The 109,910-nt window shown below is 71.8% G+C and carries 111 protein-coding genes, 3 tRNA genes and 3 pseudogenes (1 of these 117 running past the window's edge); 62 read left to right on the top strand and 55 right to left on the bottom strand.

Annotation, left to right across the window (positions count from 1 at the left end):
* Positions 1-241, bottom strand: partial view of an MFS transporter gene (locus ACZ52J_RS33105; RefSeq protein WP_465623998.1) — the 5' end (the start) only. It extends 1,208 nt beyond the left edge of the window; the window shows 241 of its 1,449 coding nt (coding positions 1-241); its start codon is at positions 239-241; the stop codon falls past the left edge of the window.
* A 58-nt stretch (positions 242-299) separates the two neighbouring features.
* Here ACZ52J_RS33105 and ACZ52J_RS33100 point away from each other — a divergent pair, with 58 nt between their 5' ends.
* From ACZ52J_RS33100 to ACZ52J_RS33090, 3 genes are all read left to right on the top strand, one after another.
* Positions 300-968, top strand: a complete 669-nt coding sequence (locus ACZ52J_RS33100) for a TetR/AcrR family transcriptional regulator (RefSeq protein ID WP_465623996.1) — start codon at positions 300-302, stop codon at positions 966-968.
* Positions 969-1,124: 156 nt separating this feature from the next.
* Positions 1,125-1,286 carry a hypothetical protein gene (locus ACZ52J_RS33095; protein ID WP_465623994.1) on the top strand — a complete coding sequence of 54 codons (162 nt, stop codon included), beginning with the start codon at positions 1,125-1,127 and terminating at the stop codon, positions 1,284-1,286.
* A 323-nt stretch (positions 1,287-1,609) separates the two neighbouring features.
* Positions 1,610-2,170: a hypothetical protein gene (locus ACZ52J_RS33090; RefSeq protein ID WP_465623992.1), complete on the top strand. Its 561-nt coding sequence runs from the start codon at positions 1,610-1,612 to the stop codon at positions 2,168-2,170.
* Positions 2,171-2,343: 173 nt separating this feature from the next.
* On the opposite strand, the gene ACZ52J_RS33085 is transcribed toward ACZ52J_RS33090, so the two are convergent.
* The 4 genes from ACZ52J_RS33085 to ACZ52J_RS33070 all read right to left on the bottom strand — a co-directional run bounded on the left by ACZ52J_RS33085 (position 2,344) and on the right by ACZ52J_RS33070 (position 6,386).
* On the bottom strand, positions 2,344-3,042 hold the full coding sequence (locus ACZ52J_RS33085; protein ID WP_465623991.1) for a hypothetical protein: 699 nt from the start codon (positions 3,040-3,042) through the stop codon (positions 2,344-2,346).
* A gap of 173 nt (positions 3,043-3,215) precedes the next feature.
* Positions 3,216-4,178, bottom strand: coding sequence for a phosphatidylinositol-specific phospholipase C (locus ACZ52J_RS33080; RefSeq protein ID WP_465623989.1), 963 nt, complete (start codon positions 4,176-4,178; stop codon positions 3,216-3,218).
* A 297-nt stretch (positions 4,179-4,475) separates the two neighbouring features.
* Complete coding sequence (locus tag ACZ52J_RS33075) at positions 4,476-5,777, bottom strand: helix-turn-helix domain-containing protein (RefSeq protein WP_465623987.1); 1,302 nt, start codon at positions 5,775-5,777, stop codon at positions 4,476-4,478.
* A gap of 102 nt (positions 5,778-5,879) precedes the next feature.
* On the bottom strand, positions 5,880-6,386 hold the full coding sequence (locus ACZ52J_RS33070; protein ID WP_465624009.1) for a hypothetical protein: 507 nt from the start codon (positions 6,384-6,386) through the stop codon (positions 5,880-5,882).
* Here ACZ52J_RS33070 and ACZ52J_RS33065 point away from each other — a divergent pair.
* The 3 genes and pseudogenes from ACZ52J_RS33065 to ACZ52J_RS33055 all read left to right on the top strand — a co-directional run bounded on the left by ACZ52J_RS33065 (position 6,352) and on the right by ACZ52J_RS33055 (position 7,995).
* Positions 6,352-6,713: pseudogene (locus ACZ52J_RS33065) on the top strand (DUF4232 domain-containing protein). The gene ACZ52J_RS33070 and the pseudogene ACZ52J_RS33065 sit on opposite strands and share 35 nt — an antisense overlap.
* Positions 6,714-7,269: 556 nt before the next feature.
* Positions 7,270-7,488 (top strand): hypothetical protein, encoded by a 219-nt coding sequence (locus ACZ52J_RS33060; protein ID WP_360502835.1) that lies wholly within the window; start codon positions 7,270-7,272, stop codon positions 7,486-7,488.
* 180 nt (positions 7,489-7,668) lie between these two features.
* On the top strand, positions 7,669-7,995 hold the full coding sequence (locus tag ACZ52J_RS33055; protein ID WP_465623985.1) for a hypothetical protein: 327 nt from the start codon (positions 7,669-7,671) through the stop codon (positions 7,993-7,995).
* Positions 7,996-8,495: 500 nt separating this feature from the next.
* On the opposite strand, the gene ACZ52J_RS33050 is transcribed toward ACZ52J_RS33055, so the two are convergent.
* Both ACZ52J_RS33050 and ACZ52J_RS33045 read right to left on the bottom strand, forming a co-directional pair.
* Positions 8,496-8,852 (bottom strand): sulfatase-like hydrolase/transferase, encoded by a 357-nt coding sequence (locus ACZ52J_RS33050; protein ID WP_465623983.1) that lies wholly within the window; start codon positions 8,850-8,852, stop codon positions 8,496-8,498.
* Between the two features lie 191 nt (positions 8,853-9,043).
* A complete protein-coding gene (locus ACZ52J_RS33045; protein ID WP_465623981.1) occupies positions 9,044-9,751 on the bottom strand; it encodes a hypothetical protein in 708 nt (235 codons plus the stop codon).
* A gap of 667 nt (positions 9,752-10,418) precedes the next feature.
* Between ACZ52J_RS33045 and ACZ52J_RS33040 the strand changes: the two genes are divergently transcribed.
* The 3 genes from ACZ52J_RS33040 (at position 10,419) to ACZ52J_RS33030 (ending at position 13,857) form a co-directional block, all read left to right on the top strand.
* A complete protein-coding gene (locus ACZ52J_RS33040; protein ID WP_465623979.1) occupies positions 10,419-13,328 on the top strand; it encodes a hypothetical protein in 2,910 nt (969 codons plus the stop codon).
* Positions 13,329-13,434: 106 nt separating this feature from the next.
* Positions 13,435-13,596 (top strand): hypothetical protein, encoded by a 162-nt coding sequence (locus ACZ52J_RS33035; RefSeq protein WP_465623977.1) that lies wholly within the window; start codon positions 13,435-13,437, stop codon positions 13,594-13,596.
* Positions 13,597-13,668: 72 nt separating this feature from the next.
* Entirely contained in the window at positions 13,669-13,857 is a 189-nt protein-coding gene (locus tag ACZ52J_RS33030) for a hypothetical protein (RefSeq protein ID WP_465623975.1), read from the top strand.
* Between the two features lie 123 nt (positions 13,858-13,980).
* On the opposite strand, the gene ACZ52J_RS33025 is transcribed toward ACZ52J_RS33030, so the two are convergent.
* Positions 13,981-14,592, bottom strand: a complete 612-nt coding sequence (locus ACZ52J_RS33025) for a hypothetical protein (protein WP_465623973.1) — start codon at positions 14,590-14,592, stop codon at positions 13,981-13,983.
* A 289-nt stretch (positions 14,593-14,881) separates the two neighbouring features.
* Here ACZ52J_RS33025 and ACZ52J_RS33020 point away from each other — a divergent pair, with 289 nt between their 5' ends.
* The 10 genes from ACZ52J_RS33020 to ACZ52J_RS32975 all read left to right on the top strand — a co-directional run bounded on the left by ACZ52J_RS33020 (position 14,882) and on the right by ACZ52J_RS32975 (position 19,606).
* Positions 14,882-15,367, top strand: coding sequence for a hypothetical protein (locus ACZ52J_RS33020; protein ID WP_465623972.1), 486 nt, complete (start codon positions 14,882-14,884; stop codon positions 15,365-15,367).
* Between the two features lie 151 nt (positions 15,368-15,518).
* On the top strand, positions 15,519-15,728 hold the full coding sequence (locus tag ACZ52J_RS33015) for a hypothetical protein (RefSeq protein WP_465623970.1): 210 nt from the start codon (positions 15,519-15,521) through the stop codon (positions 15,726-15,728).
* On the top strand, positions 15,721-15,978 hold the full coding sequence (locus ACZ52J_RS33010; RefSeq protein WP_465623968.1) for a hypothetical protein: 258 nt from the start codon (positions 15,721-15,723) through the stop codon (positions 15,976-15,978). The genes ACZ52J_RS33015 and ACZ52J_RS33010 overlap by 8 nt, the downstream gene beginning before the upstream one ends.
* A 253-nt stretch (positions 15,979-16,231) precedes the next feature.
* Positions 16,232-16,303: transfer RNA gene (locus ACZ52J_RS33005), tRNA-Gln, on the top strand.
* A gap of 10 nt (positions 16,304-16,313) precedes the next feature.
* A tRNA-Ser gene (locus ACZ52J_RS33000) sits at positions 16,314-16,398 on the top strand.
* A gap of 19 nt (positions 16,399-16,417) precedes the next feature.
* A tRNA-Ser gene (locus tag ACZ52J_RS32995) sits at positions 16,418-16,512 on the top strand.
* Positions 16,513-17,183: 671 nt separating this feature from the next.
* On the top strand, positions 17,184-17,714 hold the full coding sequence (locus ACZ52J_RS32990) for an LppU/SCO3897 family protein (protein WP_360502804.1): 531 nt from the start codon (positions 17,184-17,186) through the stop codon (positions 17,712-17,714).
* A 25-nt stretch (positions 17,715-17,739) separates the two neighbouring features.
* Positions 17,740-17,940 carry an alpha/beta hydrolase gene (locus tag ACZ52J_RS32985; protein WP_465624005.1) on the top strand — a complete coding sequence of 67 codons (201 nt, stop codon included), beginning with the start codon at positions 17,740-17,742 and terminating at the stop codon, positions 17,938-17,940.
* Positions 17,941-18,153: 213 nt separating this feature from the next.
* Complete coding sequence (locus ACZ52J_RS32980) at positions 18,154-18,717, top strand: papain-like cysteine protease family protein (RefSeq protein WP_465623966.1); 564 nt, start codon at positions 18,154-18,156, stop codon at positions 18,715-18,717.
* 10 nt (positions 18,718-18,727) lie between these two features.
* On the top strand, positions 18,728-19,606 hold the full coding sequence (locus tag ACZ52J_RS32975; RefSeq protein WP_465623964.1) for a hypothetical protein: 879 nt from the start codon (positions 18,728-18,730) through the stop codon (positions 19,604-19,606).
* A 125-nt stretch (positions 19,607-19,731) separates the two neighbouring features.
* Here the strand turns inward: ACZ52J_RS32975 and ACZ52J_RS32970 are convergent, their stop codons facing one another.
* Positions 19,732-20,523: a phytanoyl-CoA dioxygenase family protein gene (locus ACZ52J_RS32970; RefSeq protein WP_465623962.1), complete on the bottom strand. Its 792-nt coding sequence runs from the start codon at positions 20,521-20,523 to the stop codon at positions 19,732-19,734.
* A 368-nt stretch (positions 20,524-20,891) separates the two neighbouring features.
* On the opposite strand from ACZ52J_RS32970, the gene ACZ52J_RS32965 reads away from it, so the two are divergent.
* Together ACZ52J_RS32965 and ACZ52J_RS32960 are read left to right on the top strand one after the other, a co-directional pair.
* Complete coding sequence (locus tag ACZ52J_RS32965) at positions 20,892-21,377, top strand: rhodanese-like domain-containing protein (RefSeq protein WP_465623960.1); 486 nt, start codon at positions 20,892-20,894, stop codon at positions 21,375-21,377.
* Positions 21,371-21,907, top strand: a complete 537-nt coding sequence (locus tag ACZ52J_RS32960) for a GNAT family N-acetyltransferase (protein ID WP_465623958.1) — start codon at positions 21,371-21,373, stop codon at positions 21,905-21,907. The genes ACZ52J_RS32965 and ACZ52J_RS32960 overlap by 7 nt, the downstream gene beginning before the upstream one ends.
* A gap of 476 nt (positions 21,908-22,383) precedes the next feature.
* On the opposite strand, the gene ACZ52J_RS32955 is transcribed toward ACZ52J_RS32960, so the two are convergent.
* From ACZ52J_RS32955 to ACZ52J_RS32940, 4 genes are all read right to left on the bottom strand, one after another.
* Positions 22,384-23,784, bottom strand: coding sequence for an alpha/beta hydrolase family protein (locus tag ACZ52J_RS32955; RefSeq protein WP_465623956.1), 1,401 nt, complete (start codon positions 23,782-23,784; stop codon positions 22,384-22,386).
* 298 nt (positions 23,785-24,082) lie between these two features.
* A complete protein-coding gene (locus ACZ52J_RS32950) occupies positions 24,083-24,880 on the bottom strand; it encodes a DUF8175 domain-containg protein (RefSeq protein ID WP_465623954.1) in 798 nt (265 codons plus the stop codon).
* Between the two features lie 539 nt (positions 24,881-25,419).
* Positions 25,420-26,565 (bottom strand): lactonase family protein, encoded by a 1,146-nt coding sequence (locus tag ACZ52J_RS32945; RefSeq protein ID WP_465623953.1) that lies wholly within the window; start codon positions 26,563-26,565, stop codon positions 25,420-25,422.
* Between the two features lie 807 nt (positions 26,566-27,372).
* Complete coding sequence (locus ACZ52J_RS32940; RefSeq protein ID WP_465623952.1) at positions 27,373-27,927, bottom strand: hypothetical protein; 555 nt, start codon at positions 27,925-27,927, stop codon at positions 27,373-27,375.
* Positions 27,928-28,209: 282 nt separating this feature from the next.
* Between ACZ52J_RS32940 and ACZ52J_RS32935 the strand changes: the two genes are divergently transcribed.
* The 3 genes from ACZ52J_RS32935 (at position 28,210) to ACZ52J_RS32925 (ending at position 30,466) form a co-directional block, all read left to right on the top strand.
* Positions 28,210-28,842 (top strand): DUF6296 family protein, encoded by a 633-nt coding sequence (locus ACZ52J_RS32935; RefSeq protein WP_465623950.1) that lies wholly within the window; start codon positions 28,210-28,212, stop codon positions 28,840-28,842.
* 278 nt (positions 28,843-29,120) lie between these two features.
* Positions 29,121-29,408, top strand: coding sequence for a hemerythrin HHE cation-binding protein (locus tag ACZ52J_RS32930; RefSeq protein WP_465623948.1), 288 nt, complete (start codon positions 29,121-29,123; stop codon positions 29,406-29,408).
* Positions 29,409-29,710: 302 nt separating this feature from the next.
* Positions 29,711-30,466, top strand: a complete 756-nt coding sequence (locus ACZ52J_RS32925; RefSeq protein ID WP_465623946.1) for a ribonuclease BN — start codon at positions 29,711-29,713, stop codon at positions 30,464-30,466.
* 139 nt (positions 30,467-30,605) lie between these two features.
* Here ACZ52J_RS32925 and ACZ52J_RS32920 read toward each other — a convergent pair whose 3' ends face one another.
* The 5 genes from ACZ52J_RS32920 to ACZ52J_RS32900 are packed head-to-tail and all read right to left on the bottom strand — an operon-like array spanning position 30,606 to position 38,148.
* Positions 30,606-33,146 (bottom strand): acyl-CoA reductase, encoded by a 2,541-nt coding sequence (locus tag ACZ52J_RS32920; protein ID WP_465623944.1) that lies wholly within the window; start codon positions 33,144-33,146, stop codon positions 30,606-30,608.
* Positions 33,143-34,309 carry a LuxE/PaaK family acyltransferase gene (locus tag ACZ52J_RS32915; protein WP_465623943.1) on the bottom strand — a complete coding sequence of 389 codons (1,167 nt, stop codon included), beginning with the start codon at positions 34,307-34,309 and terminating at the stop codon, positions 33,143-33,145. The genes ACZ52J_RS32920 and ACZ52J_RS32915 overlap by 4 nt, the downstream gene beginning before the upstream one ends.
* A gap of 19 nt (positions 34,310-34,328) precedes the next feature.
* Positions 34,329-35,480: a GNAT family N-acetyltransferase gene (locus ACZ52J_RS32910; RefSeq protein ID WP_465623942.1), complete on the bottom strand. Its 1,152-nt coding sequence runs from the start codon at positions 35,478-35,480 to the stop codon at positions 34,329-34,331.
* Positions 35,477-36,889 (bottom strand): MFS transporter, encoded by a 1,413-nt coding sequence (locus ACZ52J_RS32905; RefSeq protein WP_465623940.1) that lies wholly within the window; start codon positions 36,887-36,889, stop codon positions 35,477-35,479. The genes ACZ52J_RS32910 and ACZ52J_RS32905 overlap by 4 nt, the downstream gene beginning before the upstream one ends.
* Positions 36,886-38,148, bottom strand: a complete 1,263-nt coding sequence (locus ACZ52J_RS32900) for a phenylacetate--CoA ligase family protein (RefSeq protein WP_465623939.1) — start codon at positions 38,146-38,148, stop codon at positions 36,886-36,888. Before ACZ52J_RS32900 ends, ACZ52J_RS32905 begins: the two co-directional genes overlap by 4 nt.
* 442 nt (positions 38,149-38,590) lie before the next feature.
* Between ACZ52J_RS32900 and ACZ52J_RS32895 the strand changes: the two genes are divergently transcribed.
* A complete protein-coding gene (locus ACZ52J_RS32895) occupies positions 38,591-39,244 on the top strand; it encodes a hypothetical protein (RefSeq protein WP_465623938.1) in 654 nt (217 codons plus the stop codon).
* Positions 39,245-39,281: 37 nt separating this feature from the next.
* Here ACZ52J_RS32895 and ACZ52J_RS32890 read toward each other — a convergent pair whose 3' ends face one another.
* Together ACZ52J_RS32890 and ACZ52J_RS32885 are read right to left on the bottom strand one after the other, a co-directional pair.
* Entirely contained in the window at positions 39,282-40,124 is an 843-nt protein-coding gene (locus tag ACZ52J_RS32890; protein WP_465623936.1) for an IS5 family transposase, read from the bottom strand.
* A gap of 190 nt (positions 40,125-40,314) precedes the next feature.
* On the bottom strand, positions 40,315-41,592 hold the full coding sequence (locus ACZ52J_RS32885) for an aspartate aminotransferase family protein (RefSeq protein ID WP_465623935.1): 1,278 nt from the start codon (positions 41,590-41,592) through the stop codon (positions 40,315-40,317).
* 189 nt (positions 41,593-41,781) lie between these two features.
* Between ACZ52J_RS32885 and ACZ52J_RS32880 the strand changes: the two genes are divergently transcribed.
* Entirely contained in the window at positions 41,782-42,135 is a 354-nt protein-coding gene (locus tag ACZ52J_RS32880) for a VOC family protein (protein WP_465623934.1), read from the top strand.
* 224 nt (positions 42,136-42,359) lie between these two features.
* Here the strand turns inward: ACZ52J_RS32880 and ACZ52J_RS32875 are convergent, their stop codons facing one another.
* The gene (locus ACZ52J_RS32875; protein ID WP_465623932.1) at positions 42,360-43,022 is read right to left on the bottom strand and encodes a response regulator; all 663 of its coding nucleotides are present in this window, start codon (positions 43,020-43,022) and stop codon (positions 42,360-42,362) included.
* The gene (locus ACZ52J_RS32870; protein WP_465623930.1) at positions 43,019-44,356 is read right to left on the bottom strand and encodes a sensor histidine kinase; all 1,338 of its coding nucleotides are present in this window, start codon (positions 44,354-44,356) and stop codon (positions 43,019-43,021) included. The genes ACZ52J_RS32875 and ACZ52J_RS32870 overlap by 4 nt, the downstream gene beginning before the upstream one ends.
* Before the next feature lie 325 nt (positions 44,357-44,681).
* On the opposite strand from ACZ52J_RS32870, the gene ACZ52J_RS32865 reads away from it, so the two are divergent.
* A complete protein-coding gene (locus ACZ52J_RS32865) occupies positions 44,682-46,172 on the top strand; it encodes an alpha/beta hydrolase family protein (protein ID WP_465624004.1) in 1,491 nt (496 codons plus the stop codon).
* Positions 46,173-46,337: 165 nt separating this feature from the next.
* Here the strand turns inward: ACZ52J_RS32865 and ACZ52J_RS32860 are convergent, their stop codons facing one another.
* The gene (locus ACZ52J_RS32860; RefSeq protein WP_465623928.1) at positions 46,338-47,084 is read right to left on the bottom strand and encodes a hypothetical protein; all 747 of its coding nucleotides are present in this window, start codon (positions 47,082-47,084) and stop codon (positions 46,338-46,340) included.
* Positions 47,085-47,538: 454 nt separating this feature from the next.
* Complete coding sequence (locus tag ACZ52J_RS32855) at positions 47,539-47,892, bottom strand: beta/gamma crystallin domain-containing protein (protein ID WP_465623927.1); 354 nt, start codon at positions 47,890-47,892, stop codon at positions 47,539-47,541.
* A gap of 1,039 nt (positions 47,893-48,931) precedes the next feature.
* On the opposite strand from ACZ52J_RS32855, the gene ACZ52J_RS32850 reads away from it, so the two are divergent.
* Entirely contained in the window at positions 48,932-49,864 is a 933-nt protein-coding gene (locus ACZ52J_RS32850; protein ID WP_465623926.1) for an aminoglycoside phosphotransferase family protein, read from the top strand.
* Here ACZ52J_RS32850 and ACZ52J_RS32845 read toward each other — a convergent pair.
* Positions 49,848-49,970 (bottom strand): hypothetical protein, encoded by a 123-nt coding sequence (locus ACZ52J_RS32845; RefSeq protein ID WP_465623924.1) that lies wholly within the window; start codon positions 49,968-49,970, stop codon positions 49,848-49,850. The genes ACZ52J_RS32850 and ACZ52J_RS32845 overlap by 17 nt on opposite strands.
* Before the next feature lie 239 nt (positions 49,971-50,209).
* On the opposite strand from ACZ52J_RS32845, the gene ACZ52J_RS32840 reads away from it, so the two are divergent.
* A complete protein-coding gene (locus tag ACZ52J_RS32840) occupies positions 50,210-50,719 on the top strand; it encodes an allene oxide cyclase barrel-like domain-containing protein (RefSeq protein ID WP_465623923.1) in 510 nt (169 codons plus the stop codon).
* Positions 50,720-51,068: 349 nt separating this feature from the next.
* On the opposite strand, the gene ACZ52J_RS32835 is transcribed toward ACZ52J_RS32840, so the two are convergent.
* Positions 51,069-51,671, bottom strand: coding sequence for a hypothetical protein (locus ACZ52J_RS32835; protein ID WP_465623921.1), 603 nt, complete (start codon positions 51,669-51,671; stop codon positions 51,069-51,071).
* 250 nt (positions 51,672-51,921) lie between these two features.
* On the opposite strand from ACZ52J_RS32835, the gene ACZ52J_RS32830 reads away from it, so the two are divergent.
* Complete coding sequence (locus ACZ52J_RS32830; protein ID WP_465623920.1) at positions 51,922-52,518, top strand: NADPH-dependent FMN reductase; 597 nt, start codon at positions 51,922-51,924, stop codon at positions 52,516-52,518.
* A 14-nt stretch (positions 52,519-52,532) separates the two neighbouring features.
* On the top strand, positions 52,533-53,501 hold the full coding sequence (locus ACZ52J_RS32825; protein WP_465623918.1) for an aldo/keto reductase: 969 nt from the start codon (positions 52,533-52,535) through the stop codon (positions 53,499-53,501).
* Positions 53,502-53,653: 152 nt separating this feature from the next.
* Here the strand turns inward: ACZ52J_RS32825 and ACZ52J_RS32820 are convergent, their stop codons facing one another.
* A complete protein-coding gene (locus tag ACZ52J_RS32820; RefSeq protein WP_465623917.1) occupies positions 53,654-54,571 on the bottom strand; it encodes an undecaprenyl-diphosphate phosphatase in 918 nt (305 codons plus the stop codon).
* Positions 54,572-54,722: 151 nt separating this feature from the next.
* Between ACZ52J_RS32820 and ACZ52J_RS32815 the strand changes: the two genes are divergently transcribed.
* Positions 54,723-55,301, top strand: a complete 579-nt coding sequence (locus tag ACZ52J_RS32815; protein WP_465623916.1) for a suppressor of fused domain protein — start codon at positions 54,723-54,725, stop codon at positions 55,299-55,301.
* Between the two features lie 227 nt (positions 55,302-55,528).
* Positions 55,529-56,224, top strand: a complete 696-nt coding sequence (locus ACZ52J_RS32810; RefSeq protein ID WP_465623915.1) for a glyoxalase — start codon at positions 55,529-55,531, stop codon at positions 56,222-56,224.
* A 44-nt stretch (positions 56,225-56,268) separates the two neighbouring features.
* Here the strand turns inward: ACZ52J_RS32810 and ACZ52J_RS32805 are convergent, their stop codons facing one another.
* Entirely contained in the window at positions 56,269-57,261 is a 993-nt protein-coding gene (locus ACZ52J_RS32805; protein WP_465623913.1) for a helix-turn-helix transcriptional regulator, read from the bottom strand.
* A 94-nt stretch (positions 57,262-57,355) separates the two neighbouring features.
* Between ACZ52J_RS32805 and ACZ52J_RS32800 the strand changes: the two genes are divergently transcribed.
* Complete coding sequence (locus ACZ52J_RS32800; RefSeq protein WP_465623911.1) at positions 57,356-57,754, top strand: VOC family protein; 399 nt, start codon at positions 57,356-57,358, stop codon at positions 57,752-57,754.
* A 45-nt stretch (positions 57,755-57,799) separates the two neighbouring features.
* On the opposite strand, the gene ACZ52J_RS32795 is transcribed toward ACZ52J_RS32800, so the two are convergent.
* Positions 57,800-58,405, bottom strand: a complete 606-nt coding sequence (locus tag ACZ52J_RS32795; protein WP_360502699.1) for a DUF6461 domain-containing protein — start codon at positions 58,403-58,405, stop codon at positions 57,800-57,802.
* Between the two features lie 195 nt (positions 58,406-58,600).
* On the bottom strand, positions 58,601-59,089 hold the full coding sequence (locus ACZ52J_RS32790) for a hypothetical protein (protein WP_465623910.1): 489 nt from the start codon (positions 59,087-59,089) through the stop codon (positions 58,601-58,603).
* A 166-nt stretch (positions 59,090-59,255) separates the two neighbouring features.
* Between ACZ52J_RS32790 and ACZ52J_RS32785 the strand changes: the two genes are divergently transcribed.
* Together ACZ52J_RS32785 and ACZ52J_RS32780 are read left to right on the top strand one after the other, a co-directional pair.
* Positions 59,256-59,633, top strand: coding sequence for a hypothetical protein (locus ACZ52J_RS32785; RefSeq protein WP_465623908.1), 378 nt, complete (start codon positions 59,256-59,258; stop codon positions 59,631-59,633).
* Positions 59,634-59,646: 13 nt separating this feature from the next.
* Entirely contained in the window at positions 59,647-59,883 is a 237-nt protein-coding gene (locus tag ACZ52J_RS32780) for a hypothetical protein (RefSeq protein WP_465623907.1), read from the top strand.
* A gap of 204 nt (positions 59,884-60,087) precedes the next feature.
* Here the strand turns inward: ACZ52J_RS32780 and ACZ52J_RS32775 are convergent, their stop codons facing one another.
* Positions 60,088-61,116 carry a hypothetical protein gene (locus ACZ52J_RS32775; RefSeq protein ID WP_465623905.1) on the bottom strand — a complete coding sequence of 343 codons (1,029 nt, stop codon included), beginning with the start codon at positions 61,114-61,116 and terminating at the stop codon, positions 60,088-60,090.
* Positions 61,117-61,337: 221 nt separating this feature from the next.
* A complete protein-coding gene (locus tag ACZ52J_RS32770; RefSeq protein ID WP_465623903.1) occupies positions 61,338-62,225 on the bottom strand; it encodes a LysR family transcriptional regulator in 888 nt (295 codons plus the stop codon).
* Positions 62,226-62,365: 140 nt separating this feature from the next.
* Between ACZ52J_RS32770 and ACZ52J_RS32765 the strand changes: the two genes are divergently transcribed.
* Both ACZ52J_RS32765 and ACZ52J_RS32760 read left to right on the top strand, forming a co-directional pair.
* Complete coding sequence (locus tag ACZ52J_RS32765; RefSeq protein WP_465623902.1) at positions 62,366-62,767, top strand: nuclear transport factor 2 family protein; 402 nt, start codon at positions 62,366-62,368, stop codon at positions 62,765-62,767.
* Positions 62,768-62,916: 149 nt separating this feature from the next.
* Positions 62,917-63,519, top strand: coding sequence for a hypothetical protein (locus ACZ52J_RS32760; RefSeq protein ID WP_465623901.1), 603 nt, complete (start codon positions 62,917-62,919; stop codon positions 63,517-63,519).
* A 170-nt stretch (positions 63,520-63,689) separates the two neighbouring features.
* On the opposite strand, the gene ACZ52J_RS32755 is transcribed toward ACZ52J_RS32760, so the two are convergent.
* The gene (locus ACZ52J_RS32755; RefSeq protein ID WP_465623899.1) at positions 63,690-64,166 is read right to left on the bottom strand and encodes a DUF6194 family protein; all 477 of its coding nucleotides are present in this window, start codon (positions 64,164-64,166) and stop codon (positions 63,690-63,692) included.
* Here ACZ52J_RS32755 and ACZ52J_RS32750 point away from each other — a divergent pair, their 5' ends adjacent.
* From ACZ52J_RS32750 to ACZ52J_RS32730, 5 genes are all read left to right on the top strand, one after another.
* A complete protein-coding gene (locus ACZ52J_RS32750) occupies positions 64,167-64,967 on the top strand; it encodes a MerR family transcriptional regulator (RefSeq protein WP_465623898.1) in 801 nt (266 codons plus the stop codon). It abuts the gene before it with no gap.
* 462 nt (positions 64,968-65,429) lie between these two features.
* Positions 65,430-66,566 (top strand): nucleotide disphospho-sugar-binding domain-containing protein, encoded by a 1,137-nt coding sequence (locus ACZ52J_RS32745; protein WP_465623896.1) that lies wholly within the window; start codon positions 65,430-65,432, stop codon positions 66,564-66,566.
* A gap of 218 nt (positions 66,567-66,784) precedes the next feature.
* Positions 66,785-67,276 (top strand): hypothetical protein, encoded by a 492-nt coding sequence (locus tag ACZ52J_RS32740; RefSeq protein WP_465623895.1) that lies wholly within the window; start codon positions 66,785-66,787, stop codon positions 67,274-67,276.
* Between the two features lie 220 nt (positions 67,277-67,496).
* Positions 67,497-68,075, top strand: a complete 579-nt coding sequence (locus ACZ52J_RS32735; RefSeq protein ID WP_465623893.1) for a GNAT family N-acetyltransferase — start codon at positions 67,497-67,499, stop codon at positions 68,073-68,075.
* 429 nt (positions 68,076-68,504) lie between these two features.
* Positions 68,505-69,590, top strand: a complete 1,086-nt coding sequence (locus tag ACZ52J_RS32730; RefSeq protein ID WP_465623891.1) for a PLL family lectin — start codon at positions 68,505-68,507, stop codon at positions 69,588-69,590.
* Positions 69,591-69,885: 295 nt separating this feature from the next.
* Here ACZ52J_RS32730 and ACZ52J_RS32725 read toward each other — a convergent pair whose 3' ends face one another.
* Together ACZ52J_RS32725 and ACZ52J_RS32720 are read right to left on the bottom strand one after the other, a co-directional pair.
* Positions 69,886-70,683, bottom strand: coding sequence for a DUF1963 domain-containing protein (locus ACZ52J_RS32725; RefSeq protein ID WP_465623889.1), 798 nt, complete (start codon positions 70,681-70,683; stop codon positions 69,886-69,888).
* A gap of 129 nt (positions 70,684-70,812) precedes the next feature.
* A complete protein-coding gene (locus ACZ52J_RS32720) occupies positions 70,813-72,450 on the bottom strand; it encodes a serine/threonine-protein kinase (RefSeq protein WP_465623888.1) in 1,638 nt (545 codons plus the stop codon).
* Between the two features lie 460 nt (positions 72,451-72,910).
* Between ACZ52J_RS32720 and ACZ52J_RS32715 the strand changes: the two genes are divergently transcribed.
* Positions 72,911-73,303 (top strand): hypothetical protein, encoded by a 393-nt coding sequence (locus ACZ52J_RS32715; RefSeq protein WP_360502650.1) that lies wholly within the window; start codon positions 72,911-72,913, stop codon positions 73,301-73,303.
* Between the two features lie 202 nt (positions 73,304-73,505).
* Here the strand turns inward: ACZ52J_RS32715 and ACZ52J_RS32710 are convergent, their stop codons facing one another.
* Complete coding sequence (locus ACZ52J_RS32710) at positions 73,506-74,510, bottom strand: GlxA family transcriptional regulator (RefSeq protein ID WP_465623886.1); 1,005 nt, start codon at positions 74,508-74,510, stop codon at positions 73,506-73,508.
* A 163-nt stretch (positions 74,511-74,673) separates the two neighbouring features.
* On the opposite strand from ACZ52J_RS32710, the gene ACZ52J_RS32705 reads away from it, so the two are divergent.
* Together ACZ52J_RS32705 and ACZ52J_RS32700 are read left to right on the top strand one after the other, a co-directional pair.
* Positions 74,674-75,468, top strand: coding sequence for a DJ-1/PfpI family protein (locus tag ACZ52J_RS32705; RefSeq protein WP_465623885.1), 795 nt, complete (start codon positions 74,674-74,676; stop codon positions 75,466-75,468).
* A gap of 143 nt (positions 75,469-75,611) precedes the next feature.
* Positions 75,612-76,337, top strand: coding sequence for a hypothetical protein (locus tag ACZ52J_RS32700; RefSeq protein ID WP_465623883.1), 726 nt, complete (start codon positions 75,612-75,614; stop codon positions 76,335-76,337).
* A gap of 272 nt (positions 76,338-76,609) precedes the next feature.
* Here the strand turns inward: ACZ52J_RS32700 and ACZ52J_RS32695 are convergent, their stop codons facing one another.
* Positions 76,610-76,885 (bottom strand): DUF5302 domain-containing protein, encoded by a 276-nt coding sequence (locus tag ACZ52J_RS32695; RefSeq protein ID WP_465623881.1) that lies wholly within the window; start codon positions 76,883-76,885, stop codon positions 76,610-76,612.
* A gap of 309 nt (positions 76,886-77,194) precedes the next feature.
* On the opposite strand from ACZ52J_RS32695, the gene ACZ52J_RS32690 reads away from it, so the two are divergent.
* The 3 genes from ACZ52J_RS32690 to ACZ52J_RS32680 all read left to right on the top strand — a co-directional run bounded on the left by ACZ52J_RS32690 (position 77,195) and on the right by ACZ52J_RS32680 (position 79,844).
* Positions 77,195-77,572, top strand: coding sequence for a peptidoglycan-binding domain-containing protein (locus ACZ52J_RS32690; protein ID WP_360502636.1), 378 nt, complete (start codon positions 77,195-77,197; stop codon positions 77,570-77,572).
* Positions 77,573-77,768: 196 nt separating this feature from the next.
* Positions 77,769-77,987 (top strand): hypothetical protein, encoded by a 219-nt coding sequence (locus ACZ52J_RS32685; RefSeq protein ID WP_465623879.1) that lies wholly within the window; start codon positions 77,769-77,771, stop codon positions 77,985-77,987.
* Positions 77,988-78,044: 57 nt separating this feature from the next.
* Positions 78,045-79,844, top strand: coding sequence for a hypothetical protein (locus tag ACZ52J_RS32680; protein ID WP_465623877.1), 1,800 nt, complete (start codon positions 78,045-78,047; stop codon positions 79,842-79,844).
* 303 nt (positions 79,845-80,147) lie between these two features.
* Here the strand turns inward: ACZ52J_RS32680 and ACZ52J_RS32675 are convergent, their stop codons facing one another.
* A complete protein-coding gene (locus tag ACZ52J_RS32675) occupies positions 80,148-80,384 on the bottom strand; it encodes a winged helix-turn-helix transcriptional regulator (protein WP_465623876.1) in 237 nt (78 codons plus the stop codon).
* Between the two features lie 35 nt (positions 80,385-80,419).
* Between ACZ52J_RS32675 and ACZ52J_RS32670 the strand changes: the two genes are divergently transcribed.
* Entirely contained in the window at positions 80,420-80,590 is a 171-nt protein-coding gene (locus ACZ52J_RS32670) for a zinc-binding dehydrogenase (RefSeq protein WP_465623875.1), read from the top strand.
* 205 nt (positions 80,591-80,795) lie between these two features.
* Here the strand turns inward: ACZ52J_RS32670 and ACZ52J_RS32665 are convergent, their stop codons facing one another.
* Both ACZ52J_RS32665 and ACZ52J_RS32660 read right to left on the bottom strand, forming a co-directional pair.
* Entirely contained in the window at positions 80,796-81,485 is a 690-nt protein-coding gene (locus ACZ52J_RS32665; RefSeq protein WP_465623873.1) for a hypothetical protein, read from the bottom strand.
* Positions 81,486-81,633: 148 nt separating this feature from the next.
* Positions 81,634-82,155 carry an ArsR/SmtB family transcription factor gene (locus ACZ52J_RS32660; RefSeq protein ID WP_465623872.1) on the bottom strand — a complete coding sequence of 174 codons (522 nt, stop codon included), beginning with the start codon at positions 82,153-82,155 and terminating at the stop codon, positions 81,634-81,636.
* Between the two features lie 57 nt (positions 82,156-82,212).
* Here ACZ52J_RS32660 and ACZ52J_RS32655 point away from each other — a divergent pair, with 57 nt between their 5' ends.
* Positions 82,213-83,217 (top strand): S41 family peptidase, encoded by a 1,005-nt coding sequence (locus tag ACZ52J_RS32655; protein WP_465623870.1) that lies wholly within the window; start codon positions 82,213-82,215, stop codon positions 83,215-83,217.
* A gap of 333 nt (positions 83,218-83,550) precedes the next feature.
* Here the strand turns inward: ACZ52J_RS32655 and ACZ52J_RS32650 are convergent, their stop codons facing one another.
* On the bottom strand, positions 83,551-84,594 hold the full coding sequence (locus ACZ52J_RS32650) for an ArsR/SmtB family transcription factor (RefSeq protein ID WP_465623869.1): 1,044 nt from the start codon (positions 84,592-84,594) through the stop codon (positions 83,551-83,553).
* 90 nt (positions 84,595-84,684) lie between these two features.
* On the opposite strand from ACZ52J_RS32650, the gene ACZ52J_RS32645 reads away from it, so the two are divergent.
* The gene (locus tag ACZ52J_RS32645; RefSeq protein ID WP_360502624.1) at positions 84,685-85,050 is read left to right on the top strand and encodes a hypothetical protein; all 366 of its coding nucleotides are present in this window, start codon (positions 84,685-84,687) and stop codon (positions 85,048-85,050) included.
* Positions 85,051-85,239: 189 nt separating this feature from the next.
* Here the strand turns inward: ACZ52J_RS32645 and ACZ52J_RS32640 are convergent, their stop codons facing one another.
* The gene (locus tag ACZ52J_RS32640; protein WP_465623868.1) at positions 85,240-86,526 is read right to left on the bottom strand and encodes a hypothetical protein; all 1,287 of its coding nucleotides are present in this window, start codon (positions 86,524-86,526) and stop codon (positions 85,240-85,242) included.
* A gap of 370 nt (positions 86,527-86,896) precedes the next feature.
* Positions 86,897-87,916: a S66 peptidase family protein gene (locus tag ACZ52J_RS32635; protein ID WP_465623866.1), complete on the bottom strand. Its 1,020-nt coding sequence runs from the start codon at positions 87,914-87,916 to the stop codon at positions 86,897-86,899.
* A gap of 203 nt (positions 87,917-88,119) precedes the next feature.
* Between ACZ52J_RS32635 and ACZ52J_RS32630 the strand changes: the two genes are divergently transcribed.
* The 3 genes from ACZ52J_RS32630 to ACZ52J_RS32620 all read left to right on the top strand — a co-directional run bounded on the left by ACZ52J_RS32630 (position 88,120) and on the right by ACZ52J_RS32620 (position 92,732).
* Positions 88,120-88,482 (top strand): peptidoglycan-binding domain-containing protein, encoded by a 363-nt coding sequence (locus ACZ52J_RS32630; protein ID WP_465623865.1) that lies wholly within the window; start codon positions 88,120-88,122, stop codon positions 88,480-88,482.
* Positions 88,483-88,708: 226 nt separating this feature from the next.
* A complete protein-coding gene (locus tag ACZ52J_RS32625) occupies positions 88,709-89,068 on the top strand; it encodes a hypothetical protein (protein WP_465623864.1) in 360 nt (119 codons plus the stop codon).
* A gap of 361 nt (positions 89,069-89,429) precedes the next feature.
* A complete protein-coding gene (locus ACZ52J_RS32620) occupies positions 89,430-92,732 on the top strand; it encodes an AfsR/SARP family transcriptional regulator (RefSeq protein WP_465623862.1) in 3,303 nt (1,100 codons plus the stop codon).
* Between the two features lie 65 nt (positions 92,733-92,797).
* Here the strand turns inward: ACZ52J_RS32620 and ACZ52J_RS32615 are convergent, their stop codons facing one another.
* The 4 genes from ACZ52J_RS32615 to ACZ52J_RS32600 all read right to left on the bottom strand — a co-directional run bounded on the left by ACZ52J_RS32615 (position 92,798) and on the right by ACZ52J_RS32600 (position 97,922).
* Positions 92,798-94,276: an alpha/beta hydrolase gene (locus tag ACZ52J_RS32615; protein WP_465623860.1), complete on the bottom strand. Its 1,479-nt coding sequence runs from the start codon at positions 94,274-94,276 to the stop codon at positions 92,798-92,800.
* 501 nt (positions 94,277-94,777) lie between these two features.
* Positions 94,778-95,614, bottom strand: a complete 837-nt coding sequence (locus tag ACZ52J_RS32610; protein WP_465623859.1) for a phytanoyl-CoA dioxygenase family protein — start codon at positions 95,612-95,614, stop codon at positions 94,778-94,780.
* 138 nt (positions 95,615-95,752) lie between these two features.
* Positions 95,753-96,925 (bottom strand): serine hydrolase domain-containing protein, encoded by a 1,173-nt coding sequence (locus ACZ52J_RS32605; protein ID WP_465623858.1) that lies wholly within the window; start codon positions 96,923-96,925, stop codon positions 95,753-95,755.
* 157 nt (positions 96,926-97,082) lie between these two features.
* Positions 97,083-97,922 carry a TrmH family RNA methyltransferase gene (locus tag ACZ52J_RS32600; protein WP_465623856.1) on the bottom strand — a complete coding sequence of 280 codons (840 nt, stop codon included), beginning with the start codon at positions 97,920-97,922 and terminating at the stop codon, positions 97,083-97,085.
* Positions 97,923-98,418: 496 nt separating this feature from the next.
* Here ACZ52J_RS32600 and ACZ52J_RS32595 point away from each other — a divergent pair, with 496 nt between their 5' ends.
* From ACZ52J_RS32595 to ACZ52J_RS32585, 3 genes are all read left to right on the top strand, one after another.
* Positions 98,419-99,330: a pirin family protein gene (locus tag ACZ52J_RS32595; protein ID WP_465623855.1), complete on the top strand. Its 912-nt coding sequence runs from the start codon at positions 98,419-98,421 to the stop codon at positions 99,328-99,330.
* Positions 99,327-100,583, top strand: coding sequence for an MFS transporter (locus tag ACZ52J_RS32590; RefSeq protein WP_465623853.1), 1,257 nt, complete (start codon positions 99,327-99,329; stop codon positions 100,581-100,583). Before ACZ52J_RS32595 ends, ACZ52J_RS32590 begins: the two co-directional genes overlap by 4 nt.
* 156 nt (positions 100,584-100,739) lie before the next feature.
* Positions 100,740-101,414, top strand: a complete 675-nt coding sequence (locus ACZ52J_RS32585) for a TetR/AcrR family transcriptional regulator (protein ID WP_465623852.1) — start codon at positions 100,740-100,742, stop codon at positions 101,412-101,414.
* On the opposite strand, the gene ACZ52J_RS32580 is transcribed toward ACZ52J_RS32585, so the two are convergent.
* From ACZ52J_RS32580 to ACZ52J_RS32560, 5 genes and pseudogenes are all read right to left on the bottom strand, one after another.
* Positions 101,365-102,870, bottom strand: a complete 1,506-nt coding sequence (locus ACZ52J_RS32580; RefSeq protein ID WP_465623850.1) for an amino acid permease — start codon at positions 102,868-102,870, stop codon at positions 101,365-101,367. The genes ACZ52J_RS32585 and ACZ52J_RS32580 overlap by 50 nt on opposite strands.
* Before the next feature lie 245 nt (positions 102,871-103,115).
* Entirely contained in the window at positions 103,116-104,012 is an 897-nt protein-coding gene (locus ACZ52J_RS32575) for a polysaccharide deacetylase family protein (RefSeq protein WP_465623849.1), read from the bottom strand.
* 222 nt (positions 104,013-104,234) lie between these two features.
* Positions 104,235-104,723, bottom strand: coding sequence for a hypothetical protein (locus ACZ52J_RS32570; RefSeq protein WP_465623848.1), 489 nt, complete (start codon positions 104,721-104,723; stop codon positions 104,235-104,237).
* 283 nt (positions 104,724-105,006) lie between these two features.
* Positions 105,007-105,147: a hypothetical protein gene (locus ACZ52J_RS32565; protein WP_465624007.1), complete on the bottom strand. Its 141-nt coding sequence runs from the start codon at positions 105,145-105,147 to the stop codon at positions 105,007-105,009.
* 69 nt (positions 105,148-105,216) lie between these two features.
* A pseudogene (locus ACZ52J_RS32560) lies at positions 105,217-105,452 on the bottom strand (NUDIX hydrolase); the annotation flags it as partial.
* A gap of 203 nt (positions 105,453-105,655) precedes the next feature.
* On the opposite strand from ACZ52J_RS32560, the gene ACZ52J_RS32555 reads away from it, so the two are divergent.
* The 4 genes from ACZ52J_RS32555 to ACZ52J_RS32540 all read left to right on the top strand — a co-directional run bounded on the left by ACZ52J_RS32555 (position 105,656) and on the right by ACZ52J_RS32540 (position 107,373).
* Entirely contained in the window at positions 105,656-106,252 is a 597-nt protein-coding gene (locus ACZ52J_RS32555; protein ID WP_360502583.1) for a TetR/AcrR family transcriptional regulator, read from the top strand.
* Positions 106,249-106,596 carry a nuclear transport factor 2 family protein gene (locus ACZ52J_RS32550; protein WP_465623846.1) on the top strand — a complete coding sequence of 116 codons (348 nt, stop codon included), beginning with the start codon at positions 106,249-106,251 and terminating at the stop codon, positions 106,594-106,596. Before ACZ52J_RS32555 ends, ACZ52J_RS32550 begins: the two co-directional genes overlap by 4 nt.
* Positions 106,593-106,904, top strand: a complete 312-nt coding sequence (locus ACZ52J_RS32545; RefSeq protein ID WP_465623845.1) for a TfoX/Sxy family protein — start codon at positions 106,593-106,595, stop codon at positions 106,902-106,904. The genes ACZ52J_RS32550 and ACZ52J_RS32545 overlap by 4 nt, the downstream gene beginning before the upstream one ends.
* A gap of 118 nt (positions 106,905-107,022) precedes the next feature.
* Positions 107,023-107,373, top strand: a complete 351-nt coding sequence (locus ACZ52J_RS32540; protein ID WP_465623843.1) for a hypothetical protein — start codon at positions 107,023-107,025, stop codon at positions 107,371-107,373.
* Between the two features lie 26 nt (positions 107,374-107,399).
* Here ACZ52J_RS32540 and ACZ52J_RS32535 read toward each other — a convergent pair whose 3' ends face one another.
* From ACZ52J_RS32535 to ACZ52J_RS32525, 3 genes and pseudogenes are all read right to left on the bottom strand, one after another.
* Positions 107,400-108,653, bottom strand: a complete 1,254-nt coding sequence (locus ACZ52J_RS32535) for a sensor histidine kinase (RefSeq protein WP_465623842.1) — start codon at positions 108,651-108,653, stop codon at positions 107,400-107,402.
* On the bottom strand, positions 108,650-109,267 hold the full coding sequence (locus ACZ52J_RS32530; protein ID WP_465624002.1) for a winged helix-turn-helix domain-containing protein: 618 nt from the start codon (positions 109,265-109,267) through the stop codon (positions 108,650-108,652). The genes ACZ52J_RS32535 and ACZ52J_RS32530 overlap by 4 nt, the downstream gene beginning before the upstream one ends.
* A 15-nt stretch (positions 109,268-109,282) precedes the next feature.
* A pseudogene (locus ACZ52J_RS32525) lies at positions 109,283-109,816 on the bottom strand (transposase); the annotation flags it as partial.
* Positions 109,817-109,910 lie beyond the last annotated feature (94 nt).

Below are 109,910 nucleotides of genomic sequence, written 5' to 3'. Positions count from 1 at the left end.
GCACGAACAGTCGACGCTGGCCGTACAGATCGCAAGCGCGGCCACCCAGCAGCAGTAACCCGCCGAACGTGAGCGCGTAGAGGTGCACGACCCACGACAGGTCGAGCGGCGCGAATCCCAGCGCTGTGCGGATCGCGGGCAGTGCGACGTTGACCACCGACATGTCCAGGGCGAGGACGAACTGGGCGACGGCTGCTGCCGCCAGCACCGCTCCGGGGCGCCCCCGTAAGTTTTTATACATGTAAGGAAAGTAGCGCGAAGGGATCGCCGCTGTCGACACCTGGGGGATGATGGGAGGCATGCCGCAACCGTCCGCACCGCGTAAAACCCTCGGCCGACCTCCCCGCATCCTCCTTGCGGAGGTCATCGAGACGGCCAACCGGATCGTGACCGAGGAAGGCGTGAACCGGCTGACCATGCGGCGACTGGCCACAGAGATCGGCAGTACGCCGATGGCGCTCTACCACCACGTCCGCAACAAGGAAGACCTGCTCGTCCTGCTACTGGACGACTACGCCACGCGGACACTGCGCCGACCCGAACTGCCTGCCCACCCTCGCGAGCGGATCGTCGCCGCTGCCGCCGCGATCCACGAGGCGCTCGCCGCCTGCCCCTGGATCACTGAGGTGCTGACCGCCGACGACTTGATGTCCACGTCCGCACTGTGGTTCGTCGAGCAGATCGTCGATGGCCTGGTCGAGTGCGGACTGACCCCTGAGCAGGCCGTGCGCGGCTACCGCGCGATCTGGTACTACACCGCCGGTGAAATCATGGTCCGCGCGGCAGCGACCCGGCGGCGCGCAGACGATGACCGTGCGACCTACCGGGAGCAAGTCTTCGCCGATCTCGACCCGGGCGAGCTTCCCCGCTTGGCACAGGTCGCGGACCACTGGGCGTCGCTGACCGCTGAGGACACCTACCTGGACGGGCTCCGAGCCCTGGTGGACGGCCTCCTCACCACCCGCTGACGGACCGCAGCCGCCAATGAACGCGTCAACGTCCTGCACCGCTGACATTCTGCCAACACACCAGCGCGTCTCCTCTGTCGAGCATGGTCGCCTTGAGCTGGGGGCGCAGCCGCCACTCCTCGCGGGTCTGGGTCGCCGAAACGTACGTGACGTTGAGTGGGTATTCGGCAAGATGCCGGCGCCCGGGCTCATGGCAGTGAGTCGGCCTGGGCGTTCACCTGGGACAATGCCCGGATCGTGATCGCCAATGCCATCGTCATCGTCATCGTCATCGGAAATGCGAAAAGTGCGAAAGTGCCTTCCGTGCCGGGAAGATGAGGCCTTGTCGAAGGTCTCTGTCAACCCGGCAGGGAAGGCACTTCTGCGTTCGCACGACGGCCCAACGGGCTCCAGCCGGCCGGACAACACCCGGCCGCACCCTGATCGGCGGCCAGCCGGGCGGCGAGCGGGCCGGCGGGGCGGGGCGGGGCGATGCGGGTCCTGCGCTCTCCGCCGGGCCCGTGCAGCCGCGCGCCGAACCCGCAACGACTGCACCAGGCCGTCCGTTTGGAGTCAGGACCGGTCGTACGGGCAGTCAGGCTCTGTGCTGTACTACGTGCTCTTCCGTGTACACCGTGCCGCACCTTTGGAGCCACCTCTCGATGAGCGTCACCTGCCCGACGTGCGCCGCGGCGGACGAGACCATCGCCGTACGGAAAGCCCTGTTGGATGCTGACCGGCCCCTCGACTCGCCGACGCGGGAGCTGCTGTCGATGCCACCCGAGCCCGGGGGCACGACCGGGGCCGCGATCACCCTCTTCGTCCTGGCCGGCCTCTTCACCCTGCTGGGACTGCGCACGCTGTTCTCCGGAGACGGCGACGCCGGCTCCGACGCCGCCTACCAGGTCGGCTACCACTACGGCGCGTTCCTCGTCGCCGCGATCCTGCTGGGGATCGGGCTCACCATCCATTCCGACCACCGAAGCCGTCGGAATGACACCGCGGGCGAGTGGCCGCGGACCTACGACCAGTGGCAGCAGCTCCAAGGGGTGTGGCGGGCGAGTTGGCTGTGCCGACGATGCCGCGTCGCGTTCCTTCCCGCCGCGTCGCTGCGCCCTGACTTCGTCGCCTCGTCCGCGATACCCGTGGCGCAGTTCCCGCAGTGGACGGCGGCCGTCGCGCGACAGGACGACCACCCCGGCGCCCCGGCCGCTTCGGACTGATCGCCGCCGGCCTTTCCCCGAGATAGCCTCCGGGGGTTCACAGCTGCGCGCGCGTGCCGCGTCCGAGGAGGAGTCAGCCGGACCGCGGTGACAGACGTAGGGGACGCCGCTCGGCACGGCGTCCCCTCTCATGCGCGGGGCGCGGGGCGCGGCGCGCAGGGCGGCGGGCGGGCTCAGGTGGCGGGGAGGCTGCTCGCCAGCTCCCGGAAGCGGGCGGAGGGCCGCATCATGCCGTTGTCCCCGACGTTCAGGTTCTCCAACCAGCCGTCCCGGTACCAGAAGATCGACGAGGTCAGCGGGGCCGGATCGTTGGCCTGGAGCTGCTTCGACAGGTCGATCATGAAGCGGATCGCGTTCAGTGACGCGCCGCTGCGGATCGGCGCTGCGCAGAACGCGTTGTTCGTCGGCAGGGTGACCAGGGCGCCGTGGGGCAGCTCGACCCCGCCGAGGGCGTTCTCCAGGCGCAGGGCCTGGGCGGCGCCGGGCCACACCCCTGTCCCGTTGACGGCGTAGAGGATGTCGCCGTTCGACGCGTTGAAGGACTGCCGGTTGAGCTGCTCGGTGGCCAGGTTGGCGAAGGCCCGCTCCCAGAGCTCGGCCCGGCTGACGCTCCACTGGTCGGCGGCGTGCTCGGCTATCGACAGGGCCTCGGTCGTCCCGCCCCGCTTCCCGCCGTTCACGCACAGGACGACCGACAGCTCGTCGTCGATCTGCCGGGCCATGGGGTCGGGCCCCAGGGTGCGGGTCGGGGTGACCAGGAGCCGCAGCCGGTCCCGGACCTCGAAGACCGAGATCGCGGCCAGCGCTTTGCACGGGCCGTGCTCGTCGCACAGCGGCTTCGGAAGGTTCTTGCGGTTGCCGAACAGCGGCATGGGGGGCTCCCACGGGTCGGTGCGGTGGTCGGACCAAGGTCACAGCATCCCACCGGAGTTCGCTGCCGTCCCATGGATCGTCCGATCCTCGGACTGCGTCCGGACGGTTTGTCAGGGTGAAGGCCCCGAACCCTGGAACCCAAGGTCGGCTTCGGGGCGTTCACCTTGTGCCGTCAGAGCCCGAAGTTCCAGTCGACGATCATCTGCAGCAGGTCCTTGCGCTCGTCCACGAAGTCCATCGCGATCACGCCGTAGTGCGCGCGTTGGGAGATGCGCGGCGTCAGGTAGTCCTGGATGGAGGGGTTGACGACCTTGGCGATCCTGTACGGATCCTCGGGGAAGGCGCTGGCGCTGGCGAAGTGGATGTACAGCTTGCCGTCGTCCTGGTGGTAGAACGCCGTGTCCAGTCCAGCCCTGACCCGCTGGACCTTGCGGCTGGACCCGTCGCCGAACTCGTCCTGCAGCCAGATCCGGTTGCTGTCCCCCCACCGCAGGGGGTCGTAGCGCCCGTCACCCCAGGTGAAGTCCGACATGATGGGGACGATCTTGCCGCGCACCTGGCCCAGGGTGGGCAGCCCGTCGGGCAGCGAACCGGTCTTGGGGAGCCAGAACCACGGCCGGTAGTTGCCCTTCCCGTCCATGCCGTCCATGTAGTAGTTGAAGATCTCGCTGAACCGGTAGTCCTGCCCCTCGGTGTATTCCTTCCTGATCCGCATGATGATCGTCTCGCGGGGGTTCGACTTCAGGAAGTCGATACACAGGTTCAGCACGTCACCGAAGTTGATCTTCTGGTAGATCTTGTCGTGGTGGATGGTGAAGACATCGCCCATCACCTGGCATCGGATGTCGAGGAATCGCACCCCCGCCTGGAGCTGCTGGGGGATCCGCCACTCCTGGCACTGGGCATAGCCGAAGGCGCCGCCGTCGTAGAGCGCACAGGTCTCGTGGGTTCCGGGGATCGTCAGTTGCGACAGCTTCACGTTGTCGCCCAGCAGCGACATCCACTTCTCGGTGGGGCGGCGGACGAGGCGGTCCGGTGCGGCGGAGGCCAACGCGCCCGAACCGGCGACGCCCAGCGCACCGGTCGTGGCCGTGAGCGCGGCGGCTCGGAGAAGGGTCCTACGGTTGATCGGCATACAAGAAACCTCCGGAATCGGAGTCCTGATGGGTGATCGGATGCGAACGTCTCTTCTGTCGACTCCAACGGGCCACCGCCCGGGCCCGGTTCATCGTTCGCGAACCGCCCGGCCGCGTGGCCACCGGCTACCTGCTGATCGACGCCGTTCTGCGCCCCGCGACCCGTCCGGGTGCTTCGACGCGGAGCCGATGTTCGGCGTCGAGTTCAAGCACCCCGAGAAACGCGGCCGCTTCGGTGAGTCCGGCCCGCAGATCGCGCAGGGGTCCGGCCCTTTCGAGCGGCCTTCGCGGGATCCCTAGCCGTCCGTCCGCTTGATCCACTCGCTGCCGCCCAGCGGGTAGTCGTAGCCGGGGCGGTTGACGTCGGCGCTGGTGCGGAAGGGGGTGCCCCCGTTGTCGAGGCGGATGGTGCCGCGGCGGCTGCCGCTGGACCAGTCCAGTGCGAGGTCCCATCGGACGTCATGCGCCTTGGTGTGCGCGGTGACGTAGAAGACCTCGGGGTCGGACTTGCTGACCTTGTACGGGAATTCGCGTTGGCCGCCCTGGACGGTGATCACGGGACTGCCCCGGTCGAGGTCGATGTCGAAGGACTTGGTGTCGACCTCGCCGCCGCAGCCGACGCCCATCGAGTAGTCGTTCCAGGCGAGCGGCGCGCCCTTGGCCGTGACCCGCACGTGCAGTGCCTCCAGGACAACCGTGTCCGCTCCGGTGCCCTGGACGGTGAGGGCGATCTCCTGCTCGCCGGAGGAGACCGCGCCGTAGGCGGCGGACCAGCGCGGGGCGTCGCGCTCGGGGGCGGGCGGCCCGACCTGGGCGGGCGCGCTGTTGACGAGGAAGTGCTGGCTGCACGGATCGGCGTAGACGTACGGGCGGACGCCGACGGTGAGCGGCGCGGGCGCGTCGCCGGGCGGGGTGGGAGTGGCGGTCGGGCTCGCGGGCGCATTCTCGGCGGTGGAGGCGGTGGAGGCGGTGGGGCCGGAGACGGATGGTGCCGGTACGGCCCCCGGGCCCGCCGTCGTGGCACCGGCCGCCGGCCGGCCGACCGTATCGTCGTCGCCGCCCCAGACGGCGGGACGCACGACCACCACGACGGCGGTCACCAGGGCGACGGCCGCGGCGGAGGCGATCAGCGCGCCACGGTGGCGCCGAGGCGGGGCGGGCTCCGCCACCCCGACGACCGGCTCCCCGCCCGTGCCCCCTGCGGAGGGGGGTTCCACCGGGGCGGCCGGGGCCGTCGGTTCAGTCCGGGGCTGCTGCGCGACCGGGGCCTGGGCCTGAACCTGGGCCGGCGTCGGAGTCGGCGTCGGTTCCGGTTCCGGGGCCCGATCCGTCCGGCGCCCCCGCGCCGCGTCCGCCAGGATCCAACTGCGGTGCAGTTCCACGAGCTCGTCCGGAGTCGCCCGGCACACCCGTGCGAAGCGCTCCGCCGACACGTACTCGTTGGGCAGCGCCGTGCCGTTGCAGTAGCGGTGCAGCGTCGAGGTGCTCGTGTGCAGCCGCTTGGCCAGCGTTCCGTAGCTCAAGCCAGAGCGGGTCTTGAGTACGCGCAGCAGCCGCGCGAACTCCTCCGTCGCCGCGGCCCCCATGTCCTCCGCCACCCGTCCCCTCCATTCCCCCCGCGTCCCGTTCCAGCGTTCCAGGCCCGTTCCACCCCTGCTGGTCAGAGCCACAATCGCCGTTCCACCCTACCCATCGGGGCGTCAGACGTGGCGGGTGGGACGGATCACCGCACAAGCTTCGGTCATCCGATCGACCCACCACCCGACCGACTGCCGAAAGGGGCACGACCACATGTCCGTCCGTACCTCCCGCACCCGTCTGATCACCGCCGCCGCGAGCGTCGCGTTCGCCGCCTTCTCGATGACCGCGTGCAACGACAGCGGGGACATCGCGACGGCAACCGGCCCGTCGCTCAGGGCCACCGTGCCCGCCGCGACGCCGGCCTCGCCGACGGCCCCCGCGACATCCGCCGCCCCGTCCGCCGGCACCGCCGTCTCCACCGGCAAGCCCCCGGCCGCCGCGCCCCAGCCCACCGGCCCGAAGCCCGCCACCGGCACCCCCGCGCCGAAGACCCCCGCAGCACCCGCCGCCCCCGCGGCCGCCAACCCGAGCACCTGCGAGGGCTCCAACACCAAGACCACCGCCGCCCCGCTGAACCGCCCCGTGAACCACATGCTGCTCACGGTCACCAACACCGGCTCCGGCATCTGCTACCTCTACGGCTACCCGGCCGTCCGGTTCGGTGAGGCCCAGTCCCTGCCCCGGTCATCACCGACTCGAAGCCGCAGGCCGTCGTCACGCTCAAGCCCGGCGAGTCCGGCTACGCCTCCGTCAACCTGTCCTCCACCGACGGCATCGACGGCTCGAACGGCCACACGGCGCCGTCCCTGGTCGTCTACTTCCAGGGGCGCTCAGGCAACGAGAGCGTCGGCGCGGGAGCCCACCCGTCGCTGCCCGCGAACGGCGTCTACGTGGACGACTCCCTGAAGGTCACCTACTGGCAGCAGTCGCTGGACGACGCCGTCTCCTGGTGACTCCGGCAACACCCGACGAACCGGGAGCAAGCACGAACCGACAGCACCCGACCGGAAAGCAGGCACGCCACCATGCGCCACACGCCCCGCAGAATCGCCCGGCTCCTGGCCGTTTACGCCGGCGCGGCCTTCCAGGTTCTTGTCCTCGGAAGTCCGGACGACCCCGTGCCTCTCGCGGGAAGCCGCCGTCACCCGTCGCTGATGTCTGATGTCTGATGCCTGATGCCTGACGCTCGCGGCGAAGGTCCTGAACCTGCCACTCTTCGCAGCGGACAACGGTCTCGGCCGGTGCTCCTGGATCTCTGGGATACCGACATCGCACCCGAGTTGACCCCGCTCTACAAGCAACACGGGCTCCTGCTAGGCCGACGCCATGAACGCCGCCGGCACCACGCTGTCACAGCTGCCACCGCTCGACATCACGGAACTGTGGGACAGTACGTGATCCAGGAGGCGCTCGGCCACCACCCCGTCACCCCGTCCGTTTCGCCTCCAGGACCTGAGCCCGACGGCGAGACTGTCCCACTCTGCCCCTCCGGGCTGCGAGACTTGGATCATGACTACCGATCGTCCCACCCTTTCGCTGCCCGCCTTCTCCGAGCCCGCCATCGACGCGCCCGTTCCCGCCTGGTCCGACGGGCGTCGGCCGCTGCCGGTCGAGCAGGGCGCCGATTTCCGCCAGCCGCCGGGCGAGACCGTCCCCGTACCCGCCCCGGCCCGGCGCCCGCTCGCGGTCGGCGGACTGACCTTCTCCGACCCGGAGCGGCAGGGCTGACGGTTCCGGCCCGCGCCGCCACAGGTCTCTGAACTGCGGAGATTTCACGAACCGGCCCCTCGGCATCCATCCGTCACGGACCACGACGTACGGCGAAGGGGGCGGGCGGCGAACTGCGAAGATGAGCACATGTCTGTCGTGCCCGTCGAACCTCGTCCGCTGAACGACTCCGAGCGAGCCGTGCTGGACCACCTCCTGACAGTCGACTTCGTCGGCGCCTCGGCGCTGCGCAGCCAACTGGACCGGACCGAGGTCGTGGCCACCTGGGGAGCCCGGTCCGTGAGCGTCGACCTGCGGGTGCGGGGGCTGGAGCCGCATCCCGCACCGGCGTTCACGCTCGTGCCGGTCGGCGCTTTCGTTCACGACCGCTCCGGCGAATACATCGGCGAACTGCTGGTGTGGGTCGAGGGCGGCACGACTTTGTCAGCGCTGGAGTACGCCTGGGTCACCGATGAGATGCCGACCTCCCTGCCGTCCGTGGACCAGATCCGGCTCACGGCCGATTGACCTCGTCGACGCCGGTCAACGAGCGCGTGCGGCAGGGCCCAGTGCGTTGGGGTAGTGCGTCGGGGCAGGTGAATAACGAGGCTGCCGGGCGGAACAGTCGAGATTTCAGACATCTCACTCGACCGCTGGTGGCCAGGACCGTCACGGCAAGAATTACAGACCGTCATCAGGCCCGGAATCCAGGAGGCCGAAGTGTTTCTCCGGGGGCGTCAAGCACTGGCGGAGCAGTAAGGTGCAGGACTACGGTTGTGTCAGACGCCAAAAGCAGATCGATTGCTACGGGTCCGCAGCCTCCGACCCGGTTTCGTCAACGGATCTCGCAGGTGCACGTTTGACGCAGGGCGCCTTCGTCAATTGCGCCGTGCGCGCTTCCTGTGGAATTTCCGCCGGTTTCAGTCGGGAGGCATCGCCGATCCGATAGGTACCACCGGGAGGTACCAATGGTTTTCTTCAATTCTGCGGACTCCACCGGGAGCGGCGAGTTCTGGCAGAACTCCGGATCACCTTCGGTCGACCCCAAGGACGTCCTGACCGGCGCCACCGAACTGGCCGGTGGCGTAGCCCTGCTCCTTCAGGACCCGGGCGATGGTCGGGTCCTGCGGCTGCATGCCCAGCTCCGCCCCCGGCAGCCCCACCTTCGACAGGCCGGTGCGGAACGGGCTCTGGCCGGTGATGAACGCCGAACGCCCCGCCGTACAGGACTGCTCCGCGTAGTAGTCGGTGAACCGCATACCCTCGGCGGCGATCCGGTCGATGTTCGGCGTGCGGTACCCCATCAGGCCGTCGCTGTAGCAGCTCAGGTTCGTGATCCCGATGTCGTCGCCCCAGAGCACCACAATGTTCGGCTTGCCCGCCATCGTCCGCGTCCCTCTCCTCGGCCCCGCCGGTCCTGCCTCGCTCCCACGCTAGGAGTCGGCCGGGGCGCCCGCCGTGCGCAGTGCTGCAAACCGGTGAACCCCCGCACCGCCGGCCGGCCGGCCGGCCGGCCGGCCGACCAGCCGGACGGACGGACGGACGGTGCAGGCCGGTCCCGTTCGGGTGGAGTGGTCTATTGGAGGATGTTGATCGCCCGAGCGATCACCAGGGCCGCCACCACGAGCGAGACGGCACTTTGAGTGATCATCAGCAGCTTGGCCCACGACTTGACCGGCGACGTGTCGGCCGGACCGAACGAACTGGAGGTCCAGAAGGCCAGCGCCAGATAGTCCACGAAGACCGGCACCCACGCGGGGGAGGTGCCCTGCCGGAGCTGCATCTCGGGGAAGACGAACGCGGGGTCCGCGAAGGGGTGGTGCGCCCGCGTGGCGGCGCCGCCCCGGTCCAGATCCCAGTACCACAGCGCGAACGCGATCACGTTGGTCACCCAGACGACCCCGCCCGTCGCCAGCAGGCCCGTCGCGTTGTTGGCGTAGAGCTTGCTGTCGGTCAGGATGTCCGCCACCAGGGACGCGGCAGCGAAGAGGTTCGCCAGCGTGATGAACGCGATCACCAGGTCGGTCACCACCCGTAGCCACCGTGTCTGCCGATCGATCCGGCCGGGGTCGGCTCCGATCAGGACAGCCATCAGCACCACCATGACCACCGGCAGCACCCACGACGGGCTCTCGCGATAGCTGCGCGGGAGCGCGACATGGAGCAGCGCGGCGACCAGGACGGCCGACGCCACCGGCCACCAGTGCTCGCCGCGCGGCTCTGCCGGCTCCATCGACCGACCCGCAGGGGACGGTTCGCCGGGATCATCGAGGCGGGAGCTCATGGCTCATTGTGTTGCCGTCCGGCTCCCGAGAGCCGCACGGCAGGTCGATGGTCACCCCCGGGGAGCAACCGTGCACACGGCGCGCCGTGCGGATCCAGGAGTCAGCCCCCGCTGATCCCCCGTCTCCCAAGGGGCGGGTCGCCGTGCGCCCCGCATCGACGTCGTCACCCTCGACCTGGCGGACGTCCGCAACCGCGTGCTCCGTCGCGGCGAGATGACCGACACCGCCGCCGTCATGCGGCGGCCCCCTGGGGGTGGTGACGGCCCGGTTCTGTCCGGGGCAACGGATGCGGAGGCTTCACGGGTTCAGTATCCCGGGCAGGAATATGCGTGAAAGGAAAGTTCCCAGGTCAAAGGGGTGCGATGAAGCCGAAGTTGTGAAGCGTGCATGGCATTGCAGGGGCTTATTCCCGAGCGGGGAAGCTGCCAATGCAAGGAATTTGCTCATCGCTTACTTGATTCGCGCAAGTCCCTTCCGTTCGCCGATCGAATCTGACAGCATCGTCCGCTATCCGGCGACCGAAGGCCGATGATCACCGCGCCGGTGTGACCGTGTGGTGTCCCTGCTGTTCGCGGCCGCGATCGCGGCCGCCCCGCTGCTGTCGGCGTTCCTCGTCGGACGCCGCCGTCGAGACGTGGCCGGCCGGCTGCGCCACGTGGAGGAGAAGTGACCACCCAGGCCGGCACCCCCGTGCCCACCCCCGACACCGCCCGCCAGAACGCCCACCAGCCTGCCCGCCAGCCCGCCCACCGCCCCGCGCGCTGGGTCCGCACCAGGCTTCGCGCGAACCCGATGGCCGCGCTGCTCATGGCCGCCCTCGCGTTCGTCACCGTCTTCCTGGCGGCGGCCTTCCCCCGCGTCACGGACCGGGGCGCGGACACGGCGCTCCAGGACTTCGTCAGCCAGAAGGGCCTCAACCAGACCAGTCTGCAGACCACCTCCAAGACTCAGGACGACGACAACGGCGCCGAACTCGACCGGGTGCAGCGGCAGCTCACCGAGATGGTCGGCCGGCAGCTGACGCTGGCCCAGCCGGGCCAGGCCCACGGTGCCCGCGCCCTGGCCGACCGCGGCATGGGCAATCCGGACTACGTCCGGATCGCGGAAAAGCGGACCGACCCGGTCCTCGGCCTGCTTTACGTGCCCGACCTGGCCGCACGGGCCACCCTCACCGACGGCACCTGGCCGACCCCCGACACCGTCGGCGGTCCGCTGCCGATCGTGATCAGCAAGCAGGCCGCCGAGACCATCCACATCAAGCTCGGTGACGTCATCGACAACGGCGTCGAGGGCTCCGGCACCAAGCGGACCACCGTGGTGGTCGGCCTCTACCAGGTCAACGACCCCCAGGACCCGTTCTGGGACGACCTCGGCTGCCCGGCCCGCGCCTGCCTGAGGACCGACCCCAGACAAGAGCACTGGATGACCAACGGGTTCGTCGACGGCGGCAGCCTGCCCGCTCTGACCCGCTGGGGTTCGAACGCCGAGAACTTCTGGCGGCTGCCCGTCGACCCCGCCTCGCTGCACGCCGACCGGCTCGACCACACCCGCAGCGTCATCAGCTCCTTCCTGACCGGGCGCGACGCCACCGCCCTGGCCGACGCGACCAGGCGCGCCGACCTGCACACCGCCTCGGGCCTGCCCGACGTGCTCACCCGGGCGGACGAGCGCTACCGGGCCTCGCTGCCGCTCAGCGCGATCGGCCCGGCCGGCGTCGCGGGCGTCGCCACCGTGGTGCTGTTCCTCGCCGCCGCCCTCACCACCGACCGGCGCACCGCCGAGATCCGGCTGCTCCAGGCCCGCGGCGGCTCCCGCACCGGGGTGCTGGGGCGGCTGATCGCCGAGGGCGCCGTCACCGTCCTGCCCGCCGCCGCGCTCGGCACGGCCCTCGCCCTGGTGCTGCTGCCCACCGTCCGGTGGGACCGCTCGGTGCTGGCGGCCCTGGTTGCGACCCTGACCGCGCTGCTGGCCTTCCCGACCCGGGCGGCCCTGCTGTGGTCCCGTCGGCGGCCGTACGGCGGCCGACGCCGACTGGTCGGCGAACTCACCGTCCTGGCCGTCACCGTCGCGGCCGTGGCGGAGGTCCGGCGCCGTGGCGTCGGCCACCCCGGGGCCGGGGTGGACCCGCTGCTGGTCGCCGCGCCGCTGCTGCTCGCCGTCACCGGCGGGCTGCTGCTGGCCCGGATCGAGCCGGTGCTGGTCGGCCGGCTGGCCGCCCTCGTCGGCCGCGGCCGCGGCCTGATCGGCTTCCTCGGCCTGGCCCGGGCGGCGCGCGACACCTCGGGCCGGCGCCGGCCCTCCGTGCTGCCGCTGCTGGCCCTGCTGATCGCCGTCACCACGACCGGCTTCGGTGCCACCGTGCTCGACACCGTCGACCACGTCCGGGCCCGCGCCGCGCGCATCGCGACCGGCGGCGACGTCTCCGTCGTCATCCCGGACTACGCCACCCTGACCGAGTCGTTCACCAAGGCCGCCGCCGCCCTGCCGGGCGTCCGGGCCTCGACCGGGGCCTGGGTCGAACCCAGGGCCCGCTTCTTCGGCGCCGACCAGGACTACACCGAGGCCTACCTGGTGGTGGTCGAGCCGACGGCCTACGCCGAGATCGCCCGTACCCTCGGGGCCGGCGAGTTCGACCCGGCGAAGCTGGCCGGCACGCCTGGCACGCCTGGCACGCCTGGCACGCCTGGCACACCCGGCACGCCTGGCACACCCGGCACGTCCGGCCGCCGGGAGACCCCGGTGCCCGCGCTGTTCAGCCGGGACCTGGCCAAGCGGCTGGCCGCCGGCCCGGCCGAGGTGCGCACGCCCAACGGCAACAGCCTGCGCACCACCGTCGCCGGGATCGTCGACGCCACCCCCGCGCTGCCGGACCCGGGCAAGCCGTTCGTCGTCGTCCCGGCCGGCTCCACCTGGGAACGACTGCCGGACACCAAGCGGGTGAACAAGTGGTTCGCCGTCGGCGACGTCGACCCCGAGCGGGTCAGGACGGCCCTGCGGGACAACAGCGGGGACCGGCCGGTCGGTATGGCCAAGCTGATCGCCGACAGCGCCACGGCCACCGGCAAGGACACCCACGGCCTGCCCGCCGGATACACGGTGCACAGCAGCCGGGAGACCGCCGCCGCGCTCGGCGACGACCCGCTGCAGCACGCCGCCGGGCGGCTGTTCTGGTACGCGGCCGCCGCCGGAGCCGGATTCGCCCTGCTCGCCGTCCTGCTGACGCTGCTGCGGGCCGCGCCCGACCGCACCGCCGTCCTCGCCCGGCTGCGGACCATGGGCCTGCGACCCCGGCAGGGGCTGGCGCTGATCATCGCCGAGGCGCTGCCGCAGACCCTGGCGGCGGCGGTCGGTGGCGGCCTGGTCGCGGTGGCGGCGGTCGGCCTGCTCGGGCCCGCCTTCGACATTTCCACGCTGGTCGGCGCCAAAGTCGGGGAGGCCGTCACCCCCACGCTGCTGCCGGTGCTGCTGCCCACGGTGGGCCTGGCGCTGCTGGTCTGCCTCGGGGTGGTGGCGGAGACGCTGGTCGCCGGCCGGCGCCAGATCGCCACCGAACTGCGCGCGGGGGAGCAGTCGTGACAGCGCGACCGGCGGCACGGGCCGTGACCGTGCGGACCTCCCCGAGCCGGCAGACTGTCGGCCGACAACCGGGACCAGCCGAACCAGCCAGGCCGTCGAGATCGTCGTGACCGTCGTGAACGAGCGCGAGTACGTGATGCCGGCCCGCACCGGGCGGGTGCAGGTGCCGGTTCCGATCCTGGAGGCGCTGGGCATGGAGCACCGGGTGGCGGCCGACCTCGCGGCCGACCACATCGAGGTCCGCCCGGACGACATCGCGGAGAGCTGACACGCCCTCAGCTGTCGCCGCCCGCCCGCCGGACGAGGGCGCTGCCCCCGGCGCCCTCCCGGAGGCCGGGCGGTGCGCGACGCCCTCCTCGCCGCCGCACTCCTCATCCTCAACGGCATCGATCCCGACACCGCCTGGGACTTGATCGAACGGGCTCGCGGGCTCGCCGTCCCGGACACAGCCGAACAGCGAGAGTGGACGATGAAACTGCTCAATACGCGTGAGGTCGATACATCAGATTCCGCCGATTCCACCGAATGATCCGGTTGACGGTGCCCTCGACGGGACCGGAGTCCCCGTGGGCGGTCAGTCCGGCGTGGACCGGGGGTGGACGGCCGACCGCATTGCTGGGCCGCCCGCTCCCTGGGCCGTCAGGTGGGCGGGCTATTCCTCGAACCAGACGATCAGCCGGACGTTCTGTTCGCCGTGCACCTCGGCGAGGGTGCGCATGACGGTCCACACCGGCCGCCAGGGGCCGTCGGCGGGGACAGCGTCGCGGCGGCGGGCGCGTTCTGCGCGGAAGACCGTGGCGCCGGTGTCCCATTCAGTACCCTCAGCCCACAGTTCACCTATGCGGTCGGAATCGACGGTCAGGGTGTTCACGCCGCTTGATCTTGCGAACGCCCGACTCCAGTCCTCCAGGCGTGTCAGTTCCAGCGCGCCGTCCGGAAGCCGCCGGTACCGGGTGATTCTGGTTGCCCGGGGGATCGCCGGCTCGTCCCAATCGATGCCGAGGATCTCGTTCCAGCTCAACCAGGTGGCGCCGAACGCGGTCTCCCCCCATGACGCGTGCTCGGCTCGGGCGTTCTCCGACACGTCGACCGGCAAACCGCGGTCGGCAGCGACCGGCTGCCAGTGGCCACTGATGTCCCGGACGCCGAAGAGGCAGGCGAAGGCGCTGTAGTCCCGGGTCATACCGAGCATGGACAGCTCGATGGCCGAGTACCACGCCGTCTCTTGGATGCCGAGGCCAGGACCCCAGGTGCGGCACTCCACGAATCCTTGAATAGTCGTTCCCACGGCCCGATTGTGCCGTGCCCCTCGCGGCTCCCGGGCCCCCGCACCCCTTGATTGCGTCTTGCGACGATCGGGACCGAGGTGAGCGCGCGGGCCCCACTATTGTGATCATGAAGGCCGGGGCGGGTGTGCGCGTTGTGAGGTTTGTGTCGGGGGTCGGGGCCGCGGTTCTGCTGGTGGGGACTTTGGCAGGCTGCGGAGACGGTTCGCCGCCGCCCGAGGCCGCTCCGGCGGTGGCGGCAGTTCCGCCGGTACGGCGCCGGGCCCGTTGCGGCTGACCGCTCCGGAGTCCCTTCCCGGCGGCTACCGGGCCGAAGGCCCCGCCACGGTCCGCGCCGACCACTCGGCAGGCCCGCAGCCGGCCGGCTACGAAAGCTTCGACGGCAGCCTGGTGGCCACGTACACCGCTGACTCCGGTGGGATCCTGACCATCGGAGGGGCCTGGGGCACCATCACCGATCCCGACGCGGTGGCGACATCCGCGATTGCTGCGATGCGGTCCCCGAAGGCCACCTGGACGGTGCCGCTGCCCGACGTCGACGCCCGCGACCCGCACGACCCGCAGGGCCGACTCAAGTGCGGAGTCTCGACCGAGGCATTGCTCGTCATTTCCATCTGCCTCTGGACCGACCACTACACCGCCGGCTCGGTGAGCTTCCCCGTTGGGATCGAAGGGACTCCGGTCACCTTCCACCAGGCTGCCGCCGCCGACCGCACCCGCCGCATCCGCGAGGCGATGACGGTCTCCAAGTAGCCGCCGCACCATCCACGCACCTCGTCACCTTGAGCCGGCACCCGCCGACACCCGCCGGGCTTTCGCCGGTTTTTGTCGCAGAGCGGGGCGGCCCCGCAGCGCGGCCGGCTGCGCTAGCCTCGATGCATCGCCCAGGCGCTTGGAGGCCGTGATGCGGATGGTGTTCGACCCCGACGAGGCCGAAGCGCTGCGCGCCACGGCCCGTGACGCGGCGCTGGAGGACCCGACCCTGGCGTACGTCCTGCTCGACCTGGCCGACCGCGGCATCGATCTGAACGGTTGCCGCACCTGGGACGACATCAAAGCCGAACGCGGCCTCGTCAACGACACCCAGGCCACCGGGGAGCAGCGCGTTGCCTGACCGTCCGACCCGCCGCGCCACCGTCCTCTTCCACGAGGTTGCCGAGCGACAGATCGCCGACATGGACGACGCCGCCCTCGCCCGCCTGGACCCCCACCTGGACAGCATCGCACTGGCCCCGAAGACCGCCGGCGTCCAGATGCGCGCCGACAGCCCGGTGCGCGAGTACGCCAAGGACGGGGTGCGCGTCGCGTACGTCCCTACGGTCCTGGGCACGATCGTCCTCGTCGCCTATGTCGAGGTCCGCTGACTCCACTCGGGCGGGGGCGCGAAAACCGGTTGTCCCCGCGGGCGGTGGTCCGGCAGAGTGGGCACATCGCGCCACACAGGCCCAGGAAGGAGCGCGACCGTGAACACCGTCACCCGTGTCCAGTCGTATCAGCGCTCCTCAAGTCCCCAGATGAGCAGCGGGACGTCCTCGTAGTGCGCTGACCGGCTTCCTGCCGGGCTGCCCCGGGGACTGTTCCCCGCCCGGGCGACCCTTTCCCGTGTGCCGCCCACCGTGCCGGATGGTGCAACTGGCAGCACGCCTGACTCTGGATCAGGCGATCGGGGTTCGAATCCTCGTCCGGCAGCGCAGCACATGGAGAGTTGGCCGAGTGGTAAGGCAGCGGCTTGCTAAGCCGTCGTCGGGGTCACACCCGCGCGCGTTCGATCCGCGCACTCTCCGCACGACGCGGCAGTGTCATGGAGGAGCCAGCCGACAGGCGGCGCCGGCCTCGGTCTTGAAAACCGTTGGGGTGCGCGAGCACCCGTGTGGGTTCGACCCCCACCTCCTCCGCCACGGGATGGCCCCGGGGCCTGTAACACCCGCGCTTCGGGTGCGACGAGCCACGATGGATTCCGTATCGACGAAACGGGGCCTCCGCTGAAATCGGTGACAGGCGGGGCGAGCGCTCGACGACTGTGACCGCTACTGCGAGCAACGCGGTGACGTTCCTCGCGGCCGCGGCCATCGGGGTCCCCGCTGGTCACAGGCTCGCTCGACTCGCCAGCCGAGGTGCTCGGTCACAGCGCGTTCGCGCGTCCGGCCCGTGTCCGGGGAGTTTCGGTATCGATCGACCGATTTGTGATCACGGTTCGGCGACCTTCTGCCCACCAGGGCTTTTATCAGCGCTCCTGACGTTCGAGCAGCGATAGGTTGCGGAGGCACACATTCTTGATCATCACGGGGGATTCACCATTTCCACTCAGTCTGCCGAGCTGCCCCACGGCGCCGCGCCCACCGAGCCCACCGAGCCCACCGCGCCCACCGAGCCCACCGCGCCCACCTCCGACGCCGCGGACCCGGGCCTGTCCGGCTACGGCGACGGGCAACTCAGCTGCCAGTCCTGCGGCTCCGTCCCGGCCGTGGATGCGACCTTCCGCGGGCACCTGGGCCTCGTCGTGATCTTGAAGTACCTGAAGCGCCGGGGACCGTTCTGCCGTAGCTGCGGCATCGCCACGCACCGCGAGATGACCTCCGACAGCCTCTGGCAGGGCTGGTGGGGCATCCCCTCGATGATCGTCAACCCCATCGTCATGCTGATCAACATCCCGCAGCGCCTGAAGGTCAACAAGCTGCCGGAGCCGGTGCCCGGCGCGCCCCGGGCACCGATGAACCCCGGCAAGCCGGTGTACCTGCGGCCCACGATCCTCGGTGTGCTCATCCCGGTGATCCTGGTCTCGCTGATCGTCTTCATTGAGAAGGGCGACCCCGAGTTCGCCAAGGCCGGCGACTGCATCCACAACAACAATCCGATCGTCCTGTCGGGTGTCGTCGACAGCAACGCCGACGTCGTCGTGGTCCCCTGCTCCGACCCGAGGGCCGAGGCCCGGGTCGTGGGCCGTGTGGAGGACACCAACGACGGTGAGCACGTGTGCCGGAAGTCCTTCCCCGACGCCGACGGCTACTTCACCTACGAGCGGCGCAGCGACAAGTACACCCTCTGCCTGAAGAGCCTGGAGAGCGTGCGGCAGAAGCCGGCCACGATCTTCGCCCCGTAGGGGCGGTTCAAGGGCGGCGGCGCAGCTGCAGCTGGACCAGGCCGTTGCTCGTCGCAGGCCGGCCTCGAATGGGGTCACCGCCGAACTCGGCAACGCCGTCCTGCTCACCCGCGGCGGCGACGGGCACACGGCCAACGCCCGGAGCACCTGCATCCGTGCCGCCGTCGACGCCTTCCTGACGCAGGGCACGCTCCCGGCGCCGGGCACGGGCTGCCCCAGCGACTGACGGGCCGCCGTACCGGCCGGGAACGACGCCTGCTGTCCCGGACGGGAACACCGACGGAAACGCACGGCCGCCCGGGGTCGCAGCTTCGGGGCGTCTCAGTCACCCGTACAGGTAAAGTTCCTTCGCTTACTATCTGTTGCGGCGTCATTTCGTGCTGTCATAGCTCTGCCAGATTCCCCGGCACTCATCGTACTTGCGCGGGAAGGCGGAACAATGGGCAGATCCACGTTCGCGACCACGGCGACGGCCGTCGCACTGACGGCTTCGGCGTTGCTCGCCGCCGCCGAAGGCCAGGCCAATGCCGAGGCCGGGCAGGACACCATCAATATGTACAAGCAGGAGAAATCCCAGTGGTGCTGGGTCGCCTCCGGGCTGACCATCGCCAAGTTCCAGGGCTACGGCAGCACGCAGACGGACTTCTGCACTCGGGCCCAGCCCTACTACGGCTGCAACAACCAACCCGCCACGCTCGACGACATGGCCAGGGGCTGGAGCAGCCTCGGCATGACCCACCCGGGCTCGGGCCTGAGCAGTGCGGCCACGTTCAACCAGGTCTACACCGACGTCAAGGCGGCACGGCCGGTCGCGGCCCGCATCGGATGGACCTCCGGCGGCGGCCACATGAACGTGGTCTACGGCTTCGACACGTCGAACAACACCATCGGTGTCGCCGACCCGTGGCCGGACACCGCCACCTACACGTGGTGGAACTACAACGACTACGTCAGCAACAGCTCGTTCAAGTGGACCCACTCCCGGATCGGCATCTCCCGTTAAGGCAGGCGGCATGCAGGAAACAAGAACGTCCAGCGGGCGGGCGGTCTCCGGCCTGGCCACCGTCCTGGTAGCGGGCGCGTCCGCGCTGCTGTCCCTCGCCGGGCCCGTCCACGCGGCCCCGGCCAAGGACCCGCTGCTGGCGGACATCCCGGACTACCAGGCCGCGCTCGACCTGGTGAAGTCGGCCGACGTCCGCAACACCGTCTGTCGTTTCCTCAGCGTCCCGGTACCTCAGGGCGACGGGGCCGGGACGCCGCAGTCGATCCCTGACAAGGCCGACCCGTGCGAGGGCATCCCGGCGTTCACCGTCAACGACCCCCTGGCCCTGAACGAGATCACCCCCGGCTTCGTCGCGGGGACGGCCCTGCCGATCGCCTCCGAAGCGATCAAGCTGGGTTACCTGGTCTCCGCGCTGAACGCCCCGGTCAACGGGCGCAACGCCACCGTCATGCTCGCTCCCACCCAGGGCGGCGGCTGGCACCTGGCCGCCGTGCGCGACGGCGACAGCGACGCCACGTACGCGGGCAAGGCCACGGTGGGGACCCTGGTGTTCACCGAGCCGCAGATCCGCGGCTGGTACCAGCTCAAGCTCACCACGGTCGAGCCGCTCAACGACCAGGCACGGCAGGGACTGAACGGCCGGGCCTCGCTCTCGCTGTCCGACTACCAGAAGCTGGTCAAGGCCCGTTACGCCGACAAGCTGCCCGGCTCCGGGTACGACACCAGCGGCATGTCCAGCGGCTACGGCATCGCGGAGAGGACGGAGAGGACGGAGAACGCCTCGTCCTCGACGCCCTCGACGGCGGTGCTCGTCGGCGGTTCGAGCGCGGCCCTCGCGCTCGCGGGCGGCGCCTTCGCCGTCCGCCGGCGGCGGCGCACCACCGACTGAACCACCGAACCCGGTTTCCTCCGCCCCGGCTCCCGGCTCCAGGCCGGGAGCCGGGGCGACATCGTGCGGGCATGCGCCGTGACCTTCCGCAGGGAAGGTCGAGCGTTCCTCAGTTGAAGCGTTCCTCAGCGCAGACCGGTGGCCGGGGTGTCCTGTCCCAGGCCCCGGCGGATCGCGATCTCCACGGGTGAGTACGCGCCGTCGGCCCGCTCCAGTTCGTACGGCGCGGCCGGCATCAGCGGCGGCTGGGCCATGAAGCGCGGCCGCACCCCGTGGTGCGGTTGCGCCGCGTGCACCAGGAACGGATGGCACAGGAAGACGTCGCCCGGGGACCCGGTGGCGAGCGCGAGCGGACGGTGGTCGGACGCCGCCACCAGGTCGGGCGCAATGGCGAGCCCGCTGGCGCCGTCCTCCCCGTACTTCTCCAGCACCTTCGGCACGTCGAGGTGGGAGCCGACCCGGATCCGGGTCGGGGCGTCCTCCTCGCCGACCTCGCTGAACAGGAACAGCATCAGCAGCGCCCGCTCCCGGGAGCGCAGATTCGTGAAGTACCAGCTCTCGCCTTCCGGCAGGTAGCTCCCCTCGATGTGCCAGCCCGCGTCGTCCGGCTCCTCCTCGTGCGGGAAGCGCAGCGGGAACGTGCCCAGCGAGTAGCGCGGCTCCCAGCGTCCCGCGCCGACGAGCAGGTCGTACGCGCGGTGCAGGGAGGGGGAGTTGGGCGCGGCGGCGAACGGCCCCTGCGCCATGCCGGCCACCCGGTGCACGGGTTGCGTCCACGTCGACGGATCGTCCGGGTCGCAGCCGGTCTCCCGCCACAGCAGCCGCGCGCAGTCCGCGGCCACCCGCGGCGCGACGGCACCCTCCAGCTTCACGAAGCCGTCGCGCAGGAAGCGGGATACCAAGGTCGTGTCATCCATGCCCTCAGCGTGCAGCGGCACCGGTCCCGATCGCCCGACATTTTCCGCACCGCCTTCGTCGGGTGTGCTCCGGGCCGGCCCTACCTGCCCGCTCCTCCCACCTGTCGCCGCCTCCACCACCGTCCTCCACCACCGTCTTCCATCACCGTCACCTTGAAACGCCGAAGCCGGTCAGGGCCACTCCGCACGCCTGGCGGAATCTTGGTGATCTCAGGCGTTTACGCCACTCGTGGGGCGGGCCCCGGGGATCAGAGGATGGAGCCATCGCCGACCGGGGAATCCCGGCGCCGGACCACCGGCCCACCGGCCCACCGGCCCACCGGCCCCACCGGACCCCGTCCCGACCAGCCAGAACGAGAGGTACCCCCATGTCTGCCACCGCTCCCGCCGAGATTGCCAGTGCCGTCCTGAGCGTGCCCGCCGCCGCCCCGGCCGAGGCCGCCGCCCACTTCGCCGCCCGTCTCGCCTTCGAGGCGGACGTCTCCGATGTCCACGCCGATCTGGCATCCGGCGCACCCGGCGTCGTTGTGGTCGACACCCGCAGCAAGGCCGCCTGGGACCAGGGCCGCATCCCCGGTGCCCTCCACATCCCCACCGCGCGGATCGCCGACCTGGCACCGCAGCTGATCGACCCGGCCTGCACCGTGGTCACCTACTGCTGGGGCCCCGGCTGCAACGGCGCGACCCGCGCGGCGCTGACCTTCGCCCGCCTCGGCTACCAGGTCAAGGAAATGCTCGGCGGCTTCGAGTACTGGGTTCGCGAGGGCTTCGCCTTCGACACCGCCGCCGGCACCGAGCAGCGTCCCATCGACGACCTGACCGCCCCGCGCTCGGGAATCTCCTGCGCATGCTGACGGACACCGCACGGCCGGGCGGCGTGATCCGTCCGGCCACCGCGGCCGACCTGCCGGCGATAGCCCGCCTGTGCGCGGCCCACGCCGCCTTCGAACACGCCGAACCCGTGCCCGCCGACCTCGCCGCCCGCCTGGAACCCGTGCTGTTCTCGGCACACCCGAGAGCCTGGTGCCTCGTCGTCGACCACGGAGGCGAACTGATCGGCTACGCCACCTGCTCCCGGGAGTTCTCCACCTGGCAGGCGGCCGACTACGTCCACCTGGACTGCCTGTTCGTCACCGAACCGCACCGGGGAGAGGGCTGGGGGCACGCCCTGCTCAACGCTGTGAAGGACGCGGCGGCGGCCCGCGGCGCCGCACACATGGAGTGGCAGACGCCCGACTGGAACACCGACGCCATCCGCTTCTACCACCGCGCAGGGGCCCACGCCCGGCCCAAGGTCAGGTTCTCACTCCCCACCTCGCTCCCCGCCCGCCCGGCGGAAGACCCGACCCGAGCGCCTGCGGGCGGTGACGCCGCTCGGCCGTAGCCGTCCGGACGGCCGGACGGTCGGTCGGCCGTTGAGCGTGCGGCACCACGCCGGGTGCGGCACTATCGGCCGTACACGGCGGCCAGGGCGCGGCCGCGTTCGCTCAGTCGGTAGTAGACCCGGTGCTGTTCCCGGGACTTCAGGACGAAGCCGGCCCGGCGAACAGCTCGCTCAGCACCGTCAGCCGCCGCTCCCGCAGGGTCTCCCGAAGCCGCGCGCTCAACTCCCGGGCCTGCGGCTGCACGGGGCACTGGTGGGCCGACGGACCCGGGCATCACATGCAGGCGTGCGTCGAACGCTGGTACAACGGCACCCGCCAGACCCACGACTGCGGTCCGATCAACTGAGTCCGTCCCGCTCTCCTCGGAGTGAACGAAGTGAGGGCACCGGGTTCTCCCGGTGCCCTCTGTTCATCCGCTCATCTGTTCATCCGCTCGTCGGCTCCTCTGCGAGGCGCTCTCTCGCGGCGCGTGCGGTCACGGCAGCAGCAGGCCCCAGAAGAGCGCCCACGGTACGAACACCACGCCTGCCACCAGCAGCCCGCCGAGCCGGACCCGCGCGCCTGCCGATGCCGAACGCCGGCCGCGCCACGCCTGCACCGCCGTCACGCCGGTGGCCACCACCGTGCCGACGGCCAGCAGTTGCAGGACGGACCAGACCACCGGGCGCCCGCCGAGCTGCGGCCCGGTGGCGAGCGTCGTCGTCACGAAGAGGAAGTAGCCGAGGAATCCGAGCGTGGCCGCCAGGCCGGTACCGGCCAGCCATCGCGCGGCCCTGCCGCCCGGTGCCACGGGACGCCGGCGCAGCCGCCGTACCAGGCCCGACAGCAGGTAGCCGGCGAAGGCGAGGGCCATCAGCAGGAAGGCGGCGGCCTGCGCCACCGAGCCCTGATAGGCCGGGACCGCGGCCAGGGCCTGGCTCTGGCGGTCCTGCCGGGGCAGCGGGTCGTTCACCCGGTGGCCCTGGCCGGCCACCCAGGCGGCCACGGTGTCGACGTAGCCCGGCGTCAGCTGCTCGCCCCGCGCGAACCCGTCCGCGGAGACGTGCAGTTTGTGGTCCGCCTGCGGGAAGAAGCGCAGCGTCAGATCGTCGTTGCCGCCCCGGTGCAGTGCGTCGGTGAGGACGGCGGCGCTCTCGGCCGGCGGAACCTGCTTGTCGTTGCCCCACAGGGCGAGCACCGGCTGGTGCAGGTGCTCCAGCACCGGTACCGGGTCGTAGTCCGCCTCGGGGAACAGCCCGGCGTCGCTCAGCAACCGGGTGCCCGTCACCGACACGGTCTCCAGCAGCGAGCCCGAAGCGCCCTCGTGCCGCAGCTTGTTGTCGAGGTGCCACGCCTGCTGCCGGGCCGGGGCCAGCCCGGACGCGCCGACCACGACCACGTACGAGACCTGCTCGGAGCGGCTGGCGGCCAGCGGGGCCACCCAGCCGCCCTCGCTGAACCCCCACAGCCCGATCCGGTGCGGGTCCACGTCCGTCCGCTCCGCCAGGGTGCGGACCCCGGCGAGGGCGTCATCGGCCAGTTGGGAGTACGACCGCTGGGTCATCGAGTAGCCGGTGGTCCGCTTGTCGTAGCTGAGCACCACGAACCCGGCCCGCGCCATCGCCTCGGCCTCGGCCCGGTACCCCGCCCGCTTCTCCGGTCCCGCGCCGTGCACCAGGACGATGCCCGGCCTGGGGCCCGGCGCACCGGCGGCCTCGGTGATCGTGCCGTGCAACGTGACGTCCCCGCTGCGGAAGTCCACATCCTGCACGGCCTGCTGTGCGGCCTGCTGTGCGGCCGGGGCCGCCGTCGCCGTCGCCGTCGCCGTCGCCGTCGACGCTCCCGCGACCAGTGCCACCGCCGCGGCCACCAGCGGCACCATCCATCGAACCCGCATTGCCATTCCCCCCGCGATCTGCGCACCCGACCGGTCGGCCGGCTGCTGATAGAGATCGTGCCAGCCAGGGGAGTCGCCGCAGATCCGGCGAACTCCCCACCTCGAGGTGGGGAAAGCCCCACCTCCTCCGTGCGCGAAGCCCCAGCCGGCCCCCCACACACACCCGAGGCACCCGAACCGCGGCGTCCCCCGAGTCCCGTCCCCACCGACGCGTACGGCCTGCCCGAGCCGTGCCCGGTCGCCGCGGCTCGGTTCTGCCGCGGACAACGCGGGCCCTGCCGCTACCGGCTCTGAGCCGCTACCAGGTGACGAACCCGTTGGTGCCGCTGAGGCCCGGGCCGAGTTTGGGCAGGTGGCCTTCGGCCGACATGTCCAGCCGCCAGTCGCCGTCCGCCCAGCGGAGGTTGGCGGTCGTCGAGTTGTGGCTTCCGGGCCGGGCACCCGGAAGGTCGACGATCAGCATGACCATGGCCCGCTCCGGCGTGTAGGTCATGACGGAGAAGGCGACCACCTTCACCGAGCCGATGCCCTCGGCGTGGAGCGGGTCCTGGAGCCGGTGGTCGGCGTATTCCTTGGCGGCGCTCGGCGGGTAGATCTGGGCCCGGGCGGCCTGCTCCCAGTCGTCGTGGCCGGTGTCGATCGCCGCGAGCACCGCGGCGGCCCTGGAGGCCCCTTCGGGGGTGTGCGCGAAGCAGTGCCAGAAGCCGCCATCGTAGAGGAGCGGGCCCGTGGTGCGGGAGGTGGGGACCAGCAGCGAGCCCAGCGGCTTGAACTCCGTCCCGGGCGGGGTGGCGGTCGGCTTGCTCTGGTCGTGGTCGTCGGTCCGGCAGCCCGGGCCCCGATCGCCGACCGGTGCCGGCTCCGGTGCCGGTGGCGTGGTGGTGGCCGGGGCGGGTGCACTGGTCGCCGCGGTCGAACCCGGAGTGCTCGCAGCACTCGTGGCCGCACTCGTGGGCGCGGTGGCGGTGACGGTGGGGCCGGTCGATGCGGACGTGGATGCGGACGTCGACGTGGGCGTGGACGTGGGCGTGCAGGCGGCGCTCAGGCCGAGCGCGGCGACGGCCGCCAGGGCGGCCCCCCGAGATCTGATGGACATGATGGTGGCGAATCCCCCGGTGATGTCGATTCTGGCGACATGGATCATGCCAGCCCCGGCGGCTCGGTACCGCCATCGATGTCCAAGCGGGCGGCTCTGTTGCAGTCGGTCACGGGACCTTCGCCGGCGCCCTGAGCGCAGTAGGTCAGGTCCGCCCACATCGCCCGGCCCCGCCGGCGTCCTGGCCCCCGCAGTAGCCGGTCCCCGTCGGCCGTGCTCCCCGCTTTCCCCTCGCTCGGTTTTTCGTCAGGGAGACGGCACCGCCGGCAGTCGCACGGCACGGCACGCGCCGCCGGGACGAGAGAACACGGGAAGGGCATACTCCGTTCGCCTGCCCTGGGACGGAAGCCTCGCACAGCGCGGCGGCGGCGGCCGGAGAGAGATCGAGGGCGGCGGAGCGGCGGAACGGGCCTGATCGGGCGGGGCGGTGGATGTACCCGAGCGGCTCCCGGACGGGGCTGACGAATCCCGTTGAGGACCCCAGGTCGGTCAGAGGGTGGTCTGGCCCCGCCGGGAGACGCTCATGAACGTCCTCCCCGTCAGAAGGCGACGATGCCTTCGCCGCCGGCGCCGTCGGGGACGGTCTGGGAGCCGAGCGGGGTGAGGGAGCCGTCGTCGTTGACCGCGAACTCGTCGAGGATGCCGTTGACGCCGGTCTGGGCGTAGAGGTAGTGCCCGTCGGAGGAGACCGCGGCGTCGACGGTGCCGGGGTCGGTGGGCGTGTTGCCCAGGGCGGTCAGCCGGCGGCCTCGGTCGGCGGTGCGGAAGCCGGTGAGGGTCGAGCTGCCCGCGTTGGAGGTGTAGAGCAGGTCGTGGACGGCGACGATCCAGCAGGTGGCCGCCTGGTTCGTGGCCGCGAACGCCTCCTGCGTGGCGGTGCCGTCGGGGTGGATCGTGAAGGTCGCCACGGCGTTCGTGCCGGCCTCGGTGAGGAACAGGCCGTGGCGGCCGTTGGGGACGAACGCGAAGGGGACGGCGCCGGGCAGCAGGGTGGTGACAGGCGTGTCGGCGGGGGCGCCGGAGCGGTCGAGGTTGAACACCAGGAGGCTGTTGCTGTTCGCCTTGGTGGTGACGACGAGCTGGGAGCCTTCGCCGGTGAAGCCGACCTGACCCGGGGTGGTGGTGAACTGGGGCGTGGCGTTCGGGTCGAGGCCGAGGCAGCGGTTGCGTCCCGCCTCCTTGTGGAGGCGTCCATCGCGGACGGTGTAGCCCTGGATCGAGCCGCCGTCCAGGGCATTGAGCACGTAGACGACGTTGTTGTGCACGGCGACGCTCACCGGGAAGCGGCCGCCGGAGCCCACCACCTGCCGCAGCGCGAGCCGGTCGCCGTCCACCGAGAAGACGGAGACGGTATCGCTGCCGGCGTTCACGGCGTACAGCAGGGCGTGGCGCGGGTCGTAGGTGAGGGAACCCTGGGAGGCCAGGTGGTCGGCGACGGATCCGGCCAGCACGCCGCCGAGGCCGTGGGTGTCGTAGGTGCCGGCAGGGGTGAGGTGGCCGTCGTCCGCTCGCCGGTAGGCGATGACCTGGTTGCCCGCAGGGTTGTCGTTCTGGACGAAGACGGCGTGGTCCCCGCCGTGGGGATGGCCCTCGCCGCCGTACGCGGCGGACGCGGCCGGGGCACCAACGGCCGCGGTCGCGAGGGCGGTTGCGACGGCGACGGCGAGTCGAGTGATCTTCTGCACGGTGTGCTGCCTCCTTGAGGGCCGGGGCTTCGCCGAAGCCCGGGCCTTGGGTCGGGCCGGATTCGGCTGCCGCGGCCGGGCGCGCAGTGACGGGGCGAGGGACGCAGGACGCGTCCTCGCTTCTGCTCGCTGGCAAGGTATGTGACGTTTGATCGGAGATGCGGGATATGGGAGGGCTCGGCGGCCCGGGTCACTCGGTGGGCCGGACGGTCTGCTGGCCGGCGACGTCGACGCGAACGGCCGACGGCTGCTCTGATGGTGCCTGGGGAACCGGTCGCACACGGGGGCGCTCATGGCTGCGCAGACCATCATCGGTCTGGTGGGAATCGTCACGCTGGCGGGCGTGGTCGTGGCCGTCGTCGCCGTCTGGCGGACCGGCTCACCCTTCCCACCGCTGAGAGACACCCCACCGCGCGGACCGGACTGTACGAGCTGCGGCCACAGTGATCACGACGGGAGCGGTTCTCTTGCGATCGTCGCGTACCGCCAGGCCGTTGAGGCGTCGATCGTGCCCGGCGACGTGGCGGTGCACATTTCCGAGCTGCCGACTCGGCACGGTCGCGGCGAGGAGGCGAGTGAGGTGATGCGGGCGCCGACCGATGCTGCCGGTGGCGCGTTCATTTCAGGACGCGCTGGACGAGCAGGGCGTGTTCGGGGTGCTGGAGAGCTGCGTAGGAGAACAGGGACCGGATCGCGGTCGGTCGGACGTTGCGGGTTCCGGTGCTGTCGCCGCGCTCGTTCTCCCGGTGGGGGCCTGCGGTCGAGAGCCGGGGATTCCTTCGCTCCTTCCGAATCCCGGCAGGTCGGTCACAGGACTTGCGGTCCTGCGGGCCGGACGGGTTGCGGGCGTTCCGGCATGGGCCGTTTTCGGGCGCGCACCGGCGGCAGCACCTGGGCGGCTTCGGTCTGCCGGGTGTCGAGGATGTCCGCCTGGTGCTGGGCCCGGGTCTCCAGCCGTCGCAGGCGGGCGTCGAGCAGGTCGTCGGTGGTCGCCGCCCGCAGCGCCCGCCAGAGTGCGAGCTTGCCCTGGACCCCCGAGCGCATGGCCTCCAGTTCCAGGAGGTCACTGAGCGGGGACCGGTGGACCAGGCGCCCGTTGAGCTTCAGCCGGCCGGCCTTTTCGGCGGCGGCGCCCATCAGCATCCGGCGCCACCGGGGTCGTGCGCCGAGGGCCCGCATCAGGTGGACGAGCTCGTCGCGGTCCTCGGTGATCTCCTGGGCGAGGGCGCGGAGTTCGGGTGCGGCGGGCTCTGCCTGGTGCTCGCGGGCGATCCGGTGCGCGAGTGCCGCACCGGCGTAGGAGCCGGCCAGGTGGTCGTTGAGGTAGAGCGCGAGGAGGCGCTCGCCGTCCGGGTCCGTCATGTCGTCACTCCTTCGAAGTGTGCGCCGCTCCGGCGGCCGGGGTGGTCGGTCGTGGCAGGACCTTCGTCCCCGGTGCCCGTCCGCCGGCCCTTGGTGAACACCCTTTCCGCTGTGGTCGGCTCGCGATTGTTGTCGGCTCCCGGTTCTCGCGACTGCCCAACGGGACGGGACGGAAACGACGCGGCACAGTCGCCCGGGTCAGTGACGGTCGGAAACGGCCGCGTGGAGCCCGGCGCCCCGGGTACACGCGGGATTCCGACGGCGGCGCAACGGAGGTTACCGATGCAACCTGTGGTCGAGCGAGGGGGCGCCCATCTGGGCCGCAGGACCTCTTTCCCGTCCTGCGGACCGAGGGCGTCACCTCCCGGGGTGACGCCTGCGGACGGGCTCGCGTTGCGGCCCGGTCCGAGGACCTCGACCCTGAAACTGACGAAAGGACGACGCAATGGGCACCTCCCGCAGCGGAAAGAACGACGACACTCGGCCCGACGAGGAGACGCGGGAACGGTCCGTGGAGGAACGGAGCATCGTGGCTCCCACCCCGCGGGACGTACGGGCAAAGGCCGAGGGCGATGCGGAGGAAGACGAGGGCCCGGAGCCGCCGGCCGCCGACAGCCTGGCGCCATGAGTGGCAGCCCTGTCCGAGCGCTCCGCGGGGCTGAGCCCGTGAAGCCGGTCACCACCACCGGGCCGCCCCGCCCGTATGCGACCGGCTATCTCCTGTGGCTACGCGATTCCACCGGCGTCCTCAGGTCCTCGCCGGTCGCGGCCACGAGCCGACTGGGCCCTGCCGGGCATCTCGTCTACACCGACTGTGACGGTCGTCTGCAGGTCGAGATCACCGCAGAGGGGCGCCACCGAGTGCTGACTCGCCCCGCCCGGATCCAGGTGGTGGAAACCGCACCCCTGCCATGACGGTACGGCTTCGTGCCGCCGGGCCGGTCGGCTCCGGGGGCACCCGTCGGCGAACAGAACGAACCCCCCGGTCCTCCCGTGCCGTCCGCGTCGGCGAACCGGCTGCCCCTCGGACGGGGAGACACCCCTCTCGTAGCGCGGGGGCGGCGGGCTTGTCGCCGAGGCCGCTCGGGTCCTGCGGCATGCGAGTGGTCCACTCCGGGTGCCTGTCTGGGGGCTCGCTCGGCGGGTACCTGTGCGACCGACCTTCAGTCCCAGCGACACCGGGAGGCCCCTGCATGGACGCGATCGTGCTGTTGAGGGAAGACCACAAGAGCGTGGAGAAGTTGTTCAAGGCCTTCGAGAAGGCCGGCGATGAGGCGTTCGCGGAGAAGCGCCGGATCGCCGACCAGGTGATCGAGGAACTGACGGTTCACGCCGTCATCGAGGAGGACGAACAGGACTGGTTCCCCGACGTCCGCAAGGCCATGGGCCGCAACCGCCTCCAGGAGCTGGGCGACCGGCTCGAAGAGGCGAAGAGGACCGCCACCCGCGACCCCCTGAAGGTGCCCAGCGCCACCGAGTGAACGGCCCGGGCCACCGACGCCGCCGCCGGGCACGAACCGCGCCGACGCGGGCCTCGTGCCCGAGAGCCGGTTTGACGGCCGGTGCTTCCGGCCACACGTCGGAAAGGAGCGTGCGACCGCACCAGAGATGCAAGGAACCGGTATGCCCGACTGTTGTCAACCGACAAGGCCCCGGGACGGCGATATGACGGGCGGGTCCAGGACCGGGCTCGGGGTGTTCGACAACGGCCCCCGGGTACCGTGACATGCGCCGCAGGGGTTCGTTCACGTCGGCCCACCGCAGCTGGTGGCAGGTCCTCCGGGTGACGGCGGCAGACGTGTGGGAGCGGGGCCGCACCATCGAACTGCTGCAGCGGTCGATGGCCTTCGCGGCGCTGTTCTTCGTGACCCTCGTGCCGCTGTTGATCGTCATCGCCGCCGCCTTCCCGTCGCGGGGCAGTGGCATCACCGAGTGGATCACCGACGGCCTGGGTCTGACCGGCCGGGGCGCCGTCGCCGTGCACGGCCTCTTCGCCTCCCGGGGACAGGTGCTCAGCACCACCACGGGCTTCGGCCTGGCCGCGCTCGCGGTCTTCGGGATCTCCCTGATGGCCGCCGTGCAGGGCGTCTACGAGCGCACCTGGGGGCTGGACCGCGGTCCCTGGCACTCGGTCTGGCGCCAGACGCTCGGCCTGGCCGGACTGATCGGATACATCCTGCTGGCCGCCTCCAGCGGTTCGCCCTGGCGGCACGCGAGCGTCCAACCCGCCTTCCGCATCGCTGTCACGACCCTCGGCGGCGTCCTGTTGTTCTGGTGGCTCCAGCACCTGCTGCTCGCCGGTCGCGTCCCGTACCGGGACCTGCTGCCGGGGGCGGTCGCGGCCATCGTGGCGCTGGCCGGCCTGAGGCTGTTCTCCCGGCTGGTCTTCGCACCGCTGCTGGTGTCCAACGCGACTTCCTACGGGACGGTCGGCACGGTGCTGGTCGTCCAGTCCTGGCTGATCGGCGTGGGCTACACCGTCTACGGCGGCGCACTCGCCGGGCGTGCGCTGGTGCGGGCCTACCGGGAGCCCGACTGACAAGGGAGGTCCGGTTCCCCCGTATCCCGATCCGAGCGCCGACTCCGGCGTCGAACGCGCCGAGCCCGTGCCCGTGCCGGTCTCCGTGCCGGTGCCGGTGCCGGGCCCTGCACCGGGCCCTGCACCGGCACCGACGGGGTCACGCCGTGGGCTGCCGCCGGTCGATCACCGTGCGGAGCTTGCCGCTGGTGGCAGTCCGCTCGAAGGCCCCGCTGTCGGCCGTCTCGACCGTGAAGTCGAGCAGGTCCTCGGTCACGGCGGAGGCGAGTTCGGGGATGGCGGCGGGGAAGGCAGCCGTTGCGGCCGCGGCGTCGGGGGCGTACCTCCGGTCGAGGCGGACGGTGACCCGCTCCCGGCCGGCGCCGGCGTCCAGGACCAGCTGCAGCTCGCCGCGGTAGCCGAGGCTCTCCTCAGCCACCGCGATGAAGCGCCGGACGTTGAAGAAGTACGTGCCGACCCGGACGACGTCCCCGTACCGGCCGAGGAGCTCGATCCGCGGGGTGTGGCTGCCGCACGGGCAGACGCCCTCGACCGAGCGGCCGAGGTCACCGATCTGGTAGCGCTCCAGGCGCTGTCCGGCGCGGGTGCGGCTGGTGAAGACCAGGCGGCCCGGTTGCCCGGCGGGGGCCGGGCGGTCGGCCTGCGGATCCAGGACCTCCAGGGTGTGCAGGTCGGTCAGGACGTGGTGGACCGAGCCCTCGGCGTGGGTGCACTGGTAGCCGAGCGGCCCCAGGTCGGTGCTGCCGTACGCCGCCGAGCGGATCACTTCGACGCCGAACTCCTCGGTGAGCACCCGGCGTTGTTCCGTCGTGAAGTGCTCGCCGCCGTAGAACACCTTGCGGATCCCGCCGTACGCGCGCAGTGCCGCGCCCTCGGAGTGGAACAGCTGCCAGAGGTAGGACGGCATGCCGAACACCGCGTTCGCGCCGTACGTCACCAGCGCCTGGGCGGTGGCGGCGTGGTCGGAGCCGGCGGCGATGGGCAGTTGGGTGGCGTTGAGGCGCTCCAGGATCGAGAAGAAGCTGATGAAGCTCCCGTACATGCCGCCGCAGTAGAAGAGGTTGGCGGCGCGGTCCCGGGCCGGGTCGAACCCGGCGGCGAGCAGGCCGTCGGCGGCGGCCCGCATCTGGGTGTCGTAGTCGGCGTTGGTGAACACCGACAGGGCCGGGGCACCGGTGCTGCCGCCGCTGCGGAAGTACAGGTGGGCGTGGACGGGCGCGAGGGTGCGCAACTGCTCCTGCACGCCGGCCTTGTCCAGCAGCGGGCCGTTCGGAGCGGCCGGGAGGACGGCGGGGGCCGCCAGGTCGTCCAGGCACGCGGTGGTGGCGAAGGCCTCGTCCGCCCGGACGCTGACGCGCCGGCTGTAGCGCTGGAGCGCGTAGACGCCGTCGTGGGGCTCGCCGTGGTAGCCGTCGAGCATCCCGCCGACCGGGGTGACCCGCAGCACGCCCGCGGCGAGTACAGCCTGCGACAGCCGGGCGACGTCGGCGCGGCTGCCGCCGATCGCGGCGGTCTGCAGGTAGCGGCGCATCGGGCGCAGCACGGTCATCACGGAGGTCCGGGGCAGCGGCTTGACCCAGACACTGCGGTTGAGCGGCGAGGCCGCCAGGGCGCGGCGGGTGTCGGCGAGGACGCGCCAGGACCCGTCCTCGGCGGCGACGACCCGGGTGAGGCCGAGGTGCTCCTCCAACCGGGCGATGAGTTCGGTGGTGGTGATCTCGGCGTGCTCCGCCGGATCGAGTTCGGGCCGGGGCAGCTCGGCGGAGGCGTCGGCGAGGTGGGCCGCGAAGCGCTCGGCGAAGGCGAAGACCTCACCGTCGTCCTCGGTGTCGAGGTAGATCACCTGGGGGCTGGAGCAGGCCTGCTGCTCGAAGCGGCAGACGTCGGCGGCGAGCGCGTCCAGCGTCACCCCGTCCGACCAGGCGTCACGGGTCAGGTAGGCGAAGGAGATCCGGTGGCCCCACTCGATCAGCCGGCAGCCGGCTGGAGCCAGCTCGGCGACCGAGCGGACGGCGTCCTCGCCGCCCCAGACCGCCACCGCGTCGGCGGGCGCGCACAGCAGGCGCAGCCACTCGGTGCGGGCGGAGGAGAAGCGCAGCACCACGATGCGGCGGGCCAGGGCGCCGGTCGGGTCGGCGGCGGCCAGCTCGGCGAGCAGGTGCTGGGCGAGCGGGGTGTCGCCGCTGCTGGTCTTCAGCACGTTGAGGTTCCCGGTGAGCAGGCCCTCGATGACGGTCAGCGGTGCGACGGCGGCGGCGTTGCCCGGGGCTATGTGGACCAGCAGCCCGACCGGTGCCCAGGCCTCGAAGGTGGTCTCCCGGGCGTCGGGTCGGGTGAGGCGCTCGGGGTGCAGCCCGCCGAGTTCGTGCCGGAGCTTGCGCTCCAGGGCCGGGCGGGTGATCGCGTCGGCGATCTCGGAGAGGGTCGCCGACGCCTCCTCCGGGTCGGTGCCGCCGTCGGTCAGCACGCCGAGCAGGCGGGTGCGGACGGGGCCGTCCGGCGTGGCGAGGGCGGCGGCGAGGCGCTGGCAGGCGCTCAGCACCAGCTCGGTGGGCAGGGGTTCGGCGAGGGTTTGGGCGGCGAGCTCGGGCAGTTCGGCGAGCCGGCGGCCGGCCTCCTCGTCGTCGACGAACGATCCCTGCCAGAAGTGCGCTCCGGCCGTTACGAGTTCGGGGTTCACGACAGTCCCTTCAGGAGTTCGGCGGCGGCCGCCGCGCAGTTGCGGTTGCGGCTGACCCCGGCACGCCCGTGGATGGTGAACCACGGCGTGGGAAGCGGGCAGGGGCACTCCTGCGCCGGGTGCAGCGAGGCGAGGTCGCCCATGACGACGCTCTGCGCCGGCACCGAGGTGATGTACGGCGAGACCAGGTGGAGGAAGCCGCGTTCGCCGAACGGCAGCGGCTGCAGGGTGCGGGTGTCGCGCACCGCGGCCCGCGACCAGACCGGGACGTGCAGGCGGTGGTGCTCGCACTCGATGTACGGCACGCAGTGCTCGACCGAGCCGAAGGTGTCCCGGATCCGCTCCGGGAGGATGCCCAGCTGCTCGGTGACCGCGGCGTAGAACTCGTCCTTGCCGATCTGCCGGTCGGTGTGCCCCTTCCAGCCGCCGCCGAGCAGGACCAGCGAGCCGGCCGGCAGCCGCAGCGGCGGCAGGCCGAGGGACCGCATCCGCTCCAGGGTGAAGTGCAGGAACGCGGGGAAGCCGAGGATCCGTACCGGCAGGCCGTCCTCGGCGTAGCGCTGCAGCGCCGCGATGCAGCCGTGGACGTCGAACTCGTGGCCGCCGCCGGTGTGCCGCAGTGCGTGCGTGGTGTGGTTGGCCGGGGCGAAGTCGCAGAGGTAGTTGTCGGTGAACGAGGTGCCGAGCTTGAGCTGCGGAGCGGGCTCGTAGCTGTAGAGCAGGTAGTTGACCGGCTGGTCGGGGGTGATCCAGCCGTAGTGGTCGAAGATCCGCGCGACCATGCGCTGCGCCGACCGGATCGTCCAGCCGTCGAAGAACATCTGCGACTTCTGGCCGGTGGTGCCGGAGGACGTGAGGTGGAGGAAGACCTCGTCCCGCGGGATGGAGAGCACCTCGTGCCGCTTGAAGAAGTTGGCGTGCACCAGGGGAGTGCGGACGTCCGCGCCGACGGTCGGCGCGGCGACCTCCGCCGGCCCGTCCAACAGGGAGCGGTAGAACGGCGAGCGCTGCGCGTGCCAGGTGTGGCTCTCCGCCATCGCGGCGGCGAACAGCCGGTCGGTCTCCGGCCCGGCCGCGTACGGGGAGGCCAGGTCGCACAGCTGCTGGACGTGCGGGAGCGCGGCGGGGTCGGGGACCTCGACCGGCGCGAGATGGATGTTCACGGGGCAACCTCGGGATTGGTCATGGGGCGACCTCGGCAAGGGGAAGGGGCAGGTAGGTCGAGGTCCAGGCGGTCAGGTAGGCCGGCAGGTACGGCTGGAGCGGGCTGCCGACGGCGGTGGTCCTGAAGTCGATCTGACGGCTGGTGCGGGACAGCACGACGTAGTCGTGGAACCGTTCGCCGATCCGGCGCATCGCCGGGTAGACGGCGCTCGGGATGAACCCGGCCGCCAGGAAGGCGTGCAGCCCGGCGGTGTCGGCCAGCGGCAGCAGCGTCTCGACGTAGTCGGCGCCCGCGCGGGTGACCGCCGCCATCAGCGGCTCCAGCGCGCCGCTGACGGCTGCCGGGGACGGGTGCACGGCGACCAGTGAGCAGCTCGCCGCGACCGGGTCCAGGTCGGCGTACGCCTCGAACGCGCCGTCCGGCGGGGTGAGGACGGCGTTCGGCACGTGCAGCGGGAAGAACCGCTGCGCCGGATCGGGGAAGAGCTCCAGGAACCGGCGGCGGACGAACCCGGGCGCCGTGATCAGCTCCATCGGCGCGGTCACCGGAGCGCTGCGCCCGGTGGGGGCGAGGGGGGCGTCCACCGGCTGCGGGTCGCCGTAGCCGAGGCCGGTGCTCTGCCGCGCGGCCTCCAGCAGCGGGAGCAGGGCTCCGGGCACCTGGTCGACGCTCTCGCGTCGGGCCAGGACACCGTCGGCGTGCCGGGCGAACAGCGCCAGGCTCTCGCAGCCGGCCACCTCGACGGCGTTCGGCAGCAGGCCGAGTGCGCGGAAGCCGTTGCGGGCGAAGACCTGTTGCGGGCCCGGGGTGACCACCCGCACGGTCGCGTAGATCGAGTCCGGAGCGCCGGTCGCGAAGGCGTCCGCGCAGACCGCGGCGGTCAGCCGGCCGGCCAGGCCGCCGCCGCGCTGCTCGGGGTGGACCGCCAGGCCCACCAGCTTGCCGATGCGGCTGCCGGGGTCGGTCTGCACGGCCACCGACCCGGCCAGGTGTCCGGTGTCCTCGCGTCGTGCGGTCAGCCAGTGGGTGTGCGGGTCGGCGATCAGGCGACGCATCTCCGCGGGGTCGCTGCCGAGCGCGACCGGGTAGCCGTGGCCGTAGACGTCGAAGTAGAGCTGACGCAGCTGGGCGACGTCCTGCGGGGCGGCGGGGGCGATCGTCACGGTCATCGCGCGTCTCCGATCGGCTGCGGGGCGGGGGACGGCTCCTCCTGCGGGGCCGGGGGCAGCTCCTCCGGCGGGGCCGCCACGGGGCCGGGGGCGGCCGGTTCGCGCCGGCCGGTCCACCACAGGGCGGCGGCGACCGGGAGGACGCCGAGGGCCTGGACGAGGCAGAGTGTGCGCGGCGAGAGGTGGTCGCCGAGCAGGCCGAACACCAGCGAGGACACCGGGAAGGTGGCACCCAGCAGCGCCTGCATCATGGCGAAGAAGCCGGCCCGGTCCCCGGCCGGTACCAGCCGTTGGAAGAGGGCGACGAACCGGACACCGATCACGCCCACGCACCAGCCCGCGACCGCCATCGACCCCACTGCCGCGGCCTGGCCACCGACCAGGCCGGGCAGGCCGAGCGCGACGGCCAGCAGACCGAGACATCCGGCGCCGACCACGGTGGGGGCCCCCGGGAGACGACCGCCGGTGAACGAGCCCACCAGCGTGCCGGCGCCGAGCGCCGCCTCCAGCGCGGCGACGGTCGAGCCGTCGGCGTGCAGTACCGTCCGGGTGAACAGGGGCATCACCACGAACACCGCCGTGGTGAACAGGTTGGCCGCGGCGAAGCAGAGCAACACCCGTCGGACGAAAGGCAGTTCGGCCAGGATCCGGCGAAGCGGCCGTGCCGCGGCGGGCCCGCCGCCGTCCGGGGCCGGGCCGTCCGGGGCCGGGGCGTCCGGGGCCGGGGCGTCCGGGCGGGTGGGGAAGCGGGTCGCGCCGATCAGGGCGGCCGCCAGCAGGTAGGCGCCGGCGCACCCGGTGATGATCCCCGCCAGACCGGCGGCGTCGACCACCAGCGGGCCCAGCAGCCCGCCGGCCACGCCGGCCAGCGACTGGGTGCTGAGCTCGAAACCCGTCGCGGCCTCGATGTCGGCATCCTCGACCAGCTCGGGCACGGAGGTGGTCAGACAGGGGTCGAAGACCGCCTGGCAGCCTGCCAGCAGCAGCGTCGAGCCGTACGCGACGGCCATCGGCAGTGCCGTGGTGTACGTCCAGACGGCCGTGCCGAGGGCGACCAGACCGGCGACGGCGGCCGAGCCACCCAGCACGGTACGGTGCGGGCAGCGGGCGATGACCCTGGCCACCAGCGGTGCCAGCGCGACCGCGGGCAGGGTGCTGACGGCGAGGAAGACGCCGGCGGCCAGACCGCGGTCCGCGCCGGCGGCGTATCCCACCAGCCACCACACCGCGCCGACCTGGAACATCCGTCCGGCGGCCTGGGTGAGGACCTGGGCGGCCCACACGGCGCCGAACAACCGGTTGCGCAGGACGAGCGGCAGGCGGCGGCCGGCCGTTGCGGGGGCCGTTGCGGGGGCCGTTCCGGAGGCCGTCGCGGGGGCTGTTCCGGAGGCCGTTGCGGGGCCCGTCACGAGTGCGGCCGTTCATCGAGGACACGGATCAGCTTGCCGGTCCGCGCGTTGACGGTGAGCTCCTGGTGGCGCACCCACGTGACGGACAGCGGATGGACGTATCCGGCGGCGACCGCCTCCGGGTACAGCGGCCGCGCCGCGTGGATCCCGGCCTCGACACCGGCGGCCAGCTCGGGGAGCCCGCTGGGATTCCCGTCGCAGGCAAGGCGCAGCACCAGGCCGTCCCGGCCGTCCCAGCGGCGCACGACCAGCTGCGCACCGGTCACCCGGCCGTCCGGGTCGGCGGCCCGGACGAGGTCGAGCACGTCCTGGGTGTACAGCGACACCGGTCCCACCCGGACGCCCTCCTGGGCCCGACCGAGGATGCGGAACTGCCCGGCGGCGGGGTCGGTCCACTCCGCGCGGTCCCCGACGGGGTAGCGCAGCACGGGCATCAGCCGTCGTCGCAGGTCGGTCACCACGACCCGCCCCGGCACGCCCGCACGGGTGATCGGCTCGCCGGTGTGCTCGTCGAGGATCTCCACCACCGTCTCCGGAGTGAACACCCGGTGCACCCGGGTGTCCGCTCCGGGCACCGGTCGGCCGAGCAGCCCGGCGTCGACGGCGGCATAGCCGATCGAGGAGACCCGGGCGTTGGGGAACACCTTGCCGAGCAGCGGCTGCTGGTCCTGGTAGAGGCCCTCGCCGCCGAACAACAGCAGCTCCACGGAGGGGAGTTCGCGACCGCAGGCCAGCAGGTGGTCGGCCAGCGCGCACAGCGTCGTCGGAGTGCCGGCCACCACCTCGGCCTCGAACTGCTCCAGGGTCTGCGCGGTCGACTCCAGCGGCGCGGCCCCGCCGATCGGCAGCCGGACGTTGGCGACGGGCGAGCGGTGCAGTGCGTCGAGGATGAAGGTGTGACTGGCGTACAGGTCGCCCGCGTAGAAGAGGTCGGCGACCCGGTGCCCCGGGCGCAGTCCGGCATCGACCAGCCCGGCGCCGAAGGAGGTGGTGAACTCCCGCCACTCCTCCCGGCTGTAGAACGAGAACTTCGGCGAGCCGGTGGTGCCACCGCTCTTGAAGACCACCGCCTCCTCCAGCGGCCCGGTCAGCAGCCGGTTGCCGCGAGGTGTGTTCGCCTGCCAGAACTCGGCCTGCGGGACGACCGGGAGATCGGTCAGTCGCACGGCCCGGTCCGGCAGGCCGGCGTACAGCTCGGCGTAGAAGGGCGAATTGCGGCGCGCGAACCGTATGAGTTCCGCTATTGGTTGAACCGGCATCAATTCCTGCTCTGAGGCTGTGAGGAGAACGGACCGAGCGGGCGGCACCGGGAAGCCGGATGCGCACAGATCATTCGGTCGATACTGAGGCGAAGTCAGGAGGAACTGGCCTCCCACTCGCAAGAAGAGAGGCTAGCACCTTGATGGACCTTCGGATCGCAGCCGCGAGCCTGCCGTTGGGCTGATGCCATGGCGAACTGAGGCCCCATCAGCGGCCTTTTCCGGTGTACCGGAATGGAAGGGTGACATGCGTCTCAGTCGGGAATTCGGCGGCCGCACATGAAATGTCTCGAATTCAACTAAGAGGACGCGCGGATAGGCGATTGGTGAGGGCACCTCGTGCGACTCGTCGCGTCGAAGACCGACACGGACCCAGCTGCGGTGGCCAAGGCGGCCAGGGCTGCTGGCCGATCACATCGCTTCGGCCTTGTAGGCTCCCCGCATGCCACAGCCCGGAGAACCTCACATGCCGGTGCGCGGGGAGCACGTGCGCCAGGCCGTCGCCCACTGCGTCGACGCCCTGGAAGATGTCCCGGCTGCCCGATGGCACGCCCCGGCTGGCGGTTTGGAGTGGACGTGCTGGGAGACTCTCGAACACCTCGCGGACGACCTGCTCACCTACGCGCTACGGTTCGGGCTCGCGCAGCCCATCGCCGTACCGCGCGTCCCACTGCGCATTTCCAGTGATCGACCGGATGGCCCGGCCAATGTCATCTTCGGGGATCACGAGGCAGGGCCCGAGGGACTCCTGACCGTCGTGGAGGCCTGCGGCGGACTGCTCGCGACGGTCGTCGACACCACCGACGCAACCACCTTGGCCCCGCACGTCTTCGGCGCGTCCGACCCGGAGGGCTTTGCGGCGATGGGCGTCGTCGAGACCCTGGTCCACACCCACGACATCACCCAGGGGCTGAATCGCGTCTGGGAAGCCCCGCAGGACCTGAGTGAGCGAGTCCTGGCGCGGCTGTTCCCCGACGTCCTCGTCATCGACACGCCGTGGTCGACTCTTCTGTGGGCCACCGGACGCATCGAGACGCCTGATCGCCCCCGCCGGACGAACTGGCGCTGGCACGGCGCGCCGCTCGGCCACGGCTGACTCATGTGGCTTTAAAGATCGTGTAGATGGCGGCCGGTCATGGTCGGCGTTGGGGGTGGGTATCCCAGCGATGGGTGGTCCAGGCTCGGCGGATCGGACTGCGGACGGTGATGATCGTGTCGGCGAGGTCGAAGAAGGCGTCGATGGCGCTGGAGCGGCGCTCGTAGCAGCAGGCGAGTCGGTGGAAGGCGTTCTGCCAGGCGTGGGTGCGCTCGACATGCCATCGCCGGGTGGCCTGGACCGGCGCCTTGGTCCCCTTGCGTGCGATCTGACCGCGCAGCCTCCGCTCGTCGAGCACGGCACGGGACTTGTCCGAGTCGTAGCCGGCGTCGAAGTGGACGGTGATCTCACCGGGCAGCGGCCCAAGTCCGTCCAGGAGGTCCAGAGTCGGGGCCAGAAGCGGCGAGTCGTGGCGGTTGGCGCCGGCCAGGATGCGGCCCAGCGGGATGCCGTACCCATCGGTCATTGCGGACCGTTTCATGCCCTGTTCGCCCCGGTCGACGGGTGAGCGTCCGGCCGCTTCGCCGCCGCTGGGGGCCTTGGTGATGGCACCGTCCACGGCGATCTGGTCGAGGACGAGGCCGACGACGCGGTCATAGGCCTGGAGGGCGATCTGCTTCAACCGCGCGAACAGGCCCAGGCCGATCCACTCGTCGCGGCGGCCTCGAATCGTGGCGGCCGAGCAGGTGGAGTCCGCTATCGCCTCGTAGGAGCAGCCGAACCGCAGGACTTGCAGCAGCTTGTCGAAGACGATCCGGTCGCTGATCCGGCGTCGGTGGCAGCCCAGTGGGTGGGTTGGATCGAACTGCGGCCGCTGCGGCAGCAGAGCGGTGAATTGGTCCCAGAGCGGTTCGGTCAGCCAGAATGGCAGCACAGGCACAGGTCTCCCCAATGATCACAGAGCGTCGCAACTCCGTGATCACGGAACCTGTGCCTGTCTCGTCCGCCGACTGGTCCCATCAGCCGCCTATCTGCGCGGCCTCTAAAGGCAATCGCGGAGGATTCCGCCATCGCCATCGCCGTGGCCGTCGTCGCCCTCGCCCTCGCCGTCGTCGTCGCCCGGGGCGGTGTCAGCAGACGGCGGCAAGCGAGTCGACGAGGATGCCGAGCCCTTCCCCGGCCTCGTCCTCGGTCAGGGTGAGCGGGGGAGCCATCCGCAGGGCGTGGCCGTAGAGGCCGCCCTTGCCGACGAGCAGGCCCCGCTCCTTCGCGTGCTCCAGCACGGCGGCGGCCAGCGCCGGGCTCGGCGCTCCCGTCTCGGGGTCGACCAGGTCGACGGCGAACATCAGGCCCTTGCCCCGGACGTCCCGCACGACCGGAAGCCGTTCCGCCGCCGTCCGCAGGCCGTCGATCAGCAGGCTGCCGAGCCGGTGCGCGTTGGCCTGGAGGTCGTGGGCGAGCAGGTAGTCGAGTGTGGCCTTGGCAGCCGCCGTCGCGATCGGGTTGCCACCGAACGTGGAGATGCCGTTCGCCGGAAGCGCGTCCATCAACGTGCCGTCCGCGACGACACCGCCGATCGCGAAGCCGTTCCCCAGGCCCTTCGCGAAGGTCATGACCTGGGGTGTCACGCCATGGGCCTGGATACCCCAGAAGTGCTCTCCGGTACGGCCCCAGCCCGTCTGCACCTCGTCCGAGACGAGCAGGATCCCGTACCGGTCCAGGACCTCCCGGTATCTCGCGAAGAGCCCGTCCGGTGCGGCGGTGAAACCCCCGACGCCCTGGACGGGCTCCACGATCAGGCAGGCGACGTCCGTGGCGGTGGCCGTGTCGACGACGTGCTGCAGATCGTCCGCGCAGAAGGCCAGGAACTCCTCGTCCGACAGCTGCGGGAAGCGTGCGCGGTCGGCGCCGTGCAGGTAGTGCACGTGGACGGGCGAGAGCGAGGAGTTCTTCCAGCTCCGGTTGCCCGTGACGGCAGTGGCCGCGTACGAGCGCCCGTGGTAGCTGTTGCGCAGGGCGAGCACCTGGTCGGACCGGCGAGCGTTGGTGGCGAGCAGCAGCGCCGTCTCGTTGGCCTCGGTGCCGGAGTTGGTGAAGAAGACCTTGGCGTTCGCGATGCCCGAAAGCTCCGCGATCCGCTCGGCCAACTCCACCTGGGTGCGGAGGAGATACAGGGTCGACGTGTGCGCGACCCCGGTGCGCAACTGCCGCTCGACGGCCTCCCGGACCTCGGGCACGTCGTACCCGAGCATGTTGGTGAGGATGCCGCCGAAGAAGTCGAGATAGCTGCGCCCGTCGGAGTCGGTGACGCGGCGCCCCTTGCCGCTCACGATCTCGATCGGCTCCTCGTAGTAGAGCGACATCCACCTCGGCATGACCGCGCGATGGCGGCCGAGCAGCTCCGGCATGCGAGGCTCACTCTCCCTGCGACAGCATCGACTTGGCGCTCGATCGGACAGCCGGGGCGCGTGGACGGCTCTCAGGCAAGCAAGCTACCCGACGCCTGCTCCGCAACCCGGTCAATCGGGCACGACACGGGGCCGCGACTCCACAGCCGAGACCCGCAGCCGGCAGCGCCGGGCTGGCAGGATGGCGGCATGGAACGAGTGCTTGGAATCGGCGGGTACTTCCTTCGGGCCGCCGACCCGGACGCGCTGAGTGCGTGGTACCGCGACTGCCTGGGGCTGGACGCCGACGAGCACGGCCTGTGGGGCCAGGAGGCCGGGCCGACGGTGTTCGCGGCCTTCGAGTCCGGGACGGACTACTTCGGCTCCCGCACCCAGCAGACCATGCTGAACTTCCGGGTCCGCGACCTGGACGCGATGCTCGCGCAGCTGCGGGCCGCCGGGGCGCAGGTGGCGGAGGAGACGCAGGAGATGGCGGCCGTCGGCCGGTTCGGCTGGGTCACCGACCCGGAGGGCAACCGGATCGAGCTCTGGCAGCCCGTCTGACCGCACCCGGGCGGCACGCTGCTCATGCCGCGCCGGGCGCCATGAGCGCCGCTCATGAGGGGTGCGTGCCCGGGGCGCGCAGGTGGTGGCCGACGTCGACGACGAGGGTGATCCGGACGCCTCGCTCGGTGAAGCGCCGTCGGCATGGACGGTCACCGTGTCGCGGAACATCCGCTCGATCGCCTCGCGCCCCGCGCCCCGGTGCGCCGCTTCCGGCGGCGATGTCACGCCGGGTGGATGAGGCGGTTCTCGTAGGCGAAGATCACGGCCTGGATCCGGTCGCGGAGTTCGAGCTTGTGCAGGATACGCCCCAGATGGGACTTCACGGTCGCCTCCGCGAGGTACAGGGTGGCCGCGATCTCGGTGTTGGACAGACCGCGGCCCACCTGGACGAGCACCTCGCGTTCACGGGCGCTGAGCCGGCCCAGCCGCTCGTCGTGGTCGGCGCTGCGGCCGTCGGGGATGTGTGGGCGGAGGTTCTCCAGCAGGCGTCGGGTGATCCGCGGGGAGATCACCGCGTCGCCCGCGGCGACGCTGCGTATCGCGTTGAGAAGCTCCTCGGGCCTGGTGTTCTTCAGCAGGAAGCCCGAGGCTCCGGCGTTGAGTCCGGAGAAGGCGTAGTCGTCGAGGTCGAAGGTGGTGAGGATCAGCACCCGGCTGTGCGGCGAGACCCGGATGACCTGCCGGGTCGCCTCGATCCCGTCGGTCCCGGGCATCCGGACGTCCATGAGGACGACGTCGGGGCTCAGCTCCCGGGCGAGGCGTACGGCCTCGGTGCCGTCCGCGGCTTCGCCGACCGGCGCCATGTCGGGCTGGGCCTCCAGGACGGTGCTGAAGGCCATCCGGAGCAGCGCTTCGTCGTCGGCGATCAGGATGCGGATCGTCATGTGGACGCCGCTCCGTCGCTGCCGAGGAAGAGGCGGGTATGGACTCCCCAGCCGCCGCCCGGAAGCGGTCCGGCCCGCAACGTGCCCCCGTAGGCGGCCGAGCGCTCGCGCATGCCGGGGATGCCGTGGCCGGATGGTGTGGCGCCGGGACGTGGCGGGCGGCGACCGCTGTCGGTGATGTCGACGGTGACGGTCTCGGCCGAGCACCGTATCCGGACCTTCGCGTGGGTGCCGGCGGGCGTGTGCTTGAGGGTGTTGGTCAAGGCTTCCTGTACCAGGCGGTAGACGGTGAGTTGTGCGGTGGCGGGTATGTGGGTGTGGCCGCCCCGGACCTCGAGGCGGGTCGGCAGCCCGGCGGCGCACATCTGGTCGGCGAGGGCCGCCAGCTGTGCGATGCCGGGCAACGGGTGGCGCTCCGCGTCCGGTTCGTCGGTCCGCAGGATGCCCAGCGAGCGCCGCATGTCGGTCAGGGCCTGTCGGCCTGTCTCGGAGATCTGGAGCATCGCGGTGGTGGCCTTGTCGGGCGAGCGGTGCTGCGCGTAGACGGCTGCGTCGGTGAGCGCGACCATGACGGACAGGTTGTGGGTGACGATGTCGTGCATCTCCCGGGTGATACGTGTCCTTTCCTCGGCGACGGCCAGTCGTGCCTGCTGGTCCTGCTGCTGCTCCAGGTGTGCCGCCCGTTCCTCAAGGGCCGCGAGGTAGGCGCGTGTGGTCCGCACGTTCACACCGAGGACGGCGGCGGCGACGGCCATCGCGGTGACCGCGACGAAGGGGGTCAGGAACGCACCTTCCGTCGCCCAGCGCAGGCAGGCCAGCAGGACCCCCGCCTCCACGACGGCACCGGCGACGAGCGTGCCGCGTCGGCCCGAGTGCGCGGCCGCCGTGTAGAGGGCCACCAACAGGGCGATGTCCGCCGGCAGTTGGACGTCCGTCAGCCACTGGACGAAGGCCGCGGCCGCCACGGCGCCGAACACCGTGAGCGGGGCCCGGCGCCGCCACACCAGGGGCAGCGCGAGGGCGGCGGTGAGGGCCACGGCCACCGGCAGCTTCTGCGGCGGCTGTGTGGTCACGACGTTGAGGAGGAGAAGCGTCGGCAGCAGCGAGTCCCACGCCATGGGCGGCAGCCGGGAGGCCCAGCGCCCGCTGGTTGCCACCACTCGCGCCGCTCGTGCGGCGGCCGGGTCGGCGTACCTCGTCAGCCGTAGGGCTGTCCTCGCCCACTGCTCCCGCACCCGGTTCGGCTCCCGCACCCGGTTCGGCACCCGGTCCGGCACCCGGTTCCGGTGGCGTGCCCGGTGGGCATTGCCGGGTTCCTCGGCCGTCTCGGTCATCACACGTTCCTGTCGATTCAGCGTCATGGTGGCCCCGGCCGGGGCCGCCACCGTGTACGGCCGGACCCGGGCCGGGGCCGGGGAACGTACGCCTCGCGCTGCCCGGCACATGCCGCAGCCCTGTCACGGTAGGCCGCAGGGCCCGTGAAGCACATGAGTCCACCGGCTGATCGCACCGTGCCGAGGTACGACCGCAGGAGGAGTCCCGCTGCCTCCCGTGGTCGCAGGGCGCCCGATGGTCCGGCGTGCTCGACTGCTGCTCCGGTGGCAAGGGGACCTGCCACGGATGGCGACCCCGGTTGCACACGAGGGCGACCCGGGATCGATGTGGCAGCGCCTACCCGGCGCCGAGTATGGCCGGGTGACCGAGATCATCGCGGGACTGTACATGTCCCCTCCGGAATTCCTTGCCGTGCTGGCTGCCGTCGCGCTTGTGGTGGCGCGTTGGCTTCCCCCCAGTGCCCGCCCACCCGTCACGATCGCGGCCGGGGCGGTTCTCGTGGTGTCCGCGATCGTGCTGAGCGTGGCGGGGCCCCGCTGGCAGATGCTGCCGGTACTGGCAGGCGCTGCCTTCGCGTTGCCGTTCGCCTTCGCTCCCCTGCTGCGACGCCGTACCGGCCGGCCGGCGTGGCGGGCCCGCTGGTGGCTGGCGTTGCCGGGATCGGTGGCCTGTGTCGGCCTGATCGCCACGGGCCCGGTGGCCGCCTGGGCCTTTCCCGTACCCGTGTTCCCCGAGCCGTCAGGAGACTTCGCGGTCGGCACCCGCGTGGTGCAGTGGACCGACCCACTCCGTCCCGAGACCTTCACCGCCGATCCGGACGACCGGCGCACCGTCGTGGTCCAGCTCTGGTACCCCGCGCAGACGAGCCCCGCAGGCACGCAGCGGGCCCAGTACCTCGGGCGCACGGAGCAGGAGGCGCGCACCGTCTCCGACGCCCTCGCCCGTGGGGTCGGCCTGCCCGGCTTCCTGCTCGACGGTATTCCGCGTGCCCGCACCCGTTCGGTCTTCGACGCCCCGGTGGACGGCACGGGGGGACGGTTCCCCGTCGTCCTGTTCTCTCCCGGGTCGGGCGGAGTGCGCACCCAGAACACTGCCTGGGCGGAGGAACTGGCCGGCCACGGTTATGTGGTGGCCGCCCTCGACCACCCGTACGACTCCGCCGCCGTCGTCCTCGCCGACGGCCGGACGATCACCACCGAGACCGCGTCCTCCGGCGACCCGGACCAGGACGACAAGCTGGCGGCCGGCTGGACAGCGGTTCGAGCCGCCGACCTCAGCTTCGTCCTCACCCAGCTGGACGGTCTGGACCGAAGTGAGACCGCCGACCCGCTGCGCGGACGCCTGGACACCAGCCGGGTAGCGGTGACCGGCCACTCCATGGGTGGTGCTGCCGCCCTGCAGGCAGCCCGGCAGGATCGCCGGTTCGACGCCGTCATCGACCTGGACGGCTACCCCCACGGCCCCACCTCGCCCGCCCTCGACCAGCCGACGCTCGCGCTCACCCAGGCCGTCACCCCGCGAACCGACCCGCGCTACCTGCCCCGCCTCACCGAGGCGCTCAAGTCCAGCACCGCGACGGGCTACCGGCTCACCATCCCCGGCGCCGCACACCTCACGTTCACGGACGGCGCCCTGTACCTGCCGCCCGTGCCCTCGATAGTCGGCTCCCTCGGCCGCACCGAGAGCCCGCGCGTCGTCGCCGCAGCCACCCTCGCCTTCCTGGACGCCGTCCTGCACGGCAAACCCGGCGACCCGGCCGGCGTTCTGCCGGCCTACGGTGACCTCAGCGTCTACCCCCCGGACAACAGCCGCTGATCACCTGCTCGGGGGCGCGGGTGCGGCAGGCGAAGCCGTGTCCGGCCAAGGGCCGCAGGGTGTGGCCTGGTCACCTGTGGGGGCATGGATCGGCATCTCCTCCCGCCGGGTCGTCCGGCCGCGATGGGGCGCGGCCGGACGACCGGCGGGAGGTGTCGGACATACCTACAGCCGGTACCGCTCGGCAAGGTCGCCGTAGCCGCCCGCCGTCCAGACCACGGTGCGGAACTCCACGAGGCCGAGCGCTCTGGTGCCCTGCCCGGCGGTGGGCGGGAAGTGCGCGGTGCCGCAACGGGCGCAGTACCAGGCCTGGTTCCAGAGCCGCTCGGCCTGCGGCCGGCCCGCGAGACGCCGCCGCCTGGCGAGGGCCAGCGCGGTCGCGCTTGCCACCAGGGCGATCACGACGGCGAGGAGCAGGAACGACACCAAGAGTGGGACCGGCATGTCGTTCGCGTCGGCGAGCGCCGCCGTCGCGTGCGGGACCGGGGAGGCCGGAGCGGCCTTCGGAAAACCAGGGAGATCGGTGGGGAAGTCGCCCGGGAACCCCGGGTGCTTGGTCACCCAGCTTGGCGGCGAGAGGTCGGGCTCCTGGTGGACGCGCGCATTGCGCTGCCTCATGCCCTCGATGAACGTGAAGACCGCCCCGACCAGCGTCATGAAGGCCAGGATCGCCAGTGCCTGAACCACCGTGCTGGTCGTCGGCGGCGCTGGCGCCAAGGCCCGGCCGAGGGCGGACACCTCTTCGCGGGTCGAGGTGCCGCCGTCGCGGCCGGAGTCGCGCACGGTGACGTTGCGCCGCTCGCTCAGGTGGACCGCCGGCACGCTGCGGACCTGGTCGGTCAGCGCGCAGCTCGGGCAGGGCGGTAGAGAGCTGTGCGGCGGTGGCGCAGGTATGGCGTCGTAGATCGGCATGTGTGCAAATCCCCCCAGGATTACGGCGGCCGGGTAGGCCGTTCGTATCCGAGTGGACGCCGCCGCGCGGCCTCCGGTTGCGGCCCGCCCCGACGAACGTGAGCGCCTGCGGCCGGTGATTTGCTCTCCGCATCAACTCCCGTCACCAGGGCGGGTGATGAGCGGCGAGGTGTCACACATGCCGGGATCGGACCGGTGGGTTCGCGAGGATGGCCGTCACGCCTGTGCACCCGGTGACGGACAGGCAGAACCAGGGGCACTGAGAAGGAACGAGGGCTCCCCCGGAACGGCCGGGGGAGCCCTCGCCATTCATTTCATTCCGCCGTGGCGCTGGTGCCGAGCGCGGCCACCCTCGTGCGGCCACCTCGAGCGGACGCGGCTCCGCCCGGAACGGGTGCGGCCGCCTTTGTCGAGCGGCGGTTTGGAGGTCCGGCGCCCCCGCCCGGTCGGTCTGTCACAGGATTTCGATGGACCTGACCAGCGGCGGACGGTTCGGGAACGAGATGTCGGTCCAGCGCGGGATCTTGACCGAGTCGCCGTTGGCGTCGTAGTAGATCAGGTCGTTATTCCCGGTGGAGATCCGGTCGACCCACCAGTCGCCGAAGGAGGTCCGGCCGGCATTCGCGTAGCAGTCCACGCTCTGGCTGCCGCCGTTGTGCGACCAGATCTTCAGGAAATTCTCCCCGCCCCTGCACTCGACGTGGTCGATGGCGAAGGCGTTTCCGGACGGGACGGCCACGGTGAACGCGGCCGCCACGGCGAACGCGGCGCTCACGGTGCTCACGAGCTTCTTCGTTTTCGAGATCACGGATTCTCCTCAGTCGAATCACATGCGAATCGATTGCCGAAATCGGGAACCAAGTCCGCAACGAATTCTTGTTGCATCGTGTCCGATCAGCTTCTCGGTGAGGCGCATGCATGGTCAATCGCATCCACCGCGGACCACCTGTATATCGGTCATATCTGCCCTAACCTTCCGTGTACGGTGGGGTTTGTGGTACCAGAGGGGCGTGAGTGACCGCCCGGTGAACCCATCCGAACCCACCGGCCCCGGCATCGGCACCCGCCCCGCTCGCCGCGCCCTGGCCTGGGACGACGAGCCCGCCGTCCGCGGCCCCGCCCGCCCCTCGTCACCGCCCGGCATCCGCCCCGGCGGCATCCGGCCGGTGAACGCGTGGAATCGGCCGCGCCACCGCGGCAGGGGAAGCACCCGGCAGGCGCACGGCCTACTCTCCGCGCCGCCCGACCAGCGGTCGGGGGCTCCGTCAGTCGGTGACGGGTTCCGGCTCATTGGCCGGTAGAGCCCCATGTGGGTCACCCGTTCGGATGACGCGCGGTTGGGTGGAGGCGGTGGGTGGCACAACGGCGGGCATGACGACTTCCTCCACCAGTGCCTCCACCAGTTCCTCCGCCAGACGCCGCCGGAGCCGGACGGCCAAGCCCACGCCCACGCTCCTGCCCGCCCGCCAGGCCACCGGACGCCCGGCGCCGGCCGGGCCGTGCCGACCGGCGGCCGGGTGCTGCAGGACCTGGGCCAGCGAGCGTACGGTGCCCGGCGGCCGGGTCGTGCGGACGACCTGGCACCAGCCCGCATGCCGAGCCTGGGCCACCCGGTGACGGTGCGCCGGAGGCCTTGGGGATCTCGTCGGCCCGCCTCAACTCGGCGACGTCCTCGCGGAGTTCTTTGAGCTCGTCCTGCTCTGCGGTTAGTCCTGCTCAGCGGCCGTGAGCCGGTCGTCGCGACCTTCGGAGTGCCCGGCCTGCCGGGCGGCAGCGGCCGGTCTGCGGCCGGCTTGCGACCGGCTTGGGCATGGTGCCTGCGGCGGGCCGGCGCGTAGGGTGCTGGGATGATCGCGATGCCAGAGGAGTTCGCACAGGGCACTGTCGACCGGGAGGGGGAGGCCGGGGCGGCGTGGCTCGCCGATCTGCCGGGCATCGTGGAGGACTTGCTGGGGCGCTGGGGGTGCGTGCCGGACGGCGAGGTCATGCACGGTGGCGTCGGCATCATTGTTCCGGCACGGCGACGGGCTGAGGAGCGCGCCGTGCTGAAGGTGTCGTTCCCGCATCCCGGCAACGTCCATGAGCCGGATGCGTTCGTCGCGTGGGGCGGGTGCGGCGCCGTCCTGCTGCACGAGCGCGACGACGAGCGGTTCGCGATGCTGCTGGAGCGGGTTCAGCCGTCGACCCTGGCGGAGGTCCACGACGGCGACGAGGTGGTGACGGTCGCCGGACGGCTCAATCGCCGCCTGGCCGTCCCCGCACCGCCCGGCCTGCCCCGGCTGCGCGCGCAGGCCGATGCCTGGGAGGAGCAACTACGCAAGGACGCCGAGGAGTTGACGCACGCGCTGCCGCGTCAGGTGCTGGACGCTGCCGTGGCGACCGTGCGGGAGCTGGGCCGGGCCCAGCCGGACACTCTCATCCATGGCGACCTGCATGCCCGGAACATCCTGCGCGCCGGTCGGGAGCCGTGGCTGGCTGTCGACCCCAAGGGGTACGCGGGGGATCCCGCCTACGACAGCGGCACGCTGCTGAAGTCCCGCGCGCTGACGCTCCTCGAAGCGGGCGACCCGCGCAAGGCTGTCCACCGCATCCTGGACGTCTTCGCCGAGGCCGCGGAACTCGACCGTGAACGCGTCCAACGGTGGGCCCAGTTCCACGCCGTCCAGGCTGCGTTCTGGGGCCGCCGCCACGGCTTCCGGATCGCCCGCAGCGGACCGCGGTTGGACTGGCTCACCGAGTTGGTCGACGGCCTGGCGGAGTTGCTCACCGAACGCTTGTAGTGACCTCGTAGAACGTGATCCCGTCGAGCGTGACCTCGTCGAGCGTGATCTCGTCGTGCGAGATGGTGCCGGCCGGGTCCGGTGGGTGGACCGGTGCGGCCGCCATTGATCATCGTGAGCCGCGGTGGGCCGACGATGAGACGGCGGCCGCTCACGGCATGGATCCCGCCCGCGCGACGCGTCCGGTCGGGTGGGCCGTCTCGCGTCCCGGGTTGGTCCGATAGGTCGGATCTGCGGTGGGTCGTGCCGGGACGTTCCGGGCGGCGGCAGCGCCGAGGTTATGAATGGTCATCTGGCCATCCAGCCACCCGGCCATCCACGAACATCAACCTCAGGAGCCACCCGATGCGCCCCATCAGAACAGCCTGTCTCGGCGCGGCCACCGCGCTGGCCGCCCTTCTCGCCTGCGCCCCGGTCGCGGCCGCCGCCGCGACGGACACCGGTTCCTCCCCCGCCAAGGGCGGAGACCGGGTCTTCACACTCATCGGTCACCTCGCGCAGGAGACCCGTTTCCCCGTCAACCCCGGCGGCGCCCCCGCCCAGGGCGACCGGGCCGTCTTCCACTCGGTCCTGTTCGACCAGGACGGCAACCAGGTCGGCGACACCGATGGCACCTGCACCACCACCCGGGTCGACAACGGCGGAGCGGAGGAGTGCGTCGTCACCTACAACCTGCCCGGCGGCCAGCTCTCCGTACAGGGGATGGTCTTCGGCTTCCTCAACCCGGGCCCTCCGCCTTCGTTCGACAACGGGATCACCGGCGGCACCGGGAAGTTCGACCGGGCTCGTGGCATGGTCCACGCCGACACGATCGCTCCCGGCACGAGGCGCGTCACGGTCGACCTCGACTTCTGACGGACCCGGCCCCCGCCCGGTGAGAGCCGGACAGGGCGGCGATGTCCGATGGGGAAGGCGCTCTCCGGGGCACCGGTGTCCTTGGAGCGACCCTGACACCCTCTCAGCCGAGGTGAAGGAACAGTGTGCCAATCATTCACCTCGGCTACACCAGCGTGGTCGTGGAGCGCCGAGTAGATCTGAGGCCGACAAGAAGACCCGAGGATTTCGTCCGGAGGCAGTGCGCGGACGAGCGTGCAGCCGGGAGGCCGAGGGGTCGCCTTGAGTGCCGGCGCTCGACGATGTCCCGGTCAAAGCTCTCCGGCGGCTCTCTCATGGGCCCGGGAGCCTGGCAGCCCGGCAGCCCGGCTCAGGAATCCGGCTCGCCGAGCGGCTCCTCGAAGTCGCCGATCATCGCCGGGTCGTCGGCGGAGTTCGACTGTGGCCAGGGGGTGGCTCCCGTGACACCCAGGTCACCACGCATCGCCTCCCTGGTGGCGCGTATGAGGGGCCAGAGTGCCTGTTGCGCCTCGGCGGCGGACCGCAGGGTTTCGCCGCTCCTGGGGTTGCCCTGTTCGATGCGCTTGATCTGCCCGTAGACCCGGGTCAGGGCGTCGTTCAGCTCGCTGGCCGGCCCGATCACCGTGTCGGGGGCGACCATCAGAGTCTCGGACCAGTGGTCGCGATGGGCGTCCTTGGCCCTTTCCAGCGCCCGGATGTCCTCCTCTCCGGGCGCACGGTCCCGTACGACGTACAGATGACGGCTCAGCGCTGTGGCGAACTGCCGGGAATCCCGGTGGAGTTCGGTGTAGCTCCGCCGCCGCAGTTCACGGTTCTCGCGGGCCTCCTGGATGGCGTGGCCCATCTCGAGTTCACGCTTCTTGGCCCGGTCGGCGCCCCGCTGAGTGAGCAACGCACCGCCCAGCGTGCCCGTCACACCGGTGATCGCAATCAGTACCGCCCCCACGTCCATCGGATCACCATAGGGCCTGGCGCTTTGACCATGCCGGGCGGCCGGCGCGGCCCCAGCCGGTCGGGTGCCGGCCTCAGCCGCCGTTGTCGTCGGTGGCGGACAGGACGGCGAGGCGGCGACGGTCGGGGGAGAGGGTGAGGCCGCCGATGTCCAGGCGCAGGGCGTGCCCGCGCGGGGGGAGGGTGGCCCTGCGGGGGCCAGTCTGGGCACGGTCTGGCTGCGGTGGGCCGGCGGGACGAGGGTGGTGGGCATGGAGAAGAACACGCACAAGCTCGTCGTCCTGGTCGGCAGTGTCAGGGAAGGCCGGTTCGGACCGGTGGTGTCCTCATGGGTGGCCGAACAGGCGGCCGCCCATGGTGGGTTCGACGTCGAGGTGATCGACCTGGCCGAGGTGGACCTGCCGCTGGCCCTGCCCGCCGCCTCGCCGAAGTTCGCGGGCGCCGACTACCCCCGCCCGGCCGGGATGGCGAAGCTCACCGATGCCCTGGACGGCGCGGACGCCGTCCTGATCGTCACACCGGAGTACAACCACAGCTACCCTGCCTCGCTGAAGGCCGCCATCGACTGGCACTTCACCCAGTGGACGGCCAAGCCGGTCGCCTTCGTGAGCTACGGCGGCGCGGCCGGCGGCCGGCACGCCGTGCTGCACCTGGAGAACGTGCTGACCGAACTGCACGCCGTGACCATCCGGGACGGCCTGGCGTTCCCGAACTACTTCACCGCCTGGACGGACGGCCGCCCGGATGACCCGCAGGCGCCCGGCTACGCCAAGGTCCTGCTCGACCAACTCGACTGGTGGGCAGGCGCGTTGAAGGCCGCTCGGGCCGCCGCCCCGTACCCGGCGTGAGCGGGGCGCAGGACATGGAATACGTGAAGCTCGGCACCACCGACCTGACCGTCAGCCGGATCGCACTCGGCTGCATGGGCTTCGGCGGCAGCGGCCGGGGCCACAACCCCTGGGCGCTGGACGAGGACGCCGCCGCGCCGCTCTTCCGGCGGGCCGTGGAACTCGGCATCACCTTCTGGGACACCGCCAACGTGTACGGCGGCGGAACCTCCGAGGAACTGGTCGGCCGCGCGGTGCGGCGCTACACCCGCCGCGACGACGTCGTCCTCGCGACCAAGGCGGGCCTGCCGATGCATGACGGTCCGGGCGGCTCCGGGCTGTCCCGGCGGGCCATCCTGGAGCAGGTCGACGGTTCGCTCGCCCGCCTCGGCACCGACCGTCTCGACCTCTTCCAGCTGCACCGCTTCGACCCGGCGACCCCGGTCGAGGAGACCGTGGCGGCCCTGGCCGAGGTGGTCGCGGCGGGCAAGGTCCGCTACGTCGGCGCCTCCTCGATGTGGGCCTGGCGGTTCGCGAAGCTGCAGCACACCGCGGCCCGGGACGGCGGCCCCGCCTTCGTGTCGATGCAGCACCAGTACAGCCTGGTGCAGCGCGAGGAGGAGCGGGAGATGTTTCCGCTGCTCGCCGACCAGGGGGTGGCCGGCCTGGTCTGGTGCCCGCTGGCCTCGGGCCGGCTGGCCCGCCCGTACGGGCAGCAGACCGCCCGCTCGGCCGGGGACCCGGTCGCCGGACGGTTCTTCGCGGACGTCGACCGGCCGATCGTGGACGCCGTGCGGTCCCTCGCCGAGACCCGCGGCGTGCCGATGGCACAGGTCGCACTGGCCTGGGTACTGCGCAACCCGGTCGTCGCCGCCCCGATCGTCGGCGCGACCCGCCCGGGGCACCTCGACGACGCCGCGGCCGCCCTGCGGCTGCACCTCACCGACGCAGAGGCGGAGACCCTGGAAGCGCCGTACACGCCCCGGCTGCCGACCGGGTTCTGAACGGGCCCGCGGTGCGGGGACGGCCGTACGGGGGACGGCCGTGGGGGAAGCCGTGCGGGGACTGCCGTGCCCGCACCGGGGAAGGGGCGGCGGATCCCCGGGCCGGAGAAGGGGCGGCGGCCCCCGGGCCGTGCGGTCGTTCGCGGTGGAGTTCAGAGCGTGAGGTAGGCCAGCCCGCCGAGCCCGGCCAGTGAGCAGTACCAGGCGAACGGCTTCAGCGTGTGCGTCTTGAAGTACTTGCTGAGGAAGTGCACGGCCGCGTACCCGCCGATGAAGGCCAGGACGCTCGCGACCGGGACCTGCGCGCCGAGGTCGGCGCCGTACGCGGCGATCAGCGAGGGCAGTTCGAACAGGGCGGCGGACCCGATCACGGGTGCCGTGAGGAGGAACGCGAAGCGGGCCGAGTCCTCGTGGGACAGGCCGTTGAGGATGCCGGCGCCGATGGTGATCCCCGTGCGGCTGATCCCGGGCAGGAAGGCGGTGATCTGCGCCGCCCCGATGCCGACCGCCTGCCAGTAGCTCAGCTGGACGATTCGGCGGTCCGACTGTCCCTCGGCGGAGAGGTGCTCGTCGCCTGCGGCGACGTACGGCTGTGCCCGTCGTCGACCGGAACCGTCGCGCCGGAGCAGTTCGACGCCGAACAGCATGAGGCCGTTCACGGTGAGGAAGACGGCGGCGGGGACGGGCCTGCCCAGCGCGGCCTTGAACACCCCGCTGACGGCCAGCCCCGCGATACCGACGGGCGTGGCGCCGGCGATCACCAGCCAGGCGAGGCGCTGGTCCGGTTCGCGGATCATCCGGCGGCGGACCGAACTGCACAGGCCCCGCGTGATCCGCGCCCAGTCCTGCCGGAACCTGATCACCAGCGCCAGGGTGGTGGCGAGGCGCAGTCCGACCAGGATGCCCAGGTACGGCGAGCCCGGCGCGGACACGTCGAGGTCGTGTCGCCAGCGCCCGCCGACCAGCGCGGGCAACAGGATTCCGTGGCCGAGGCTGGAGACCGGGAACAGCTCGGTGACACCTTGCAGCAGGCCGACACCGACGGCCTCGGGATAGGTCAGGACGGACATCTTCGACGACTTTCGCAATCGGCGGGAGGCCCGTGCACGGCCTCCGCACGAGGGTGACGCCGCTTCCCCCGTCCCTCGGCGGAGCGAGGTTACTACAAGATGATCTACAGCCCGCCGGCTGGACCGGGGTGGTCTGGGGCATCATGAGCGGATGCCGAACGCCGCAGCACGCACCGCCCTCCTCGACCACCTGCGCACAACCCTTCCCGGCCGCGTCATCGACGAGGTCGCCGGTGTCGTGGGACCGATCGAGGACCGCGTGCCCGGGTTCCGGATCTTCCGAATCCATCCCGCCAATCCGGGCGACTGGTGGCTCTACGTGACGTCGGGCTGCTGGGAGGCGACGCAGCACGACGGTCACGGGACGGAGTTCTTCCTCGCGGCGCCACGTGACGAGTGGGCCAACCTGGAGAGCGTCACCATGAACGCGTACTACCACTGCGGGCCCGTTCATCAGCGACTCGACGTCGGGCACACCGTTCCCATCGGCCGGCCGTGGCTGGACGAATCCGACTGCGACCACTACCTGGTGAGCCTGCCGTACCCGCTGGGGCCGGAGTTCGAGGTCTGCCGCTGGGACGGCGGGGCCCATGCCCGGATCCTGTGGCTCCTGCCGATCACCCGGGCCGAGAAGGACTTCCGGCGGGAGGGCGGACTGGAGGCCCTTGAGAGCCTCTTCGACGAGCACGCGATCGACCCGGTCGATCCCAAGCGGGCCTCCGTCGTCTGATCGGCCCGGCCTCCGGTCCGCCCCGGCGCCCTGTGTGTGCGTCGGGGCCTACAGCTGCTCGAAGTGGAAGGACCCGGTCACCACCACGGTCTTCCCGGCGAGATCCATGCGCGTACCTCCTTCGACCTTCTCGTGTTGATCATGGTCAGCGTAACCGGGGCGTCGCGGACGAGACCGATCAGGAATCGAGAAGCCCCGGCCGCCCGGCCGCCCGTAGCGTGACGGACATGGGAAACAACGAAACCACCGCGTCCACCGCGTCCACCGCGTCCCTCGCGTCCGTCACCCTCGAGGTGGCCGACCCCGGGGCCGCCCACCGCTTCTACACCGCCTTCGGTGTGGACCGGCACGTTCGCCTGCAGAAGTCCGAGGCGCCGTCCACCGGGTTCCGTGGCTTCGCCCTGGCGCTCACGGTGTCCCGGCCGGCCACCGTCGACGCCTTCCTCGCCGCCGCCGTGGACGCCGGCGCCACTGTGCTCAAGCCCGCGGCGAAGTCGCTGTGGGGCTACGGCGGCGTCGTCCAGGCACCGGACGGGACGGCCTGGAAGGTCGCGACCTCGGCGAAGAAGGACACCGGCCCGGCCACCCGCGAGATCGACGACGTCGTCCTGCTGCTCGGCGTCGAGAACGTCAAGGCCACCAGGGACTTCTACGTCGGCCGGGGCCTGACCGTGGCCAAGAGCTTCGGCGGCAAGTACACCGAGTTCGCCCCCGGCGAGACCGGCGAGACCGGCGAGACCGGCGCCGTCAAGCTGGCGCTGTACAAGCGCCGCGCGCTGGCCAAGGAGGTGGGCGTCCCCGTCGACGGCACCGGCTCGCACCGCATCGTCCTCGGCAGCACGGCGGACTCGTTCGCGGACCCGGACGGTTTCGTCTGGGAGGCCGTCGTGCCGGTCGCTGAGGCCTCGTCCGCACGGGCCTGACCCGCCACCGCCCGTCGTCGCGTTGCTCGGAGGAGGCGGCGGCGTCAGGCTCGGCGGGCAGAGGCTGTGAGCCGGTCGGCGAGCGCGATGACAAGGTCTCGGAGTTCGTCCGGTCGCTCAATGACGAACGGCCGGTCCAGCGAGGCGAGTACCGGAGGCAACCAGTCGAGCCGCTCTGCTCTCAACTCGACGTGGAACCAACGCTCGGCGTGCGGATCCGTGCCTTCCGCGGGGGCGGGGGACTCCTCCACCATCGCGACACTGGCGGGAAGTCGGGCGCGGATCTGTTCGACCGTCCCGTGGATCCGCAGCGTCACTTCGTACCGGTAGGCGGCCTTGGCGAACCCTGACAGGACGCGCTGTGCCGGATCGAGTGCGGCAGGAGGCTCGAACGAGCCCGGCAGGGTCCTCGCGTCCGCGATGCGATCGAGCCGGAAAGTCCGGTCCTCGCCGATCTCGGGATCGGTGCCGGTGACGTACCACCGGCCCGCATGGGTGACGATCCCGTACGGGTGCAGCGTGCGTTCGCTCCGTCGCCCTTCTCGGGCGGTGTACCTGATCGAGACCGGGCGACGATGGCGTACCGCATCGGCGATGGTGAGCAGCACCCCCGTCTCCGGGGTGGCCGACTCGCCGGGTCCGGTCGTGAAGGCGAGGGATTCCATGACGGCGTCGAGCCGACGGGCGAGACGCTCGGGCAGTGCCCTGCGGATCTTGGCCGCTGCCGTCTCGCCCGCAGTTCCGGCCGCCGTCAGTAGCCCCGTCCTGCGGCCGGCGACGAGGCCGAGCAGCACGGCGAGCGCCTCGTCGTCGTTGAACATGAGCGGAGGCAAGCGGTACCCGGGGGCGAGCCGGTACCCGCCGTAGCGGCCACGGACCGACTCCACGGGGATGTCGAGGTCGACCAGGTGGTCCACGTACCGCCGCACGGTGCGCCCGTCGACGCCGAGCCGGTCGGCGAGTTCGGCCACCGTTCTGAGGCCCCCCGACTGCAGGAGTTCCAGGAGGGTGAGCACGCGGCTGGTAGGTCGAGCCATGTCCACGAGCCTAGCGTTGATACCGGACCGATTCTGTCCACTATGTGCCCTGGCGTTCGAGGTGCAACGGCTTCAGCAACCTGAGGAGAGCACCATGGACCTCGTGTCGATCCGGATCATCACCGGCGACGTCGCGCGCCTCGTCGACTTCTACGAGCGAGCCACCGGAGTACGGGCGGAGTGGTCCACCGAGGACTTCGCCGAACTGCGGACCCCCATGGGGACCCTCGCGATCGGCAGCACCCGAACCGTCGCACTGTTCGCGCCCGGCTGCGCCCGCCCCGCCGACAACAGCACCGTGATCATCGAATTCCTCGTCGCCGACGTGGACGGCGTGTACCGGAACCTGGCCGATTTCGTCGCCGACTTCGTGGCTGAGCCCACCACGCTGCCCTGGGGCAACCGGTCGCTCCTGCTCCGCGACCCCGACGGCAACCTCGTCAACTTCTTCACCCCTGTCACGCCGGCGGCCATCGAGAAGTTCGCTCGCTGAGCGATTGCCGACTGACCTCGAAGGGCCGTTCGCCCGGCAGGCGCCTCATGCCACCCGGTCGGGACGTGGTTGAAGCCGGGCGCTGAGGACGTTCTCGGCGAGGAGATCGGCTCGGTCCATGCCCGCGCCGAGCTCTTCGGCGAGACGGTAGAAGAGCCCGCGCAATCCCAGCGGTCCGAGCTCTCCGGTGTCCGGTCGGGCGCCCAGCGCCAGCAGAGCCGAGTCGAAGCGGTGAGGTTCCCGGCCGGTGCGGTGCCGGGGCTCGATGCCCAGGAGGGTGTGCAGACCTGTCACCAACTGCCCGTTCTCGGCATAGCGGAAATCCACGAGCGGTTTCTCGTTGGCGTGCAGGGACAGTGCTGCCGTCCCCGCCGACACCTCGCCGAGCAGGTCGTCGTCCTCGACGCACAGCCAACTGCCGTGCTCCCACACCCACGCCCACGACCCGTATCGGCCGGCGGTCACCACGTAGGCGTCGTCCTCGTAGAGGAGGTCGTCGAAGTCCTCGTCGAACTCCTCCTGCGTCCGCTCGGCGAGCGTGGCCGGGTCCGCCCCCATCCGCTCCAAGAGCTGTCGTGCCGTGAGGTCACGGGCAAACGTGACGCTCAACAGCGGCAGGTCCGCCCCGTACATCCAACCCAGGCCACTCATCCGTACTCCCCCTTGCGGTGATCGACGTTCTCAGGCTAGCCAGCCGGTACGACAGGTCGGCCTCCGTGCTGCCGAGGACGGAGCGGCGTCCGGGTTCCCTGGACCTTCCTCGCCTGCTGAGCGGCAGGGGGCGGCAGGCGCCGGCCACGCGGTGGTGGCCGGCGCCTCGGGTCGTCCGGGGGGTGCGGTCCGGTCCTACGTCGTGGCCTCTGCCGTGGCCTCTGCCGTGGCGGTGCGCCAGGTGCTGACGAGGCCGGCGGCCTTGGCCTCGAAATCGGGGTCCCGCCAGATGCCCGGGAGACCTATCAGCACCGGCAGGGTGTCGATGCCGCTGACCCGGTGCGTGATCCGTACGATGTCCGGGGCGTTGGCGCGCCCGTTCTTCTTCATCACCTCGACGTTCGTGATGTCCGCCCAGGCGAACCGCTTGCGGCGGCCCCACAGGGGGGTCCACCACAGCTCGTTCTCGTCGAAGCTCACGCTGGTGAAGAGGGCACGCAGGTGGGCGGTGCCGATGACGGCCATCACGGGGACGAACAGGATCGCGACCAGAGCGGTGCGTTCGTTCAGGGGCCGGCTGAGGGCGAGGTGCAGGAAGTAGGCCGAGCCTGCCAGGAAGAGCGGTCCGCTGATCCACTGGCGCCGCTGCTGCGCGGGGGTGAGGCGGTGGGTCGTGTGTTTCACCTGCGGATTCTGGCACCACCGGCGGACCTGAGGAAGCGTCACTCCGGCGCCGCCAACCGGGTGCGCGCGGGGGCTTGCGCGGGGGCTTTGCGCGGTGCGGGGCCCGACCGGCTGTCCACCGGCCCCAGGGACAACGACCGGTGATCGGCCGGGCGAGACTTCTCTCATGAGAGTCAGATGCCTGCAGATCATCCACCCCGCAGCCGACGTCCCGGTCACGGAGTTCGAAGGGATCCGGGTGGGCGGTGTCTACCCCGTTCTGGAGATGGTCACCTACGACATCGACTGCCAGATCCGCCTGCTCGGCCCCGACACGCCCGACCCCGGACTCCTCTGGGACCCAACCGGCTTCGAGACGGTGGACACCCGGATACCGCCCGGCTGGACCCTGGTCATCGCCGACGGCCGCACCCGCCTTTCCGACGCCCGCTGGCAGCGCCCCGGATTCTGGACCGACTACACCCGCGGCGATCCGCAGGCCCTGGCCGACTACCGGCAGGTGAAGCGCGAACTCCTTGCCGCCGCCCCACCGACCGAGAACTGACCCCTGTCCCCGGGTGCCCCGGCCCGGAGCCGCTGAGTGGGCGTCTCGCACCGGCCGGTGCGTCGGCACCGGCGTCAGCACGACCGACGGCGCCCCGCTCGTCCAGGAGAACTGCGCGAACGGGGGCCAGAGCCAGGTGTGGACGCTCTGCGACAACGGCATGGTGATCAACGCCGCCAGCGGCCTGCTGTTCGGCCTGAAACACTGGCCCGAAGCCGACCATCCGGGCCCCGGGGATCAGTTGACGTAAAGTCAGAACTACTGCGACAGCCCGGCGTTCCGCTGGCAGCAGCGTCCCCCGAAGACCTGACGGCCACTCGCACCGGCCGTGCGGGCGACCGGTGCGGGGCCAGCCGGACTTCCTCGGTGGCGCTTGCCGCGAAGACTCCGGGACTCCGGGACTCCGGGAGTCCGGGAGTCCGGGAGTCCGGGAGTTCGGGAGTTCGGGAGTCCGTCAGGCTTCAGGCCCGCTCCCGGCAGAACCGGTGAGGTCGGCCATCACCAGCTCGGCCGCCCGCACCGGGTCCCCGCCGGCGCGGGTGAGCAGTGAGGCCACGTCGTACTCTGCGTCGACCGCCTCCCGGTGGGTCACTTTCATCCAGTGCACCGACTCGTAGCGCGGTGAGCTGAGCGCCGCGCCGATGTCGGGGCGCAGCCGCTCCAACTCCACGACGACCGTCCAGGCGTCGTCCTCGATCCGGGCCCGCCGCACCGGATCGCAGGCCGCGATGGCCCGGTCGGTTCCGGGCGGGTCAAGCTCACGGGCGGCCAGAGCCGGTAGGAGTTCGGGGACGCCCAGGATCTCCGCCGCGTCCAGGGCCAAGTCGTGGAACCAGTCGTCGGAGCCCAGCAGTTGCGCGATCAGTGGGACGGCCCGTCGGTCGTGCCGTCTGGCCAGCCCTCGCGCACCCTCACCTCGGACCTCGCCGTACTCGTCGGTGGTGCACCTCCACAGCGCGTCCCTGATGGCGGTCGTGTCCTGCTCCAGCTGGAATCCCAACGTGAAGGCCGCCCAGTTGCGGACCTCGGGGTCCTGGTCCCGGGTGAGCCGGATCAGCGCCCGGACATCGGGCCCGTCGGGCAGTCCGCTGTTGACGAAGGTGATGTCCGAGGCGACATGACGCCGCACCTCGGCGTCCTCGTGTCCGGAAAGCCCTACCAGCACGGGAAGGGCGCGCAGGTCCTGCGCCCGGCCCAGGCCGCAGACGAGGGAACGCAGCACGCAGGCCTCCGTCTCCACCTCGGCCAGCGCCATCAGGGCGGTTGCCGCCTCGCCACGCAGAGCCTCGTGCTCGCCGGCCGCGCTTCCCACCAGATCGCAGCCCACCTTCCGCTCCAGGACATCGGCCGACCCCAACAACGCCAACCCGCAGCGCAGCGCGGTCTCCCCGCTCTCCCCCTTCACCGCCTCCCAGGCCAGATCCCAGTAGGCGTGCACGTCGTGGTCCGCCTCCGAGGCCTGCGCCACTCGTGCCGCAGTCATCAAGCGCCCCGCCGGCCCCGCCGCATTGTCCATGTGCGCATCCTGCCCGAAGAGCCTGGTGCCGGGCACTGGATTTCACGTGCTGCTGCTCAGGGTTCACAGACAAGCACGGGCGCATCGGGTGACTACGGCCCCGGCGGTTCACCGTCGCCCCGGACGGCCGGTCAGCCGTTTCGGGACCGGCCAGGCCTGAGCCCTGAGCCGGACGGTCGGTCAGTCAGTCAGTGTCCGACCGGCGACCGGCGACCGGCGAAGGCGCGGAAGCGCCGGCCGGCGGGTGAGGCCGGCCGGTCCTGGTGCCAGACCAGGCCGATGCCGCGGAACGCGTCGGGGTCGGTGAGCGGCACCAGCCGCACACCGGGCTCGGCGTGCCCGCCGCCCCCGGCGGGGACGACGGCCACGCCGAGCCCGGCCCCGACCATGCCGCGGATCGTGGCCACCTCACCGGCCTCCATGACCACCGACGCCGTGACGCCGGCCCGGTGGAGGATCTCGCAGGTGATCTGCCGCAGCCCCACCGCGTGGCGCATGATGATGACCCGCTCGTCCGTCAGCTCGGCCAGTCCTACCGCCGGCCGGTCCGCCAGCCGGTGACCGTCCGGGACGGCGAGCTGCAGCCGTTCCTCACACAGCGGCAGCCAGCCCCACTCGGCGCCGGACGGCCGCGGCCCGGTGACGCCCAGCTCGGCGGAGCCGTCCCGGAGCAGGTCCAGCAGCGCGGTCGCGGACTCCTGGTGCAGGGTGAACCGGGCGGCGGGCGACTCCCGCTGGTAGGCGCCGAGCAGTTCGGGCAGCAGCCAGCCGCCCAGCGAGTGCAGGTAGGCCAACCGCAGGGTGTCGGTGGGCGGTTGCAGCAGGGCGGCGATACGGTCCTGGGCGGTGTCCAGTTCGTCCAGCGCCCGCCGGACGTGCCGGCGGTAGACCCGGCCGTACTCGTTGAGCCGCAGCCGGTGCCGGTCCCGGTCGAACAGCCGGGTGCCCACGCGTCGTTCCAGCCGGCCGATGGCCCGGGAGAGCGTCGACTGTGAGGTGCAGAGCAGGGCGGCGGCATCGGTGACGTGCTCGGTCTCCGCCACGGCGAGGAACCAGCGCAACTCTTCCACGGTCATGACGGGATTATGCACACGGTGCATGAACCCCAGGTCGGGAGGGCATTTCCGTTTGCCCGCCGCCCGTCGGATGCTGGACCCACGGGCGCCCGACCGACAGGACAGCACCACCACCCACACCACTTCCGGAGGACCGTCAGATGTCCACTACCCCCAGCACCGCCACGCGCACCAACACCGCGCTCGCCGAGCAGTTCCGCACCGTCCTGGGCACCGCCGACTGGGAGCTGTTCCGCTCCCTGCTCACCGACGACGCCACGTGGACGCTCCCCGGCAGCAACCGGATCTCCGGCGAGGCGCGCGGTGCGGACGCCGTGGTCGAGCGGATCCGGCTGATCGCCGGCTACGGCGTGAACTTCGACCTCCAGCACGTCCTGGTCAGCCGGGACAACTTCGCGCTCTCGGTGCACAACACCGCCGAGCGCGACGGACAGGTGCTCGACGAGTACCTGGCCACCGTCTGCTTCGTGCGGGACGGGCGGATCGGCGCGATCGAGACCTACCTCTCGGACGTGCCGGGCATGGACGCCTTCTTCGTCTGATTCCTTCGACTGACTCCTCCGTCTGAAGCCCTCCCGCGTGACCCGGGCGGCCGGACTCCCGGCCGAGCGCAACGCCTCGGCGCTACTCAGCCGGTTGTTGAGTACGTTCGCTCATGAGCCCTGCCCGGGTGCTTCCTATCGTGACGTGCATGGACACGGAATCGGCTCCCATCAGTTCTTCGACCTCGGTGAACCCGCGGCGGGCCAGAGGCTGCGGGATCGCGACGGTCGTCCTCACCGTCCTGGCCGTCCTGGGAGCCGTGGCACTGGCCGAGTTCGAGAAAGGCCTGGCCGGGGACGGGCCCCCCGAACGCCCTTCCGGAAGCGCGTCCGACCCCCTCCGCCCGGGCGCAGCCACCCACTACGACGACGGCCTGACGATCACCGTGAGCCCACCGCACCGGGAATCCGACGACACCTACAGCTTCACCGTCACCTACGACAACGGCACCGACGAGGAGCTGCGCCCGGGCGGGACGTCACCGGACACCAGCATCGGCACGAGCGGCTCCGCCCCCATCGTGGTCCACGCGGGGACAGCCCTCGCCCCCGACATCCCCGGCTGGGGCGTGACCGTGCTGGACCGGGCCGGCTCCGCATCCGTCCTCATGCCGCCTCTCGGCAAGGACCAGAAGCGCACCGTGCCGGTGCGGGTCAAGCCCGACAAGGAAGGAAGCTTCGTCACGGTGGAGGTCACCCCGACGTCCGCCGGATACCGCGAGACCGCGTACTGGCAATTCGACCTGAGCTGATCGCATGCATGAAGGCCGCTGCCCTCACGGGGCAACGGCCTTCCGCGCTGCTCACACGAGGCGGTCCCCGCGCCGTCGGGGGCGTTGGGCCCTGTGAGGGCTCGTCATTGATGGTGGCCCGAGCGGGCAGCGTCGTGTCCCACGTGACGGAGGCTCAGGGCTCGGCCACTTCATCTCGCCGTGGATCCAGCGCGTCGCTCATGGCGTGAGCGAGCGAGGCGATACGCCGCACGCAGCAGCTCACGGATGGCCGCTTCGGTACGCGAGCCCGGATTCACCACTGCCAGCCAGCCGGCGGTGCCGTAGACGGGGTGCGCGAGCACGGTGTCGGTGGCGCTGGGGTCGGGCTCGGTGCCGGCCGGTTCGCGTGGTGCGTGACCGGTCCACCGGATGAACGCTTCCTTCCCGGCGGAGATGTTCACGCGGAAGGTGTCCGGCCGGTCCAGACGCGATGCCTCGTCGCCGGGATGGTCCTTGGTCACGACCGTCGCGAAGGGTTGGGTCGTGGTCGGGGTGGCGCCGTCAGGTGCGTAGTAGAAGAACGTGTCGCCCCAGCTGATCTCCGGCGAGCCGTCGCCGGGTGCCGGCCTCATGGTCAGGACGCCGTCGAGGCCGTCCACGAAGCTGATGATCTCGTCCATGGTCATGTGCTCCAGCGTTACATTGAGGTGCTTGTGGAGGCTTTGAGGCTGACACTGAGGAGGTTCAGGATGTCAGGTCTCAAATCGGGGGACTTGCGCACCGTCGATGTCGCGCGGCGTGTCGGGTACTCGGTCCAACAGGTTCGCAATCTCGAGCGGGACGGTGTGCTCCCGCCGGCGGCGCGCACAGCCACGGGCTACCGCATCTATGGAGAGATACATGTACAGTCCGCGCTGGCCTACCGAGGCCTCGCGGCAGGCGCGGGTCCGACTGAGGCCAAGAAGATCGTGCGGGCCGTACACCGGTTCCCTGCCTCACACCGGGTGCTTGCCCTTCTCGACGCGGCGCACGCTCGGCTCGACGCAGAGCGCACGGAGCTGAGGCAGGCCAAGGAGGCTGCCCGGGCGATCTCCGGTGAGCCGATCGGAGACGTACGCGTAGCGGACTCGATGAGCGTCTCCGAACTCGCCGCCGCTCTGGGCGTGCGTCCTTCGACGTTGCGGCACTGGGACGCGGAGGGTCTTGTCGTTCCCGACCGCGACCCCGTGCGAAGGACGCGACGATACACGCCGACCCAGGTGCGGGATGCGCGGATCGTTCACCAACTGCGCAAGGCCGGTTACCGCATCACGCCCCTTCGGACCCTCATGCCTCAACTGCGGTGCGCCCGCCGCTCGGAGGATGTCGCCTCCGCGCTGGCCGCCCGAGACGCCGTCATCGCGGCTCGCTCCAAGTCCCTCCTCGACGGCGCCGCCGCGCTCAGTGCCGCGCTCTCGCTGGCCGCCGCCCTTGCCGTCCAGGACTGATGGCTCGTCAGTTGCCCGGACGGGATGCCGACCACCGGCGGGGGAGCACGCGGACCGAGGATGTCGGAGCGGTTGCGGTTCCCGGCCGTGAGGACATACGCGGGGCAGCGTTTCAAGGGGACGGCCCCTATCGGCTAGGAGGAAAGCCGGTCGTCCATCAGGTGAACGTTTGTCAGAAAGGACGACCGCCTGGTCAGTGTGGGCCGTGACAGGCTTGCGCCCAGTGGCCGCCGGGGGGCGGTCACCGGCTCAACAGGGGCGACGTGGCCACAGCCGACATCGAGGTGGACCCGGATGTCCTGTGCGCGGCACGCAGTGACGCGTGGGACGTCCCGTACGCGGCGCAGACCGGTGGACGGAAGGCCGGATGTCCCGACCCGGTCCGTCGGCCGCGACGGTTCTGCCTCCCCGCATCTCGAGCACGTCCGACCAAGAGCAACCGTTTGCACCAGGAGGCCCACTGTGCGAGTCCTGTTCACCGCCCCCGGGGCGGTCGGCCACATCTTCCCCGTGATCCCCACCGCGCTGGCCCTGCGGGCGGCCGGCCACGACGTCCTGTTCGCGGGTCAGCATCCGATCGCGAACCTGCGCAGCACCGGGCTGCCCGTCGTCGAGGTCGGCGACGGCACCACCCTCAGGGAGGCCTTCGCCCGGGCCCTCCCGAAGGACGTCCGATTCGCCGACCAGGAGCGCACGGAGGAGCAGACGAACGAACTGAGCGCCCTCGGCTTCGCCGAGTTCGGCCGGTCGACCATCGACGGCCTGCTGGAGGTCGCGCAGCGCTGGCAGCCGGACATCATCGTGCACGAGTCCTTCCAGGGCGCCGCGCCGCTGGTGGCCGCCAAGCTCGGCATACCCGCCGTGGCGCACAACTTCGGGGTGACCTCGGGCGGGGCGGCCGCCCGCCTGCGCCGACTTCTCGCCGACGACTACCGCGCACACGGCGTCGAGGCGACCGAGCCTTCCACCGTCGTGGACGTCGTGCCGGCGTCGCTCGGCGGGGACGGCGGAGGCTGGCGCGTGCGGTACGTGCCCTTCAACGGCGGCGGGACGATACCCGCCGACCTGATCGGGCGCGGCACCAAGCCACGGATCGCGGTGACGCTGGGCACGGTGTTCACCGAGTGGGAGGGCATCGCGCCCATCTCCCGGCTGATCGAGCAGGCGGGGGCGCTCGACGCCGAGATCCTGCTCGCCGCCGGCGACGAGGACCTCACGCCGCTCGGCACGCTGCCCGCCAACGTCCGCCCGCTGCCGTGGGTGCCGCTGAGCCAGCTGCTCCAGGCCGGCGACGGCGTCGTCCACCACGGCGGCTCGGGCAGCATGATGACCGCCGCCGCGCTGGGCGTCCCCCAGCTGATCCTCCCCCAGGGCGCGGACAACTTCGCCAACGCCGCCGCCGGCCGGGCCAACGGCTTCGCACTGTCCTCGAGCCTGGACGCCGTCGACACCGCCCTGCTCGACCGGCTGCTCACCGACGATGCCCTGCGCAAGTCGGCCGCGGCCATGAAAGCGCAGATCGACGCCCTCCCGTCTCCTGCCGACCTGGTCGCGAACTTCGAATCACTGAGCTTCTCCAGCGCGGCCCGGACCGTGTGACGGACGCCTGGTAGCCGGTGTGGGGAGGGCGGCGGCGATGCCTACCGCCCGGTAGGCTGCTGCGACAACCACTGGGCCAAACAGGAGAGTTCAGCATGCGTCGATCGAGCCGACTCGCGGGCACGGTACTCCTCCTCACAGCCGGTCTGGCGACCGCATGCACCGGTGGCGGTACCGCGCCTCGAGACGGGGACGGGCCCTGGGCCCTGAACGGACTCGTGGCCACGCCCGTCGGCGCGCCGATCCAGGGCAGCATCGACGCCCTTCCTTTCAAGGGGGTCGCGAAGATCCTCGGGGTTGCCGGGATTTCGGGAACTGACGTGGTCCTCTCGGTGAGGGACGGAGTCTGTCAGGTGGCGCTCCTGCCGGGCTCCCTGGCCGAGCCGACCACGACTGCTCCGACCGCGCTCGGATCGTCCCGGCCGACGGGCCACACCGGATCCTCGGACGCCCACCGGCAATTTCCCGGGACGGTTCTCGACGGGAAGTACACCGTGGCGTCAGCCCGGCTGGAGCCCTTCACATTCGCGACCGTCGGATGCTCCGAAAAGGCAATGGCGGTCAGGATGGAAGGGGTTGGGGAATCGGCCGCGATGCAGAAGAAAGCAGGTGACTCCCTGCAGCTCTGGCGAGAAGCCCAGGGCGCAGTGATCGCCGTCGGCCTCCCCGAGGCCCTCCATCGGTCGGCCGCCGAAAACAGCACCTCCTGAAAAGCGTGAGGATGCCCGCCTGCGGGGTGCGGTACGGGGTTGGTGCCCCAGCCCAGCAGAAGCGGTGGATCGGCAGAACCGGGCATCACCTCAGCTGCCGCCCTCCGGGGGCCCTCGGTCGCGCCGATGAGCGGACACGTCAGCCGGCGCGCCGAGAAAACCCGTTGCGAGTGACCTGCATCGGATGTCTGATTGATCGGCCACTGACCAGGGAGGGAACATGGGGCCGTCGCTGCCCACGCCCTCGTTGCCCACCGCTCGCCTTCGGCTGCGTGCCTTCGAAGACGCGGATGCCAACGACCTCTTCGCACTGCACAGCAGCGCCGACGTGCTGCGCTACTGGGACTCGCCACCGTGGAGGGAACGCGGGCGTGCCGAGAAGTTCATCACGGCCTGTCGGCAGATGGCACAGGAGGGCACCGGGGCGCGGCTGGCCGTGGAGCGTGTCTCCGACGGGGCGTTCATCGGCTGGTGCAGCCTGACCGGGTGGAATCCGGACTACCGCAGCGCGTCGCTCGGCTACTGCTACGGCGATACGGCGTGGGGCCGTGGCTACGCGACCGAGGCCGCGCGCGCTCTGCTGCGGTGGGCATTCGACACGCTGGACCTGAATCGCGTGCAAGCCGAGGCCGATACGCGCAACGCGGCTTCTGCCCGCGTGTTGGAGAAGCTCGGCTTCGTGCGGGAAGGGACGTTGCGGGAAGACTGCGTCGTCAACGGTGAGGTCTCTGACTCGTGGGTCTACGGGCTGATCAGGCGGGAGTGGCAGCCGTCGTCCGAGCCGGTTCCCGCCCACTGAGTTCCGCAGCTGACCGCAGGTGATCCCCGTGCCGGCGCCGAGCTGTGCGGAGGTTACGGCCCGAGCACGTGGGCTGCCCAGGCGGGTGGGCCGCCGGGTGTGCGCTCGCCCGGTGGCAGCGGCACGGATGGTGAAACTCCCCTGGGGTCTTCGTCGGGTGCCACCGCAGGCCCGGCTGCGCGGTGGCCGGTTCCGGCGCCGGGCGTGTGCGCGGTACCGCCACGGTGGGTGCGGAATGCCGCCGGTGGTATGACGGTATGATCACGACCCGCATGATCAACTGGCGTTCATGTGAAGATACTTGAGGGGCTTGATGAGCAAGACACGCTTTGCGGGAGCGCCGCGCAGCCGCACCTGACCATGGACAGGCAGACCGCCTTGCCGGAGGGCGCCCCCCACGACCTGAGTGCGGATCCGAAGAACCCGAACGTGCTTCTGCTGAGCACGGGAACGCAGACGTGGTCGTACAACAAGTGGCCCGCCCCCGACCCCTCCGACCCCTCCAAACCCGCCAACCCCTTCACGTCGCTCGTCACGAATCCCTCGGTCAAGTCGATCACCGAGCAGCCGTCGGGTGTGCTGGTGATGACGCAGGTGGACAAGGTCAAGGACCCGTCCCCGGCGGGCGGCTGCACCGCCAACACGTGGTGCACCGACATCGTCGACTTCTACACCTCGAACGGCACCATCGGCTACACGCACAACTTGCGCCAGGTGACCGGCGCCCGGTTCTACCGCGCACGCGTCTGGAACCCGTCCTACAACGCCGTCGGCGACGCGACGCACGGCGCGGTCTCCGACCGTGCCCTGTCCGGCGGCTCCTGGACGGACCCCGCGTCGATCGACGCGAACACCCAGATCTCACAGATCAGCGCCGCCGCGCTGCCCGACGGGACGTTGCACGTGCAGACGCTGGTCCCCGGATCCGGCGTCTGGGACCGCACCCGCAGCGTCGCCGGAACGTGGTCGGCGTCGACCCAGATCGACCTCAACGGCCAGATCTCGCGGATCAGCGCCGCCGCGCTGCCCGACGGCACGATGCACGTGCAGACCGTCGTTCCCGGCGCCGGAGTGTGGGACCGCACCCGCACCTCGTCGGGTAGCTGGACGAACTGGACGCCGATCGCAGTGGGCTGCACCACGAGCGACACCAACAGCCCGTGCGTCACCGACGTGAGTGCGGCGTCCCGGCCGGACGGTACGTTGCACGTCCAGATCCTGACGCCGGCTGCCGGGGTGTCCGACCTGACCTGGGCCGCTGGATTCTGGTCGCAGCCCACGGTCGTGGACACCAACCCGTCCGTCACGCGCATCGCCGCGAGCACGGTGTCGGACGGCACCACGCACCTGGAGGCGATCGTCCCCGGCTACGGCATCTGGGACCGGACGCTCGCCCCCGGCGCGACGTCATGGGCCGGCAGCGCGACCCAGATCGACGCCCGCCAGCGCGACTTGGCCGTCTACAGCGTGGGCCTGACGGGCGGACCTCTCCACGTCGGCAGCGCCGCGTTCTGACGCGAGCAGCCGAAGGCAGGTGCAAGGCCTTGACGCCCGGCCTCACCTTCGGATGACCAGACCAGGGCAGAGCAGGGAAGAGTAGAGCAGGGAAGAGTAGAGCAGGGAAGAGCAGCGCAGGGAAGAGCAGAGCAGAGCAGGGAAAGAGCAGTGCACGGCCTGGGGCCGTCCTCCATGGCGGAGGACGGCCCCCGGTGTCGGTACTCGACCTCTACGCCCTCACCGCCACCGACCACCACCGCTAAGCCCGCCTCCTGAGCAGCGCACGCCGCCGAGTCCGACACCGCCTGCACCCTCAGCAGCAGCAGCCGATCGCCTCGGCCTTGCCGAAGTCCGCCGCCGCGAACGCCCCAGCGGGGATGGTGAAGTAGATCGTTCCGGCGTCGCCCCAGCCCCACTCGAGGTCGGCGTCCTCGGCGAGCTGGAGCAGGTGAACGGCGGGACCGTCGTCGTCGCGGGAGGTCACCGGCACCGTGTACGAGGTGTCGGGCCAGCCGAACGCGCAGTGGTGGCCGGCGGTGTTCCCGTCGAGGCCGTCCATCTCGCCGAGGATGAGTGAGGGCGCGCCCCAGTGCTGGTCCTCGTCGTACGTGAGGTCGTCGTCCTGGAGGTCCCAACTGTCCGGGAGCATGGTCACCTCGACCGCGTGGACGGGCCGTGCCGGGTAGTGCCGGGCGGGCCCGGGGGCGGTCGTCGTGACCGCCCGCGTGGGATCGGCGGGGATCACCCGCCACGCGTCGGGACTGGACGAGTCCAGCTCGCGGTACTCCTCGTACGGCACGTCAGGATCGAGGTAGAAGAAGTTGAGCAGGCCCGGCCGGGTGGGCAGTTGGTCCCCGAGCCACGCGGCGAGCGCATCGGTGTCGAGCACCGCGTGCAGGGACAACGGGACGCCTTCCAGCGCGGGCCACGCGGTGCCCGGTTCGAGCAGCGCGGGCCCACCGAGCCGTGACCGGCCGGCGGCGGGCGCCTCCGGCGAGGCCGCGACCAGCCGGAAGCCGCGCCGGGCCATCGCCGCGAACTGCCGCCCGGTCTCCGGGCCGAGCCGCTCCACACACAGCCGGCGCATGGCGGCCGGGTCATCGAAATCCATGAGGCGATCCTCTCAACCCCCGCGCACCGCACTGCACGACCCCCCACCAGGCTCAGTGAAGCGTCCGAACCGACGCGTACCGGCTCCGGCGTCCGCTCGAGCTACCAGATTGAGGCCGCTGCCGCCCGCTCACCCCTGCTTGGCGAGGTCCCCCGACGGGTCCATGCCCAGGGGCTGGCCGGTGACCTTCAGGTGGATCGCGCCCGGCCCGGCCGGGGTGTATGCCTGCTGTTCGGAGACGCCGGTGCAGCCCTGGTCGCTGCCTTTCGGGTGTTCCTGGAGCTCGATCCGGTCGGGGGTGACGGACAGCAGGGTGAGCTCGCCACGACAGACGGTGCTGCTGAACGCCGAGGCGTTGGCGGTCCGCCCGACCACCTCGCCGACCTTCCCGGGGGCGAAGCTGACGGTGAAGGTGCTTGGCAGTCCGCCGACGGCGGTGGTGATGGTGCCCCTCCAGGTGCCGAGGTAGCCGGCGGGGAGCGTCCCCGGCAGCGGCGCGACGGAGGCCGAAGGGTTGGCGGAGGTCGAAGGGTTGGCAGGGGTCGACGGGTCGGCGGAGGCCGGCGGGGCGCCGGTGGCGTCGTGGCTCACGTGGTCGCCCGGCCGGTCGCGCCACACGGTCTGCCACAGCACGCCGCCGGCCGCCAGCACGACCAGCACGGCGGCGGCCGCCACGAGCGGACGCCGCCCCCGGGAACGCGGCGCGGGCGCCGAGGCCCCGGTGCCCGCACCCACGCGCTCTCCGGACGGCCCGGGCTGCCCCGGCGGTACCGGCGGCGCGGGCCGGTCGAGGTGGGTGGGGGAGCGGTCCCGTCCGGATTCCGTTACGCGCTCCGCTACGGGCTCCGCGGCGCCGGCCGGCACCTCGGCCTCCGCCTCCAGGTCGAGCAGTTCGACGGCGCTGCGCGCCACCTCGGCGGAGACCGCGGGCGGCAGCCAGCCGCCGTCCGCGAGCGGGGCGGCACCGGGGGAGAGCAGGGCGCGCAGCTCGTCCGGGGAAGGCCGGTCGGCGGGGGTCCTGGCGAGGCAGGCGCGCACCGCGTCGTGCAGCGCTCCGGTGAGCCCGCCGAGGTCCGGCTGCTCGTGCAGCACCCGGTAGAGCAGGACGGCCGCGCTCACGCCCTCGCCGAACGGCGGGACGCCGGTCGCGGCGAAGGCGAGGACGGCGCCGAGCGAGAAGACGTCCCCTGCGGGGCCGGCCGGCTCGCCGGCCGCCTGTTCGGGCGAGAGGTAGCCGGGCGAGCCGACCAGGTACCCGGAGCGGGTGAGTGCGGTCGCGGCGTCCAGGGCGCGGGCGATGCCGAAGTCGATCAGGCGCGGCCCGTCCAGGGCGAGCAGCACGTTGGACGGTTTGACGTCACGGTGGACCAGGCCCAGGCCGTGCACCGCCGCCAGGGCCTCGGCGAGCGCCGCGCCGAGGGCGTGCACGGCGGGAACGGGCAGCGGGCCGTGCCGGCGGACCGCGGCGTCCAGCGACGGTCCGGCGACGTAGCCCCCCGCCACCCAGGGCGGGTCGCCCTCGGTGTCGGCGTCCAGGACGGGGGCGGTCCAGCGACTGCCGACCCGCCGGGCGGCGGCGACCTCCTGGCGGAACCGGGCGCGGAACTCGGCGTCGTCGGCGAGCTCGCCGCGCACCACCTTGACGGCGACGGTCCGCCCGCCCTCGGTGCGGCCGAGGTACACCCGCCCCATGCCGCCGGCGCCGAGCCGGCCCAGCAGCCGGTAGGAGCCGATCCTCCTCGGGTCCGAGTCGCCCAGTGGTTCCATCGCCCGCCCTCCCCGTCACCGTCGCCCGCGCGCACACTACTACCCGGCGGCGCCACCCGGCGGCGGGCACGGGTTCCGGCAGAGGGGCCGTCAGGCGCGAGGCCTTCGACGTCCGCCGCCCGGCGGGCGCACCGCAGGCCGCTCCCCTTCCTCCCCATCGCGGCGGCGGGCAGGGGCCGCTTCCACCCCGTCGCGGTGTCCCCGTTGTCAGATGTCAGGTCCCTCGGTGCCGGCGCCGGCCTGCCGCGCACGGATCGTGGTGACGGGCGACGGCGGTGATCAGCGATCCGTGGAATCCGGTGGGAGGAGGGGGCGTTCGGGCCGTTCGCCGGGCGCTGTCAGGTGTTGTCAGTTCCCGTCAGGCGGTATCGAACAGCGCTGGTGGTCGGATCAGCTGTATCCCGCCGCCGAGGTCGGACCGGGCGGCACGTCAACGTCTCGACCGAACATGGGAGTTGGAATGGCCAAGGGCATTCTCAAGAGGATCGGCCGCCGTGGCGCGACCGCGGCGGCCGTCGTGGCGGTGGCGGCGGGCGCGGTAGGCGTCTCGGCGGGCAGCGCGGCCGCCGACGGCTGGTACGCGCTCCGCTACCACGCGAGCGGTCACGGTGTGGGCGTCTACGCGCAGCAGTACTCCTGGACGCCCAAGGTCGCCGCCGACGTGTACTCGTACTCGTGGTCGTCGGACGAGATCTACATCGAGTGCTGGACCAGGGGCGAGACGATCAACAACCAGGGCAACGTCTGGTACCGGGTGGGCGGCACGAACGGCAACTTCTTCGGCACGGCCTACGTCTACGGTGCGTACGCCGACGGCAACTGGTACTTCCACAACGGCCTGCCGGAGTGCTGACGGCTGCCTGACACCGCCCGCCCCGCCGGCCCGCTCGCCGGTCGGGGCGGGCGGGGCCGGCCGGCGCCTGCGAGTGCTGCCGGCGCTGACCGGCCCGATCGGCCTTTCCGAGGTGCTGCGGTGCTGCGGTGCTGCGGTGCGAGGACCCGGAGCCGAGCATCCGGTAGCGGTACGCCGTCAGCTCCCTGCCGGCTTCTCGGCCTCACCCACGGTGCCGGGCACCGTCGGTGCGGCCCGGGGGAGTGCTGTGAACGGCGCGGTGGTGGCTGGGTGTCGTCCCGTAGTGGTCCAGGAACACCTGCCTCATCGTCTCGGCGGAGGTGAACCCGCAACGCCTCGCGACCGAAGCCAGCGGCAGTGCGGTGGAGACGAGGAGTTGTGCGGCCGCCTCGATGCGGGCGGTCCGTACGAACCGGGCTGGCGTCTGCCCGAGCTGGTCGAGGAACAGCCTGGACAGATGACGTCCGCTGACTCCCGCGTACGCGGCGAGCGCGGTGGTGGTGAGGTCGCCGTCGAGGTGTGCGGTGATGTATTCGACGGTCTGCCGCACGGTCCGGTGCTCCGGGGCGGGCGCGTCGACGAACATGCTGATCTGGGCCTGGTTGCCCGGTCGTTGGAGGTAGGTCACCATCATCCGGGCCAGCGTCCGGGCGAGGGCCGGGCCGTGGTCCTCCTCGACGAACGCGAGGGTGAGGTCGAGCGCGCTGGTGACCCCGGCTGACGTGCAGACGTGCTCGTCGCGGAGGTACAGCGGCGCGGCGTCGACGTGGACGGCCGGGTGGTGCTGCGCGAGGTCGCGCGCGAACGCCCAGTGGGTCGTGGCACGCCGTCCGTCGAGCAGTCCGGCCGCCGCCAGCACACTCGCCCCCGTGCACACCGACGCGACCCGACGGCCGATGCCGGCCAGCCGGCGCACGTGCTCGACCAGCCGGGTGTCCTGCGCCGCCGCGGCGTGGCCCCACCCGCCGACGACCAGCAGCGTGCCGACCGGGCCGCGGGTACGCTCCAGCGACGCCTGCGCCGCCAGGACCAGTCCCGAGGAACAGCGCACCGGGCGGCCCTGCGGGGTGACCAGGAGGACGTCGTAGGGCGGACTCGCGCCCAGGCGGTTCGCCCCGTCGAAGACGCTGGTCACGCAGGCGATCTCCACGAGTTCCGCATCGTCGTAGGCCACGACCACCACGCGGTGGCGGAGAGCTGTCGTCATGCCTGCGACACTACCGAAAGCCGTCCGGAAGACAGGTATCCCAGGATTTCGGACACGGAGTCCGAACGGTTCCGGTCCGCGGTGGAGGCGGCGGGGGAGGGTTGCCGCGGCAGCAGCCCGCTGCCAGGCCCTCGGCCTCCCGCCGACTTCCAGGAGTCCCGTCATGACCGAAACCTCGCCCGAGCCGTCCGCGGACCTGCCCGTGCCGTCCGCGGACCTGCCCGTGCCGTCCGCGGGCCCGTCCGAGCCGTCCGCGGACCCGGTGAAGACCATCGCCTTCGTGCTGTACCCGGGGCTCACCGCACTGGACGTCGTCGGCCCGATGCAGGTCTTCGCCGCGCTGGGCGATCTCGTCCCCGGCTACCGCACGATCGCGGTCGGCGAGCGGATCGAGCCGATGCCGAGCGACACCCCGCTGTCCCTGCTGCCCAGTCACACCTTCGAGGACATGGAGGACATAGCGGATCTCCACGCCGTGATCGTGCCCGGCGGCCTCGTCCCCACCCTGGCCGCGATGGCCGACGAGAGCCTGCTGCGCAAGCTGCGCCGGACCGCGGCACGCTGCCAGGTCGTCGGCTCGGTGTGCACCGGCTCGCTGCTGCTCGCGGCGGCAGGCCTCCTGGAGGGCCGCCGGGCCACCACGCACTGGATGTACCGCGACCTGCTTCCCCGCTTCGGGGCGACGCCGGTCACCCAGCGCTGGGTCGAGGACGGACACGTCATCACCGCCGCCGGGGTCTCGGCCGGCATCGACATGGCACTGCACCTGGTCGGCCGCCTCGCCGGCCTCGACGTCGCGCGCACGGTGCAGCTGTTCATCGAGTACGACCCCGAACCGCCCTTCGGCCCCATCGACTGGACCGCTGCCGACAGCGGCCAGTACACGCCCTTCGCCCGCCGGCTGCTCCACGACGCCCTCGCCGACCACCCCGCCCTCCTGGCACACCTGAGCACCTGAGCACGGCGGAGCCGGCCGGGCTGCTCGTGCCGGAGTACGGCGAGTCGGAGCCCGCGGTGCTCGACGCGCCGATCGCATCCGCCTCTGGCAGGCTGACGGGGTGGTGCCGAGCGGCGCCGTCGCGCGCGAGGAGGTCCGTACGGATGTCTGAGCCGAAACCGGGGCGGAAGCCGGGTGCGGCCGACCGCAGGGCCCACACGGCGGCGTTCCGGGCGGAGGAAGCCCGCCGGGAACGGCGCCGGCGGCTACTGGCTCGCGGCGCGATCGGCCTGGTCGCCGTGGCGGTGGTCGGGGGAATCGCCGCCGTGATCGCGACGAACCAGGGCTCGACCGGTTCCTCCCACGGGATCCCGGCACAGCCGCGGACCACGGCTGTGGGCCGCACCACACTGCCGCCGTGGGACGCGCCGAGTGACGTCGCGGCCGCCGTGGCGGCGGCCGGGCTGCCGATGCTCGGCGCGGAGGGCACGGCGCTGCACATCCACACCCATCTGGACGTCCTGGCGGACGGCAGGCCCGTCGAGGTGCCGGCGCTGATCGGCGTCGACGAGAGCGCGCAGCGGATCAGCCCGCTGCACAGCCACGACACCAGCGGTGTCATCCACGTCGAGTCGCCGGTTCGCGCGGACTTCAGCCTCGGGCAGTTCCTCACCGAATGGCAGGTCTCCGCCTCCGCCGACCACCTCGGCGGCCTGAAGACCGACGGGACCCACACGTTGAAGGCCTACGTCAACGGCAAGGAGGTCGACGGCGACCCGGCCGCGATCCTGCTGCACGACCACGACGAGGTCGCCTTGGTCTACGGGACGGCCGCCGAGAACGCCGCAGTCCCGGTCCCGAGCAGCTACACCTGGCCGAGCGGGCTGTAGATCGGTCCGGCCGCGCGGCTGCGAGTGGGGGCAGTAGCGGTATCGCCGCATCGATGCCGTCACCCGGCCGGAGCTCCACGGCCCTCGCCGTGGAGCTCCACATCGGCCCTGCCCGGTGCAGACACCTGCGTGTCCGGACAGCGACACCCCACCGGCCATTCGGGCCGAAACGTCCGCCGGGCCCGGGTGCCCCGGCTCTGGGGCACGCGCACACCCGAAGCGGCCCAGCCCGTCCCGCCGAGGCCCGGCCGCTCCGGTGCGCACCAGCGCGGTCAGCCGCCGCTCTTGCGGCGGAAGTTGCGCTTGCCTCCCGCCGCGGCGTGCGCGCCGTGGATCTTCGATTCGCTGTTCGGACCGCCGGCCGTGCTCCCGCCCTTGGCGCCGTGCTTGCGCTCCAGCGCGGCGAGGAATTGGGCCTTGACGTCGTCCTGGGCGGCGGCCGCGGGGACCTCGGCGGCCTGGTCGGCCTCCGACCTCTCGGGGTTCTCGGGGTTCTCGGGGTTCTCGGGGTTCTCGGGGTTCTCGGATGACGCTACGCCGCTGCTCATGCAGGACCTCCTGGTGGGGTGGTGTCGGGTTGATGCCTTCACGGGACACCATGTCATGCCCCGAAACCGGCCCGGCCTACCAGGCCACCCCGAGGGCCTCCAGCTGCCCGACCTGCTCGGCGGTGAGCTTGTCCCGGCGGGCGTATCGGTGTCCGCGTCGGCTGCCGCTCTGCCGCGCTCTGCCGTGGCTGATCGCGGTAGCCGGGCGGGAGCTGTCCGGTAGCTGGGCCCGCGCCGGCGACCCGTCGGTAGGTCCGCCCGTATAGTCCAGGGTCCGACGATCACTTGTATGCCACTTTTGGGGCTCCCTTGAACAGCACTTCCATCAAGCGTCGCGGCGCGTTCCTGTTCGCGACCGTCGCCCTTGTCACCGTCGGCGCCCTGGGCGGCACCGCCCAGGCAGTGCCCAACTCCGGCTCCCTTTGGGTCGGCTACGGCAAGAGCAACACCTACGCAAGCGTCAAGTGCGTCCAGCAGATATCCAACGACCTGCACTACCAGACCGGTTACCACACGGTCGACGTGGACGGCTCGTTCGGCCCCGACACCTACGGGGCTATCGTGGCCATCCAGAAGTGGGCGAGCCTGCAGCAGGACGGTGTCGTCGGCCCGAGGACCGGCGACGTCATGGTCGAGGCCACCAAGGACTACTACGGCTGTTACCCCTACCTGCCCACCCTCAAGTGACACCCGACGCTCAACTCCGGTAGGCATCGGGGTTGGCGGGCCCCGCCAGGTGACACTGCTGGGAATGGGGTCCGAGTGTGACGGCGGTCCTTGTCGTCCGGTTGTGGAAGGCAAGGACCACCGTTCATGTTCGGGGAGGCTTCGTGTCGGTTCGGCAGGGGGCGGGGGCGCCGTCTGGCGGGCGCGGTCGAAGCATGTGATCGAAACCGACTACGGCACGCTGACCTGGGACGTGGACCGAGTCCGGGCCGCGGCGAAGGCTGTCGAACAGCGTGGCGACCACCTGCACACCGTCGTTGCCGTCGACGCCCATGGGCGCTATCCAGACCCCGGCGGCCTCCTGACTTACACCGCCGACAGCAACACGCACATGACACCATCCGCGGCTTCCGGTAGCGGGCCGCTCAATGCGTGAAGCGGGCCGTGGCACCCCGGCGGCCCGCTGTCGGTGCCGGCCGTCATGATCAGCCACATGACCGAGATCGACACGTCCGCAGCCCGCACCCCTCGCACGTGGGACGGATTCGCCGCATCCGCGGCCCTGCAGGGGCTGGTCGGTGCCTTGGGTATGTGGGACAAGGACTCCTTCGCCGGCATCAGGCGCGTCAGCCGCTACATCGAAGGCACGTGGGAACCCGGGCCGGGCGAACGCGGTGTCCGGCTCCCCGCGGCGGGCAGCTGGACGGACCTCATCGGACGCACAGGCGCGCTCGCCCTGCGCGCCGCCGCGCCCGCGACCCGGCCCGAGCGCCGCGAGCTCCTGCTCGACTTCCTGGAGGTGTGGGCCCGGACGACGTTCGCCGACCCCGCCTACCGCTTCCGCGTGGGCCGGCTCGCCGGAACGACCTCCTTCACCGTCCGCGACCACCACGGCGCCTCCTTCGGCACCCACCTGCCCGCCGCGCGCAGGACCCATTACTTCGAGGCCGTCCTGCCCGGCGGCCACGCCGCCCCCCGCCCCGAGGAACCCCTCTACGTCGAGGACTGCCCCCGGGGCTGGGGCACCCCCGGGCAGCTGCTGCGCCTGACGGAGCTCGTTCGAGAGCGCGGCCCGTTCGCCTGGGATGTGGACGCGGTCCTCGCCTTGAGCGAGGCGACCGGCCTGAGCCGCCCCGCCGCCGCCCTCGTCCTGGCCGGCAACCCTGGCGCGGGCGGCTACCGTGTGCCCTTCCTCGACGAGCACGAGCTCGCCACCTACGGCTTCAAGGCCCGCGAACTCGAATCGGCGCGCGCCGAGTTGTCGATGCTGCACGACGACGAGCGGCTCGCCCTGCTCGCCGACGTGATGCCCGCAGACCCCGCTGACCTGTGGGAGCCGGGCGGCCTCGCCCGCGTCGCGCAGCGCACCGCCGGGGCCTGGGCGCAGCAGCACGGCGCCCGCCGGCACGCGCCGTGGAGCACCTGGCAGGCCGCGGTCGCTCTGGAAACCCGGATGCCGGCCGCCCACCTGTGCCACCTGCTCCTCGACCCGGCGAACGCCACCCTGCCGCCCGGCTTCTACCTGCGCATCTGGCCCTGCCCGCCCGAACACCGCCACCTGCGCACCGCATGGGACGTCATGGGCGACTACGACGCCGAGACCGTCGCGGAGGCCGTCTTCACCGGCCTCCCCTGGGCATACGCGGACCTCCCCGCCGGCGACCCCGTACGGGCCGGCGCACCGGAGGCCGTCCGCCACCTGCGCAAGGCACTGGCGCGGGGCGACTCCCCGGCCCGGGTCCTTCACTCGGCGCTGAGCCGCGGCAACCGGGGGAGCCGGCGCTGGGACTGGCTGACCGGCGGCACCTGCGACCGTGTCATGGCCCGAATCACCGCCGACGACCTGCCCGCGGGCCGCTACGAATCCGACCCCCGCGCCTGCACCCCCGACCTGGTCGCCGACGTCGCCACCACCCTCGACCTGTCCGAGGACACCGCCACCCTCTACCTCCAACTCCTGGCCCTGCCCGTGCCGTCGGACCGCAACGTGCGGCGCTGGAACGCCTGGACACCGGCCCGCCACAAGTCGGCCGCCGCGGAGCTGGTGACACGCGGCCTGGTGGTGGAAGACCGCCGGTCCCGCGCCGGGCGCACGCTCTTCGTGCCCGGCCTTTGGGCACACGCCAAGAAGCCGCTGCCACCGATGGAGGCCCGGAAAGCACCCATGGTCGGTGCCCGGCTGAGCGCCGACCAAAGCGAGGTGACGGCCTTCGAGCTGCTCCCGGGCACGCTTCCCGAGCTGTTCAGCGAGGCCTGGCGGCTGGTCCGAGAGGAGGGAGGGCCGAGGATTTGACGCTGCCGCACACAACGGACGGCCCGCCCCGGTCCCGGACGCGGACGGGCTCGTCGGGACGCGAACGGGACCGGTCTTCCCACGGCTCGCAGCGCTTCGATGGGATCGTGTAGCTGACCCATGGTCCGCAAACCGGTCTGCCTCGCGGGTCCCCGGAAAGAAGTGGTCTCCTCGGGCGGGCGGAAGGTAGTTTGGCCCTGGCTCGCTGGCCGCCCGGGTGCCTGCTCCCCGCGTCGACTGAAGAGGCGCCCTCGCCCTAAGGCTCCGTCCACCCGCATGCCCGCCCGTTCCGGCCGGGTGTCGTCAGCTCGCTGGTTCGGGTTGCTCGGGCCGCGCGTCGTAGACGGCGCGGGCGGTGTGGATCAGAGCGACGTGGTCGACGGCCCAGTCTGCGACGGCGGTGGTCAGCCGGCCGGCGGCCTGGCCCAGGTCGGTGAGTGAGTACTCGACGCGTGGGGGCACCGTGGGGTAGACGGTGCGGGTGACCAGGCCGTCGCGTTCCAGGGAGCGCAGGGTCTGGGTGAGCATCTTCTGCGTCACGCCGTCGAGCAGACGCTGCAGTTGGCCGAAGCGCAGTGGAGTCCCTCGCCCACCTCGTGGACCGGGACCTGCTGCGGGTCCGCCTGGAACGCACCCTGCCCCTTGAGCGCGCCGCCGAGGCCCACGCCGCCAGCGAGTCGGGCCGTACCCGCGGCAAGATCGTCCTCAGCGTCACCGCCGACACGTGCGTCGACCCGGGGGCGTGAGCTCCTGGGTCCAGTCCGCCGGGCGAGAACCAACCCGGGGCGGAATCGAACAGGTCCGGCTGGGAGCCTCGACGTCCGTACTGGTCATGCCGGTCTTGGAGGACCACGGCCAGCGGGCAGTGGGTCGCCTCCGCGAACTCCCTGGTGAGTGACACCGTTCGGGACGCTGTTCGAGGTCAGAGGGCCGGCAGGATGCGCAGCGGGCTCATGGTGCCTGCTCGCGCCATTGCGCGACGCTGCCCTCGACCTCGGCGATGCTGGGGTGGCGCACGGCATCCAGCCCGTCATCGGCGAGAAGGTCGGCGATCAGGGCCGGAGGGCCGAACACCTCGGTCGCGCTCAGGTCCCAGTCGGTCAGGACGAACCAGGAGCCCTCCATGGGCCACCAGTGCGCGGGAAACTGGGTGTGGACGGTTCGGTCGGGCCACGCGCAGGCATCGTGGTGAGCAAGCGCCTCCTCCAGCCGGCCCCGGCCGGCCGGGATGGGGCGGCCCGCGTCCTCGATCCCCGCCTGGGCCCAGTAGCACTCCGTGCGCAGCCCATCAGGGCTGTGCCGGGCGAGGACCTCGACCAGGCGGGCCAGGCTGCCGCGGTCAATCTCGCCCAGGTCCGGGCCCTCTACGTCTTCGGGCAGGTCCAGCCCCTCGAAGACCCGGAACGAGGGGGTGTACTGCCAGTCCTCCAGTCGCTTGCCGGCGTGCGCCAGCACGTCGTCCCACCGGACCCGTTCCCCTCGCACCGTGACGGTGTGCAGAACCCAGCAGCGATCCGGGAACCCCTCCTGGGGCTCGTAGCCCACAATGGCCTCGCCACGTTCCAGAAGTGGTCGGACACCACCCAGCGAATCGTCATCCGGCACAAGCTCCACCGCGAAACCCCTCGACACTGCGATCATGTGTGTGACGTTCTGTGATCAGTCGAGGTTAAACGCTCACGGTGCGGAAGTCCCGCTCGTCGGGGATCCTCGCGGCGCAGCAGCGCTTTCGGTCCTTGGTCCGGGACTTGGACAGGGGTTGGTGGGTTGTGGGTCGACGGGTGCGGGGTCAGGGTCGGGTTCGTGTGCTGGCGTCGTGCTGTTGGTAGAGGGTGACGAGCAGGCCGTGCACGGGTTCGCCGGGGTCTTCCTCCACTTCGTCGACCAGGCGGGTCAGCGCCTGGGCCAGCTGTGCGGCCTTGGCGGGGCTGAGTCGGAGGTGGCGCAGGGTCAGGGTGTGTTCGAGGGGGGAGCGGTCCGTCTCGGCGGCGACCGCGCCGAGCATCGCGGCTGTGCCTTCGGCCTGTGGCTCGTCGACGAGGAGGCGTTGTGCGGTTCGCCGGTAGTATTTCTCGGTGCCGCCACGGACCTGCCGAGTCCCGGCGTCCTGGACCAGTCCGGCTTCGCACAGCACTCGCAGGTGGTGGGAGACACTGCCCTTGTTCACGCCCAGTTGCGCGGCGAGTCGGCTGATCGTGGAGGGCTGCCCGCTCAGGGCGAAGAGCAGGCGTTGGCGTACGGGGTGGGCGAGCGCGGCGTGCTGCTGGGGTGTGCTGATCTGCTGGACGTCTTCGTCTGGTTGATGGCTCACCGAATCAAGTGTTAAGTGCGGTTGACGCTTTGACAAGTCGCTGGTCTACTCCCTGCCATGACCACCACCACCTCGTCACCCGCGCTGGACAACGCCACCGCCGCTGACACCACTGCCCCCGTTACCGACACCGTCACGGCCGCCGGCCTCACCGCCGTCCCGGTCCCGGACGCTGCCGGCGTCGTCGAGTCGATCGCCGACCTGGTCGCCGGGAACTACGTCTTCCCCGATGTCGCCCGGCAGTTGGCGGCCCTGCTGCGAAGCCGGTGTGCGGAGGGAGCCTACCGGGCCGCGACCGCGGAGGAGTTGGCCGAAGGGGTCACCGCCGACCTGCGGTCCGTCAACGGTGACCAGCACCTGGCTCTGAAGTTCCATGCCGAGCCCGTACCGTCGGAGCGGGGCGCGGCCGTACTCGCCGAGATGCGGCGGCAGTTCGACGAGGGCCTGGGGGGTGTTCCGCGGGTGGAGCTCCTCGATTCCGGAGTCGCGGTCCTGGAGATCGCACCCGCGATGTTCCCCCTGGACTGGGCGGCCGAGCCGCTGGCCGCGGCGCTCTCCCTGGTGGCCCCGGCCCGCGCGCTGATCCTGGACCTGCGCCGCAACGTCGGTGGCGACCCGGACACGGTCGCCTTCGTCTGCGGCTACCTGCTCGACGGCCGCACCCACCTGAACACCATCGTCTCGCGGCAGGGGGAGAAGACCGAGCAGTCCTGGACGCCCCCGTTCGTCCCGGGCGCCCGCTACGGCGCCACCAAGCCGCTCTACGTGCTCACGAGTGCGAAGACCTTCTCCGCGGGTGAGGAACTCGCCTACGACCTGCAGCAACTCGGGCGCGCCGAGGTCGTCGGGGAGAGCACCCGCGGCGGTGCGCACCCGCGCGAGGGCTGGACGGTGCACCCGCACCTGGAACTCTCCGTCCCCGTCGCCCGCGCGCTCAACCCCGTCTCGGGCACCAACTGGGAGGGCACCGGCGTCCAGCCCGACGTGCCGTGCCGAGCCGAAACCGCACTCGAGCGCGCGTTGGAACTGGCCGTGACGCGCCTGGCGCAGAACGGCTCCTGACACAGCCCCGCCACCCCGGACACCGCCACCGGCCGCCACTACCGGACCGGTGGCGAGGCGGCCCGGGTTTTCCGGTCCGGCGTGCGGCTGCGCGGGCGGGCCGGGGCCCGCATCGACGGGAGGCTGACCGGCGGGTGGAGTGTGCTCCTGACACGCTCCACCGGCGGGCCGGGGCTGTCGCCGGCCGGCCCGCCCCATACGCCCCGTCCGTCCCGCGGTCCTGTCCCGGCGGCGGTGGTCCCGTACAGCCTGGCCCCGCCGACGCCGACGCCGGCACAGGCACCGGTCCGGTAGCGGTCGTGTCGGTCATGGTCGGTTGCGGGGTCAGTGGGGTCAGTGGGGTTGAGGGGTGGCCAGGAGGTCGGTGGCGCGGGGCGTTTGGCGGTAGAGGACGTGTTGTCCGGTGCGGGTGCGGGTGACCAGTGCGGTGCGGTGCAGGATGCCGAGGTGGTAGGAGACGGTGCTGGTGGCGAGGAAGTGCCGTTCGCTGAGTTCCGCGGTGGTGCGGGGGGTGTGCAGGTCGGACAGCAGGCGTGTGCGGGTCGCTCCGAGGAGGGCGTGGACGGCCGGTCCGGGGCGGGTGGCCGGTCCGGGGCGGCAGGGGTAGGCGAGCATGGGCTGGCGTGTGGCGGGTGCGGGTATCGAGTCGATGACCACGCGTAGGTCCGTGGTGAACACGGAGGGGGTCAGGACCAGGCCGGTGGCGGCGCTGGTCCGGGCGTGGAAGCGGCTGGTCAGACTCAGGTGGTCGTCGTTCCAGAGCATCCTGGGGTGCAGGGTGGCGAGCATGCCGGACAGGCCGTGGCGGGCGGTGGTCTGCGCCCGGTGGGTGATGTCCTCTTCCATACGGGTACGCAGGGCCGTCCAGTGCGGGGCGAGGGCGCGTTCCCACAGCCGGTGCAGTTCCGCCGCCATCCGTTCGGCGAAGTCGTGCTCGCCCCGTTCCAGGGCGTCGCGCAGGGCCACGGGAGTGGCCCGGCCCGCCAGGTGCTCCTCGCTGACCCCTTGGGCCATGACCTGCAGCTCCCAGCGCAGCCGGGCGGGATCCGTGGTGGCGACGGTGTGCAGTTCCTCGTGCAGTCCGGTCTCGGGGGCGTGCGGCTGGGGTGTCAGGAAGTCCGGTACGTAGTCCCACGAGCCGCTGAACAGCGAGCCCAGCAGGACGAGCTTGCGGTCATGGACGGTCTCCTGGATTCTGCCCCGCCAACCGTCGCCGCCCGGGCGCTTGTTGTCGCGCAGGAGGCGCAGCGCGCCGATCCCGGTGCTGAGCGGCGAGATCGCGAACCGGGTGTTCGCGAGTACGGTGCGGTCCATGTCGAGGTGGAGCACGACACCCCCCGGAGGTCGGCTGCCGGCCGCCCGTGCGGTCGGCGTCATGAGTGTTCGAACCTGATCGAATCACTCGAGGGGCGGTCCCGTCAGCCGGTTGCCTTGAGTCAGGAACACACCGAACACCAGGAGACACTGATGATCAGGAAGCGCACCGCTGTCCGCCTCGGCGCTGTCGTCGTCGCCGCCACCGCCGGCTTGGGCCTCAGCGCCGCGACGGCGTCGGCCAGTACCACCTACACGGCCAACGTCCCCGGTTGCGCCGGGGGCATGGTGGTCACGTTCGCCGACGGGCACGACCACGTGCAGGGCTACGCGACCTCCACCACCGGCGACGGCTGCAGCGTGGTGCTCACGCAGTCGAACGGCGGGCGCTCGAGCAACTGGACCAGCATCCCTCACGACACGGCCTGGACCGCGAAGCTCCTGGACGCCGGAATCACCTCGTACGTCGTCGTGTGCAACCTGGACTCCCGCCGGTGCGCCACCAGCGCCTCGTACTGACAGGCCTCGCCGGTTCCGTCCTGGCCCCGCCTCGGGGGACCGGACCATGACGGGACCGGCGGCACGTCCCGGAGCCGAACCGCCCCGGGTACCGCCGCCGAGCCCGGGAGGAGGACGCCGCCCGCGTCCTGACCGACGGCCCCGGCCGACGAGGCCGGACGCCCGGGCAGGCGCGGGTCGGCGGGTGGTTCAGGACCGGCGGCGCAGGCGGCGGGCGAGGAGGACCGCGCCGGTGCCGAGGGCGGCGAGTGCCGCGGCGGTGGCGGCCGTGATGCCGTCGGACTGGGCGCCGGTGGCGGCGAGTTCACCCGTGACGGGGGCGGCCGGGGCGGGGACGGGCGCCGTGTCGGTGGCCGGCTCGGTGTCGGTGGCAGGCTTCGCCTGAGTGCCGGGCTTGGTGCCGGTGCCGGTGCCGGGCTCGGCGCCGGTGGACTTGTCGGCGCTCGTGCCGGTGCTCTTCTCGGTGTTCTTGTCGGTGTTCTTCTCGGGGGCGACGACGTTGACGGTGGTGCCCTGGCCGCAGTTGGTGGTCCCGCGGAACGGGGCTCCTTCGTTGACGAAGACGCACGGGCTGATCTGGGTCGCGCCCGGCGGCGTGGCCGCGTCGTAGGAGACCCGCACCCGGGTCACCGTGGTCTTCCTCGCCGCGATGGAGGAGTCGCGGCCCTGGAGGTAGACGCCGGGCTTGTCGTCCGGGATCTGGTCGGAGACCTTCTGCAGGGTGGTCCACGAGCCGTCGGCCTTGCGGACCTGGACGGTGGCGTGAGGGTCGACGAAGAGCACGTTGCCGAGGTTGACGTACGCGGAGGGGGTGGGGTTGGCCAGTACCGCGTCGAACTCGATCGGCTCCCCGCCGGCGACCGCCGTGGCCGGCACGTGGGCGAGTGAGCTGCCGATGGAGTCGACCTTGATCGTCTTGACCTCATCGGCCAGGTTCTCCCCCGATCCCGGCACGGTCAGGCGGGAGTCCAGGGTGATGGAGCGGAAGCCGCCATTGGTCGCGCCGTCGTGCGGCAGGCCCATCGGGGCGCCGATGCGCAGGTCCAGCTTCACGGTCTTGCCGGCCGCGACCGTGATGGCGCCGGTCGCGCCGTCGTAGGTGGCCTCGTAGAGCCCGGCGTGGAAGCCCAGCGGGACGGACTTCCACGCGCCGTCCGCCGGGTCCTTGTAGTCGATCGTGATCGCGTGCGGCGGTGTGCCGGCCTCGGTGGTGGTCTGCAGGAGGAGCGCGAAGGCGGTGTCCTCGGTGCCGGTGTTGGCGAGGGTCTCGGTGAACGCGACCGGCTGCCCGGCGAAGCCGACCGCCGCCGGCGCCTGGACGGTCAGTGTCCCCTTGTGCGTGTCGTGCGGCGCACCCTCGGCGAAGGCCGCCTGCGCCGGCAGCGCGAGCGTGCCGCCGAGCGCGGCGACACCGAGCGCGGCCGCGACGGAGACGGCGTGGCGGGAGCGGGAGCGGCGGATACGGGTGGTGGACATGGTTCCCCCTGGAAGCAACTTTGTTGTGGGCATGACGAACATGGGGTTCGGCTACGCCGGAAGCGGATGAACGATCGAGTGGAAGATCGAGCGGCCGGGGCGGGCCCGTGACCCTGCCGGACCACGGACGCAGAGAGATCGCCCCCGCCTGCGGAAGGTGGCCCCCTTCCGCGCCTCTCACTTGTACAGACGTGCGGCACCCGCCCGGGTTGCAGGCGGGTTCGAAGAATTTTTCCCGGTGGACCCGCCGGCCACCGTCTCGGCCGCCCGGACCTCTCCGCACGGGCTCACCGCCTTGCTGATCCCGACGTCAGGAGCCGAGCGTCCGGACCGGACGTCGCGACGCTGTCGGCTCACTGATCCGCGGTGTTCAGCCGACGGGCCCGATCGTCGCGTGGGGCCCTACCGCCGGTTCGAGCAGCGACAGTGTCCGCTGCTGCGCGTCGAGGCGGACGCGGATGCCGACCGGCATCGGCAGGTTCGGGCCGGCGTGCCCGAACTCGACGTTGCCCAGGACCGGGATGTCCCGGTCGCCGAGGGCGTCGAGGACGATCTCGGGCAGGGTCGGGGACGCGCCGGGCTCGAGTCCGCTGATCTCGCGCGGAACGCCCACGACCATGCCGGAGATCCGGTCGAGGATGCCGCCGTGCCGCAGCACCTGCAGGTAGCTCCACACGTGCGATGCCAGGCCGCCCATCTCCTCCCAGAACAGCACCGCACCGTCGAACCGTTCGAGGGGCAGCGCGAAACGCGTCGCCTGCGCCAGCACGATGCGATTGATCACCCCGCCGATCAGCCGGCCCTCGGCACGGCCAGGACGCCAGCACTCCCACGACGCACTCGCAGGCAGCGCACCGATCGCCTCGGTACCGGTCAGCAGCCTGGAGTACAGCCTCTCGAGTTCCGCCCGGCGCGCCACGGGCGCGCGCTGCCAGTGTCCGCCGAAGCCGGGGACGGCCATGTCGGCGTGGAACCCGACCAGACCGGTGCACGCATAGAGCGCCAGATGCAGCAGCGAGATGTCGCTGTAGCCGAGGATCGGCTTGGGGTCGGCCCTGACCGCCTCGACATCGATCAGGTCGAGGTAGCCGAGCGCCGTCTGACCGCCGTCACTCGCGACGATCGCACGCACCTCAGGATCACGGAGAAGGCCGTTGAACTCCCCGGCGATCTCGGCCGGCGTTGCCGCGCTCCACCAGTGGTGCCGTCCTGCTTGGAGCAGCGGAGCCCGACGCACGCGGAACCCCATCCGCTCGAGCACGACCACCGCCTGCTCGACGTTGGGCTCATGAGCGGCCGGCAGCGGACCGGACAGCGCGGCGATGACAACGAGATCTCCGGGCCTCAGGGCGCGCGGTCGAAGCAGTTGCGGCAGTGCGGAACCAGTCATGGCGCCAGTGTCGCCGGTGCCACCGGCAGGGTCACCCGACTTTCGCCGCTCGTCGGCCCCAGAGCCGGGGCAGGGGCCCGCGGCTGTCCGATTGGCCCACGGAACCGGGTGCCCGATTGGATACCCCGCGGGGGCATCGTGCTGGCTAGTGTCGAGGCACGCGCTGCGCCGCCAGGCGCATGCCAAACGGGAGGGAAACAACCATGCGCAAGATCGTCATCGGGCTGGCCGCCACCGGCCTGCTCCTTGCCGGCACCGTCGCCACCGCCGGCACCGCCAACGCCGCGGGGTCTCGCTGCGGTGAGTGGAGCACCAGCGAGCCGCTGCTGAAGGTCGGTGCCACCGGCGATGCCGTACGGGAGCTTCAGTGCGAGCTGAACTACTCGATCAACCCCGACAAGCACGCCAAGATCACCGTCGACGGGGTGTTCGGCCAGGACACCCTCAACTCCGTCTACTTCTTCCAGAAGTGCATGGGATACCTCCAGGTGGACGGCCAGGTCGGCTCGCAGACCTGGGGGGCGCTGGACTGGTGGAGCTCTGTGAACGCCTACCCCAACTGCTGAGGTAGCCGGTAGGGACAGCGTCAGGGGCAGGGCATCCGCTGATGCCCTGCCCCCGACGCCGTTGGGGTCGGTGTCGGCCCTCGACGGGAAGTGAGCCCGCGCGGGCGGCGGCGACGAAGGCCCGCCAGGAGGCGGCGGTGTTCGGTTTCGCAGACCGCTGCACGACGGGCGACGCCAGCGGAAACGGATACCCTCCGGCGAGAACGGGTGGCTGCTGGGAGTGGACGTGAACATCGAGGGGATGCTGGACCGGCTCGGTGCGGTGATCGGGCCGCCGCCTGTGGGCGGGGTGGTCCCGGTCCCGTGGGAGCTGGGGCCCGAGACGCTCGGTTTCCAACTACCCGCGGACTACCGGGCGTTCGCCGACCGGTACGGGATGGTCAGCATCAGCGACGAGCTGCGCCTCTACACACCATCGGCAGCGCCCAGTCCCGAGACCGGGCAGCCGCTCGGCTTCGAGGGATTCCTGTACAACGAGATCGCGCTCGCCGTCGCGGGTTCGGGCACCGTGGGTCAGTCCGTTGCGGATCAACCGTTCGGCCGCGAGGCGAGCGAACTGGCCGGCCCAGGCGTGGTGCTCCCGTAGGTGGCCTTCGGCCAGCACCACCTCCCGGGCGCGGCTGCGGCCGACCCGGCTGAGCCGGCTCGCTTCGGTCGCCGGCCGGTCACGCAGCGCGGCCGGGTGGAGCTCGGCCTCCCTCGCCCGGCCTGGTGCTCGTGCGTGGCGGTGCCCGCCGTCCGCTGCCGGACGCGGGTTTGTCCGGCTGCTGGGGGAACCCCCGTCCGCGTGGCGCGTGGACCCCCTGGTGTCAGCTGCCCCGTCTCACATGGTTTTGACCGTCCGTCAAGTGATCCTGACTGGTTGCCTGGCGCCCCGCGCTCGGCGCCGCCCAGGCGTCGGGATAATGATCTTGATTGGTCGGTGGTGCTGAGCGAGGGGTGGGCGGGTGCGGATCAACGTTCTGGGGGCGCTACAGGTCGTCCGGGGTGAGGACGGGACGGCCCTCGAGATCGGCGGAGCGCGGCTTCGGCTGCTGCTGCTCCGGCTGACGCTCGATCCAGGGCGTGTGGTCACCCGGGAGCGTCTGGTGGACGACCTCTGGGGGGACGCCCCGCCGGAGGAGCCGGCCGGTGCCCTGCAGTCCCTGGTCTCCCGGCTCCGTCGGGTGTTGGGGACCGATCGGTCCGTGGTCGGCTCGCACCCCGCCGGGTACCTGCTCGACCTGCCCCGGGCGAGCGTGGACGCCTGGGACTTCGAGCAGCGGGTGGCGGCGGGGCGGGCTGCGCTGGCGGCGGGCGGGTTCACCGAGGCGATCGCGCTGTTGGGCGGGGCGCTGGAACTGTGGCGCGGGGCACCGTTCGCGGACGGCGAGGGCGCCGGGTTCACCGCGGCGCCGGCGGCCCGGCTGGCGGAGCTGCGGCTGTCGGCGGTCGAGGACCGGGCCGACGCCCTGCTCGCCCTTGGCGAGGTCGGCACGCTGCCGCGGCTGGTCGCCGAGCTCACCGGGCTCTGCGTCACCCACCCGCTGCGCGAGCGGGCCGCCGTCAGGCTGATGCGCGCGCTCCACGCGGACGGACAGCAGGCCGCGGCGCTGGAGGTGTTCGAACGGACCCGGCGGGCGCTGGCCGAGGAGCTGGGCGCCGACCCGTCCGCCGAACTGCGGGATGCTCACCTGCGGGTACTGTCCGGCGCACAGTCGCCTCCGCCGAGGCCGGCCCCCGTTTCCACCGGGAACCCCGTCGGCCGTGCGGCACTGCCGACCTGGCTCACCGCTCTGATCGGCCGCGACGAGGCACTGACGGCGGTCCGGGAGCGCCTGCGTTGCTCCCGCCTGGTCACCCTGACCGGGCCGGGCGGTGTCGGCAAGACCCGGCTGGCGGTCGCGGCCGTGGCGACCGCGCCGCCCGCGACGGACGTCCGGCTCGCCGAACTCGCGGGTGCCGACGGCCCGGACGCGGTGGCCCGGGTCGTGCTGGCAGCCGTCTGTCGACCGGCGGAGGCCGGGGTGCTGGCGGGCGGCCTGCCCGCCGGCGATCAGTCCGGGGACCCCGTCGAGCGGATCGTCCGGGCCCTGGAGGGGCGTGACGTCCTGCTCGTCCTGGACAACTGCGAGCACCTGATCGAGGATGCGGCCCTGCTGGCGCACCGCCTGCTGGCCGCCGCGCCCCGGCTCAGCGTGCTGGCCACCAGCCGCGAACCGCTCGGTGTCCCAGGCGAGGTGCTCTGGCCGGTGGCGCCGCTCGCCGTACCCGCACCCGGCTCCACCGCACAGGAGGCGCTCGCACACCCGGCCGTCGCCCTCTTCGTCGAGCGGGCCGCCGCGGCCCGTCCCGGATTCGCCCTGGACCACGACACCGTCGAGCCGGTCGTCCGGATCTGCCGGGAGCTGGACGGCCTGCCGCTGGCCCTCGAACTGGCGGCGGCCCGGCTGCGCGCCCTGAACCCCGGTCAGGTCGCGGCGCGGCTGCACGACCGGCTCCGGCTGCTGGACCGGGGCTCCCGCACCGGCCCCGACCGGCACCGCACGCTGCGCGCCGTCGTCGACTGGAGCTGGGAGCTGCTGGACGAGGACGAGCGCGTCCTGCTGCGACGGCTCTCGGTGTTCGCCGGCGGGGCGACGCTCCCCGACGCGCACCTGGTCTGCGCCGGCGACTGGCCGCACGGGCCGGCGCCCGACCCGACGGCCGTCGAGGACCTGCTGTCCTCCCTGGTCGACAAGTCCCTGGTCGACAGATCCCTGTTCGACAGGTCCCTGACCGACATGTCCCTGGTCGCGGCCGTCGACCGGGAGCCGGGGCTGGTGCGGTACCGGCTGCTGGAGACGGTCCGCGCGTACGCCGCAGAACGGCTCGTCGAGGCCGGCGAGGACGGCCCGACCGGCGCCGCCCACCTGCGCCGTTTCGTCGAGCTCGCCGAGAACGCCGAACCCCTGCTCCGGACGGGCCGTCAGATCTCCCTGATGGCCCGGCTCGACGCGGAACAGGGCAACCTGGACGCGGCGCTGCGCCGGGCGGTCGCTGTCGGCCCGCCGGAACACGCCCTGCGGCTGACGGCCGCCCGGGCCTGGCCCTGGCTGATGCGCGGTCAGGGCCGTGAGGCCGGTGCGTGGACGTCCGCCGTCTTCGCTGCGCACGGCTTCGGCGCGCCGCCCGGTCTGGAGCAGGCACACGCCCTGTGCGTGATCCTGGCGCAGCTCACCTCCCCGTTCCGGGAGCCCGGCGACACCGTGATCCCGCCGGAGGCGATGGGCGGGGCGTTGGTCGCGGCGCAGCGGGCCGAGCACCCCGTCGCCCTGGCCGCCGCACTGCTGCTCGCCATGGCGGGGCCGCCGGACGCAGTGGGCGCCACGGCGCAGCGGTACGGCGAGCACCCGGACCGGTGGATACGGGCCGCCGCCCATCTGGTGCTGGGCCGGATCGAGTTGGGCGCGGGCCGGATCGGGCGCGCCGAGCACTGTCTGCGGACCGCCGTGGACGGATTCCGTGTCCTGGGCGACCGCTGGGGCCTGGCCCTGGCGCTGGTCACTCTGGCCGCGCTGCTGTCGGTCACCGGCGCGGCCGAGGAGGCGCTCGCGGCGCTGGCGGAGGCCGGTGAACGGGATGCCGAGATGGGGGGTTCCGGCGAGGCGCCGCTGTCGCTGCTGCTGTCGGGCCGGCTGCGGGCGCGCTGCGGCGAACCGGCCGCAGCCCGAGTGGACCTGGAGCGCGCGCTGGCCGCCGCCGAACGTGACCGGGACCGGCATCTGCAGGCCGCCGTCGGCTACGCGCTCGGTGAACTCGCCCGGCGCACCGGCGACTTGGCGACGGCGCTGGACCGCCAGCAGGAGACACTGCGGCGGCTGGAGCGGCTGCCCGCGACCGGCCCCGGTGCCCCGGCGCGGCTGCACCTGCTGGCCCTGCTGCACACCGGCCTGGCCCGGACCGAGCAGCGGCGCGGCGCGCCGGACGCGGCCGACCCGCTGCACCGCCGTGCCCTGGAACTTGCCGCGGACAGCGGCGACCAGCCGGTGCGGGCGGACGTCCTGGAGGGGTACGCCGAGTACTGCCTCGCGCTCGGCCAGGCGGCGCGCGGTGCGGCGGCTCTGGGCGCGGCGTACGGCCTGCGCGGGGCCCATGACGTGGGCGACCCGGAACTGCGGGCCATCCTGGACGGCTGCGCCGAGGCCCTCGGCGAGTCCGGTTTCCGGGCCGCCTGGGAATGCGGCCGGGCGTTGTCGCGACCGGAGTCGCTACTCCTGGAGGCCGGCTGACCGGCTCTCCGGAGCGCGTCCGGCGCGCCACCCTGGGTGGGTGGCGCGACAGGGCGGATGTGCGATCAGCCGCTGAACGGCGGCTGGGTGGGTGCGCAGACCGTGCCGGAGGCGGGGAGGGCGCCGTCGATCAGGTAGCGGGTCTCGTGCCGGGCGGCGCAGTCGCTGGGGTTGGCCAGCACGGTGTGGCCGTAGCCGTCGACGGTCAGCAGCTGCGCGCGGGCGAGCGAGCGGGCCATCGCGTGGGACCCTTCGTACGGCATGGCCGGGTCGCCGGTGTTGGCGACCACCAGGATCGGCCGGGCGGTCGGGTGGTTCCAGGGGCCGTCGTAGCGGTCGCGGTCCCGGGCGGGCCAGTCGGCGCAGCGCTCGTCGGTCCAGGCGAAGTACGGGCCGGCCTCGCCGGAGCGGGCCCGGGCGTACGCGGCCAGGGCCGGGTAGTCGGCCCGGGCGGGCGGGTAGGCACTGTCCGAACAGGCCACCGCGAGCGCCTGGTCCGGCGACCGGTGGAGGACGGGCGGCAGCGGGGTGCCCGGCGGGGCCGGGGCCTCGGTGGCGGCCCACAGCGCCTGGAGGGTTGCGCCGAGCCGGGTCCAGCCCGTGCCGGGCAGGTTCGGGACGGGGTTGGCGGCGTAGAGCGAGAGGATCGTCGCCTCCACGGCCGAGCCGGCGGTGAAGGTCACGCCGCCGACCGCGACCGGCCGGGTGCGCAGCCGCTGGAGCAGCTCGCCGTACCTGGCCCGGGTGGCGGCAGCCGTTCCGGCGGAGAAGGAGCAGGTCCGGGGGCCGGCCTGGCCGCACTGGTCGAGGAAGGCGTCGAGGACGCGGTCGGCGGCCACGTCGCTGCCGTTGCGCAGCAGGGGGCCCGTGGTGGTGGCCTGGTTTCCGTGGCCGGTCGACCAGGCCACCGGGTCCGGGGCGCTGTCGAGGACCATGGCGCGAACCCGGCCGGGGAACAGGTTGGCGTAGGTGGCGCCGAGGTAGCTGCCGTACGAGGTGCCCAGGTAGGTGAGCTGCCGGTCGCCGACCGCCCGGCGGAGCAGGTCCATGTCGCGGGCCACGTTGGCGGTGGAGATGTGCGCCAGCAGGGCGGGGTTGCGGGCCGCGCACTGCCGGGCGAGGCGCTGGTAGGCGTCGGCCCAGGCGTTCTGTTGGTCCGCGCCCTCGGGGTAGCCGGCGGCCGTGCCGGCCAGCAGGGCCTGCTCGTCGGCCGGGTCGTCGAAGCACTGGACGGGTGCGCTGCCGCCGGTGCCGCGCGGGTCGAAGCTGACGATGTCGAAGCGCTTGAGCACCTCCTCGGGGAACTGGCCGAGCATCAGGGGCAGAGCCACGGTGCCGGCCACGGCAGGGCCTCCCGGGTTGTAGAACAGCGAGCCGATCCGATGGGCCGGGTCGCCAGCCGGGTGCCGGATGACGGCGAGGTCGATCCCGGCGCCGCGCGGATCGTGGTGGTCGAGCGGGACGCGGGCGGTCGCGCACTCGAAGCCGTCCGTGCACGTCGCCCAGGCGAGTCGCGGTACCGGGGCGGTGTCCGGCGCGGCCACGGCGGTCCCTGGACACACCGCGGCCAGGAGCGCGGCCGCGGCGGCTCCCGCGCCGAGCCGCCACGAGGCCACCGACCGTCGGACTGCAGCACGGGAAGCCCTGGGCCGGCGTGGGTCTGCCGGGGGGCTGGTGGGAGGGGAGGTGCGAGTCACGTGAGTGCCCTTTCGTCAACGGGCCGGACAGTCGCGCGCTCCTGTGTCGCGGCGTACCGCCCGGCACATCCGACAGTTCCGCACCTCACTGGCAGAGCGCTGGCATCCCGCTGGCAGCGGCTCGGGCACCGTCCGCCAGGGCGGTGGCAGGGCGGGGCAGGGCGGTGGCCACCGCCTACGCCCTGGCAGCCGCGCTGCCCCCACCCGGAGACCCCCGGCCGCCCTGCCTGCCCTCCTCACTCGCGAGGACGACCCTGTGACACGTACCTGCCTGGTTCTGGCGATCGGCCAACTCGCCTGGGAAGAAGGCAATCCGGCAGCCTCCACCAGTGGCCGGTGGTTCGGCGGCTATTGCCGGCCCAGGGGTGGCTGCCCCTGCCGAGTCGTTGAGCCGCTGGTCTGGCGCAGTCCGAGCCGCACCGCGCGTTCGACCGGTGTGTACGCGCCATCGGTGCGGTCGAGGTCGAGCGGGGCGGCCGAGTACAGCGGAGGCTGAGCGAGGAACCTCGCCTGGGTGCCGCGGTTGGGCTGGGCGGCGTGGATCAGGAACGGGTGGCAGAGGTAGACGTCTCCGGCTCGCCCGGTGGCGAGCGCCGGCGGGCGGTCAGGGGCATCAAGCTTGCCCGCGGTGTCCATGGTCCGGCAGAGCTCCATCCCGTCGATACCGCGTTCGCCCGCCGGCTCCAGGAAGGCGGGAACGTCCAGGTGCGAGCCGACCTTGATCCGGGTCGGCCCGTGGTCGGCGTCGACGTCCGAGAACAGGAACAGCATCAGCAACGCCCGCTCACGGGAGCGGAGGTTGAGCCAGTAGCCGGTCTCCCCCTCTGGCGTGTAACTGGCATCCATGTGCCACCCGGTGTCGCCGGGATCGTCAGGGTGCGGAAAGCGAATGGGAAAAGTGCCCAGGCCGATACGCGGCAACCAGCGGCCCGGGCCGACCAGTTGGTCGAACGCACCGTGCAGGCGCTCGGTGGTCGCGGCGCGCTGGAACGGCGCCTGCGCGTATCCCCACAGCCTGACCACCGGTTGGGTCCAGGTGGCGGGATCGTCCGGATCAAGACCGGTCTCGCGCCACAGGAACGCCCGGCACTCATCGGCCAGCGACCGGGAGAATGCCTCTTCGAGGTGGATGAAGCCATCGGAAACGAATCGGTCGATCTGATCCGACGTCAGAACATCTCGCATGCTGCTACTTTCCATCGCAGTCGGTGGACGGCTAGTGGGTTTCCGGTGCCGCGCAGACCGGCGCTGCATGGCACCGCCGACCCGTTCGGCCACGTCCGGGAGCCGGCCGGGTGTCCGGCCGGTCGCCGCTTGTTCCGGTCAGGATGTCGGTGCCCGGCCGACGTGCCGGTCGGCGAGGTCGACGCCCGGGGCGCGGCCGTGCTCGTCCTCGGGGTCACGGTCGACCAGGCCCGCGTAGTGCTCGAGCGCGAATCGGACGATGGCATGGCTGCCGGGGATGCCCTGCGGCCCGGCGTTGGAGGCGGACACGACGGCGAAGTCGCGTTCCGGCGCCAGGAGCAGTTCGACGAACTGACCGAAGGCCGAGCCGCCTTGCCAGACGGTGCGTACCTGATCGATATCGCGCAGGACCCAGCAGGTCCCGATCGCGTCGGCGAGTGCGCTGGAGCGCACGGTGCCGGGTGGTTCCCTCATCTGCCGCAGCGAGTCGGCGGGGAGCAGGCGTTCGCCACGCTGCGTCCGACCGTCGCCGAGATGGAACCGTGCCCAGCGCAACAGGTCGGCAGGCGAGGAGGACAGGCCCCCTCCGGGGCTGTTCGCGCGGGTTCCGTTCCGGCGTCGCGAGACCGCCGACTTTCTTTCTGCGTCTGTTGTGTGTCCGGCGGCGAAGCGCCACCTCGGCACGTCGCCGGATGCGAAGAGGGAGTCTTCGAGTCCTAGGGGGTCGAGGACGAACTCGGCGATGGCTTGCTCGTAGGGCATCCCGCTGACCTTCTCGATCACCCGTCCGAGCAGGTTGTAGCCGGCCTGACTGCAGGAGGCCCGCTCCTCGGGTGCTGCCAGGAGCGGCAGGTCTATCCGCCGGGCCACCTCGGCGGCCAGGGCGTCGTCGCCCTCCGCGGTGTCGAGGACCGGGCCGCGGTCCGGTCCGGCCGTGTGGTTGAGCAGGTCCGACACGGTCGTCTGCACGGCGGCCTGCTCGTCGGCGAGCCGCAGCTGCGGCACGTAGCGGCGCACCGGCGAGCCGAGGTCGACCAGCCCGTCCTCGACCAGCCACATCAGGGCGGTCGCGGTGAACGTCTTCGTCACGGACCCCAGGGCGAACACGGTGTCCCGGGTGACCGGCAGGGGGTCGTCGACACTCGTCACACCGTGGCAGGCGAAGGTCTCCTGGCCGTTCGCCCACACCGCCACGGCGACACCGGGGATCCCGGACCCGGTCGCGGTGGCCTCGACGAAACCGGCCAACGCACTGTCGGGCGGCGCCAGGCCGGCATCGCCCCCTGTCGTGCCAGTGTCGTTCACGGTCATCTCTTCCTCCTCGGGTGGCTGGTCCAACCGGGCCTGCGCCTCGGACACACCGGGGCGGCGCAGGTCGTAGCACCAACGCTAGGAGGGGTGACGGTGAGTCGACCCGACCCTTCGAGGAGCGCTTTGGTCGGGTCGAAGGGGCCGGGAGGGGTATAGGTCAGGCCGGGCGGTTCACGGCGGCGAGCCGCTGCCGCGAAGCCTCGTACAGCACGGCGGTCGCGGCGTTCGCCGCGTTCAGAGAGCTCGCCGAGCCGCTCATCGGAATGCTGACCGTGTGGTCGCACAACTCCCGCCAAGCGCTGCTCAGCCCTGACGTCTCGTTGCCGATCAGCAGCAGCACCGGCTGGGTGAAGTCGAAGTCGAAGACGTCGCAGTCACCCTTCTCGTCGGTGCCGACCAGGGCGATCGGCTGCCCCTCGGCCCGCTGCTCGCCGACCCAGGCCATCACGTCGTCGGGCGACGGCACGCGCACGGCGGGCAGTGCGAACAGGGATCCCGTACTGGCCCGAACCGCCCTGGGGTCGTATACGTCTGCGGCATGGCCCGAGACGATGAGCCCGTGCGCACCGAAGGCGTCCGCGGACCGGATGATGCTGCCGATGTTGCCGGGGCTGGTCGGCCGGTCGAACAGGACACCCAGGAAGCTGTTCCCGGCCCGTCGCAGCCGACTCAGATCGTCGGCCGGCATCTCCACCACGGCGACCATTTCCGGCGCGCTCTCGTTCTTCTCCCCCAGATCCGCCAGCATCTCGGGTGCCATGGCGATCTGTTCGGCGTCGAGCGTCCGCAGCAGTTCCTGCGCCCATCGGGACAGCTTCCGCTTGCAGTCGAAGATCAACGCCCGGACGGGCCAGCCGTACTGGACCGCCAAGGAGATCGGACGTACGCCCTGGACCAGGAACTCTCCCGCCCGCGTCCGCTTGTTGCGGTTGCCGAGCAGTGATTCCCACTGCTGGAAGCGCGCGTTGCGCGACATGATCCGCTGAATCGCCGGCACCTGACCCCCCAAGTCGACCGCCATCTGCAGTGCGCTCCACCCCGACGGAGTCCGCACCAGCACCTCTCGACACACTACACCCCGCAAGATCATGACCGGCCCGTGGCGGCGAGTGCGCAGAAGCAGTGCTGACGGCAACTCAGACCCTGAACTCGCGTGCGTCGCCCGTCGATGCCGACCGCTGCGGGCGAAGTCGCCGACATGCTGCGGCCACGGGAGAGAAGCACGACAGTGCGTGTCTGTTGCCGTTTCGATCCTGAGAGGTGGCGGCCGAGCGGAGGTCTCGGACGGGTGACTGCGACGGCTGCCGAGCACGAGCGCAGGGCCTCTTGGTACTCCCAGTGGTGTCGAAGCCGACGAGCGCTCCAGGAGGCGCTGTTGTCCCATCGGTACGCCGCCGGGGGAGGGGTCGGATGAATCTGAACCGTTCAGTTCAATTGATCAACCAGACGGTTCAGTCTTGACTCTGAACTGGATCGTGTAGTTCAGTTGGGGCATGACGACGACTCAGCTCGCCGCGGCCCAGGCCGCCCCCGTCCGTTCGACCACCACCGTCCGTTCGACCACCACCGTCATCGATCCCGTGCACACCTTCGAGGGCGCCGGTTTCCCCGTCCGCCGCCCGTTCCCGGTGGCCGAGCTCCCGATGCTCGACCCGTTCCTGATGGTCGACCAGACCGGTCCGCTGCTGCTGGCCCCCGGCGAGGCCAAGGGTGCCCCCGCCCACCCGCACCGCGGGTTCGAGGCGGTCTCCTACCTCATCGAGGGCTCGATGGACTGGGCCGACTCGACCGGCCGGCGCGGCACCAGCGTCGCCGGCGAGGTCGAGTGGCTCACCGCCGGTGCCGGCATCGTCCACTCCAACGAGCCGACCGCCGAACTGCTCGCCCACGGCGGCCGCCAGCACATGCTCCAGATCTGGGTGAACCTGCCCGCCCGGCTGAAGGACCTCCCGGCCCGCAGCCAGAACCAGGGGCCCGACACCATCCCGGTGGTGCACACCGAGGACGGCAGCCGGGTCAAGGTGATCGCGGGCCGCAGCCACGGCGTGGCCGGACCCTTCGAGACGCACCTGCCGGTCCTGCTCGCGCACGCCGTGCTGGCCGCCGGCGGGCGGGCCGAATTCACCGTGCCGGTCGGCCACAACGCCGCCGTCTACGTGCTCTCCGGCGCCGTCGAACTGCCCGACGCGCCGCTGGCGGACGGCCAACTCGCCGTACTGGCGCACGACGGCGAGCGGATCGCCGTCGCCGCGCCGGACGGCCCGGCCGAGGTACTGGTCCTGGCCGGCGAGCCGATCGGCGAGCCGGTGGCCCGCGGCGGCCCGTTCGTGATGAACACCGCGGCCGAGCTCCGGCAGGCCCAACTCGACTTCTCGAACGGAAAGTTCGGGAGGATCCCGGCGTGAGTCCGGGAGTGCTGGACACGGCGGCAGGGGCGGGCACGCGCTCGGCGCAGCCGCCGACGGGCAGCGCCGGCCGGGGCGTACAGGGGTCGCTCCGGACCGGCTTGCTGCTCGCGGCGGTCGCCGCCCCAGGAGCGGCCGGACTCTCCAGTCCGAGCCTCGTCCTGCCCGCCATCGCGCGGGAGCTGCACACCAGCCCCGACTCCGCCGCCTGGCTGATGAGCGGCTACGGGCTCGGCATGATGCTCGGCACCCCGCTGCTCACCGGCACTGCCGGGCGGCGCGGCCCCCGGGCGCTGCTGCTCGCCTCCGCGGGGGCGCTGCTGCTCGGCGTGCTGGTCACGCTCGCCGCCGGGGCGGCCCTCGGCCCGCTGGTCGCCGGGCGCGCTCTGCTGGCGGTCGGCGCCGCCGGATTCAACGTGGCCGCCTTCCAGCTGGCCGCGCGCCAACCGGACGGACGGACCTCCGGGGTCGTCGCGATCGGCAGCGCGGCGGGCGGCACTGCCGGGCTGTTCATCGGCGCGGCGGTGGCGGCCGGGCTGGGCTGGCGGGCCTGCCTGCTGCTGCCGGTGCTGACCTTCGCGGTGCTGCCGGCCGCACTGCGCGGGTGCGCCGGACCGGAGCCGGCGCCGGGCACGGGTGCGGAGGCGGAGGCGGCCCGGGGCATGGGTGCGGGTGTGGGTGTGGGTGTGGAGCCGGCGCGGGGCGCGGGCGCGGGTGCGGCGTGCCGCTCGTTCCTCGGCCTGGACGCCCTGGCGGTGCCGCGCTTCCGGGCCGTCGCGGCGGTGATGCTGGTCCTGGCGACCGTCAACTTCGGCCTGGTGTACGGCGCGCCCCGGCGGGCCGCCGCGCTGACCGGCTGGAGCGCCGTCCAGACCGGCGCCGTCGGCTCGCTCGCCACCCTGACCGGCGCGCTGCTCTCCTGGTCGCTGGTGCGCGCCGCGCCCCGGCTGGGCCTGCGGCGGACCACCGGACTGCTTGTCGGCGTCTCGTTCGCCGCACTCGCGCTCGCCGCGTTCGGCCCCTGGACGCCGCTGGTGCTGCTGGGCGCCGGGGCCAGCGCCTGCGTCACCGCGGGCGGCCAGGGCGTCCTGACCGGCGCCGCCGCCGAGGCCGTGGCGCCGCAGCGGCGGTCGGAGGCGATCGGGCTGTTCAACCTGGTGTTCCTGCTCGGGGCGGCGCTCGGCCCGCAGCTGGCGGTGTTCGGCGAGCGGATCGCCGGGCTGGGCCCGTACGTCGCCTCGCTGGTGCACTGACCGGACGCGCCGCCGAGTGCCGCCGGGTCGCCCGTACACCGGCCGGAGTGCCGGCGGAGTCGCCGCCGGGCCGGGCGCCAGGAGTACCGACCGAACCGTTCAGTTTCCTATGCTGGTCCGTACCGTCTCCCCCCGAGCACCCCGAGGAGAACCCCGATGGCCGCCGACAGCCCCCAGCCGACCGACGAGTTCGGCATCCCGATCATCCCGAGCCCGGTCGACGCCGCCCAGCGGCGCCGGCAGGCGATCATCGACGCGGCCCTGGCCGAGTTCCTGAAGGAGGGCTACTCCGCCGCCTCGATGGACGCCATCACCGCGCGCTCCGGTGTCTCCAAGGCGACCATCTACAAGCACTTCGGGAACAAGGAACGGCTCTTCCTCGCGGTGATCGGCGGCATACTGCCCACCACCTACGAGGACCTCAAGCCGTGGAACTCCACCATCGCCGAGGCCGACGACCTGCGCTCCGCACTGATCACGCTCACCCTCGACTGGACCCGCATCCTGCTGCGCCCCGACATCATGTCGCTGCGCCGGCTGGTGATCGGCGAGATCGACCGCTTCCCGCAGCTGGGCCAGCTCTGGTACCGGGTCAGCTACGACATGAACAACGGCCCGCTGATCGAGGCCTTCGCCGAACTGGACCGCCGCGGCGTGCTCGCCGTGGAGGACCCGGCGCTGGCCGTGCAGCAGCTGGTCGCCTGCACGGTGGGCGTGCCGCAGCTGGTGCGGACGTTCAGCCCGGAGGCCGAACTGGACGAGGCCGAGATGCACCGGATGATCAGCTCCGGGGTCGACTTGTTCCTGGCACGGTACGCGCGGGAGCAGTGACCACGGCGACGGCGGGCCCGGCGGCCAGCCGGCGACGGCGCCGCCGCAGCCCGGCCACCAGCAGCAGCACCGCCGTCCACGCGCCGGTGCAGAGCACCTGGCTGCGGCTGCCCGGGTCCACCAGCATGAACACCAGCACCCCGGCCATCGCCGCCAGCGCCAGGTAGCCCAGGTACGGGAAGCCCCGCATCGGGGCCGCCTGCTGCGGCCCGCGCTGCTGCTCCGGCCAGTGCTCCTGCTGCGGCCCGTCCGTGCGCTGCGGCCGGCCGTGCAGCCGCAGGTGGGAGGCGGCGATCAGGATCCAGACCACCAGGATCGCCGTCCCGATCGAGTTCAGCAGGAACGGGAAGACGGTCCGCGGCCACAGCAGGCTGAGCACCACCGACGCGAAGCCGAACGCGGCCGAGGCGAGCACGGCGCGGCCGGTGCCGGTCGGGGCAGCCGAGGTGCCGGCCGCGTCGGCCGAGCCGTCGCCGCCGCGGTCGGCCGACCGGCCGCGGCGGGTCAGCAGACGTGGGGCGTCGCCGCGGGCGGCGAGGGCGTGCAGCATCCGCGAGGAGCCGTAGATGTTGGCGTTCATCGCTGACAGCAGGGCCACCAGCACGACGGCGTTCATCAGCTGCGCCGCGCCCGGCACCCCGATCCGGCCGATCGCCGCCGCGTACGGGCCGCCGGCGACCGCCGGGTCGTCCCACGGCACCACGGCGACGATCACCGCCATCGAGCCGATGTAGAACAGCGCCACCCGCCACAGCACCGTGCGCACCGCCCGGCGCACCGCGGCCACCGGGTCCTCGCACTCGGCGGCGGCGATGGTCACCGTCTCCAGCCCGCCGTACGCGAACACCGCCGCGATGGTGCCCACCGCGACCCCGTGCCAGCCGTGCGGCAGCAGGCCGCCGTGCGCGGTCAGGTTCTCCGCGGCCGGCGTCCGGCCGGTGAGCACGGCGGCGGCGCCGAGCAGGATGAACGCGCAGATCGAGGCCGCCTTCACCCCGGCGAACCAGAACTCCAGCTCGCCGAAGTGCCGCACACCCGCCAGATTCGTCCCGGTGAACAGCGCCATGAACGCCGCCACCCACACCCAGGCCGGCACCTGCGGCAGCCATCCCGCCACGATCCGGGACGCCCCGATCGCCTCCGCGGCCACGCTCACCACCAGCAGCGCCCAGTACATCCAGCCGGCCAGCAGCCCGGCCCACGGCCCCCAGGCGCGGGTGGCGTGCGCGGCGAACGACCCGGAGCCGGGGCGGGCGGCGGACATCTCGCCGAGCATCCGCATGACCAGCACCGTGAGCACCCCGGCCACCACGTACGACACCACGATCCCGGGCCCCGCCGCGGCGATCCCGACGCCGGAGCCGACGAACAGCCCGGCTCCGATCGCACCACCCAGCGCGATCATGGCAATGTGGCGCTGTCTCAGCCCACGACTGACCGACCGGTCCTCGGACATCACGTCTCCCCCCGTTGTGATCCAACCGGGGGAGATCCTGGCCCCGACCGCCCGTCGTGATCAAGTCCTCCGGCCGGTCCGACCGAGGCGTGGACACCCGTCGACCGGAGTGCGGGACGGCCGTCGGCCCGGCCCCGGGGTGAAATTCCCCAGCCTGCCGGTGCCTCGCCACGCGCCGGCGAAGGCCGGCTGACCACCGCGGCCGATCAGCGGCCCGTCACCGCACGTGTGAGGGGCCGGATCGCTCATCCGAAGCTCGTGCCCCGGGACCAGACGTGCTGGACCGTTCGATAGTCGATCACGGCTATGTCCTCCTGGTGGAGAACATCACGGGCTTGCTGCGAAGTCAGGAACTCGTAGTCCGTCCGACGCACGGGCCGGCCACCGTCGACGGCCTGCGACTCCTCGTCGCCCAGACTGGGATGCACCGCCCACTCATTGAGTCCAGCCGGCAGGTCGCGCAGCAGTCGAACGAATCCGGCCGTCTTTCCTTCGATGCTCAGGGAGAAGCTGTCCAGGAAGTCGTTGTCGGTGACCGGAAGCCCGCGTTCGCGCATCGTCCGGCGCCCTGGTTCGAGCCAGACCCGGACCGCGAGGCCGTACTCCGCGGCCAGCACGACGGTCAGGTCGAGGATGTCGTCGCGGCCGCCATCGGCCAGGCAATGGAAGTCCAGGTGGGTCGGCGTGAGCCCGGCGTCGGCGACGGCGTTGATCTGGGCGCGGAACTCGAGTTCGATCTCATCGAGTCGGGCCTGGCCGAGCAAGGCCGCCCGTCCGGCGGGCGACGGCGAGAACAGCTCGCCTGCGTGGTCCAGCAGTGAGGGGACTCGTTCCTTGGCGGTCAGCGGCCCCCACGGGAAGCCGGGCATCTCGCACACCAGGGTGAGGTGGATTCCGAACGGGATCCGAGGGCGTCGGCTGAGCATCTCCATGGCCTGCGGCGCCGCGGGACACGGGACCATCAGGCTGCACGAACTCGCGATGCCCTCTTCGATCGACTCGATCACCGCCGCGTTGATCGCCGGATACATCCCGAAGTCATCGCAGTTGACGATCAACAGCCGCGCACCAGGTGGGTACCCCAGTAACTGACTCGACTGCTCCGCAGGCGCGACGGCCGCGGGATTGGTGGTTTCATCCATGTCCGCAGTCTGAGACCCAGCCGGAGGTCACGCACCGGAATATGCCTGCCCCGAGGCGACACCACCGTCAACTCTCGTGAACATCCACGAGCTTGCCGATCACCAACTGACGAGCGAGCCGTCCTTCACCGACGCCGCCGGCACCGCCGCCCGGGCGGCGGTGCCAGGCTCCTACTCGGCCCAGTTCAGCGAACTGCGGAGGCGCGTTCTCTCGATGCCGCGTCAGGCGGCTGCCTCAGCTGACTCCGGTGACGAAGTGCGGCGCCCGCGCGAAGAGTGCCAGGTGCGCCAGGTGCGCCAGAGAAACACCGGCCAGGCAATTGCTGCCGCCAGACCGCCAACGGCAAAGGCCGTCACCAGCAGGTAGGAAGAACCGCCCCCCGTTGAAAAGACTCCGCCAGGGGCACCGGAGTCCAGTGCTGCGGCCGTCCCGCCGATCCGCATGGAATCCGGTCCGTCGTAAAGGAGGACGTCCGTGCGCGTGGAAGCGCCGTCCGCCGCCTTCCAGCCGCCGTAGAAGTCGCAGGACCCGTGGCTGCAGGACTCCCGGACGGCAGTGAACGTCCCGACGACTCCGCTGCCGCTCTGCGCCTTCCAGGCCGGTACGAGATCAGGCGCGGCCTTGGCAATGCCGACGAAGGCTATGAAGGGCAAGCCGATCCAGAGGAATATCGACATGCGCCAGTGACGCTTTGCGGGGGAATCGCTCATGATCGTGGAGCCTACGATGGGGGCCGGTTTTCGTAAAACCCTTTCAGTCGCGCAACTCGCGCAACTCCCCCCCAAAAAAGGCATATTTCGCCCTTCGTATTCATGGCGATGAGGCCAGCCTCACTCGGGTACCTCGCCCTGAATACCGTCCCGCAACGACGGTGTGGACTTCACATCTCCTCGGCAACGGCTGGAGCAGCATGACGGCGAGCCGACCCGGCCCCGGGTGCCCGGGACCGGCGGCGTCGTGACCCGGGTGAACGGGCGTGGCAGGCGTGCCGCGCTACCTACGGGAGGCGCGAACCGCGCCAATGACGATCGCGATCGGGAAGGACACCAGGAAGAGCGTCACCGCAGGCCAGAGCGGATCGCCGTTGACGACTGCGTTCATGAGCGTGCGGACACCGGCACTGATGGCATGCATGCGCGTATCGTAGCGCCACCGCCGCCCCGGCCCTGGCGGAGCGCCAGGGCCGGGGCGGCGGTGTGAGCCGGTGCCCGCCGTGGTGACGAAGGGGCCGTCCGGGGCGGCCCGTTGCAGGGGCAGGATGGTCTTGCCATCCGTGATGCGTCCGTCGCGGACCATGGCGAGGGCGCCGGCGAAGGGAAGTTCGAGGACCTCGATGTCCTTGCCGTCCTCCTCGAGGCCGCCGCCCTTTCCGGTGCGGTGGGCCTGGGTGTAGGGGCGGCGTAGAAGTGCAGCCGCTCGGTGACCGAGCCGGGCCGCGCCGCGGCGGCCCGCACCACACCGAGGGCCTCGATCCGGTGCAGCTCCAGGTACAGGGTCGCGTGCTCAGTCCCGATTGCCGAGGACAACGCTGTCGGCGACCTTCCGTGGGGTCGGTTGGTGGGCCTGGTGGAGTTGCCCGGGAGCGACTGGTCGGGCCGGCGTGCTATTTTTTGTGAGCAGTCGTTCAACTACGGAGGTTTCGGTGGGCCGCAGACAGCTCTGGGATCAGGCGGAGGTACTGGCCTCCGCCATGCGACTGTTCCGCCACCGGGGTTACCTCGGCGCCTCGCTGCGGGACATCGAGGAGGCGACCGGGCTGCACCCGGGCAGCCTGTACCGGGTCTTCGAAAGCAAGGACGGCCTGTTCCGCGCTGCCCTGGACGCCTACAACGACCAGGTGGTGCAGGGCCGGGTCCGGGTCCACCTCCTGGAACCGACTGACCCCGTGGCGGGCATCCGGTCGTTCTTCACCTCGGCGTTCGAGACCGGCCTCGATCCCGATCCGGGCTGTCTGCTCACCAACACCGCCGTGGAGTCCTTCACCGTTCCACAGGCCACCGCCGGAGTGCGCCGAGGGCTGGACGTGATCGAGTCCGGCTTCGCCGACGCGCTGACGCGGGCCCGCGCCCTGGGCCTGCTGTCGGCGGATCTGGACGTCGAGGTGTCGGCAGCCCGGCTGCTGGCGCTCTATCAGGGGCTCCTGGTGCTGGTCAGAGCCGGCACGCCCCACACGAAACTGCACACCATCACCGATGGCGCGATCGCGTCGATCGGCCCCATGAAAGAGGGACAGCGATGAGTGACTCACAGCAGCTCTGGACGAACTATGCCGCGTGCTGGTCGGCCGACCCCGGCGAGCGGCTCGCCGCCCTTCGCACGGTCGCGGTCGAAGACGTCGCCTACCGGGACCCGGGCACGGAGGTCAGCGGGCTGACCGAGCTGGCCGCCTACATGACCGGATTCGCAGGAGCCTTCCCCGGGCACCGGTTCCGCATAGACGAGGTCCTCGACCACCACGACCGCTCGCTCGCACGGTGGACCCAGCTCGGCGAGCAGGACGAACCCGCCATGGCGGGCGTGAGCACCGCGCTCCACCGCGACGGCCGACTCGCCGACATCACCGGGTTCTTCCTCCCCGCGTGAGCGGATCTCGCAGCCTCGCCGAGTACGTCGCCGATCAACTGACGCCGCTCGGCGAGGTCACCATCCAGCGCTACTTCGGTGGCTGGGCACTGCGCAGCCACGGCAGGCAGTTCGCCATGGTGATGGACACCCTCTACCTCCGCGTCGACAGCGCGGCCCGCTCTTCCCACGCGAATTCCGGATCCAAGCCGTTCACCTACCACGCCGCAGGCCGCGAGGTGGTGGTGCACTCCTACTACAGCGTCCCGGTGGAGGCGATGGACGATCAGGCTGAGCTGTGCTCCCTGGCCCGCACGGCACTCCGCTGATCAGCCGATCCGTTGCTGTAACCCGCCTGGGATGTCTCAGGGAACGGCCCGTCCACTGTCGGCGGTTTCTAGGGATCGTTGCAACACGTGGTCGGTTTGATCAGGCGGCGAGCAGTTTATGCAGGCGCTCGGCTGGGGTTTCCCAGCCGAGCGTTTTGCGTGGGCGGCGGCCCCGATCCCGTTCCGCAACTTCGTCGCCCAGGCCCGCCTGCGGGTCAGCCGCGAGGAGATGTTCCAGGCACCCGCCGGTACACCGGACGGCACGCTCGACGGGACGCCGCTGACTCGCGAACAGGTCATCCGGACACTGGTCGAGCGCTCCTTCGACTCCTTCTCGGCGCAGGACCTCCCGGCCATGGGCGAGGCCTGGGAACGCCACGTCGCCGGTGATGCGGGCCTTCGAACCGGCCCGCTTCACCGGCGACGTGGTTCCTGCTCGCTCCGACCTCGGCGCTTGGCCGACCGGTAGGGATGGTCGGGCCGGGTGGGGCCGGCTCAGGTGTCGGTGTGCTGGGGCAGCAGCAGCTCGGCCAGCGTCCCGCCGCGGGGGGCCGGGGAGAGCTGGGCGGTGCCGCCGTGGAGTTCGGCAACCCAGCGGACGATGGCGAGGCCGGTGCCGGTGCCGGTGCTCGCGGGTCCGGTGACGCGGCGTTCGAAGACCCGGGCGCGGTCTTCGGCGGGGATGCCGGGGCCGTGGTCCCGGACGGTGATGCGTCCCGGGGTGACGCTCACGTCGACCGGGGTGCCGCCGCCGTGGCGCAGGGCGTTCTCGACGAGGTTGCGGACGGCCTGGGCGAGCAGTTCGGGGTCGCCGTTGACGATGGCGGCCTCGGTGGTCAGCGTGACGCCGGTGTGGTCGGGGAGTTCCTCGACGGTCTGTTCGACGAGCTGGTCGAGCCGTAGCGGGGTCAGCTCGATTTCCTGGGTGCCGGCTTCGACGCGGGCGCGGGCCAGCAGGCCGGTGACCAGGCGGCCCAGGCGGTCGACCAGTCGGACGGCCTCGTCCAGGGCTGCGGGTGCCCGGGTCGGCGTGGTGCTGCCGCCTTCGACCACCAGCCGCAGGGTGGCCAGCGGGGTGCGCAGTTCGTGTGCCGCCTCGGCGAGGAACTGTTCCTGCTGTTCGAGCCCCTGCAGGGCGGGTCGCATGGCCCGCCCGGACAGGAGGTGGCCGACCGCGGCGGCGGCCAGCACCAGGGCCGCGCAGCCCGCGGCCAGCCAGTGCAGCAGTCGGGTGTGGGCGGCCAGGCTCCGGGCGGGGTCGGCGCCGACCAGGACGGCGGCGCCGATCCTGTCGTTGTCCCAGACAGGGGCCGCGGCCCACTGGTATTCCCGGCCGTCGACGTCGGCGCTGACCAGGACGGTCTCCTGGTCGTGCTGGACCTGCTGCCAGATCTCGTCCAGCGCCGCCTGGCCGGGAAGGGCGGTGGGGGAGTCGCGGGCGTAGCGGATCTGCGGCCGGGCGTGTTCGGGTGCCTGGAGGACGCCGAGCATCTCGGCGCTGCGGGCCAGGTCGTCCTCCGACAGCGCGTCGAGGTGCAGGACGCCGCCGTCGTAGTACATCGTGCGGGCGAGCCCGTCCGCCCGGTGGCTGACGCCGTTGTCGAGTTCGTCCGTCCGGGACCGGCCGTCGGTGCGCACCGCGATGACGGCGAGCACCAGAAGGCAGGCGGCGGTGGTCGCGGCGAACAGCAGGGTCATCGCCCAGCGGGCGCGGTGCAGGCGTGCGACGGCGGGAGTGCGCGTTGTCACAGGCCCGGGGCCTGGTCGTCGATGCGGTAGCCGACACCGCGCACCGTCCGGATGAGTTCGGGCGGGCCCAGTTTGCGGCGCAGTTGGCCTATGAGGACGTCGACGACGTTGGAGAGCGGTTCGGCCTGCTCGTCCCAGCAGCGTTCGATGAGGTCGGTGCGGGTGACCACGTCGCCGGCCCGCAGCATCAGGACCTCCAGGACGGAGAACTCCTTCGCGGTGAGGGTGAGGAGCACGCCCGCTCGCCGTACCCGGCGGCGCGGCAGGTCGAGTTCCAGGTCGCCGACCCGCAGCTCGGGCAGCCGTGCGGGCTGGCCGCGACGGCACAGGGTCCGCACCCGGGCGCTGAGTTCGGCGAAGGCGAAGGGTTTGACGAGGTAGTCGTCGGCGCCGTGCTCGAAGCCGGCCACGCGGTCGGTGACCGCGTCCAGGGCTGTGAGCAGGAGGACCGGCAGGGTGGAGCCCCGCCTGCGCTGGGCGGCGAGGAGGGTGAGCGCGTCGCCGTCGGGCAGGATGCGGTCGGCGATGAGGCAGTCGTAGGTGTTGACCGCGAGCTTGAAGTCGGCGTCGGCGAGATCGCCGGCGAAGTCGACGGCGAAGCCGGCTTCGCGCAGGCCTCTGAGATGTGGTCAGCCATCCATGATCAGGCCGGTGGTGGCGAGGCATCCGTCGATGAGGTGAGGGCGGTACTGGAGTCTCTTCAGGCTGCGTTTGACGGCTCGGGCGAGTTGGTCGATGTCGGAGGCGGCGAGGTTGCCGATGGTGCGCTTGACCAGCGACCAGATGCCCTCTTGCGGGTTGAGGTCGGGAGCGTACGAGGGGAGTTGGAAGACGGTCAGCCAGTCCTTGTTCGCCTCGATGAACTCCTGCATCGGCGGCATCAGGTGGGCACGCAGGTTGTCCCACACGAGCACGATCGGACCGCCGAGCTGGATGTGCGCCCGGATGAGCAGGTCCCGGTAGTCCTGCCAGGTCAGGCCCTTCTTCTCGCCTTTGCGGCCCCGATAGACGTGGAAGCTGTAGAACATCCGCGAGCGCTGACCGGGTTTGTAGCAGCTCAGCCCCGCCATGGAGACCCGGCCGCCTCCTCGGCCGCGCACCCGAACCACGGGCGTGCAGCCGACCCGGCCCCAGGTCCGGGCGCGCGGCGGCCTCATCGACTGGTTCAGTCAAGATTTTCGTGATGCGGTGACGGAGCGTCATGCTGATCAGCTGACGTGCTCTGCCCGTACTCCGGTGCGCTGGTGACGCGCCGGT

The organism is Kitasatospora sp. NPDC034035, assembly GCF_055575755.1.
This window is presented reverse-complemented; position numbering and strand designations above follow the sequence as displayed.

What these genes read in the sequence shown, in the direction of transcription:
- ACZ52J_RS32695 (WP_465623881.1), bottom strand. Translation starts at nt 76,885, where the DNA reads ATGAGCAGCGGCGTAGCGTCATCCGAGAACCCCGAGAACCCCGAGAAC.
- ACZ52J_RS33060 (WP_360502835.1), top strand. Translation starts at nt 7,270, where the DNA reads ATGACTACCGATCGTCCCACCCTTTCGCTGCCCGCCTTCTCCGAGCCC.
- ACZ52J_RS32875 (WP_465623932.1), bottom strand. Translation starts at nt 43,022, where the DNA reads ATGACGATCCGCATCCTGATCGCCGACGACGAAGCGCTGCTCCGGATG.
- ACZ52J_RS33090 (WP_465623992.1), top strand. Translation starts at nt 1,610, where the DNA reads ATGAGCGTCACCTGCCCGACGTGCGCCGCGGCGGACGAGACCATCGCC.
- ACZ52J_RS32950 (WP_465623954.1), bottom strand. Translation starts at nt 24,880, where the DNA reads ATGTCCATCAGATCTCGGGGGGCCGCCCTGGCGGCCGTCGCCGCGCTC.
- ACZ52J_RS32990 (WP_360502804.1), top strand. Translation starts at nt 17,184, where the DNA reads ATGACCTCCGACAGCCTCTGGCAGGGCTGGTGGGGCATCCCCTCGATG.
- ACZ52J_RS32935 (WP_465623950.1), top strand. Translation starts at nt 28,210, where the DNA reads ATGCAACCTGTGGTCGAGCGAGGGGGCGCCCATCTGGGCCGCAGGACC.
- ACZ52J_RS32825 (WP_465623918.1), top strand. Translation starts at nt 52,533, where the DNA reads ATGGAATACGTGAAGCTCGGCACCACCGACCTGACCGTCAGCCGGATC.
- ACZ52J_RS32655 (WP_465623870.1), top strand. Translation starts at nt 82,213, where the DNA reads ATGACCACCACCACCTCGTCACCCGCGCTGGACAACGCCACCGCCGCT.
- ACZ52J_RS32850 (WP_465623926.1), top strand. Translation starts at nt 48,932, where the DNA reads ATGATCGCGATGCCAGAGGAGTTCGCACAGGGCACTGTCGACCGGGAG.
- ACZ52J_RS32705 (WP_465623885.1), top strand. Translation starts at nt 74,674, where the DNA reads ATGACCGAAACCTCGCCCGAGCCGTCCGCGGACCTGCCCGTGCCGTCC.
- ACZ52J_RS32865 (WP_465624004.1), top strand. Translation starts at nt 44,682, where the DNA reads ATGTGGCAGCGCCTACCCGGCGCCGAGTATGGCCGGGTGACCGAGATC.
- ACZ52J_RS32795 (WP_360502699.1), bottom strand. Translation starts at nt 58,405, where the DNA reads ATGAGTGGCCTGGGTTGGATGTACGGGGCGGACCTGCCGCTGTTGAGC.
- ACZ52J_RS32575 (WP_465623849.1), bottom strand. Translation starts at nt 104,012, where the DNA reads ATGGATGAAACCACCAATCCCGCGGCCGTCGCGCCTGCGGAGCAGTCG.
- ACZ52J_RS32785 (WP_465623908.1), top strand. Translation starts at nt 59,256, where the DNA reads ATGAGAGTCAGATGCCTGCAGATCATCCACCCCGCAGCCGACGTCCCG.
- ACZ52J_RS32930 (WP_465623948.1), top strand. Translation starts at nt 29,121, where the DNA reads ATGGACGCGATCGTGCTGTTGAGGGAAGACCACAAGAGCGTGGAGAAG.
- ACZ52J_RS32735 (WP_465623893.1), top strand. Translation starts at nt 67,497, where the DNA reads ATGGGGCCGTCGCTGCCCACGCCCTCGTTGCCCACCGCTCGCCTTCGG.
- ACZ52J_RS32960 (WP_465623958.1), top strand. Translation starts at nt 21,371, where the DNA reads ATGCTGACGGACACCGCACGGCCGGGCGGCGTGATCCGTCCGGCCACC.
- ACZ52J_RS32815 (WP_465623916.1), top strand. Translation starts at nt 54,723, where the DNA reads ATGCCGAACGCCGCAGCACGCACCGCCCTCCTCGACCACCTGCGCACA.
- ACZ52J_RS32630 (WP_465623865.1), top strand. Translation starts at nt 88,120, where the DNA reads ATGCGCAAGATCGTCATCGGGCTGGCCGCCACCGGCCTGCTCCTTGCC.
- ACZ52J_RS33050 (WP_465623983.1), bottom strand. Translation starts at nt 8,852, where the DNA reads ATGGCGGGCAAGCCGAACATTGTGGTGCTCTGGGGCGACGACATCGGG.
- ACZ52J_RS32940 (WP_465623952.1), bottom strand. Translation starts at nt 27,927, where the DNA reads ATGACGGACCCGGACGGCGAGCGCCTCCTCGCGCTCTACCTCAACGAC.
- ACZ52J_RS32845 (WP_465623924.1), bottom strand. Translation starts at nt 49,970, where the DNA reads ATGGCGGCCGCACCGGTCCACCCACCGGACCCGGCCGGCACCATCTCG.
- ACZ52J_RS32760 (WP_465623901.1), top strand. Translation starts at nt 62,917, where the DNA reads ATGGACACGGAATCGGCTCCCATCAGTTCTTCGACCTCGGTGAACCCG.
- ACZ52J_RS32720 (WP_465623888.1), bottom strand. Translation starts at nt 72,450, where the DNA reads ATGGAACCACTGGGCGACTCGGACCCGAGGAGGATCGGCTCCTACCGG.
- ACZ52J_RS32800 (WP_465623911.1), top strand. Translation starts at nt 57,356, where the DNA reads ATGGACCTCGTGTCGATCCGGATCATCACCGGCGACGTCGCGCGCCTC.
- ACZ52J_RS32980 (WP_465623966.1), top strand. Translation starts at nt 18,154, where the DNA reads ATGGGCAGATCCACGTTCGCGACCACGGCGACGGCCGTCGCACTGACG.
- ACZ52J_RS32645 (WP_360502624.1), top strand. Translation starts at nt 84,685, where the DNA reads ATGATCAGGAAGCGCACCGCTGTCCGCCTCGGCGCTGTCGTCGTCGCC.
- ACZ52J_RS32650 (WP_465623869.1), bottom strand. Translation starts at nt 84,594, where the DNA reads ATGACGCCGACCGCACGGGCGGCCGGCAGCCGACCTCCGGGGGGTGTC.
- ACZ52J_RS32835 (WP_465623921.1), bottom strand. Translation starts at nt 51,671, where the DNA reads ATGGACGTGGGGGCGGTACTGATTGCGATCACCGGTGTGACGGGCACG.
- ACZ52J_RS32540 (WP_465623843.1), top strand. Translation starts at nt 107,023, where the DNA reads ATGCAGGCGCTCGGCTGGGGTTTCCCAGCCGAGCGTTTTGCGTGGGCG.
- ACZ52J_RS32565 (WP_465624007.1), bottom strand. Translation starts at nt 105,147, where the DNA reads ATGCATGCCATCAGTGCCGGTGTCCGCACGCTCATGAACGCAGTCGTC.
- ACZ52J_RS32710 (WP_465623886.1), bottom strand. Translation starts at nt 74,510, where the DNA reads ATGACGACAGCTCTCCGCCACCGCGTGGTGGTCGTGGCCTACGACGAT.
- ACZ52J_RS32770 (WP_465623903.1), bottom strand. Translation starts at nt 62,225, where the DNA reads ATGACCGTGGAAGAGTTGCGCTGGTTCCTCGCCGTGGCGGAGACCGAG.
- ACZ52J_RS33080 (WP_465623989.1), bottom strand. Translation starts at nt 4,178, where the DNA reads ATGCCGATCAACCGTAGGACCCTTCTCCGAGCCGCCGCGCTCACGGCC.
- ACZ52J_RS32965 (WP_465623960.1), top strand. Translation starts at nt 20,892, where the DNA reads ATGTCTGCCACCGCTCCCGCCGAGATTGCCAGTGCCGTCCTGAGCGTG.
- ACZ52J_RS32550 (WP_465623846.1), top strand. Translation starts at nt 106,249, where the DNA reads ATGAGTGACTCACAGCAGCTCTGGACGAACTATGCCGCGTGCTGGTCG.
- ACZ52J_RS32870 (WP_465623930.1), bottom strand. Translation starts at nt 44,356, where the DNA reads ATGACCGAGACGGCCGAGGAACCCGGCAATGCCCACCGGGCACGCCAC.
- ACZ52J_RS32830 (WP_465623920.1), top strand. Translation starts at nt 51,922, where the DNA reads ATGGAGAAGAACACGCACAAGCTCGTCGTCCTGGTCGGCAGTGTCAGG.
- ACZ52J_RS32715 (WP_360502650.1), top strand. Translation starts at nt 72,911, where the DNA reads ATGGCCAAGGGCATTCTCAAGAGGATCGGCCGCCGTGGCGCGACCGCG.
- ACZ52J_RS32775 (WP_465623905.1), bottom strand. Translation starts at nt 61,116, where the DNA reads ATGACTGCGGCACGAGTGGCGCAGGCCTCGGAGGCGGACCACGACGTG.
- ACZ52J_RS33100 (WP_465623996.1), top strand. Translation starts at nt 300, where the DNA reads ATGCCGCAACCGTCCGCACCGCGTAAAACCCTCGGCCGACCTCCCCGC.
- ACZ52J_RS32955 (WP_465623956.1), bottom strand. Translation starts at nt 23,784, where the DNA reads ATGCGGGTTCGATGGATGGTGCCGCTGGTGGCCGCGGCGGTGGCACTG.
- ACZ52J_RS32640 (WP_465623868.1), bottom strand. Translation starts at nt 86,526, where the DNA reads ATGTCCACCACCCGTATCCGCCGCTCCCGCTCCCGCCACGCCGTCTCC.
- ACZ52J_RS32805 (WP_465623913.1), bottom strand. Translation starts at nt 57,261, where the DNA reads ATGGCTCGACCTACCAGCCGCGTGCTCACCCTCCTGGAACTCCTGCAG.
- ACZ52J_RS32885 (WP_465623935.1), bottom strand. Translation starts at nt 41,592, where the DNA reads ATGCCGGAGCTGCTCGGCCGCCATCGCGCGGTCATGCCGAGGTGGATG.
- ACZ52J_RS32610 (WP_465623859.1), bottom strand. Translation starts at nt 95,614, where the DNA reads ATGCGAGATGTTCTGACGTCGGATCAGATCGACCGATTCGTTTCCGAT.
- ACZ52J_RS32570 (WP_465623848.1), bottom strand. Translation starts at nt 104,723, where the DNA reads ATGAGCGATTCCCCCGCAAAGCGTCACTGGCGCATGTCGATATTCCTC.
- ACZ52J_RS32860 (WP_465623928.1), bottom strand. Translation starts at nt 47,084, where the DNA reads ATGCCGATCTACGACGCCATACCTGCGCCACCGCCGCACAGCTCTCTA.
- ACZ52J_RS32595 (WP_465623855.1), top strand. Translation starts at nt 98,419, where the DNA reads ATGACGACGACTCAGCTCGCCGCGGCCCAGGCCGCCCCCGTCCGTTCG.
- ACZ52J_RS33015 (WP_465623970.1), top strand. Translation starts at nt 15,519, where the DNA reads ATGCGGATGGTGTTCGACCCCGACGAGGCCGAAGCGCTGCGCGCCACG.
- ACZ52J_RS32820 (WP_465623917.1), bottom strand. Translation starts at nt 54,571, where the DNA reads ATGTCCGTCCTGACCTATCCCGAGGCCGTCGGTGTCGGCCTGCTGCAA.
- ACZ52J_RS32880 (WP_465623934.1), top strand. Translation starts at nt 41,782, where the DNA reads ATGGAACGAGTGCTTGGAATCGGCGGGTACTTCCTTCGGGCCGCCGAC.
- ACZ52J_RS32840 (WP_465623923.1), top strand. Translation starts at nt 50,210, where the DNA reads ATGCGCCCCATCAGAACAGCCTGTCTCGGCGCGGCCACCGCGCTGGCC.
- ACZ52J_RS32970 (WP_465623962.1), bottom strand. Translation starts at nt 20,523, where the DNA reads ATGGATGACACGACCTTGGTATCCCGCTTCCTGCGCGACGGCTTCGTG.
- ACZ52J_RS32900 (WP_465623939.1), bottom strand. Translation starts at nt 38,148, where the DNA reads ATGCCGGTTCAACCAATAGCGGAACTCATACGGTTCGCGCGCCGCAAT.
- ACZ52J_RS32765 (WP_465623902.1), top strand. Translation starts at nt 62,366, where the DNA reads ATGTCCACTACCCCCAGCACCGCCACGCGCACCAACACCGCGCTCGCC.
- ACZ52J_RS33070 (WP_465624009.1), bottom strand. Translation starts at nt 6,386, where the DNA reads ATGCCGGAGCCGGTGTTGGTGACCGTGAGCAGCATGTGGTTCACGGGG.
- ACZ52J_RS32975 (WP_465623964.1), top strand. Translation starts at nt 18,728, where the DNA reads ATGCAGGAAACAAGAACGTCCAGCGGGCGGGCGGTCTCCGGCCTGGCC.
- ACZ52J_RS32910 (WP_465623942.1), bottom strand. Translation starts at nt 35,480, where the DNA reads ATGACCGTGACGATCGCCCCCGCCGCCCCGCAGGACGTCGCCCAGCTG.
- ACZ52J_RS32665 (WP_465623873.1), bottom strand. Translation starts at nt 81,485, where the DNA reads ATGATCGCAGTGTCGAGGGGTTTCGCGGTGGAGCTTGTGCCGGATGAC.
- ACZ52J_RS32585 (WP_465623852.1), top strand. Translation starts at nt 100,740, where the DNA reads ATGGCCGCCGACAGCCCCCAGCCGACCGACGAGTTCGGCATCCCGATC.
- ACZ52J_RS32580 (WP_465623850.1), bottom strand. Translation starts at nt 102,870, where the DNA reads ATGTCCGAGGACCGGTCGGTCAGTCGTGGGCTGAGACAGCGCCACATT.
- ACZ52J_RS32700 (WP_465623883.1), top strand. Translation starts at nt 75,612, where the DNA reads ATGTCTGAGCCGAAACCGGGGCGGAAGCCGGGTGCGGCCGACCGCAGG.
- ACZ52J_RS32680 (WP_465623877.1), top strand. Translation starts at nt 78,045, where the DNA reads ATGACCGAGATCGACACGTCCGCAGCCCGCACCCCTCGCACGTGGGAC.
- ACZ52J_RS33045 (WP_465623981.1), bottom strand. Translation starts at nt 9,751, where the DNA reads ATGAGCTCCCGCCTCGATGATCCCGGCGAACCGTCCCCTGCGGGTCGG.
- ACZ52J_RS32755 (WP_465623899.1), bottom strand. Translation starts at nt 64,166, where the DNA reads ATGACCATGGACGAGATCATCAGCTTCGTGGACGGCCTCGACGGCGTC.
- ACZ52J_RS32810 (WP_465623915.1), top strand. Translation starts at nt 55,529, where the DNA reads ATGGGAAACAACGAAACCACCGCGTCCACCGCGTCCACCGCGTCCCTC.
- ACZ52J_RS32895 (WP_465623938.1), top strand. Translation starts at nt 38,591, where the DNA reads ATGCCACAGCCCGGAGAACCTCACATGCCGGTGCGCGGGGAGCACGTG.
- ACZ52J_RS32725 (WP_465623889.1), bottom strand. Translation starts at nt 70,683, where the DNA reads ATGGATTTCGATGACCCGGCCGCCATGCGCCGGCTGTGTGTGGAGCGG.
- ACZ52J_RS33085 (WP_465623991.1), bottom strand. Translation starts at nt 3,042, where the DNA reads ATGCCGCTGTTCGGCAACCGCAAGAACCTTCCGAAGCCGCTGTGCGAC.
- ACZ52J_RS32605 (WP_465623858.1), bottom strand. Translation starts at nt 96,925, where the DNA reads ATGACCGTGAACGACACTGGCACGACAGGGGGCGATGCCGGCCTGGCG.
- ACZ52J_RS32635 (WP_465623866.1), bottom strand. Translation starts at nt 87,916, where the DNA reads ATGACTGGTTCCGCACTGCCGCAACTGCTTCGACCGCGCGCCCTGAGG.